At 72.7% G+C, this 115,343-nt stretch carries 94 protein-coding genes, 1 tRNA gene and 2 pseudogenes (2 of these 97 cut by a window edge); 38 read left to right on the plus strand and 59 right to left on the minus strand.

The window, feature by feature from the left end; genetic code table 11:
- The 6 genes and pseudogenes from ACF07N_RS21590 to ACF07N_RS21615 all read left to right on the plus strand — a co-directional run.
- Positions 1-979: the 3' portion of an ABC transporter substrate-binding protein gene (locus ACF07N_RS21590; RefSeq protein WP_392115271.1), read on the plus strand. 308 nt of this gene lie to the left of the window's left edge; 979 of the gene's 1,287 nt are visible here — the last part of the coding sequence; its start codon lies beyond the left edge, outside the window; its stop codon occupies positions 977-979.
- The gene (locus ACF07N_RS21595) at positions 979-1,935 is read left to right on the plus strand and encodes a carbohydrate ABC transporter permease (protein ID WP_392115274.1); all 957 of its coding nucleotides are present in this window, start codon (positions 979-981) and stop codon (positions 1,933-1,935) included. The genes ACF07N_RS21590 and ACF07N_RS21595 overlap by 1 nt, the downstream gene beginning before the upstream one ends.
- 15 nt (positions 1,936-1,950) lie before the next feature.
- On the plus strand, positions 1,951-2,790 hold the full coding sequence (locus tag ACF07N_RS21600; RefSeq protein WP_392115277.1) for a carbohydrate ABC transporter permease: 840 nt from the start codon (positions 1,951-1,953) through the stop codon (positions 2,788-2,790).
- Positions 2,787-5,711 carry a glycoside hydrolase family 2 TIM barrel-domain containing protein gene (locus ACF07N_RS21605; protein ID WP_392115280.1) on the plus strand — a complete coding sequence of 975 codons (2,925 nt, stop codon included), beginning with the start codon at positions 2,787-2,789 and terminating at the stop codon, positions 5,709-5,711. Before ACF07N_RS21600 ends, ACF07N_RS21605 begins: the two co-directional genes overlap by 4 nt.
- A 32-nt stretch (positions 5,712-5,743) precedes the next feature.
- A pseudogene (locus tag ACF07N_RS21610) lies at positions 5,744-6,236 on the plus strand (hypothetical protein); the annotation flags it as partial.
- Positions 6,237-6,261: 25 nt separating this feature from the next.
- Complete coding sequence (locus ACF07N_RS21615) at positions 6,262-7,089, plus strand: PaaX family transcriptional regulator C-terminal domain-containing protein (RefSeq protein WP_392115283.1); 828 nt, start codon at positions 6,262-6,264, stop codon at positions 7,087-7,089.
- On the opposite strand, the gene ACF07N_RS21620 is transcribed toward ACF07N_RS21615, so the two are convergent.
- From ACF07N_RS21620 to ACF07N_RS21635, 4 genes are read right to left on the minus strand one after another with little or no spacing between them, the layout of a single operon-like run.
- Positions 7,080-7,535, minus strand: a complete 456-nt coding sequence (locus tag ACF07N_RS21620; RefSeq protein ID WP_392115287.1) for a MaoC family dehydratase — start codon at positions 7,533-7,535, stop codon at positions 7,080-7,082. The genes ACF07N_RS21615 and ACF07N_RS21620 overlap by 10 nt on opposite strands.
- 8 nt (positions 7,536-7,543) lie before the next feature.
- Positions 7,544-9,046 (minus strand): o-succinylbenzoate--CoA ligase, encoded by a 1,503-nt coding sequence (menE, locus tag ACF07N_RS21625; RefSeq protein WP_392115290.1) that lies wholly within the window; start codon positions 9,044-9,046, stop codon positions 7,544-7,546.
- Positions 9,047-9,056: 10 nt separating this feature from the next.
- Positions 9,057-9,932, minus strand: a complete 876-nt coding sequence (locus ACF07N_RS21630; RefSeq protein WP_392115852.1) for an amidohydrolase family protein — start codon at positions 9,930-9,932, stop codon at positions 9,057-9,059.
- A gap of 11 nt (positions 9,933-9,943) precedes the next feature.
- Positions 9,944-10,861, minus strand: a complete 918-nt coding sequence (locus ACF07N_RS21635; protein WP_392115293.1) for an SDR family NAD(P)-dependent oxidoreductase — start codon at positions 10,859-10,861, stop codon at positions 9,944-9,946.
- A gap of 112 nt (positions 10,862-10,973) precedes the next feature.
- On the opposite strand from ACF07N_RS21635, the gene ACF07N_RS21640 reads away from it, so the two are divergent.
- The 4 genes from ACF07N_RS21640 (at position 10,974) to ACF07N_RS21655 (ending at position 15,051) form a co-directional block, all read left to right on the plus strand.
- On the plus strand, positions 10,974-11,492 hold the full coding sequence (locus ACF07N_RS21640) for a MarR family winged helix-turn-helix transcriptional regulator (RefSeq protein WP_392115296.1): 519 nt from the start codon (positions 10,974-10,976) through the stop codon (positions 11,490-11,492).
- A 93-nt stretch (positions 11,493-11,585) separates the two neighbouring features.
- Positions 11,586-12,941 carry an MFS transporter gene (locus tag ACF07N_RS21645; RefSeq protein ID WP_392115299.1) on the plus strand — a complete coding sequence of 452 codons (1,356 nt, stop codon included), beginning with the start codon at positions 11,586-11,588 and terminating at the stop codon, positions 12,939-12,941.
- A complete protein-coding gene (locus ACF07N_RS21650) occupies positions 12,938-14,311 on the plus strand; it encodes an alpha/beta hydrolase family protein (protein WP_392115302.1) in 1,374 nt (457 codons plus the stop codon). Before ACF07N_RS21645 ends, ACF07N_RS21650 begins: the two co-directional genes overlap by 4 nt.
- Complete coding sequence (locus ACF07N_RS21655; RefSeq protein ID WP_383580494.1) at positions 14,308-15,051, plus strand: IclR family transcriptional regulator; 744 nt, start codon at positions 14,308-14,310, stop codon at positions 15,049-15,051. The genes ACF07N_RS21650 and ACF07N_RS21655 overlap by 4 nt, the downstream gene beginning before the upstream one ends.
- Here the strand turns inward: ACF07N_RS21655 and ACF07N_RS21660 are convergent.
- The 4 genes from ACF07N_RS21660 to ACF07N_RS21675 all read right to left on the minus strand — a co-directional run bounded on the left by ACF07N_RS21660 (position 15,025) and on the right by ACF07N_RS21675 (position 19,195).
- Positions 15,025-15,900 (minus strand): oxygenase MpaB family protein, encoded by an 876-nt coding sequence (locus ACF07N_RS21660; protein WP_392115306.1) that lies wholly within the window; start codon positions 15,898-15,900, stop codon positions 15,025-15,027. The genes ACF07N_RS21655 and ACF07N_RS21660 overlap by 27 nt on opposite strands.
- A 253-nt stretch (positions 15,901-16,153) precedes the next feature.
- A complete protein-coding gene (locus ACF07N_RS21665) occupies positions 16,154-17,035 on the minus strand; it encodes an SDR family oxidoreductase (RefSeq protein ID WP_392115309.1) in 882 nt (293 codons plus the stop codon).
- A gap of 35 nt (positions 17,036-17,070) precedes the next feature.
- A complete protein-coding gene (locus tag ACF07N_RS21670; RefSeq protein ID WP_392115312.1) occupies positions 17,071-18,690 on the minus strand; it encodes a phytoene desaturase family protein in 1,620 nt (539 codons plus the stop codon).
- On the minus strand, positions 18,683-19,195 hold the full coding sequence (locus ACF07N_RS21675) for an SRPBCC family protein (protein ID WP_383321447.1): 513 nt from the start codon (positions 19,193-19,195) through the stop codon (positions 18,683-18,685). The genes ACF07N_RS21670 and ACF07N_RS21675 overlap by 8 nt, the downstream gene beginning before the upstream one ends.
- A gap of 220 nt (positions 19,196-19,415) precedes the next feature.
- Here ACF07N_RS21675 and ACF07N_RS21680 point away from each other — a divergent pair, with 220 nt between their 5' ends.
- Positions 19,416-20,642: a cytochrome P450 gene (locus ACF07N_RS21680; RefSeq protein ID WP_383321450.1), complete on the plus strand. Its 1,227-nt coding sequence runs from the start codon at positions 19,416-19,418 to the stop codon at positions 20,640-20,642.
- Positions 20,643-20,694: 52 nt separating this feature from the next.
- On the opposite strand, the gene ACF07N_RS21685 is transcribed toward ACF07N_RS21680, so the two are convergent.
- The 5 genes from ACF07N_RS21685 to ACF07N_RS21705 all read right to left on the minus strand — a co-directional run bounded on the left by ACF07N_RS21685 (position 20,695) and on the right by ACF07N_RS21705 (position 25,302).
- Positions 20,695-21,957 carry a cytochrome P450 gene (locus ACF07N_RS21685; protein ID WP_383321453.1) on the minus strand — a complete coding sequence of 421 codons (1,263 nt, stop codon included), beginning with the start codon at positions 21,955-21,957 and terminating at the stop codon, positions 20,695-20,697.
- The gene (locus tag ACF07N_RS21690; protein ID WP_392115316.1) at positions 21,954-22,571 is read right to left on the minus strand and encodes an ATP/GTP-binding protein; all 618 of its coding nucleotides are present in this window, start codon (positions 22,569-22,571) and stop codon (positions 21,954-21,956) included. Before ACF07N_RS21690 ends, ACF07N_RS21685 begins: the two co-directional genes overlap by 4 nt.
- Positions 22,552-22,908 (minus strand): DUF742 domain-containing protein, encoded by a 357-nt coding sequence (locus tag ACF07N_RS21695; protein ID WP_383321459.1) that lies wholly within the window; start codon positions 22,906-22,908, stop codon positions 22,552-22,554. Before ACF07N_RS21695 ends, ACF07N_RS21690 begins: the two co-directional genes overlap by 20 nt.
- On the minus strand, positions 22,905-23,324 hold the full coding sequence (locus ACF07N_RS21700; RefSeq protein ID WP_362287250.1) for a roadblock/LC7 domain-containing protein: 420 nt from the start codon (positions 23,322-23,324) through the stop codon (positions 22,905-22,907). The genes ACF07N_RS21695 and ACF07N_RS21700 overlap by 4 nt, the downstream gene beginning before the upstream one ends.
- Positions 23,325-23,442: 118 nt before the next feature.
- Entirely contained in the window at positions 23,443-25,302 is a 1,860-nt protein-coding gene (locus ACF07N_RS21705; RefSeq protein ID WP_392115320.1) for an ATP-binding protein, read from the minus strand.
- Positions 25,303-25,963: 661 nt separating this feature from the next.
- On the opposite strand from ACF07N_RS21705, the gene ACF07N_RS21710 reads away from it, so the two are divergent.
- Positions 25,964-27,361, plus strand: a complete 1,398-nt coding sequence (locus tag ACF07N_RS21710; protein ID WP_392115324.1) for a glycoside hydrolase family 16 protein — start codon at positions 25,964-25,966, stop codon at positions 27,359-27,361.
- 52 nt (positions 27,362-27,413) lie between these two features.
- On the opposite strand, the gene ACF07N_RS21715 is transcribed toward ACF07N_RS21710, so the two are convergent.
- The gene (locus tag ACF07N_RS21715; RefSeq protein WP_383321468.1) at positions 27,414-28,301 is read right to left on the minus strand and encodes a helix-turn-helix domain-containing protein; all 888 of its coding nucleotides are present in this window, start codon (positions 28,299-28,301) and stop codon (positions 27,414-27,416) included.
- Between the two features lie 136 nt (positions 28,302-28,437).
- On the opposite strand from ACF07N_RS21715, the gene tkt reads away from it, so the two are divergent.
- The 8 genes from tkt to ACF07N_RS21755 are packed head-to-tail and all read left to right on the plus strand — an operon-like array spanning position 28,438 to position 38,974.
- Positions 28,438-30,513, plus strand: a complete 2,076-nt coding sequence (gene tkt, locus ACF07N_RS21720; protein WP_392115327.1) for a transketolase — start codon at positions 28,438-28,440, stop codon at positions 30,511-30,513.
- Positions 30,514-30,532: 19 nt separating this feature from the next.
- On the plus strand, positions 30,533-31,678 hold the full coding sequence (gene tal, locus ACF07N_RS21725; RefSeq protein WP_392115330.1) for a transaldolase: 1,146 nt from the start codon (positions 30,533-30,535) through the stop codon (positions 31,676-31,678).
- Positions 31,675-33,387, plus strand: a complete 1,713-nt coding sequence (gene zwf / locus ACF07N_RS21730; protein WP_392115333.1) for a glucose-6-phosphate dehydrogenase — start codon at positions 31,675-31,677, stop codon at positions 33,385-33,387. The genes tal and zwf overlap by 4 nt, the downstream gene beginning before the upstream one ends.
- Positions 33,384-34,319, plus strand: a complete 936-nt coding sequence (gene opcA / locus ACF07N_RS21735) for a glucose-6-phosphate dehydrogenase assembly protein OpcA (RefSeq protein ID WP_392115336.1) — start codon at positions 33,384-33,386, stop codon at positions 34,317-34,319. Before zwf ends, opcA begins: the two co-directional genes overlap by 4 nt.
- Complete coding sequence (gene pgi, locus ACF07N_RS21740) at positions 34,312-35,976, plus strand: glucose-6-phosphate isomerase (protein ID WP_392115339.1); 1,665 nt, start codon at positions 34,312-34,314, stop codon at positions 35,974-35,976. The genes opcA and pgi overlap by 8 nt, the downstream gene beginning before the upstream one ends.
- A gap of 1 nt (position 35,977) precedes the next feature.
- Positions 35,978-36,862: a phosphogluconate dehydrogenase (NAD(+)-dependent, decarboxylating) gene (gene gnd, locus ACF07N_RS21745; RefSeq protein WP_392115342.1), complete on the plus strand. Its 885-nt coding sequence runs from the start codon at positions 35,978-35,980 to the stop codon at positions 36,860-36,862.
- Positions 36,863-36,866: 4 nt separating this feature from the next.
- The gene (locus ACF07N_RS21750) at positions 36,867-37,451 is read left to right on the plus strand and encodes a histidine phosphatase family protein (protein ID WP_392115345.1); all 585 of its coding nucleotides are present in this window, start codon (positions 36,867-36,869) and stop codon (positions 37,449-37,451) included.
- 59 nt (positions 37,452-37,510) lie between these two features.
- Positions 37,511-38,974: a membrane-associated oxidoreductase gene (locus ACF07N_RS21755; RefSeq protein ID WP_392115348.1), complete on the plus strand. Its 1,464-nt coding sequence runs from the start codon at positions 37,511-37,513 to the stop codon at positions 38,972-38,974.
- Here the strand turns inward: ACF07N_RS21755 and ACF07N_RS21760 are convergent.
- Positions 38,961-40,757 carry a bifunctional sugar phosphate isomerase/epimerase/4-hydroxyphenylpyruvate dioxygenase family protein gene (locus ACF07N_RS21760; protein ID WP_392115351.1) on the minus strand — a complete coding sequence of 599 codons (1,797 nt, stop codon included), beginning with the start codon at positions 40,755-40,757 and terminating at the stop codon, positions 38,961-38,963. The two genes, ACF07N_RS21755 and ACF07N_RS21760, sit on opposite strands and share 14 nt — an antisense overlap.
- Positions 40,758-40,776: 19 nt before the next feature.
- Positions 40,777-41,652: a shikimate dehydrogenase gene (locus tag ACF07N_RS21765; protein ID WP_383338882.1), complete on the minus strand. Its 876-nt coding sequence runs from the start codon at positions 41,650-41,652 to the stop codon at positions 40,777-40,779.
- Positions 41,653-41,792: 140 nt separating this feature from the next.
- Here ACF07N_RS21765 and ACF07N_RS21770 point away from each other — a divergent pair, with 140 nt between their 5' ends.
- From ACF07N_RS21770 to ACF07N_RS21780, 3 genes are all read left to right on the plus strand, one after another.
- Positions 41,793-42,458: a TetR family transcriptional regulator gene (locus tag ACF07N_RS21770; protein ID WP_383338880.1), complete on the plus strand. Its 666-nt coding sequence runs from the start codon at positions 41,793-41,795 to the stop codon at positions 42,456-42,458.
- Between the two features lie 163 nt (positions 42,459-42,621).
- Positions 42,622-43,980: an MFS transporter gene (locus ACF07N_RS21775; protein ID WP_383321506.1), complete on the plus strand. Its 1,359-nt coding sequence runs from the start codon at positions 42,622-42,624 to the stop codon at positions 43,978-43,980.
- A gap of 222 nt (positions 43,981-44,202) precedes the next feature.
- Entirely contained in the window at positions 44,203-45,444 is a 1,242-nt protein-coding gene (locus ACF07N_RS21780) for a serine hydrolase domain-containing protein (protein ID WP_392115355.1), read from the plus strand.
- Positions 45,445-45,459: 15 nt separating this feature from the next.
- On the opposite strand, the gene ACF07N_RS21785 is transcribed toward ACF07N_RS21780, so the two are convergent.
- Both ACF07N_RS21785 and ribA read right to left on the minus strand, forming a co-directional pair.
- On the minus strand, positions 45,460-46,506 hold the full coding sequence (locus ACF07N_RS21785) for a saccharopine dehydrogenase (RefSeq protein ID WP_392115358.1): 1,047 nt from the start codon (positions 46,504-46,506) through the stop codon (positions 45,460-45,462).
- Positions 46,507-46,656: 150 nt separating this feature from the next.
- A complete protein-coding gene (gene ribA / locus ACF07N_RS21790; protein WP_392115361.1) occupies positions 46,657-47,316 on the minus strand; it encodes a GTP cyclohydrolase II in 660 nt (219 codons plus the stop codon).
- Between the two features lie 41 nt (positions 47,317-47,357).
- Between ribA and ACF07N_RS21795 the strand changes: the two are divergent.
- Positions 47,358-47,990, plus strand: a pseudogene (locus ACF07N_RS21795) (creatininase family protein); the annotation flags it as partial.
- On the opposite strand, the gene ACF07N_RS21800 reads toward ACF07N_RS21795, so the two are convergent.
- From ACF07N_RS21800 to ACF07N_RS21820, 5 genes are all read right to left on the minus strand, one after another.
- The gene (locus tag ACF07N_RS21800; RefSeq protein WP_392115855.1) at positions 47,963-49,213 is read right to left on the minus strand and encodes a lysylphosphatidylglycerol synthase transmembrane domain-containing protein; all 1,251 of its coding nucleotides are present in this window, start codon (positions 49,211-49,213) and stop codon (positions 47,963-47,965) included. The pseudogene ACF07N_RS21795 and the gene ACF07N_RS21800 overlap by 28 nt on opposite strands.
- Before the next feature lie 245 nt (positions 49,214-49,458).
- Positions 49,459-50,364, minus strand: a complete 906-nt coding sequence (locus ACF07N_RS21805; protein WP_392115858.1) for a class I SAM-dependent methyltransferase — start codon at positions 50,362-50,364, stop codon at positions 49,459-49,461.
- A 332-nt stretch (positions 50,365-50,696) separates the two neighbouring features.
- Complete coding sequence (locus tag ACF07N_RS21810; protein WP_392115364.1) at positions 50,697-51,902, minus strand: glycosyltransferase family 4 protein; 1,206 nt, start codon at positions 51,900-51,902, stop codon at positions 50,697-50,699.
- Positions 51,899-52,297 (minus strand): 6-carboxytetrahydropterin synthase, encoded by a 399-nt coding sequence (locus ACF07N_RS21815; RefSeq protein WP_010043117.1) that lies wholly within the window; start codon positions 52,295-52,297, stop codon positions 51,899-51,901. Before ACF07N_RS21815 ends, ACF07N_RS21810 begins: the two co-directional genes overlap by 4 nt.
- Positions 52,298-52,457: 160 nt before the next feature.
- Positions 52,458-53,450 (minus strand): zinc-binding alcohol dehydrogenase, encoded by a 993-nt coding sequence (locus ACF07N_RS21820; RefSeq protein WP_392115367.1) that lies wholly within the window; start codon positions 53,448-53,450, stop codon positions 52,458-52,460.
- A gap of 108 nt (positions 53,451-53,558) precedes the next feature.
- Here ACF07N_RS21820 and ACF07N_RS21825 point away from each other — a divergent pair, with 108 nt between their 5' ends.
- Positions 53,559-54,320: a CDP-alcohol phosphatidyltransferase family protein gene (locus ACF07N_RS21825; RefSeq protein ID WP_392115370.1), complete on the plus strand. Its 762-nt coding sequence runs from the start codon at positions 53,559-53,561 to the stop codon at positions 54,318-54,320.
- A gap of 15 nt (positions 54,321-54,335) precedes the next feature.
- Here ACF07N_RS21825 and ACF07N_RS21830 read toward each other — a convergent pair whose 3' ends face one another.
- A complete protein-coding gene (locus tag ACF07N_RS21830) occupies positions 54,336-54,716 on the minus strand; it encodes a winged helix-turn-helix transcriptional regulator (RefSeq protein WP_392115373.1) in 381 nt (126 codons plus the stop codon).
- A gap of 117 nt (positions 54,717-54,833) precedes the next feature.
- On the opposite strand from ACF07N_RS21830, the gene ACF07N_RS21835 reads away from it, so the two are divergent.
- A complete protein-coding gene (locus tag ACF07N_RS21835) occupies positions 54,834-55,235 on the plus strand; it encodes a RidA family protein (protein ID WP_392115376.1) in 402 nt (133 codons plus the stop codon).
- A gap of 14 nt (positions 55,236-55,249) precedes the next feature.
- Here ACF07N_RS21835 and ACF07N_RS21840 read toward each other — a convergent pair whose 3' ends face one another.
- Positions 55,250-56,764, minus strand: a complete 1,515-nt coding sequence (locus tag ACF07N_RS21840) for an ABC transporter substrate-binding protein (RefSeq protein ID WP_392115378.1) — start codon at positions 56,762-56,764, stop codon at positions 55,250-55,252.
- 128 nt (positions 56,765-56,892) lie between these two features.
- Here ACF07N_RS21840 and ACF07N_RS21845 point away from each other — a divergent pair, with 128 nt between their 5' ends.
- Positions 56,893-57,834: an ATP-binding protein gene (locus ACF07N_RS21845; RefSeq protein ID WP_392115381.1), complete on the plus strand. Its 942-nt coding sequence runs from the start codon at positions 56,893-56,895 to the stop codon at positions 57,832-57,834.
- A 36-nt stretch (positions 57,835-57,870) separates the two neighbouring features.
- On the opposite strand, the gene ACF07N_RS21850 is transcribed toward ACF07N_RS21845, so the two are convergent.
- From ACF07N_RS21850 to ACF07N_RS21870, 5 genes are all read right to left on the minus strand, one after another.
- Positions 57,871-59,748 carry a discoidin domain-containing protein gene (locus tag ACF07N_RS21850; RefSeq protein ID WP_392115384.1) on the minus strand — a complete coding sequence of 626 codons (1,878 nt, stop codon included), beginning with the start codon at positions 59,746-59,748 and terminating at the stop codon, positions 57,871-57,873.
- Positions 59,749-59,875: 127 nt separating this feature from the next.
- A complete protein-coding gene (locus tag ACF07N_RS21855; RefSeq protein ID WP_392115387.1) occupies positions 59,876-61,234 on the minus strand; it encodes a GH1 family beta-glucosidase in 1,359 nt (452 codons plus the stop codon).
- Between the two features lie 29 nt (positions 61,235-61,263).
- Positions 61,264-62,103, minus strand: coding sequence for a carbohydrate ABC transporter permease (locus ACF07N_RS21860; protein WP_392115861.1), 840 nt, complete (start codon positions 62,101-62,103; stop codon positions 61,264-61,266).
- 8 nt (positions 62,104-62,111) lie between these two features.
- A complete protein-coding gene (locus tag ACF07N_RS21865; protein ID WP_392115391.1) occupies positions 62,112-63,101 on the minus strand; it encodes a carbohydrate ABC transporter permease in 990 nt (329 codons plus the stop codon).
- 4 nt (positions 63,102-63,105) lie between these two features.
- Positions 63,106-64,422, minus strand: a complete 1,317-nt coding sequence (locus tag ACF07N_RS21870; RefSeq protein WP_392115394.1) for an ABC transporter substrate-binding protein — start codon at positions 64,420-64,422, stop codon at positions 63,106-63,108.
- A 254-nt stretch (positions 64,423-64,676) separates the two neighbouring features.
- Here ACF07N_RS21870 and ACF07N_RS21875 point away from each other — a divergent pair, with 254 nt between their 5' ends.
- A complete protein-coding gene (locus ACF07N_RS21875) occupies positions 64,677-66,479 on the plus strand; it encodes a coagulation factor 5/8 type domain-containing protein (RefSeq protein WP_392115396.1) in 1,803 nt (600 codons plus the stop codon).
- Positions 66,480-66,539: 60 nt separating this feature from the next.
- On the opposite strand, the gene fusA is transcribed toward ACF07N_RS21875, so the two are convergent.
- Positions 66,540-68,582, minus strand: coding sequence for an elongation factor G (fusA, locus tag ACF07N_RS21880; RefSeq protein ID WP_392115399.1), 2,043 nt, complete (start codon positions 68,580-68,582; stop codon positions 66,540-66,542).
- A 660-nt stretch (positions 68,583-69,242) separates the two neighbouring features.
- On the opposite strand from fusA, the gene ACF07N_RS21885 reads away from it, so the two are divergent.
- Positions 69,243-69,890 (plus strand): MmpS family transport accessory protein, encoded by a 648-nt coding sequence (locus ACF07N_RS21885; protein ID WP_392115402.1) that lies wholly within the window; start codon positions 69,243-69,245, stop codon positions 69,888-69,890.
- A 137-nt stretch (positions 69,891-70,027) separates the two neighbouring features.
- On the opposite strand, the gene ACF07N_RS21890 is transcribed toward ACF07N_RS21885, so the two are convergent.
- From ACF07N_RS21890 to ACF07N_RS21910, 5 genes are all read right to left on the minus strand, one after another.
- Entirely contained in the window at positions 70,028-70,942 is a 915-nt protein-coding gene (locus ACF07N_RS21890) for a YceI family protein (protein WP_362279209.1), read from the minus strand.
- Positions 70,943-71,088: 146 nt separating this feature from the next.
- Positions 71,089-71,922, minus strand: a complete 834-nt coding sequence (locus ACF07N_RS21895) for an NAD(P)H-binding protein (protein WP_392115407.1) — start codon at positions 71,920-71,922, stop codon at positions 71,089-71,091.
- Positions 71,923-72,025: 103 nt separating this feature from the next.
- Positions 72,026-73,120, minus strand: coding sequence for a maleylacetate reductase (locus ACF07N_RS21900; protein WP_392115410.1), 1,095 nt, complete (start codon positions 73,118-73,120; stop codon positions 72,026-72,028).
- Positions 73,117-73,986 (minus strand): intradiol ring-cleavage dioxygenase, encoded by an 870-nt coding sequence (locus ACF07N_RS21905; protein ID WP_392115413.1) that lies wholly within the window; start codon positions 73,984-73,986, stop codon positions 73,117-73,119. The genes ACF07N_RS21900 and ACF07N_RS21905 overlap by 4 nt, the downstream gene beginning before the upstream one ends.
- A 47-nt stretch (positions 73,987-74,033) precedes the next feature.
- Positions 74,034-75,806, minus strand: coding sequence for an FAD-dependent oxidoreductase (locus tag ACF07N_RS21910; RefSeq protein ID WP_392115416.1), 1,773 nt, complete (start codon positions 75,804-75,806; stop codon positions 74,034-74,036).
- A 134-nt stretch (positions 75,807-75,940) separates the two neighbouring features.
- Between ACF07N_RS21910 and ACF07N_RS21915 the strand changes: the two genes are divergently transcribed.
- Positions 75,941-77,821: a helix-turn-helix domain-containing protein gene (locus tag ACF07N_RS21915; RefSeq protein ID WP_392115418.1), complete on the plus strand. Its 1,881-nt coding sequence runs from the start codon at positions 75,941-75,943 to the stop codon at positions 77,819-77,821.
- A gap of 101 nt (positions 77,822-77,922) precedes the next feature.
- Here the strand turns inward: ACF07N_RS21915 and ACF07N_RS21920 are convergent.
- A tRNA-Leu gene (locus ACF07N_RS21920) sits at positions 77,923-78,007 on the minus strand.
- Positions 78,008-78,149: 142 nt separating this feature from the next.
- Here ACF07N_RS21920 and ACF07N_RS21925 point away from each other — a divergent pair.
- The 3 genes from ACF07N_RS21925 to ACF07N_RS21935 all read left to right on the plus strand — a co-directional run bounded on the left by ACF07N_RS21925 (position 78,150) and on the right by ACF07N_RS21935 (position 80,680).
- A complete protein-coding gene (locus ACF07N_RS21925; protein ID WP_392115421.1) occupies positions 78,150-79,484 on the plus strand; it encodes a DUF2254 domain-containing protein in 1,335 nt (444 codons plus the stop codon).
- A gap of 181 nt (positions 79,485-79,665) precedes the next feature.
- Entirely contained in the window at positions 79,666-80,262 is a 597-nt protein-coding gene (locus tag ACF07N_RS21930; protein ID WP_392115424.1) for a hypothetical protein, read from the plus strand.
- Positions 80,263-80,428: 166 nt separating this feature from the next.
- Positions 80,429-80,680 carry a hypothetical protein gene (locus ACF07N_RS21935; protein WP_383338838.1) on the plus strand — a complete coding sequence of 84 codons (252 nt, stop codon included), beginning with the start codon at positions 80,429-80,431 and terminating at the stop codon, positions 80,678-80,680.
- 102 nt (positions 80,681-80,782) lie between these two features.
- Here ACF07N_RS21935 and ACF07N_RS21940 read toward each other — a convergent pair whose 3' ends face one another.
- The 3 genes from ACF07N_RS21940 to sucC all read right to left on the minus strand — a co-directional run bounded on the left by ACF07N_RS21940 (position 80,783) and on the right by sucC (position 84,477).
- Positions 80,783-82,336, minus strand: a complete 1,554-nt coding sequence (locus ACF07N_RS21940; protein WP_392115427.1) for an aldehyde dehydrogenase family protein — start codon at positions 82,334-82,336, stop codon at positions 80,783-80,785.
- 102 nt (positions 82,337-82,438) lie between these two features.
- A complete protein-coding gene (sucD, locus tag ACF07N_RS21945; RefSeq protein WP_392115430.1) occupies positions 82,439-83,332 on the minus strand; it encodes a succinate--CoA ligase subunit alpha in 894 nt (297 codons plus the stop codon).
- Between the two features lie 14 nt (positions 83,333-83,346).
- Positions 83,347-84,477, minus strand: coding sequence for an ADP-forming succinate--CoA ligase subunit beta (gene sucC / locus ACF07N_RS21950; protein ID WP_392115433.1), 1,131 nt, complete (start codon positions 84,475-84,477; stop codon positions 83,347-83,349).
- Positions 84,478-84,619: 142 nt separating this feature from the next.
- Between sucC and ACF07N_RS21955 the strand changes: the two genes are divergently transcribed.
- The 4 genes from ACF07N_RS21955 (at position 84,620) to ACF07N_RS21970 (ending at position 91,216) form a co-directional block, all read left to right on the plus strand.
- Positions 84,620-86,302: a thiamine pyrophosphate-binding protein gene (locus ACF07N_RS21955; protein WP_392115436.1), complete on the plus strand. Its 1,683-nt coding sequence runs from the start codon at positions 84,620-84,622 to the stop codon at positions 86,300-86,302.
- A gap of 12 nt (positions 86,303-86,314) precedes the next feature.
- Positions 86,315-87,556, plus strand: coding sequence for a formyl-CoA transferase (gene frc, locus ACF07N_RS21960; protein ID WP_383321608.1), 1,242 nt, complete (start codon positions 86,315-86,317; stop codon positions 87,554-87,556).
- Positions 87,557-87,560: 4 nt separating this feature from the next.
- Positions 87,561-89,705, plus strand: a complete 2,145-nt coding sequence (locus ACF07N_RS21965; RefSeq protein WP_392115439.1) for an acetate--CoA ligase family protein — start codon at positions 87,561-87,563, stop codon at positions 89,703-89,705.
- A 122-nt stretch (positions 89,706-89,827) separates the two neighbouring features.
- Entirely contained in the window at positions 89,828-91,216 is a 1,389-nt protein-coding gene (locus ACF07N_RS21970; protein ID WP_392115442.1) for an OFA family MFS transporter, read from the plus strand.
- A 173-nt stretch (positions 91,217-91,389) separates the two neighbouring features.
- Here the strand turns inward: ACF07N_RS21970 and ACF07N_RS21975 are convergent, their stop codons facing one another.
- From ACF07N_RS21975 to ACF07N_RS22065, 19 genes are all read right to left on the minus strand, one after another.
- On the minus strand, positions 91,390-92,442 hold the full coding sequence (locus ACF07N_RS21975) for a sugar phosphate isomerase/epimerase family protein (protein ID WP_392115445.1): 1,053 nt from the start codon (positions 92,440-92,442) through the stop codon (positions 91,390-91,392).
- Positions 92,443-92,547: 105 nt separating this feature from the next.
- Entirely contained in the window at positions 92,548-93,960 is a 1,413-nt protein-coding gene (locus ACF07N_RS21980) for an alkaline phosphatase family protein (protein WP_392115448.1), read from the minus strand.
- Positions 93,957-95,126, minus strand: coding sequence for a metabolite traffic protein EboE (gene eboE / locus ACF07N_RS21985; RefSeq protein ID WP_392115451.1), 1,170 nt, complete (start codon positions 95,124-95,126; stop codon positions 93,957-93,959). Before eboE ends, ACF07N_RS21980 begins: the two co-directional genes overlap by 4 nt.
- 3 nt (positions 95,127-95,129) lie before the next feature.
- Complete coding sequence (locus ACF07N_RS21990) at positions 95,130-96,041, minus strand: TatD family hydrolase (RefSeq protein ID WP_392115454.1); 912 nt, start codon at positions 96,039-96,041, stop codon at positions 95,130-95,132.
- Complete coding sequence (locus tag ACF07N_RS21995; protein WP_392115457.1) at positions 96,041-96,793, minus strand: EboA domain-containing protein; 753 nt, start codon at positions 96,791-96,793, stop codon at positions 96,041-96,043. The genes ACF07N_RS21990 and ACF07N_RS21995 overlap by 1 nt, the downstream gene beginning before the upstream one ends.
- Positions 96,790-97,761, minus strand: coding sequence for a sugar phosphate isomerase/epimerase family protein (locus tag ACF07N_RS22000; protein WP_392115460.1), 972 nt, complete (start codon positions 97,759-97,761; stop codon positions 96,790-96,792). The genes ACF07N_RS21995 and ACF07N_RS22000 overlap by 4 nt, the downstream gene beginning before the upstream one ends.
- Positions 97,758-98,885, minus strand: coding sequence for an SCO3242 family prenyltransferase (locus tag ACF07N_RS22005; protein ID WP_392115462.1), 1,128 nt, complete (start codon positions 98,883-98,885; stop codon positions 97,758-97,760). The genes ACF07N_RS22000 and ACF07N_RS22005 overlap by 4 nt, the downstream gene beginning before the upstream one ends.
- Positions 98,882-100,069: an inositol-3-phosphate synthase gene (locus tag ACF07N_RS22010; protein ID WP_392115465.1), complete on the minus strand. Its 1,188-nt coding sequence runs from the start codon at positions 100,067-100,069 to the stop codon at positions 98,882-98,884. The genes ACF07N_RS22005 and ACF07N_RS22010 overlap by 4 nt, the downstream gene beginning before the upstream one ends.
- An 82-nt stretch (positions 100,070-100,151) precedes the next feature.
- Complete coding sequence (locus ACF07N_RS22015) at positions 100,152-103,868, minus strand: ThuA domain-containing protein (protein ID WP_392115468.1); 3,717 nt, start codon at positions 103,866-103,868, stop codon at positions 100,152-100,154.
- A 261-nt stretch (positions 103,869-104,129) separates the two neighbouring features.
- A complete protein-coding gene (locus ACF07N_RS22020; RefSeq protein WP_392115471.1) occupies positions 104,130-105,128 on the minus strand; it encodes a sugar phosphate isomerase/epimerase family protein in 999 nt (332 codons plus the stop codon).
- A 14-nt stretch (positions 105,129-105,142) separates the two neighbouring features.
- Positions 105,143-106,354: a Gfo/Idh/MocA family protein gene (locus ACF07N_RS22025; protein WP_383321645.1), complete on the minus strand. Its 1,212-nt coding sequence runs from the start codon at positions 106,352-106,354 to the stop codon at positions 105,143-105,145.
- Between the two features lie 55 nt (positions 106,355-106,409).
- Complete coding sequence (locus ACF07N_RS22030) at positions 106,410-107,456, minus strand: substrate-binding domain-containing protein (protein WP_383321648.1); 1,047 nt, start codon at positions 107,454-107,456, stop codon at positions 106,410-106,412.
- Between the two features lie 17 nt (positions 107,457-107,473).
- Positions 107,474-108,493: an ABC transporter permease gene (locus ACF07N_RS22035; protein WP_383584944.1), complete on the minus strand. Its 1,020-nt coding sequence runs from the start codon at positions 108,491-108,493 to the stop codon at positions 107,474-107,476.
- Complete coding sequence (locus ACF07N_RS22040; protein WP_392115476.1) at positions 108,490-110,007, minus strand: sugar ABC transporter ATP-binding protein; 1,518 nt, start codon at positions 110,005-110,007, stop codon at positions 108,490-108,492. Before ACF07N_RS22040 ends, ACF07N_RS22035 begins: the two co-directional genes overlap by 4 nt.
- A 137-nt stretch (positions 110,008-110,144) precedes the next feature.
- The gene (locus ACF07N_RS22045) at positions 110,145-111,326 is read right to left on the minus strand and encodes an ROK family protein (RefSeq protein ID WP_392115479.1); all 1,182 of its coding nucleotides are present in this window, start codon (positions 111,324-111,326) and stop codon (positions 110,145-110,147) included.
- 287 nt (positions 111,327-111,613) lie between these two features.
- Entirely contained in the window at positions 111,614-112,291 is a 678-nt protein-coding gene (locus ACF07N_RS22050; RefSeq protein ID WP_392115482.1) for a GntR family transcriptional regulator, read from the minus strand.
- A 156-nt stretch (positions 112,292-112,447) separates the two neighbouring features.
- Positions 112,448-113,386, minus strand: a complete 939-nt coding sequence (locus ACF07N_RS22055) for a beta-ketoacyl-ACP synthase III (protein ID WP_392115485.1) — start codon at positions 113,384-113,386, stop codon at positions 112,448-112,450.
- Positions 113,387-113,535: 149 nt separating this feature from the next.
- On the minus strand, positions 113,536-113,676 hold the full coding sequence (locus ACF07N_RS22060; RefSeq protein WP_392115487.1) for a hypothetical protein: 141 nt from the start codon (positions 113,674-113,676) through the stop codon (positions 113,536-113,538).
- Entirely contained in the window at positions 113,645-114,976 is a 1,332-nt protein-coding gene (locus ACF07N_RS22065; RefSeq protein ID WP_392115489.1) for an OFA family MFS transporter, read from the minus strand. Before ACF07N_RS22065 ends, ACF07N_RS22060 begins: the two co-directional genes overlap by 32 nt.
- A 196-nt stretch (positions 114,977-115,172) precedes the next feature.
- Between ACF07N_RS22065 and ACF07N_RS22070 the strand changes: the two genes are divergently transcribed.
- Positions 115,173-115,343, plus strand: partial view of a 2-dehydropantoate 2-reductase gene (locus ACF07N_RS22070; protein ID WP_383321672.1) — the 5' portion only. Its footprint extends 801 nt past the window's final position; 171 of the gene's 972 nt are visible here — the first part of the coding sequence; it begins with the start codon at positions 115,173-115,175; its stop codon lies off the right edge, out of view.

Genomic DNA, 115,343 nt, shown 5'->3' on the forward strand with positions numbered 1-115,343 from the left:
CCTGCCGAACGCCGACCAGTTCGTGGACCTGAGGACCCTGGGTGCCGGGAAGCTCAAGAGCCGGTACCTGGACTGGAAATGGCAGCAGGGCGTCGCCGACGACGGCAGCCTGGTCGGTTTCCCCATCGACGTGGGCCCGGTCGTGCACTACTACCAGCCGGCCGTCTTCGAGAGGGCCGGACTGCCGTACGCGCCGGCCGACGTCTCCCGGGAGCTGGGCACGTGGGAGAGGTTCTTCGCCGCGGGCGAGCGGCTGAGGAAGCGGGTGCCCGGGTCGTTCCTGCTCACCGACGTGGGCAGCGTCTTCGAGATGTCGCTCGGGCAGGGCACCACCCGGTTCGTCGACAGGGAGCGGAACTTCATCGGGGACGGCGCGCACGTCCGTGCCTGCTGGGACCGGGCCGTCGAGGCCAAGCGGCGCGGACTCGTGTCGGACATCGTCAGCGGCACCCCGGACTGGAACTCGGCCGCCGAGCGGGGACTGCTGCCCAGCCAGCTCAACGCCTCCTGGGCCGCCGGCGACCTCAAGCTCGGCCTGCCGAGGACGAAGGGCCGGTGGCGGGTGGCCGACTGCCCGGGCGGCCCGTCCAACGTCGGCGGCTCGTTCCTGGCGATCACGAAGGCGTGCCGGGAGCCCGAGCGTGCCTTCGAGATCATCACCTGGATGCTCGACGCGGACAACCAGGCCCAGGGCTTCGTCGACGCGGGCCTCTTCCCGTCGACCCCGGCCTCGTACGCGATGAGCAAGCTGCGCGAGCCGGACCCGTTCTTCGGCGGCCAGATCACCATGGACGTCTACGGCCCGGCGGCCGAGAGGATCCCGGTGGCCTACAACAGCCCGTACGACATCGCGCTCGGGCAGCCCGTCCGCGACGAGATCAAGAACGTCGGCGTCCTCGGCAAGGACCCGGCGAAGGCCTGGAGGGACGCCATGGGCAAGTGCCGGCGCATCGCGGACCACCTGGGGGTGACGTACTGATGGCCACCGTTCCCGCGCTCGACGAGCCCCCGGCGGCCACGGCCCCGGCCGTCCACCGGAGGAAGGGCGTCCTGAGCCACTGGCGGCTGTACGCCGCGATCTCCCCGTTCTACCTCCTCTTCCTCTGCTTCGGTCTGGTCCCCGTCGGCTTCTCGCTCTACCTGTCCTTCCACCGCTGGGACGGGCTGGGCGCGATGGAGTGGGCGGGCCTGGCGCAGTTCCGCTACCTGATCGGCGACACCGACTTCTGGAGCTCCATCGGCAACACGCTGGTCATCTGGGCGCTGGCCACCTTCCCCATGATCTTCCTGGCGATGGTGACGGCCGTGATGCTCAACTCCGCGGTGCGCTTCAAGAACGTCTACCGGTTCGCGTACTTCCTGCCCAACGTCACCTCGATCGTCGCCGTCGCGATCGTCTTCGGCTCGGTGTTCTCTACGAACTTCGGCCTGATGAACGCCCTGTTGCAGGCGGTCGGACTGGACCAGGTGGCCTGGCTGAACACGCCGTGGGGCATCAAGGTCGCCATCGCGACGCTGATGACCTGGCAGTGGACCGGCTACAACGCGATCATCTTCCTGGCGGGCCTGCAGACGATCCCGGGCGAGATGTACGAGGCGGCGCGGATCGACGGCGCCGGGCCGGCGCAGACCTTCTTCCGGGTCACGCTGCCGCTGCTGCGGCCGACCCTGCTGTTCGTGCTCGTCGTCTCGACGGTCACCGGGCTGCAGAGCTTCGCCGAGCCGCAGGTGCTGCTGCAGACCACGGCGAACGAGTCCACGTTCTCGGGCGGCCCCGACCACGCCGGCCGGACGATGGTCCTCTACTTCTTCCAGCAGACGTTCGACAACAACGACTTCGGCTACGGCGCCGCCGTGGCCTGGGGCATCTTCCTCGTCGTCGTCCTCTTCTCGATCATCAACTGGCGCCTGGTGCGGCGCCGGGGCGAAGACTAGGAAGGCAGGGTCACCATGGCATCCCTCAAGGGTCAGCGCGGCCGGGGCTTCGCGCTGCACGCGGTCCTCGTGTGCGGCCTGCTGCTGTCGGCCTTCCCGTTCTACTGGGCGGTCGTGATGTCGACGCACACGTCGACCGAGATCTTCTCCTACCCGCCGAAGCTGCTGCCGGGCTCGCACTTCACGGAGAACGTCCGCAACCTCTTCGGCACCGTCGACTTCTTCGGCTCGATGCTCAACTCGCTGCTCGTCGCCGTGTCCGTCACGGCGCTGGTGCTCTTCTTCGACTCGCTCGCGGCGTTCGTCTTCGCCAAGTTCGCCTTCCCCGGCAAGCGGGTGCTGTTCGCGCTGCTGATGCTCATCTTCATGGTGCCGATGCAGCTGCAGGCCATCCCGCAGTTCGTGATCATGGCGAAGCTGGGCTGGATCGGGTCGATGACCTCGCTGATCGTGCCGGCGGCGGCCAACGCGTTCGGCATCTTCTGGATGCGCCAGTACATGAAGAGCGCCATCCACGACGAACTCATCGACGCCTCCAGGCTCGACGGGGCCGGGTTCCTGCGCCAGTACTGGCACGTGGCGCTGCCGGTGGTCCGCCCGGGCCTGGCGTTCCTCGGCATCTTCACCTTCATGGGCCAGTGGAACGACTACGCCTGGCCGCTGATCGCGCTCACCGATCCGGACAACGTGACCTTGCAGGTCGCGCTGTCCCAGCTCAACGGCACCCACGGCACGACCGACTACGGCATGGTGATGACCGGCGCGCTGCTCGCGCTCGTCCCCCTGCTGATCGTCTTCGCCATCGGCGCCCGGCAGATCATCGGCGACCTCGCGAAGGGAGCCGTGCGCGGATGACGAGCGACCCGCTGCTGGCGCTGCGCCCCTGGCACGCGCCCGAGGTGACCTCCTGGCGGCGGCTGCCGATGCACGCCGTGGACCGGCGCCCCGGGGCCGTCCGCCTCGACGGCGACTGGCGCTTCCAGTTGCTGCCCGCGCCCGGCGCGCCGCCCGGGGAGGTCTGGTCCTCGTCGTACGTCCCGGGTGTCTGGACGCTGCAGGACACGGACGACCTCCCGCGGTACCTCAACGTCCGCATGCCCTTCGACGAGTTCCCGCCGGACGTGCCGGCCGGCAACCCGACCGGGGTGTACGAGCGTGACGTCGAGGTGCCGGCCGCGTGGGCGGGCCGGCGGATCGTGCTCCAGGTCGGGGCCGCCGAGAGCGTGCTGCTGGTGCACGTGGACGGGCACCCGGCCGGGATCTCCAAGGACTCCCACCTGGCCGCCGAGTTCGACCTGACGGACCTGGTCCGCCCCGGCGAGCGGGCCGTGCTGCGCCTGACCGTCGTCAAGTGGTCCGACGCCTCGCACATCGAGGACCAGGACCAGTGGTGGCACGGCGGGATCACCCGCTCGGTGCTGCTGTACGCGACCGGCCCGCTGCACCTGGCGGACGTGACCGTGCGGGCCCGGCGGGACGGGGACCTGCGGGTGGACTGCCGGGTGCGGGACGCGGCCGGGGCGCTGCCCGGGGGCTGGTACGTCAGCGGGGAGCTGGACGGGCACCCGCTCACGCGGGACGCGGAGTTCGACCGGGCCAACGCCGAGGACGAGCGGGTCTCCGCCTTCCTCGGCGAGGCACGGCTGCGTGCCACCGTGCCGGACGTGCGCACCTGGAACGCCGAGACGCCCGAGCTGTACGGGCTGACCGTCCGCCTGCACCGCGCCGACGGCTCCGTCGCCGACACCTCCCGGCACCGGGTCGGTTTCCGGGACGTCGAGATCAGCGGCCGTGACCTGCTGGTCAACGGCGAGCGGGTGTTCATCCGGGGCGTCAACCGGCACGACTTCCATCCGCTGACCGGCCGGACGGTGTCGTACGACGACATGCGCGCGGACCTCGTCCTGCTGAAGCGGTTCGGCTTCAACGCGATCCGCACCGCGCACTACCCGAACGACCCGGCCCTGTACGACCTGGCCGACGAGCTCGGCTTCTACGTGGTCGACGAGGCGGACATCGAGTCGCACGACCACGCGCACGAGATCGCCGACGACCCGCGCTACCTGGGCGCGTTCGTCGACCGGGTCGCGCGGATGGTGCTGCGCGACAAGAACCACCCCTGCGTCGTCGTCTGGTCGCTGGGCAACGAGTCCGACTACGGCGCCCACCACGACGCCGCCGCCGGCTGGGTGCGCCGGCACGACCCGACCCGGCCGGTGCAGTACGAGGGCGCGGCCAGGCTCGGCTGGGCCGACCCGGACGTGGCCTCCGACATCGCCTGCCCGATGTACGCGCCGCTGGAGGAGTGCGTCGCGCACGCCCTGTCGGGGAAGCAGACCAAGCCGCTGATCCAGTGCGAGTACTCGCACGCCATGGGCAACAGCAACGGCACACTGGCGGACCATTGGGCGGCCATCGAGGCCACCCCGGGTCTTCAGGGCGGGTTCATCTGGGAGTTCTGGGACCACGGCATCCTGCAGCGTGTGAACGACGGCAGACCGGCCGGGCGTGCGGGCGCCGGGCTGTACGACAGCGGTGTCGCCGCGCCCGGGTACCGCTGGGCGTACGGCGGCGACTTCGGCGAGACGGACCACGACGGCGCCTTCATCGCCGACGGGGTCGTCTTCCCCGACCGCACCCCCAAGCCCGTGCTGTACGAGCACCGGGAGATCGCCGCTCCGGTGCGCATCGCCTGCTTCCGGCACGAGGGCGTCGTGCTGAGCAACCACCAGCACTTCCGGGGCCTGGACTGGCTGGCCGGCGAGTGGGAGCTGTCCCTCGCCGACGGCCCCACCCTGACGGCCCCCGCCGGGCTGCCGGATCTGCGGCCGGGTGAGACGGCGGTGGTGCCGCTGCCGTTCGCGCTGCCGCAGGACGGCGGGGAGGCGTGGCTGACCCTGCGGGTGACGACGGCGGGCGACGAGCCGTGGGCGCCGCGCGGCACCGTGGTGTGCCTGCCCCAGGTGCGGCTGCGGGCGGCGTCGCCCGTGACGCGCGCACCGGTCGCGGGCCGCGCGGTCGACGTCGACGAGGACGGGCTGCTGGTCCATCCGCTGCTGACGGCCGCTCCGGCCCTGTCCCTGTGGCGGGCGCCCACCGACAACGACGAACTGGGCGGCACGGCGGACCGCTGGCGGGACTGGGGCCTGGACCGGCCCACCCGAGAGGTCGTGGCCGTACGGCGTGAGTCCGGCCGGGTGGCGGTGGTCGCCGACCACCTCTTCCCGGGCGGGACCGTCCGGCACGAGCAGGTGTTCACGGCGGTCGGGGACGGGTTGCTCGTGGAGGAGTGCGCCGAGCTGCCCGAGACCCTGTACGACGTGGCCCGGGTCGGGTCGGTGTTCGAGACGGTCCCGGGGCTGACCCTGTGGGAGTGGTTCGGGCAGGGCCCCTGGGAGTCGTATCCGGACCGGGCCGCGGGCGCGCCCGTCGGTCACCACGCGCTGCCGGTGGACGAGTTGTTCACGCCGTATCTGCGGCCGCAGGAGAGCGGCGGGCGGCACGGTGTGCGGCGGTTCACGCTCTCCGCGCCGGACGCCACCGGCCTCGCGGTGCGGCTGGACCGGCCCCGGCAGGTCTCGGTGACACGGCACCGCGCGGCCGATCTCGCCGCCGCGGCGCACCACGACGAACTGGTGCCGCGGGCGGGGTGCGTGGTGCACATCGACGCGGCGCACCGCGGCCTGGGCACGGCCTCGTGCGGGCCCGACACCTTCGCCTCCTACCTGGTGCCCACCGGTGTCCACCGCTGGAGCTGGACCCTGCGCGCCCTCTGAGTTGCTCCCCCTTTCCCATCGTCGTCCCAGTCGTCCTCACTGGAGCACCCGTGTGCACGTCGCACGACGACGACCCGGGCGCGGCGCCCCCGGCCGGCGCCGGCAGACGCGGCGTCCTGCGGGCGACCGCGCTGCTCGGGCGCTTACGGGCGGGCGAGCGGCTGACCCTGCACATCACCGTGACGAGCGCCTCGCGGCGCGGTGCGCGGACCGGCCGCCGACCGCGACGGCTGGCAGGCCCCCGGCACCCGGGTCGTCCGGACGGCCGACGTCTCCGGCCGCACCGGCACCTGCACGCTGCGCGCCCCGCTGACCTCGGGCGCCGAGTCGTTCTACGTCCGGCTGCGCGGCAGCGACGGCAACCGGCACGGCACCGGGTACCTGGGCGCCGCCGTCGACCCGCACGGGCCGGTGCCGCACGCGCCCGGGGACGGCGGCCCGTGGACGGACACGTGGTTCTACTCGAACCCCGTCTTCGTCGACGTGGCGGGTTCCTCCCCGGCGTACGGGCAGGTCACGGACTGATCGGGGCGGAGGTACGGTGGGCCGCGTGACCGGTGAAGAGGCGCTGCGGCCCCAGTCCCTCATGCTGACGTTCCTGGGCGACCAGGTGCTCGGCCGAGACGTGTGCGTGTACTCGGGCAGCGTCATCGACGTGTTCGCCCGGGCCGGCATCGGCGAGCAGGCCACGCGTTCCACGCTGACCCGCATGGCCGGCCGGGACCTGCTGCGCCGGCAGCGCGAGGGCCGCCGGATGTACTTCGGGCTGACCGGGCGCGCGGAGGCGGTGCTGCGCGACGGCGAGCGGCGCATCTGGCAGACCGGCGCGGTCAACCGGCACTGGGACGGCACCTGGACGCTGCTCGGCTTCTCGCTGCCCGAGTCCTGGCAGCGCCAGCGTCACGACCTGCGCTCGCGGCTGACCTGGAGCGGCTTCGGCCCGCTGTTCAACGGCCTGTGGATCGCGCCGGGCGAGATCGACGTGTCGGCCCTGGTGGCCGAACTCGGCCTGTCCGCCCACGTGAAGATCTTCCGGGCGCACGCGGACGCCGGGATGGACATCGGCCGGATGATCGAGGAGACCTGGGAGCTGTCCGACCTGGCCGCGGGCTACGAGGGGTTCGTGCGGCGCTGGAAGCCCTGGGAGGACGACCTGCCGGACGCCGACGACGCGCTGGTGCTGCGCCTGCGCCTGCAGACGGAGTGGCTGCGGATCGTCCGGCGGGATCCGCGGCTGCCCGTGAAGCACCTGCCGGACGACTGGCCGGCGGAGCAGGCCGAGAAGACGTTCCGGACCGTGCACGAACGGCTCTCGCCCCTCGCCCGCGCGGCCGCCGAGCGCCTTCTCGACCTGGTGCCGGTGCGGCCTCAGGCGTAGAACCGGGACAGGCTCTGCAGCACCGCCGCCGGCTTGCCGCCGCCCTCGATCTCGACGGTCCCCTCGACCGTGATCTGCACACCGCCCGGCACGTCCTCGACCTCGGTGAGCCGCGCCGTCAGGCGGATGCGGGAGCCCACCGTCACGGGGGACGGGAAACGCACCTTGTTCAGACCGTAGTTGACCTTCGTCGTCACGCCGCGGACGTCCAGCAGCTCGGTGAAGAGCGGGATGAACAGGGAGAGCGTGAGGTAGCCGTGCGCGATGGGGGCGCCGAAGGGGCCCTCCTTGGCACGCTCGGGGTCGACGTGGATCCACTGGTGGTCGCCCGTGGCGTCGGCGAAGGTGTCGATGCGCTCCTGCGTGACCTCGATCCACTCGCTGGTGCCGAGGTCGCCGCCGGCGAGCTTCTTCAGTTCGCCGAGGCCGTTGACGGTGATGCTCATGCGGTTCCTCACGGGTTGCCGTAGCGGGTACGGACGCGGGACTTGAGGAGCTTTCCGGAGGCGGTGCGCGGGAGGGCGTCCGCGACGACCACCGACTTCGGGATCTTGTACTTGGCGAGGCGCCCGGCGAGCGAGGCGAGCACCTCGTCGGGGTCCAGCTCGGCGCCCTCGCGGGGGACGACGACCGCGCGCGGCACCTCGCCCCACGTGTCGTCGGGCACGCCGATCACCGCGCACTCGGCGATGCCGGGGTGGGCGAGGAGCCGGTCCTCGATCTCGGCCGGGTAGACGTTCTCGCCACCGGAGATGATCATGTCCTTGAGGCGGTCGACGATGTGGACGTAGCCGTCCTGGTCGACCTGGGCGGCGTCGCCGCTGCGGAACCAGCCGTCGGCGAAGGACGCGGCCGTCTCCTCGGGCAGTCCCCAGTAGCCGGGCATCACGTGCGGTCCGCGCACCACGACCTCGCCGACCTCCCCGACGCCGACCGGGGTCAGGTCCGGCCGGACGACGCGGACGTCGCTGAAGAAGTGCGGCACGCCCGCCGAACCCGCCTTGCCGACGGCGTGCTCGGCGTCCAGGAACAGTGTGCCGGGGGCGGCCTCGGTCATGCCGTAGCCCTGGAGGAAGGTCAGGCCGCGCTCCTGGTACGTCGCGATCAGCGGGGTCGGGACCGGGGAGCCGCCGCAGGTGAGGATGCGCAGCGAGGACAGGTCGGCGTCCGGCCAGCGGGGGTGCCTGGCCATCTGGTCGAACATGGTCGGCACGCCGAACATGAAGGTGATCCGGTGCCGTTCGATCATCTCGAGGGTGGCCTCCGGGTCGAACGCCTCGACCAGGACGCAGGTGCCGCCCTTGAGCAGCACCGGCAGGGTCAGCATGTTCAGGCCGGCGGTGTGGAACAGCGGGGCGGAGACCAGGGCGCGTTCGTCGGCGATCAGGTCGGTGTCGACGAGGACGTTGACCGCGTTCCAGGTGAGGTTGCCGTGGGTGAGCATGGCGCCCTTGGGCCGGCCGGTCGTGCCCGAGGTGTACATGATGATGCAGGTGTCATCGGGTCCGACGGGTTCGTCGACCGGCTCGGCGGACGCCCCGGCGAGGGCCGCCTCGTACTCCGCGCCGGTTTCCAGGTGGAGCCGGACGTCCGTGCCGCCGGGCAGGCCCGCGACGAGGCCGGTGTGGGAGGGGCCGTGGACCAGCGCCTTCGCTCCGGAGTCGGCGAGCTGGTAGGCGATCTCCGGTCCGGCGAGGCGGGTGTTGAGCGGGACGAACACCGCGCCGAGGGTGCCGGCCGCGAACAGGGTCTCCAGGTAGGAGGGGTGGTTCGGGCCGAGGTACGCGACGCGGTCGCCGCGGCGCACGCCCCGGGCGCGCAGGGCGTGGGCCAGGCGCGTGGTGCGGGCGTGCAGCGTGCCGTAGTCGACGGTGTGCTCGCCGTGGATCAGGGCGGTGCGGTGCGGGGTCTTGCGGGCCCGGCGGGCGGGCCACGACCCGATTCCCTCGTTGCGCATGTCACGCCCCTTATGGTGTGGCCAGCCCGAGCAGGCGGGCGGCGTTCTCCTTGAGGATCTTCGGCCGGACCTCCTCCTTGATCGTCAGCTTGCCGAAGTCGGCGAGCCAGCGGTCGGGGGTGAGGACGGGGAAGTCGGAGCCGAAGAGGACCTTGTCCCTCAGCAGGGTGTTGGCGTACTGCACGAGCTGCGGCGGGAAGTACTTCGGGGACCAGCCGGACAGGTCGATGTGCACGCCCGGCTTGTGCGTGGCGACGGCCAGCGCCTCGTCCTGCCAGGGGAAGGACGGGTGCGCCAGGATGATCTTCAGGTGCGGGAAGTCGGCCGCCACGTCGTCGACGTGGAGCGGGTTGGAGTACTTCAGCCGGATGCCGCCCCCGCCGGGGAGGCCGGCGCCGATGCCGGTCTGCCCGGTGTGGAAGAGGGCGATCGCGCCCGTCTCCTCGATCACCTCGTACAGGCCGTAGGCGACGGCGCGGTCGTTGGGGAAGAACCCCTGGATGCTGGGGTGGAACTTGAAGCCCTTCACCCCGTACTCCTCGACCAGCCGCCGGGCCTGCTTCACGCCCGCCCTGCCCCGGAAGGGGTCGACGGAGGCGAAGGGGATGAGGACGTCGGCGTTGGCGGCGGCCGCCTCGGCGACCTCCTCGTTCGGCACGGGCGGGGTGCCGGTGGCGGACTCGGCGTCGACCGTGAAGATCACGGCGGCCATGTTCCGCTCGCGGTAGTAGGCGGCCGTCTCCTGAAGGGTCGGCTTCCGCTCGCCCTCGACCTTGAAGTAGGCGGAGGAGGCGTCGTGCAGGTCGTCGTCCAGGGAGGAGTGCCCCTTCGACGACACCTCCGCGTGGGTGTGGACGTCGATCGCGACCAGGTCCTCGACCTTCATGGAGCGGGACATCACGCCTCCGGGAGCCGGGGCGCCGGGATGCCGACCGACTGGAGTTCGGCCCCGACCGAGGTGGACCAGGCGTCCGCGAGGGCGCCGGGGGTCCAGCCGCCGTCGGCGTAGGCCGCCCTGATCTCCTGCGGATGCGACCAGAGTGCCACCTTGTCGCCGCCGATGCCGATGCACTGGCCGGTCACGCCGCGCGCGGCCTCGGAGGCGAGGAAGGGCACCAGGGCCGCGCAGTCCTCGGGGGTGCCGAAGCCCTCGCCCTTGCGCAGGAAGCCGGGCAGCGGCTCGCCGTTCCGCATCGCGTCGACGTACGGGGCGAAGGCGGGGATGGTCTCGGTCATCGCGGTCGCGGCGACCGGCACGACCGCGTTGACGGTGATGCCCGCCCGGCCCAGCTCCATCGACCAGGTGCGGGCCATGGCGGCGATGCCGGCCTTGGCGGCGGCGTAGTTCGTCTGGCCGAAGTTGCCGCGCTGGCCGGCCGGGGAGCCGACCAGGATCAGCGTGCCGCCCTCGCCCTGCTCGCGCATCCGCACGGCGGCGGCACGGGCACAGGTGAAGGTGCCCCTGAGGTGGGTCGTGATCACCGCGTCGAAGTCCTCGTCGGACATCTTCCACAGCACCTTGTCGCGCAGGATGCCCGCGTTGGTGACCAGGACGTCCAGTCGCCCGAACTCCTCGACGGCCCGGTTCACCAGCCGCTCGGCGGCCTCCGAGGTGCCGACCGGGACGACCTCGGCGACGGCCCTGCCGCCCGCCTCCTCGATGGACTTCACGGCCGCCGCGGCCACCGCCTCGTCGATGTCGTTGACGACGACGGACGCGCCGTGGGCGGCCAGGGCGTGGGCGTAGGCGAGGCCGAGGCCCCGGCCGCCGCCGGTGACGACGGCGGCCTTGCCGGAGAGATCGATGCTGGGCACGGGGGATCCCTTCACACGGGGGTTCGGTGCGGGCGCACGGGTCGGCGTGCGAGATCGAAGCTAAGAGCAATAATTGTTGTTGTCAATAGTTGTTGTGATCCATGGGTGCGGGATGCTGGAATCTCCAGGACGCACCGAGCACAGGGAGCCCGCCATCACACGCCAGAACGCCACCCCGAAGCCCATCGACGCGGACGAGCCCTGGATGCGGGGACTGCACGCCGACACGGGCTACCTGCTGTACCGCCTGGGCCTGCGCTCGGGGCAGCTCTTCAACGCCTGCCTGCAGGAGTCGGGCCTGCGCCTGCGCCATTACGCGGTGCTGCGCTTCCTCGCGACCACCGAGGGCGCGTTGCAGAGGGAGTTGAGCACCCGGCTCGGCTACGACCCGAGCGCGATCGTCGGCCTGGTCGACGACCTGGAGAAGCTGGGCTTCGCCGAGCGCCGCCCCTCCCCCGACGACCGCCGCAGCCGGATCGTCGTCCTGACCGGGGCCGGGCGCGCGTTCCTGCGCGACACCGACGAGGCCGGCCTGCGCGTGACCGGCGAACTGCTGGGCCCGCTGGACCCTGCCGAACGCGCGACGCTGCACGCGCTGCTGCTGCGGATCGCGGAGGACGGCCTGACCTGACCGGCCCCCACTGATGTTGTGCAAATGATTGACGGCTGCATGATGGATGCATAACTTCACGGCCAACCGCGCCCCGTCCCCAGGGAGCCCACCGTGCAGTCATCCCCGTCAGCCACCCAGCCCGGCCGACCCGCCCCCGATCCACGGCAGTTGCGCCGCGTGGCCGCGTCCGGCCTGCTGGGCACGACCGTCGAGTTCTACGACTTCCTCGTCTACGGCACGGTCGCCGCGCTCGTCTTCGGCGACCTGTTCTTCCCCCGCGCCGATCCGGCCGTCGGCACCGTCGCGGCCTTCGGCACGTTCGCCGCGGGCTACCTCGCCCGCCCCCTCGGCGGCATCGTCTTCGGCCACTTCGGCGACCGGCTCGGCCGCAAGTCGATGATGCTGCTGACCATGGTGCTCATGGGGGCGGGCAGCTTCCTCATCGGCCTGCTGCCGACCTACGACGCGATCGGCGTCTGGGCTCCGGTGCTGCTGGTCGCCCTGCGCGTGGTGCAGGGCCTGGCGATCGGCGGCGAGTGGGGCGGCGCCATGCTCATGGTCGTGGAGCACGCCGAGCACGCCCAGGGCTCCCGGCGCGGCCTGTGGTCGAGCTTCACCCAGCTCGGCGCCCCGCTCGGGTCCGTGCTGTCGGCCGGTGTCGTCACCCTCGTCGCCGCCCTGCCGGACGAGCAGTTCCGCTCCTGGGGCTGGCGCGTGCCGTTCCTGCTGAGCATCGTGCTGCTGGCCGTCGGGCTGTTCGTGCGGCTGCGGGTCGCCGAGAGCCCGCTGTTCGCGCAGGTGCGCAGGGAGCCGGCGGACCGGCCGCCGATCCTGGAGGTTCTGCGCCGCCCGAAGCCCGTGCTGCTCGCCGCCTGTGTGGGCATCGGCGCCTTCACCGCCCAGTCGCTGCTGACCAGCTTCATGATCTCCTACGCCGTCGACCAGGGGTACACCCGCCCGCAGGTGCTGACCGCGGTGACCGTCGCCTCCTGCGTGGCCCTCGCCGTGCTGCCCGCCGCGTCCGCGCTGTCGGACCGGGTCGGGCGCAGGCCCGTGGTCCTCGCCGGTGCCGTCGCCTCGGCCGCGCTCGCCTTCCCCGTGCTGGCGCTGGTCGACTCCGGCTCCCCGGGACTGCTGATCCTCGCGCTCGCCCTCGGCCACGGCGTCGCCCAGTCGACGATGTACGGGCCGCTGGGCGCCCTGCTCACCGAGATGTTCGGCACCCGGGTCCGCTACACCGGCGCCTCCCTCGGCTACCAGGGCGCGACCCTGATCGGCGCCGGGTTCTCCCCGCTGATCGCCGGCAGTCTCGTCGCCTCGGCCGGCGGCGGCAGCACCCCGGTGTCCCTGCTGCTGTGCGCGGGCGCCGCGATCACCGCCCTCACCGTGTGGCGGCTGCGCGAGACCCACACGGACGCCCTGGACTCCCCCGCCACCGCCCCCGCCCTGGAAGGGACCCCCCGTTGAGGATCCGCCTCGCCCTGCTGACCGCCTGCCTCTGCCTCGCGGCGACCGCCCTGCCCGCGCGGGCCGCTGCCCTGGACGACACCCGCCTGGAGGGCAGGCTCCCCTCGGGAGCCGCGTACGTGATGGACGTCCCGGCGTCCTGGAACGGCACGGTGCTGCTCTACAGCCACGGCTACACCCCGGCCGGCGCCCCCAACCCGGCCCGGAACACGCCCGGTCCGGCCGTGCGCGACACCCTGCTCGCCGAGGGGTACGCGCTGATCGGCTCCTCCTACGCGACGACCGGCTGGGCCGTCACCGAGGCCGTGCCCGACCAGCTCGCCACGCTGGAGCTGTTCACCGAGAGGTTCGGGGCGGCCCGGCGCACCCTCGCCTGGGGCACGTCGTACGGCGGCTTCGTCACCACCGTGCTCGCCGAGCGGCACGCCGCCCGGTTCGACGGTTCGGTGTCGATGTGCGGGCTGGTGCAGGGCGGTGTGGCCAACTGGAACAGCACCCTGGACCCGGTGTTCGCGCTGCGCACCCTGCTCGCGCCCGGCTCCGGCATCCGGCTCGCGGGCTTCGCCGACCAGGCGGAGGCGGTCGCCGCGGCCACCTCCCTCACCTCGAAGGTGGAGGCCGCCCAGCGCACTCCGGAAGGCCGGGCCCGCATCGCCCTCGCCGCCGCCCTGCACGGCATCCCGGGCCACAACGACCCGTCCCAGCCCGAACCAGGCCCCACCGACTGGCAGGCGCGCCAGGCCAACCAGTACACCGCCGTGCGGGGGTTGCTGCAGATGCCCGCGTTCAGCTGGCGGCAGGAGGCCGAGGCCCGGGCGGGCGGGAACCCGTCCTGGAACACCGGCGTCGACTACACCGCCCTGCTGGCCCGGTCGCCGCTGTACAAAGAGGTGACCGAGCTCTACAAGGAGGCGGGACTGTCCTTGCGTACCGACCTGTCGGCCCTGGACCGGGCGCCCCGGGTCCCCGCCGACCCGCCTGCCGTGCGGTGGATGCGGAACACCAGCGTGCTCTCGGGCCGGCTCACCGACCCGCAGCTGAACATCCACACGACCGGAGACGCACTGATCCCGGTGGAGGCCGAGAGCGCCCACCGGCGGGCGGCGGGTGCGGCGGGCTCCGCGCACCTGCTGCGGCAGGCGTACGTCGACGGCCCCGGCCACTGCACGTTCACCACGGGCGAGACGCTGGCCGCCCTGCGCACCCTGGAACACCGCCTGGACACCGGCCGCTGGGACGCCTCGTCCGGTGCGCTCAACTCCCGCGCCCGGCAGGCGGATCCGGCGGCCGCGCCCCGCTTCGTCCCCTACCGTCCGGCCGCCTACCCCCGTCCCCACGACCTCGCCCACCCCTCAGACGCCCGGCCATGACCGCCCGGACCGCGTCCGGCCGGCTGCTGTCCGTGCTCGCGGCCTTCGACCACGAGCATCCGGCCCTGAGCCTGACGGACATCAGCCGGCGGGCCGGGCTGAGCCTGACCACCACGCACCGGCTGGTCGGGGCGCTCACCGAGTGGGGCGCCCTGGAACGGGACGACTCCGGCGCCTACCACGTGGGGCTGCGGCTGTGGGAGCTCGCCGCGCTGGCCCCGCGCGGGCTCGCCCTGCGGCAGATCGCCCTGCCGTATCTGGAGGACCTGTACGAGGCGACGCACGAGAACGTGCAGCTGGCCGTACGGGACGGCCGGGACGTCGTCTACACCGAGTGGCTGTCGGGGCGTTCCGCGGTCGGGGTGCACATCCGCGTCGGCGCCCGCTGGCCCCTGCACGCCACGGGGGTCGGGCTCGTCCTGCTGGCGCACGGCGGCCCGGAACTCCAGGACGAGTACTGCGCGGGCGAACTCGTCTCCTTCACGCCGTACACCATCACGGCCCCGGCCCGGCTGCGGCGCGTTCTGGCCGAGGTGCGGCGGTCGGGGGTCGCCGTGAGCGACCGCCAGGTGACGGAGGACGCCCTGTCGGTGGCCGCCCCCGTCCGCGGGCCGGACGGTGCCGTCACCGCCGCCGTGTCCGTCGTGGTCCCCCACGCGGACGCGCGGGTCCCGGTGCTGGTCCCGGCGGTGCGGCTGGCGGCCCGGGGGATCTCACGTGCGCTGGGGTGGCGGCCCTGACGTCTCCCGGCCGGGGGCCATCGCCCAGCGGATGGTCCGGGTCAGCGCCTGCCCGGTGGGGCGGACGGCGAGGGACTCGACGAGCGGCACCCGCGGCAGCCACAGCATGGCGCGCGCCCAGGGCGGGAGCAGCGTGACGGCGTTGGCGACCAGGCCCCCGTAGAAGGGCCGCACGGCCAGGGGCAGGGGCGGCTGGAAGAGGAGGAAGCGGGCGGCGGCACGGGCCTCGGGCGTGGCCCGCAGTTCGGGCCGGTAGGCGGTCAGCCGCCCGGCCAGCTCGCGGCGGTCGCGCGGCGGGTCCTCGGCGCCCAGGGCCTCGGCGACGCGGGCGGTGTCGGCGACGTAGGCGTCGTAGCCGGCGGCGTCCAGGGGCCGGGCCCCGTAGCGTTCGTGGGCGCGCAGGAAGCTGTCCGTCTCGGCGGCGTGCACCCAGGCGAGCAGGTGCGGGTCGGCCGCGTGGTACGGCTCGCCCTCGGCGGTGGTGCCGCGGATCCGTTCGTGGATGCCGCGTACGTGCTCGACGGCCCGCCGCGCGTCCTCGGCGGTGCCGTAGGTGGTCACGGCCAGGAAGGTGCTGGTGCGCTGCAGGCGGCCCCACGGGTCACCGCGGTAGCCGGAGTGCCCGGCGACCGCCGCCATCGCGAGGGGGTGCAGGGACTGCAGCAGCAGCGCCGTCAGCCCGCCGATGAACATGGAGGCGTCGCCGTGGACCGTCCGGATCGGCCGGTCGGGCCCGAACCAGCGCGGCCCGGGGGTGTGGTGGATGCGGGCGCGCGTCTGCGGCCCGCCGGGGCCCGCGACCCGGCGGAACAGGGCCTGGCCCAGTTGCTCTCGGACTCCGGTCAGCACGGTCGGCCTCCCTTCCCTGCTGACCAGTGTCCGCCATGCGCCCGGGCTTCAACCGGGACGGCCCGTCGGTGCCACCGGCCCGTGCCCGCCATGCCCACAGGCCCGGCCGGGGCGCCGGCCCCTGCCCGTCATACGCACCAGCCCCGGCCAGGCGGCCCTCCCCGCGCCGCCGGCCGGCAGCCATACGCACCGGCCAGGGCCCGTGGACCGCCCCCCCGGCCCGCCGACCAGCACCCGCCCCGCGCACGCGTCCTCACCGCCGGGGCTTCGCCGCCGTGCTGTCGGCGCGGCCGCCCGCGCCGAGCAGGCCGGTGCGGCGGACCAGGTCGGTGGCCTCCAGGCGGGGCAGTTCGCGCCGGGCCACGCGCAGCACCACCGGCGGCAGGGCCGCGCGCACCGGCTGCGTCAGCCGCAGCCAGCCGGGCACGTACACCGCCGTGCGGCGGCGCTCCAGGCACCGGGCCATGCGGGCGGCCACCACGTCCACGGGGTACACGCGGCGGGCCGGCGGGGGCATGTGGGCGCGCAGCTCCCGCAGGACGTCGTAGCGGTCCGCGTCGCGGATCATGTCGGTGTCCGTCCAGGTGAGGTACGCGATGCCGACGCCCACGCCCCGGTGCGCCACCTCCGCGCGCAGGGCGTGCGTGAACGCCTCGACGCCCGCCTTGGAGGCGCAGTAGGCGCTCATCAGCGGGGCCGCCCCGATGGACGCCAGGGAGGCGACCTGGAGGAAGTAGCCCGCGGTGCCGAGGAGGTCCGGCAGGAACGCCCGGGCCGTGTGGGCGCTGCCGGTGAGGTTGACGTCGATCACCCGCCGCCACAGGTCGGGGTCGGTGTCCAGAAAGGCGCCGCCCTCGGCGACCCCGGCGTTCGCCACCACCGCCGAGGGGCGGCCGAGACCGTCGCGCACGGTACGGGCCGCCGCCCGGAGGGCGGGCAGGTCGGTGACGTCGGCCCGCACGGCCAGCGCCGGACCCGGCAGGGACGCGGCCACCTCCTCCAGGGCGGCCTGCTCGTGCCCGAGCAGCGCCACGCGGGCGCCGCGCCGGGACACCTCACGGGCCAGCGCGGCACCCACCCCACGGGCGGCCCCGGTGACGACGACCGTGCGGCCGGCGAGCGGACTGCTGTGCACGGGCCGCCCTCCTTCCGACTCGCTGGGTTACGGCTTCAGCGCCTGGTTCCGGTGCGGTCGCGGCGGGCCAGGAGCCGTTGCGCCCGGGCCAGGCCGGGCGGCACGTTGCGGCGCAGGGCGGCCCGGGCGGCGTTGGCCCCGGGCGCGCCGTGCACCCCGCCGCCCGGATGGGCGCCCGAGGAGGCGAGGTACAGGCCGCGCACCGGGGTCTCCGGGCGGCCGGTGCCGGGCAGGGGGCGGAAGACGAGCTGCTGGTGCATGGCGGTCGTCCCGCCGTTGATGGCGCCGCCCACCAGATTGCCGTCCATGGCCTCCAGCGTCGGGGGCGCCAGGACGCGGCGGGCCCGGATCAGGTCACGGAAGCCGGGCGCGAACCGCTCCACCTGGCGTTCGACGCGGTCGGCCATCAGCTCCCGGTCCTTGGCGGTCCAGTCGCCGGTGATGCCCTCGTCGCCCGCGTCGGCCCGGATCTCGTGCGGGATGTGGGTGTAGGCCCAGGCCGACTCGGTCCCCCGCGGGGAGCGGCCGGCGTCGGAGGTGGTCATCTGGCCGAAGATCACGAAGGGGCGGTCCGGGACCTGCCGCATGGCGATCTGGGCGGCGAAACGGGTGAGCTCGTCCATGCCGTCGGCCAGGTGCACGGTCCCGGCCCCGGCCGCCTGCCCGGCCCGCCAGGGCACCGGGCCGTCCAGCGCCCAGTCGACCTTGAAGGTGGCGAAGTCCCACTGGAAGCGCCGCAGGTCCTCCAGGACCTGGGCGGGCAGGTGCTCGGGCTCGACCAGCTCGCCGTACAGGGCGGGCACCGAGACGTCCGCGAGCACCGCCCGGCGTGCGGGTACCGCGTCACCGGCCGCCGTGCGCACCCCCACGGCCCGCCCGCCGCGGACCACGACCCGCTCGACGCGCTGCCCGCAGCGCACCCGCCCGCCCAGGCTCTCCAGGCGGCGCACCAGGGCCGAGGTCAGCGCCCCGGAGCCGCCCGCCGGGACCGGGAAGCCGTACGTCTGCCCCAGCATGGCCATCAGCCAGCCGAAGCCGCCGCTGCCCGACGACTCGGGGGCGAGGTCGGCGTGCAGGGCGTTGCCGGCCAGCAGCAGCCGGCCGCCCTCGCCGCGGAACTCCTCCTCCCCCAGGCGGCGCACCGGCAGCACCAGGGAGCGGGCCATGCGCAGGCCGCCCGCCGCGCGCAGCCGCCGGGCCAGCCGGGCCGTCGCGCGGACCGGCGGGAACGGCGTGAACAGGGCGTCCAGCAGGTCGGGGCGCAGTCCTTCCCACACGTCGTGCAGCCGCCGCCAGGCGTCGCCGTCGGCCGGGTCGAAGGCGTCCAGGGACGCGGCGGTGGCGTCGACGTTCCGGTCCAGGACGGCGCAGCTGCCGTCGGTGAGGGGGTGGGCCAGCACGCTGGGCGCGTGGCTCCAGGCCAGCCCGTGGTCCTGCAGGCGCAGGGAGGCCAGGACGGGCGAGGCGGCGGCGAGGGGGTAGAAGGAGCTGAACAGGTCGTTGACGAAGGCGGGGTCCACGCCCCGGTCGTGGCGCACGGCGCCGCCCGGCTCGGGCTGCTCCTCCACCACCTCGACACTCCACCCGGCGTCCGCCAGGAGGTTCGCGGCCACCAGGCCGTTGGGTCCCGCGCCGATCACCACGGCGTCAGGCATGGCGGCCCCCGTCCGCGTCGGACACGGTGACCTGGCCCAGGGCGCGGCGCCCGCCCGCGGCGTTCCCGACGCCGGCCTCTTCCTCGCACAGGCGGGCGAGCCGGGCCAGCATGGCGCGGTGGCGCAGCTGGATCAGCGCCTCGAAGCCGACGTTGTGCAGCCGGCCGCCCGCGCCGCGCAGGGGGTGCTCGTCCACGATGACCAGGCAGTGCTCGCCCCAGGGCCGCAGCTCGATGGCGATGCGCGCGGTGCCGAGCGCGCCGGCGTGGGCCTCCAGCTCCAGCCGGGTGCCCTCCTCGCACAGGCGGACGGTCGTCTCGTTGTCCAGGTGCACCGGACCGAGCCGGACGCGGTAGCGGATCGCGGCGTTCTTGTGCGGCCAGTTCCCGCGGACCGGGTGGGACTCGGAGGTCCCCACCACCCACTCCCCGTAGCGGTTGCCGTCGGCGAGGACGTCCCACACGGCGCTCGGGGGAACGCGGATCAGGTGATGGCGTACGGCCACGGATACCTCCTGCTGCCTCGAGCGGGTCGTGGGTCCCGAGTGCCCCCACATGCCCCCGTTCAACAGCGCGGCGCGAACCGGACCGGACCGACGGGACCGGGCGGGGCGCGCACCGGCCGGGCCCGGTGCGTCCGGCGGCGGACCGGGCGGCCCCCTGTCGCGTATGACGAATGATCAATAACCTTGTGCGGTACACCCGTTACCGACTTCTGGGAGCCCCGTGTCCACCGCGCAGCAGGTCCCCGACATCCTCTCGCCCGAGTTCGCCGCCGACCCCTACCCCGCCTATCGCGTGATGCGTGAGAGCGCTCCCCTCATCTGGCACGAGGCGACGCAGAGCTACATCATCTCGCGCTACGAGGACGTCGAGCGGGTCTTCAAGGACAAGGAAGGCCAGTTCACCACCGACAACTACGACTGGCAGATCGAGCCGGTGCACGGCAGGACGATCCTGCAGCTCAGCGGCCGGGAGCACGCCGTGCGGCGGGCCCTGGTCGCCCCGGCCTTCCGGGGCAGCGACCTGGAGCGGAAGTTCCTGCCGGTGATCGAGCGCAACTCCCGCGAGCTGATCGACGCCTTCCGCCACCAGGGCTCCGCGGACCTGGTCACCGACTACGCGACGCGCTTCCCGGTCAACGTGATCGCGGACATGCTGGGCCTGGACAAGGCCGACCACGCCCGCTTCCACCGCTGGTACACCTCGGTCATCGCCTTCCTCGGCAACCTCTCGGGCGACCCGGAGGTGACGGCGGCGGGGGAACGGACCCGGGTGGAGTTCGCCGAGTACATGCTGCCGATCATCCGCCGGCGCAGGGAGCACCTCGGTGACGACCTGCTCTCCACGCTGTGCGCGGCCGAGGTGGACGGCGTGCGGATGAGCGACGAGGACATCAAGGCGTTCTGCAGTCTGCTGCTCGCCGCGGGCGGGGAGACCACCGACAAGGCGATCGCCGGGATCTTCGCGAATCTGCTGCTCCACCCCGACCAGCTCGCCGCCGTGCAGCGGGACCGCTCGCTGATCCCGCGGGCGTTCGCGGAGACGCTGCGCTACACCCCGCCGGTGCACATGATCATGCGCCAGTCGGCGACGGAGGTGGAGCTGAGCGGCGGCACCATACCCGCCGGGGTCACCGTGACGTGCCTGATCGGGGCCGCCAACCGGGACGCGAGCCGCTTCGCGGAGCCGGACCGGTTCGACATCTTCCGCGAGGACCTCACCACGAAGAACGCCTTCTCGGCCGCCGCCGACCACCTCGCCTTCGCCCTGGGCCGGCACTTCTGCGTGGGCGCCCTGCTGGCCAAGGCGGAGGTGGAGATCGGCATGAACCAGCTGCTGGACGCCATGCCCGACATCCGGCTCGCCGACGGCTTCGACCCGGTCGAGCAGGGCGTCTTCACCCGTGGCCCGCAGAGCCTGCCCGTCCGGTTCACACCGGTCGCCTCCTGACGGCCCCCGGTGACGCCCGGGGTCCCGGCACCGGGGCCCCGGGCGCGCCGCCCTACTGCACGACGGGGGTGAACTCCACGGGCAGCGCCGTCAGGCCCCGCATCCAGATCGACGGACGCCAGGTCAGTTCTTCCGGCTCCACCGCCAGCACCAGGTCCGGCAGCCGCTCCAGCAGGGTCTCGACGGCCGTGCGCGCCATGACGTCCGCCAGCAGGGGTGCCGGGTAGGGGCAGCGGTGCTCGCCGTTGCTGAAGGACAGGTGCGCGGCGTTCTCCGCGCCGACGTGTGACTCCGGCCAGATCTGCGGGTCGGTGTTGGCCGCGGCCAGGCCCAGCACCAGGCAGTCGCCGGCCTCGATCCGCCGGCCGCCGAGCTGGGTGTCCCGCACGGCCCAGCGGCCGATGAAGTTCTGTGTGGGCGTGTCCAGCCACAGCACCTCGTTGAGCGCCTCGCCCACGCTGAGCCGCCCGCCCGAGACGTTCAGCGCGAAGCGCTCGTCGGTGAGCAGCAGCCGCAGCGTGTTGCAGATCCAGTTGGCCGTGGGCTGCTGGGCCGCCGCGATCACGGAGATGAGGTCCTGGACGATCTCCTCGTCCGTCAGTCCCGCCGGGTGCTGCAGCATCCGGGTGGTCACGTCCGGGCCCGGGCGTTCCCGCTTCTCCTTCACCAGCTGGGTCAGCCGGGCGCCCACCCGGCCGTAGGCGGCGATCGGGTCCTCGCCCTCGGCCGCGTCCAGGGAGATCCGCAGGTCGTCCACGAGCCGGTGGGTGTCCTCGCCGCCCAGCGGCATGCCGCACATCTGCACCACGGCCCGGGCCGGCAGCGTGTGCGCGTAGGCGCTCATCAGCTCCGCCCGGCCGCTGCCCGCGAAGGAGGAGATGAGCTCGTCGGCGATGGTCTGGCAGTCCCGGGCCAGCTCGAACTGGTCCACGCCCTCCAGGGCCTCGGTGATCACCCCGGCGCGCCGCTGGTGTTCCTCGCCCTCGGTGAACAGCACGGAGGGCTGGTAGCCGACGAACGGCAGCAGCGGCCAGTCCTCGGGGATGTTCGGCCACTGGTTCCAGCGCCGGGAGTCCCGCGCGAACAGCTCGTCGTGGCTGGTGACGTAGCTGACCTCGGCGTAGCCGAGCACCAGCCAGGCGGGGATGTCCCCGTCGAGCAGGACGGGCGCGATGGGTCCGTGCTCCCGGCGCAGGGTGCGGTAGAGCTGGGACGGCGTCTGCTGGTACTCCAGTCCGCCCAGGCGCACCGCGCCCGGATGGGCGGGGCAGCCGGGGGGCGGGGTGTCGGCGGAAGAGGGTCCGGTGCCGGTCACAGTGTCGCCTCCTGGGCCGTGGCCAGTGCGTAGAGGTGGTCCACGAGGGTGATCAGGACGTCCTTGCCGGACTGCCGCACCCGGGCGTCGCAGTCGATCATCGGCACGTGGCCGGGCAGGGCGAGGGCCTGCCGGATCTCCTCCAGGGAGTGGCGCGCGGAGTCGCCGTCGAACCGGTTCACGGCCACCACGAACGGTGTCCCGTGGTGTTCCAGCCGGTCGATGGCGTACCAGGAGTCGTCCATGCGGCGGGTGTCGACCAGGACGACCGCGCCGAGGGTGCCGGAGAACAGGCGGTCCCACAGGAACCAGAAGCGTTCCTGCCCGGGCGCGCCGAACAGGTAGAGCACCATGGTCTCGCTGAGGCTGATGCGACCGAAGTCGAACGCCACCGTGGTGGTCGTCTTCCCGGCGATCTGCCGGGTGTCGTCGACGCCCATGCCGGCCTGGGTCATCACCTCTTCGGTGTTGAGGGGCCGGATCTCGCTGACCGAGCGGACCAGGGTGGTCTTGCCGACCCCGAACCCGCCCACGATGACGATCTTCAGGCCGGTCTCGGCGGCGTCGGCCAGGGGTGTGCGTCGGGAGGGCAGCTCAGAGGTTGCGGAGCCCATGGAGCACCTCCTTGAGAAGGGCGGAGTCGGGGAGCGAGGTGGCGGACCGGGCCGCGCGGGGGTGGCGGGCGGTGATGCGGCCCGTGGCGAGCAGGTCGCCGAGCAGGATCCGGACCACCGTGATCGGCAGCTTGAGTTCCGCCGCGATCTCCACGAGGGCCGTGGGGTGCCGGCACAGTTCGAGGATCCGGGCGTGTTCGGACTGCATGCCGGTCGTCGGCTCGGATTCGCTGACGATCAGGGTGACCAGGTCGAACTCGTCGTCCGCGCGGCTGCGTCCGCCGGTGACCGTGTAGAGCCGGTCGGGGTCACCGGTGTCCACGGGCCTGCGGATCACGAGCCGGCGCTCCCCGCGGCGCTCTGGCGTGGCTCGGCACGCAGATGGTCGCCGATCTGCTCGACGAGCTCGGTCATCTGATGGCCGACCACACCGGGGTCGGCGTTCTGTTCGGCGACGACCGCGAGATGGGCTCCCTCGCCGGCCTCCACGATGAACAGCAGGCCGCCGTGGAACTCGGTCATCGAGTGGCGGACGCCGCCGGTGCCGTCACCGAACTCGACAGAGGCGCCCTGGGCGAGGGCCTGCATGCCGGAGCAGATCGCCGCCAGCTGGTCGGCCTGGTCCTGTGTCAGGTGCTCGGTCCAGCACAGCTTCAGGCCGTCCCGGGACAGCACCAGGGCGTGCCGGGTCCCCGGTGTGCGCTCCAGCAGGGACTGCAGTAGCCAGGTGAGGCTGTTGTCGGTGGTCTGCATGGTGGGTAGTGGGACGGTGGTGTCCGGGTGACCGGTCACCGGCCCGTTCCTCCAATCTCACGAACTCAGGCGAGGGAAGGGGCGCCGTGTGCACGGCGCCGGAAGACGAGGCGGGGGATCACGGGGCGGTCGGCGCTTCCGGCTCCCCTTCGGGCCGGGCGTCCGTCCGGCCGGTGTCCCGTCCGCTCAGGCGCCCGCGGTGGAAGGCGCCGAAGCTGGAGCCCGCGTCGCGCGCGGGGGCACGGCCTTCCCCGGCCGGGGCGGGCCGCGCGGGGCCGCGGCGCTGCTCGCGCTCGCGTTCCGCCTGGGCCATGGCGCGTCCGGGGGTGCGGACGGGCAGACCGTTGGGCGTGGGCCCGTCCGGCGCGGGTCCGTCCGCGGCGGGTTCGTGCGGGCGTGCGCGGGTCGGCTCGGGCGTCTCGGCGCGGGCCGCGTGCCGTTCCGGGGCGGCGGGCCGCGCGTGCGGTTCCGGCTCGGGTGCCCGTACGGCGGCGTCGGACCCGGGCGCCGGGAGGGCCGGGCCGGGCGCGGGCTCCGCGGCGGCGGGGGCGGGCCTGGGCTCCGCGGCGGCGGGGCCGGGCGTCGGTACCGCGGCGGCGGTTCCCCGCAGGGTCTGCGCGGGCGCCGGTTCGCGCCGCTGCGCGAGCAGCTGCGGCGGGATCAGGACGACGACGCCGGTGCCGCCCCGCGACGACGGGCGGTAGTTGACGCTGATGCCGTACTTGACGGCGAGCCGTCCGACGACCGCGAGGCCCAGCCGCGTGCCCTGCAGTGAGGCGAGGTCGGTCACGCGCCCGGACACCGCCTCCTCGGCCCGCCGCATCGCGGCGGCGGCCATCTTCAGGCCGCTGTCCTCGATGGTGACGACGATCCCGGCGCTGCGCTCCTCGACGTAGACGTGGACCTCGTCGATCGGCGGGGAGAAGTTGGCGGCGTTGTCGGTGAGTTCGGCGAGCAGGTGCATCACGCCCTCTGCGGCGAACCCGGAGATCGCCGCCGTGGTCGAGCAGTGCAGCCGCACGCGCTGGTAGGCGGCGATCCGGCCGACCGCGCCGCGCAGGATGCTCTCCATCACGATCGGCTTGTTCCACGCGCGGCTGGAACGGCCTCCCATGAGCAGGGCGAGCCGGTCGGTCATCAGACCGAGCTGCGAGGTGGCGTGGTCGAGCCTGAGCAGGTCGCCGAAGACCTCCTCGCCGTACCGCTCCTGCATGTCCCGCAGGTCGGCCAGCATGCTGACGGCCTTGGCCTGCACCCGGCTGAGGGCCTTCGCCGAGGCGGCCTGCGCGGCGGCGGCCCGGCGTTCACTCAGGGCGAGCTCCCGCACGAAGGACTCCACGGGCGCGCGCAGCAGCGGGGACCGCGGCCAGTCGAGCGCGGTGAGGACCGTGTCGGCCGGCTGGCCCTCGCGCAGCCGGGCGACGGCGGTGGGCAGGGTGTCCGCGGTGAGCCGTTCCGCCTCCGCGGCGGCCTCTTCGAGTTCCCGCCGGTGGTTCTCGCACTTGGTGTCCAGGGCGGCCGCGTACTGCGTGGTCTCGTCCATGGCGGAGGCGAAGGTGTGCAGGAGACGGCGCAGCTGCGGGTCCGACGGGGGCGTCGCCGTGGCCAGGACGTCGTTCGCGCGCACGCCGTCCCGCAACCGGCTCGCGATCGCGGGCAGCGTGACGTTCACCAGGTGGCCGGTCTCGGCGGAGACCTGCGCCCACTGGGCCATGTGCCGGTCGGCCTCGGCGAGGCTCTGTGCCGCCGAGCGGCGGGCCCTGCGGATCAGCAGGGTGCTGACGAGGACGGTGACGGCCAGGCACAGCCAGCCGCCGGCGATAGCGCCGAGCGTCCATGCCCGCGCCCGGTCCGGAGCCGCCGCCGCCACACCGGCCGCCGCCGCGGCACTCACCGTCAGCACGGCCAGGGGCGCGGTCGGCGAGGTCCTCGGTGACGTCGCCGGCCGGTGCTGACTGGGCGGTGCAGGCACTGACATGTTCGCGGTCCCCCGGTCGTGGAGAGAAGGAGGCATGGTTCGACCGACATGGGACGGCCGCAGGTCACGCACTGGAGCGCCGACTGGACAGCGCCCTCCGACCTAGGAGCGCCATGCTAGTCACCCGGTGGGCCGAACCGATCGCTCGAGCTGGTTTCCGGGGCGAAGGCGCGATGTCGTCGCGAAGTAGGCGCCGCTGCCCGAAGGAGTGATAGGGAAATCCGGCCATGCCGGGCCTGCATATGCCGGGTGCAGGAGCACTCCGGGGCTCCTCGCGGCGTGAATGTCCGCTTTTCGGTGGGCACTTGAGGGCGCGGACCGTGCCCCACGGGAGCGTATTCCGGCCAACTCCCCGCCCTGGCGGGCGTGCTGCGGCATCCGCAATGGGCGCTTCGCCCGCTCTCGGCACCCCGGCACCGCCGGGACCCACACAGATTCTCCACACCTGCGACCGCCGTACCGGACCGGATCACTCACCTGCCTGCCGCCCCACCCGGCCACGGACCTCAACTCCCCCTGCGCCGAGCCCGGTTCAGGACGCGCACCCGTCAGCACCTTTTACCCCACCTGGCTTCACCTCTTGACGGCCCGGGGCCGGTGCAGCACATTGGCGGCACCTTGAGAGCGCTCTCACCCCTCCCCTTCCCCCGAGAGGCCCCACATGAGCGGAACCTCGAGCACCTCCCGCAGACCCCGCCCCTGGAGGCGGGCGTTCGTCGCCGTCGTCAGCACGCTCGGCCTCGCGGCGGCCGCCGCCGCGGTCGCCACCCCGGCGGCCAACGCCTCGGCCCCGCCGCCCCCGTCCGGCTGGACACAGGTCTTCCTGGACGACTTCACCGGCCCCGCGGGCAGCGGCGTCAACACCTCGAACTGGCAGTACGCCACCGGCAAGGGCTACCCCGGCGGCCCCGCCAACTGGGGCACCGGCGAGATCGAGACGATGACGAGCAGCACCGACAACGTCTCCCTCGACGGCAACGGCAACCTGCGCATCACGCCCCGCCGGGACGCCGCCGGCAACTGGACCTCGGGCCGCATCGAGACCAACCGCACCGACTTCCAGCCCCCGGCCGGCGGCAAGCTCCGCGTCGAGTCGCGCATCCAGGTGCCGAACGTCACCGGAGCCGCCGCCAAGGGCTACTGGCCGGCGTTCTGGATGCTGGGCGCCCCCTACCGCGGCAACTACTGGAACTGGCCGGCGGTCGGCGAGCTGGACATCATGGAGAACACCCAGGGCATGAACACGGTGTTCGCGACGATGCACTGCGGCACCTCGCCGGGCGGACCCTGCAACGAGACCAGCGGCATCGGCGGTTCGACCACCTGCCAGGGCACCTCCTGCCAGGCCGGCTTCCACACCTACCGCATGGAGTGGGACCGCTCCACGAGCGTCGAGGAGATCCGCTTCTACCTCGACGGCGTCAACTTCCACACCGTGCGGGCGAGTCAGGTCGACGCGACGACCTGGCGCAACGCCACCGACCACGGCTTCTTCATCATCCTCAACGTGGCGATGGGCGGCGGCTTCCCCGACGCGTTCGGCGGCGGCCCGGACGCGGGCACCCAGCCCGGGCACGCGATGGTCGTCGACTACGTGCAGGTGCTGTCCTCGGGCGGCGGTGGCACCACGCCGCCGCCCACCGGCAACCGTGACGCCTACGGCACCATCCAGGCCGAGTCCTTCGACGCCCAGTCAGGCGCCATGACCGAGACGACCACCGACTCCGGCGGCGGCCAGAACGTCGGCGCGCTGGCCAACGGCGACTGGCTGCAGTTCAAGGGCGTGAACTTCGGCTCCACGGCGGCCCGGCAGTTCAGCGCCCGGGTCGCGAGCGGCGCCGCGAACGGCGTCAGCGGGCTGGTCGAGGTGCGGCTGGACAGCCGCGGCAACGCGCCGATCGGCAGCTTCGCGGTGGGCAGCACCGGCGGCTGGCAGTCCTGGCGGACGGTCCCCGCCAACATCAGTTCCGTGACGGGCACGCACGACGTCTATCTGACCTTCACCAGCGGTCAGCCGGCGGACTTCGTGAACGTGAACTGGTTCACGTTCGGGCGCTGATCCGGCCCGGCGAAGGGGCTCCACGCGTGCGTGGGGCCCCTTCGCGCTGCCCTCAGCGCAGCTCCGCGCGGAACGCCGCCGGCGTCTGGTCCGTGTGCTGGTGGAAGAACTTGGAGAAGTTCGCGGCGTCCGGGAAGCCGACCGCCGCGCCCACCCGGCCGATGGGCAGGTCGGTGTGGGCGAGGAGACGTTTGGCCTCCAGGACGACGCGCTTGTCGATGAAGGCCTTGGGCGTCTCGCCGGTGGCGGCGCGGACCGCGCGGACCAGGGTGCGGCGGGAGTAGCCGAGCGCGTCGGCGTAGGCGCTGACGCTGTGGTTGCGGGCGAAGTCCCGCTCCACGGCGTCCCGGAAGAGGGTGAACGTCGAGTCGGTCTGCTGCCGCCGCGCCTCGGCCGAGCTGGTAGCGAGGTGCGCGAGGCGCAGCAGGAACGCGGTCAGGGTGTGGCGCAGGACGGCGGTGTGCAGGCCGGGCGGCAGCGTGGCGGTGTCCTCGTACTCGCGCCGCAACTGGGCGAGCCCGGCGCGCAGTCCGGCGAGCCGGGCGGCGTCGGGGTGCAGCAGCGGCGGCAGGTCGTAGCGGTACAGGCCGGTGGCCTCCACGGTCGAGCGGGGCAGGAAGCCCGGTTGCATGGTGAGCACGGTTCCGCGGTACTCGCTCGTCCGCGAGAAGCGGTGGACCTGCCCGGGGCGGATCCACAGCAGGTCCCCGGCGCCGGCCTCGTACTCGGTGAAGTCGACCATGTGCCGGACCGGGCCCTCGCCGAACAGCATCACGACGTGGAAGTCGATGCGGTGCACGCGCTCCAGCGGCGCCTCGGCGTGCCAGGTGCGTCCGGTGCCCATCGGGCCCACCTGCATGCCGACACCGCCGACACTCAGCTCGACCGGGAAGGGGAACGTTCTGATCCCGTCGCCGCCTTGGATGCTTCTGTCCGCCATGTCCGCCTCGTACCGCCCGCCGGTGTCCCACTTTCACCACAGGCTGGCACACGGGGACCTTCCGGCGAAAAAGTCAGACTTTTAGTTTTGAACGCGTCAGTCAGCCCCTTCGCTCCTACTCGAGGACTTCTTGAAGATGAGCACGCAGACAGCGGACAGCTTCGCATGGACCGATCTCGACCGGCGTGCCGTCGACACCGCCCGTCTCCTGGCGGCCGATGCCGTCCAGCGGGTCGGCAACGGGCACCCCGGCACCGCCATGAGCCTGGCGCCGGCCGCCTACACGCTCTTCCAGAAGGTGATGCGGCACAACCCCGCCGACCCGGAGTGGACGGGCCGTGACCGCTTCGTCCTCTCCCCCGGCCACACCTCGCTGACCCTCTACACGCAGCTGTACCTCGCGGGCTACGAGCTGGAGCTGGACGACCTGAAGGCGTTCCGCACGCACGGCTCGAAGACGCCCGGACACCCCGAGTACGGCCACACCGCCGGGGTGGAGACCACCACCGGGCCACTGGGCCAGGGTGTCGCCAACGCGGTCGGCATGGCGATGGCCGCCCGCTACGAGCGCGGCCTGTTCGACCCGGAGGCCCCGCGGGGCGAGTCGCCCTTCGACCACACCGTCTGGGCGATCGTCTCCGACGGCGACCTCCAGGAGGGCGTCTCCGCCGAGGCCTCCTCCCTCGCCGGCCACCAGAAGCTCGGCAACCTGGTCTTCCTCTACGACGACAACCACATCTCCATCGAGGGCGACACCGCGACCGCGTTCTCCGAGGACGTGCTGAAGCGGTACGAGGCCTACGGCTGGCACGTGCAGCGGATCGAGCCGCAGGAGGACGGCGACATCGACGTGCGCGCGCTGTACGCGGCGCTGCGGGCGGCGCAGGCCGAGATCGAGCGGCCCTCCATCATCGCCATGCGCACGATCATCGCCTGGCCCGCGCCGAACGCGCGGAACACCGAGGCCTCCCACGGCTCGGCGCTCGGCGAGGAGGAGGTCGCCGCCACCAAGCGCGTCCTCGGCTTCGACCCGGAGCGAAGCTTCGAGGTCGCCGACGAGGTGCTGGCCCACACCCGCCAGGCCCTGGACCGGGGTGCCGAGGCGCACGCCGCCTGGGACAAGCGGATCGCCGCGTGGCGCGCCGGGAACCCCGAGCGGGCCGCGACCTTCGACCGCGTCAGCAAGGGCGAACTGCCCGACGGCTGGGAGGACGCCCTCCCGGTGTTCGAGCCGGGCAAGGCGGTCGCCACGCGCGCCGCGTCCGGCAAGGTCCTCCAGGCGCTCGGCGCGGTCGTGCCCGAGCTGTGGGGCGGCTCGGCCGACCTGGCCGGTTCGAACAACACCACCATCGACACGTCGTCGTCCTTCCTGCCGGAGGGCAACCCGCTGCCGGAGGCCGACCCGTACGGCCGCACGATCCACTTCGGCATCCGCGAGTTCTCCATGGCGGCGGAGATGAACGGCATCGCGCTGCACGGCAACACGCGCGTCTACGGCGGCACCTTCCTGGTCTTCTCCGACTACATGCGCAACGCCGTGCGCATGTCGGCCCTGATGCAGCTGCCGGTGACGTACGTGTGGACGCACGACTCCGTCGGCCTCGGCGAGGACGGCCCGACGCACCAGCCGGTGGAGCACCTGGCCAGCCTCCGGGCGATCCCCGGCCTGAACGTCGTACGGCCCGCCGACGCCAACGAGACCGCGGTCGTCTGGGCCGAGATCCTGCGCCGGCACACCAGCGACCCGGCCCCGCACGGCCTCGCCCTCTCCCGCCAGGGCGTGCCCACCTACGAGCCGAACCCCGACGCGGCGCGCGGCGGCTACGTCCTCGCCGACTCCTCCACCGAGGTGCCGGACGTGGTCATCGTCGCCACCGGCTCCGAGGTGCAGCTCGCCGTCGCCGCGCGCGAGGCGCTGGAGGCCGACGGGATCGGCACACGCGTGGTGTCGATGCCGTCCGTGGAGTGGTTCGAGCAGCAGCCGCGCGCCTACCGCGACAGTGTGCTCCCGCCGGCCGTGAAGGCCCGGGTCGCGGTCGAGGCCGGGATCGGCCTGACCTGGCACCGCTTCGTGGGGGACGCGGGACGCATCGTCTCCCTGGAGCACTTCGGGGCCTCCGCCGACGCGAAGACCCTGTTCGCCGAGTACGGCTTCACGCCCGGGAACGTCGTCGCGGCCGCCCGGGAATCCCTCACCGCCGCACGCGGTTGATCCGACCGCACGAAGGAAGATGATCACTGTGACCGAAGCAACCGCGAGCGCGGGAGCCCTCAAGCGCCTGTCCGACGAGGGCGTGTCCATCTGGCTCGACGACCTGTCCCGCCGGCGGATCGACTCCGGTGACCTGGCGGAACTCGTCCGGACCAAGGGCGTCGTCGGCGTCACCACCAATCCCTCGATCTTCCAGGCCGCCATCGGCTCCGGCGAGGGCTACGAGGAGCAGCTCGCCGACCTGGCCGTGCGGGGCGTGACCGTGGACGAGGCCGTGCGGATGATGACGACCGCCGACGTGCGGGCCGCCGCCGACGTGCTGCGGCCGGTGTACGAGGCGACGGGCGGCCGGGACGGCCGGGTCTCCATCGAGGTCGACCCCCGGCTGGCCCACGACACGGCGGCGACCGTCGCCGAGGCCCGGCAGCTGGCCTGGCTGGTGGACCGCCCCAACGTGATGATCAAGATCCCGGCGACGAAGGCGGGCCTGCCCGCGATCACCGAGGTGATCGGCGCGGGTATCAGTGTCAACGTGACCCTGATCTTCTCCCTGGAGCGCTACCGCGAGGTGATGGACGCCTACCTCGCCGGCCTGGAGCGGGCGCGGGCGGCGGGTCTGGACCTGTCGGCCGTCCACTCGGTCGCGTCCTTCTTCGTCTCCCGCGTGGACGCCGAGATCGACAAGCGGCTGACGCTGCTGGGCACGGACGAGGCCCTCGCCCTGAAGGGCCGGGCGGCCCTGGCCAACGCGCGGCTCGCCTACGAGGCGTACGAGCAGGTCTTCGCCGGGCCGCGCTGGCAGGCCCTGGCGGAGGCCGGGGCGAACCCCCAGCGCCCCCTTTGGGCCTCCACCGGTGTGAAGGACCCCGCCTACAAGGACACCCTGTACGTGGACGGACTGGTCGCCCCCGGCACGGTCAACACCATGCCGGAGGCCACGCTGAACGCCGTCGCCGACCACGGCGACGTCCGGGGCGACACGGTCACCGGCGGTTACGACCGGGCCCGGGCGGACCTGGCAGCCGTCGGGCGGCTCGGCATCGCATACGACGAGGTGGTGCGGCAACTGGAGGACGAGGGAGTGGCCAAGTTCGAGGTGGCCTGGCAGGACCTGCTGGACGCGGTCACCAAGTCCTTGAACAGCGAGGGAGTTGACGCGGAATGAGCGAGGGCATCGACCGGACGGCCGAGCAGGAGACGAAGGGGACCAAGGAGGACAAGGAGGCCCGGGCGGCCCAGGAGGCGGCCGGGGTCGAGCAGACGGGGGTGAGCGGCACCGAACCGTCCGGGGACGGGCGGACCGGCGACGGCGGCACGGCGGAGGCCGCACCGGGCACCGACCCCGCCGACACCGACTTCATCAACCCCCTGCGCGACGCGCAGGACCGCCGGCTGCCCAGGATCGCGGGCCCCTCCGGGCTCGTCATCTTCGGCGTGACCGGCGACCTGTCCCGCAAGAAGCTGATGCCGGCCGTGTACGACCTGGCCAACCGGGGTCTGCTGCCCCCCGGCTTCTCCCTGGTGGGCTTCGCCCGCCGGGACTGGGAGGACCAGGACTTCGCGCAGGTCGTGCACGACGCGGTGCGCGAGCACGCCCGGACCCCGTTCCGCGAGGAGGTCTGGCAGCAGCTCGCCGAGGGCATGCGGTTCATCCCGGGCGACTTCGACGACGACGACGCGTTCGAGCAGCTGCGCTCCGCCGTGGAGGAGCTGGACGCCTCCCGGGGCACCAGCGGCAACTACGCGTTCTACCTCTCGGTGCCGCCGAAGTTCTTCCCGAAGGTCGTCCAGCAGCTGAAGAAGCACAAGCTGGCCGACGCCCCGGAGGGATCCTGGCGCCGCGCGGTCATCGAGAAGCCGTTCGGGCACGATCTGCGGTCGGCCGAGGAGCTCAACCGGATCGTGCACGAGGTGTTCGACCCGGAGCAGGTCTTCCGCATCGACCACTACCTGGGCAAGGAGACGGTCCAGAACCTCCTGGCGCTGCGCTTCGCCAACCAGATGTTCGAGCCGATCTGGAACCGGTCGTTCGTCGACCATGTGCAGATCACCATGGCCGAGGACATCGGCATCGGCGGCCGGGCCGGCTACTACGACGGCATCGGCGCCGCCCGTGACGTCATCCAGAACCACCTGCTGCAGCTGATGGCGCTCACCGCGATGGAGGAGCCGGCCGCCTTCGACGCCCCGTCGCTGCTCACCGAGAAGCTGAAGGTCCTCAAGGCCGTGCGGCTGCCGCAGGACCTCGGGCAGGGCACCGTGCGCGGGCAGTACGCGGCGGCCTGGCAGGGCGGCGCGAAGGTGTGCGGCTACCTGGAGGAGGAGGGCATCGACCCGTCCTCCACCACCGACACCTACGCCGCGATCCGCCTCCAGGTGGACAACCGCCGCTGGGCGGGCGTGCCGTTCTACCTGCGCACCGGCAAGCGGCTGGGCCGCCGGGTGACGGAGATCGCGGTCGTCTTCCAGCGGGCCCCGCACTCCCCCTTCGACTCCACGGCGACCGAGGAGCTCGGTGCCAACGCGATCGTCATCCGCGTCCAGCCGGACGAGGGCATGACGGTCCGCTTCGGTTCCAAGGTGCCGGGCACGTCGATGGAGATCCGGGACGTGACGATGGACTTCGCCTACGGCGAGTCGTTCACCGAATCGAGCCCCGAGGCGTACGAACGGCTGATCCTGGACGTCCTCCTGGGCGACGCCAACCTGTTCCCGCGTCACCAGGAAGTGGAAGAGTCCTGGAAGATCCTCGACCCGATCGAGCAGTACTGGGCCACGCACGGCCGGCCCGCGCAGTACGCCGCGGGCAGCTGGGGACCCGCGGAAGCCGACGAGATGCTCGCACGAGACGGACGGAGCTGGCGCAGGCCATGAAGATCGACCTGACCGACACCACGGCAAGCAAGATCAACAAGGCGCTGGTGCAGGGCCGCCGCGCCATCGGCACCCCCGCCGTGGGCATGGTCCTGACGATGGTGATCGTCACGGACGAGGAGAACGCCTACGACGCGATCAAGGCCGCCGAGGAGGCCTCGCACGAGCACCCCTCGCGCACCCTGGTCGTCATCAAGCGGCACGCCCGCACCCCCCGCGACCGCCAGTCCTCCCGGCTGGACGCCGAGGTCCGGGTGGGCGCCGACGCGGGTACCGGCGAGACGGTGATCCTGCGGACCTACGGCGAGGTGTCCGACCACGCCGACTCGGTCGTCCTGCCGCTGCTGCTGCCGGACGCGCCGGTGGTGGTGTGGTGGCCGGTGGACGCCCCGGACGTGCCCTCCAAGGACCCGCTCGGCGCCCTGGCCCAGCGGCGGATCACCGACCTGTACGCGGTCGAGGACCCGCTGGGCACCCTGGAGAGGCGGGTGCGCGCCTACGCGCCCGGTGACACCGACCTGGCCTGGACCCGGCTGACGCCCTGGCGCTCGATGCTGGCCGCCGCGCTGGACCAGGCCCGCGCGAAGGTGACCTCGGCGGCCGTCGAGGCCGAGGCCGAGAACCCGGCCGCCGAACTGCTGGCCCGCTGGCTGGAGGCCCGGCTGCACGTCCGGGTCGACCGCGTGGTCACCGCCGGACCGGTCGTGACGGCCGTCCGCCTGGGCACCCGGCAGGGCGAGATCGTCATCGACCGCCCCGAGGGGCCGCTGGCCACGCTGAGCTTGCCGGGCCAGCCGTCCCGCACGCTCGCGCTGAAGGTCCGTGCCACCTCCGAACTCATCGCCGAGGAGCTGCGGCGCCTCGACGCGGACGAGATGTACGCCATCGCCCTGAACGGCGAGGCAACCGAGGAGACCCCCGCTCATGTCTGACACTTCCGCCGGCTCGCCCCGGCTCACCCGGCGGCCCGAGTGGGCCGCCCTGGAGGACCACCGCTCGGACGCGCTGCCGCAGCCCGATCTGCGCCGGCTCTTCGAGGCGGACCCGGGCCGCGCCGAGCGCTACGTGGTGCACGTCGGTGACCTGCGCATCGACTACTCCAAGCACCTCGTCACCGACGAGACGCTGGCCCTGCTCCAGGAACTGGCCGCCGCGACCGACGTGTTCGGGCTGCGGGACGCCATGTTCCGCGGCGAGCGCATCAACACCACCGAGAACCGGGCCGTGCTGCACACCGCGCTGCGGGCCCCGCGGGACGCGGTGATCGAGGTCGACGGCGAGAACGTGGTGCCCGGTGTGCACGCGGTGCTCGACAAGATGGCCGCGTTCGCGGACCGGGTGCGCTCCGGCGAGTGGACCGGCCACACCGGCAAGCGGATCCGCAACGTCGTCAACATCGGCATCGGCGGCTCCGACCTGGGCCCCGCCATGGCCTACGAGGCGCTGCGGCCGTTCACCGACCGCTCGCTGACGTTCCGCTTCGTGTCGAACGTGGACGGCTCGGACCTGCACGAGGCGATCCGGGACCTGGACCCGGCCGAGACGCTGTTCATCGTCGCGTCGAAGACCTTCACCACGATCGAGACCATCACCAACGCCACCTCGGCGCGCTCCTGGCTGCTGGAGGGGCTCGGGGGCGACGAGAAGGCGGTCGCCAGGCACTTCGTGGCGCTGTCGACCAACGCCGAGAAGGTCACCGCCTTCGGCATCGACGTCGACAACATGTTCGAGTTCTGGGACTGGGTCGGCGGCCGCTACTCCTACGACTCCGCGATCGGCCTGTCCCTGATGATCGCCATCGGCCCGGACCGCTTCCGGGAGATGCTCGACGGCTTCCGCATCGTCGACGAGCACTTCCGCAACGCTCCCGCCGAGGCCAACGCCCCGCTGATCATGGGCCTGCTGGGCATCTGGTACGGCAACTTCCACGACGCCCAGTCGCACGCGGTGCTCCCCTACAGCCACTACCTGTCCAAGTTCACCGCCTACCTCCAGCAGCTCGACATGGAGTCCAACGGCAAGTCGGTCGACCGCGACGGCCGCGCCGTCGAATGGGAGACCGGCCCGGTCGTCTGGGGCACGCCCGGCACCAACGGGCAGCACGCCTACTACCAGTTGATCCACCAGGGCACCAAGCTCATCCCGGCCGACCTCATCGGCTTCGCCCGGCCGGTCGCCGAACTGAGCGACGAACTGAAGGCCCAGCACGACCTGCTGATGGCGAACCTGTTCGCGCAGGGGCAGGCGCTCGCCTTCGGCAAGACCGCCGACGAGGTGCGCGCGGAGGGCGTGCCCGAGGAGCAGGTGCCGCACCGCACGTTCCGGGGCAACCACCCGACCACCACGATCCTGGCCACCGAGCTGACCCCGTCGGTCCTCGGCCAGCTGGTCGCCCTCTACGAGCACAAGGTGTTCGTGCAGGGCGCGGTGTGGAACATCGACTCCTTCGACCAGTGGGGCGTCGAGCTCGGCAAGGTCCTCGCCAAGCGCGTCGAACCCGCCCTGACCGAGGGCGCGGACGTCCCCGGTCTCGACCCGTCCACGGCCGCGCTGGTGGCCGCCTACCGCAATCTCCGGGAAGTGAACTGACATGCAGATCGGTCTTGTGGGTCTCGGCAAGATGGGCGGCAACATGCGCGAGCGCCTGCGCAACGCCGGCCACACCGTCATCGGCTACGACACCGACCCCGAGAAGTCGGACGTCTCCAGCCTCGCCGACCTCGTCAACCAGCTGGAGGCGCCCCGCACGGTCTGGGTCATGGTGCCCGCCGGCGGCCCCACCCAGCACGTCATCGACCAGCTCGCCGGTCTGCTCAAGCCGTACGACACGGTCGTCGACGGCGGCAACTCCCGCTGGACGGACGACGAGAAGCACGCCGAGGAGCTGAGCAAGCGCGGCATCGGCTTCGTCGACGCCGGCGTCTCGGGCGGCGTGTGGGGCCTGAAGAACGGCTACGCCCTGATGGTCGGCGGCGAGAAGGAGACCGTCGACCGGCTGCGGCCGATCTTCGACGCGCTCAAGCCGGAGGGCCCCTACGGCTACGTCCACGCGGGCAGGGTGGGTGCCGGGCACTTCGCCAAGATGGTCCACAACGGCATCGAGTACGCCATGATGCAGGCCTACGCCGAGGGCTGGGAGCTGCTGGAGGCCGTCGACTCCGTGGACAACGTCCGCGAGGTGTTCCGCTCCTGGCAGGAGGGCACCGTCATCCGGTCCTGGCTGCTCGACCTCGCGGTCAACGCGCTCGACGAGGACGAGCACCTGGAGAACCTGCGCGGCTACGCCCAGGACTCCGGCGAGGGCCGCTGGACCGTGGAGGCGGCGATCGACAACTCCGTTCCGCTGCCCGCCATCACGGCCTCGCTGTTCTCCCGGTTCGCCTCGCGGCAGGACGACTCGCCGCAGATGAAGATGATCGCGGCGCTGCGCAACCAGTTCGGCGGCCACGCCGTCGAGTCCGCGAAGAAGGCGTGACACCGTGGGCGATCTGCTGCTGGTCCGCCACGGCGAGACGGAGTGGAGCCGGAGCGGACAGCACACCAGCTTCACCGACCTGCCCCTCACCCCCCGCGGTGAGGAGCAGGCCGGGTCGCTGGCCCCGCTCCTGGCGGACCGGCCCTTCGCCCTGGTCCTCACCAGCCCCCTCGCCCGCGCGGTGCGCACCGCCGCCCTCGCGGGCCTGACGGGCACCGAGCAGGACCCGGACCTGCACGAGTGGCACTACGGCGCCTACGAGGGCGTCACCACCGACGAGATACACCGCGCCCGCCCCGGCTGGGACCTGTGGACCGACGGTGCCCCGCCCGGGCCCGACGGGCCCGGGGAGTCCCCCGAGGAGGTCGGCAAGCGCGCCGACCGGGTGCTGGCCCGGGCGGCCGGGGCGCTGGCCGCGGGTGACGTGCTGCTGGTGGCCCACGGCCACTTCCTGCGCGTCCTGACGGCCCGCCGGCTGGGCCTGCCGCCGTCGGAGGGGCGGTTGTTCCGGCTGGAGACGGGCACCGTCTGCCGGCTGTCCACCGAGCACGGCCGGCCCGTGATCGCGGAGTGGAACACCAGGGCGTGACCGGCCCCGGCCGGAGGCGGGTTGACAGCCTCCGGCCGGTCCCGCCAGAGTCCCCGCTGATGCGGATCGACAGCATGACACCGGCCGAGGAACGGGTCTGGCGCGCCTTCCCGCGCGGGGAGGACGTGGACTTCCGCGACCCCGCCGACGATCCGGCGCGCGGTGCCGGCCCGGGACCCGAACGGACCGTCCGCGCGGCCGTGCTGCGGGCGCTGCTGCTGAGCGCCCCGCAGGAGGACGGGGAGACGGCCGCCCTGCGGCTGGCGGGGGCGCGGATCACCGGCGAGCTGCGCCTCCAGTACGCCGACATCGACCACGCGGTGCGCCTGAGCGACTGCTTCTTCGAGGACCCGCCCGTGCTGTACGCGGCGCGGCTGCGGCAGCTCAACCTGCGCGGCTCGGTCCTGCCCGCCCTGCACGCCGAGAACCTGCGCGTGGACGGCGTGCTGCGCCTGTCGGGCTGCCGGTTCGGCGGACCCGTACGGCTCGCCGGGGCGCAGATCACCGGGGCGCTGTTCCTGGACGGTGCCGACGTCGGCGCACCGCCCGCCGGGCAGCCCGCGCTCCAGCTCAACCACGTCACCGTCGGCGACGGCCTGTCGGCGCCCGGCCTGCGCACACGCGGCGAGATCCGGCTGACGGGCGCGTCGACCACCGGCACCATCGACCTGGCCGGGGCCCGCCTGGACGCCGGACCCGGCGCCGCCGCCCTCGACGCGGTCACCCTCACGGTGGAGGGCGACGTCCTGCTGCGCGAGGCGGAGGTATGCGGCTGGATCGGACTGCGCGGCGCCCGCGTCGCCGGGCGCCTGGACTTCTCCCGCGCCCGCCTGGCGAACCCCGGCGGGACGGCGCTGCGCGCCAGCAGCTGCACACTCGGGGAGCTCTGGCTGCGCGAGGGCCCGCCCGTCTCGGGCGCGCTGAACCTGCGCCGCGCCCAGGTGGACGTCCTCTTCCTGGCACCGGAGTCGGTGCCGGGGGAGGTCCTGCTCGACAGCCTCGTCTACACCTCCCTCACCCCGCACGAACCCGCCGAGCGGCGCCTGGCCATGCTGGAACGGGACCGCGAGGGCTATGTCCCGCACGCCTACGAGCAGTTGACCGCGGCCTACCGCCGGATCGGCGACGACGACGCCGCCCGTGTCGTCCAGCTCGCCAAGCAGCGCCGCCGGCGCGCCACCCTGCCGTGGCCCGGCCGCTGGTGGGGCCACGTCCAGGACGCGGCCGTCGGCTACGGCTTCCGTCCCCTGCGCGCCGCGGGCTGGCTGGTGTCGCTGCTGGTGCTCGGTTCCCTCGCCTACGCACTGCACCGTCCCCGGGCCCTGAAGCCGGACGAGGCCCCGGAGTTCAACCCGGTCTTCTACACCCTCGACCTGCTCCTGCCGGTGATCTCCTTCGGGCAGGAGGGGGCGTTCGCACCCACCGGCTGGCACCAGTGGCTCTCCTACGCGCTGGTGCTCACCGGCTGGATCCTCGCCACCGCGGTCGTCACCGGCGTCACCCGGACCGTCAGCCGCCCGTGAGCGCCCGCACCGCGTGCTGCGCGGCCAGCCGCACCGGCGCGTTGGCGGCGCCGTAGCCGCGGTAGCCGCCGTCGCGCTGGACCAGTTCGAAGAAGACCCGGCCCACCGTGCGGGTGTAGCAGTGGCGGAAGACGCCGTGGGCGTCCCGGTCGTAGAGGATGCCGAGCTCGCGGTAGGTCTCCAGCTCTCCGTCGGCGAACGTGAAGCGGGCGGCGAGGTCGTCGTAGTAGTTCGCCGGGACCGGCAGCGGGCTGCCGCCGGCCTCGCGGAAGCGGCGGGCCGCGGACACCACGTCGTCGGCGGCGAGGGCGATGTGCTGGGCGTGGACCGTGTCGTCCGTGGGGGCGGCGCCGACGGTGAGGACGATCCGCACACCGCCGTCGGCGCTCGCGACGGCCCGGCTGCGCAGCAGCCCGTAGGGGTCGGCGACGTCCACGCTCTCGCGGGCGTCCAGGCCGAGCACGCCCCGGTGGAACAGAACCGCCTCGTCGAAGTGGTGCCAGGGCTGGGTGAGGGCGACGTGGTCGATGCCCCGGACGCCCGCACCGGCCGCGGGCCGGCCCGTGTCCTCGAAGTCGCCCCGCCAGTCGGGCACTCCGGGCCGGCCGGTGGCGCAGAAGAACAGCTCCGTCCCGTCCGGGGCGGCGACCGCCTCCAGCGCGGCGTCCTCGGACGCCCGGCGGCGGGGCAGCACGGGCGCGAGCAGGGCCTCGGCGCGCCGGGCCGCTCCGGCCGGGTCCGGTGACTCCAGCCCGACGGCGGCGAGCTGGGCCCCGTCGCGGCGCACGGCCGGCCCGGTGTTGACGAGGATCCGGGCCTGCCCCTGCTCCCACAGGGCGACGGGCTTGCCGCGGTGGCGTGCGGTGCGGGTGAAGCCCAGGGCACCGAGCAGCGCGGTGAGCGGCTCGGCGTCGGGTGTGACCAGCTCGGCGAAGGCGACCCCGGTGGGGACGACGGGCCGCGGCAGCGGCGCCCGGCCCACGGCCTCTTCCAGGAGCAGCAGGGAGCGCCGGGCGTCCACGGCGGTCGGGCCGGCCTCGGCCTGCCGGAAGACGTCGTTGAAGACCTCGAGGGAGAGTGGTCCGGTGTAGCCGGCGCGCAGCGCGTGCCGCACCAGGCCGGCGACGTCGAAGCCGCCCTGGCCGGGGAAGCAGCGGTAGTGGCGGCTCCACTGCAGGACGTCCATGGCGAGCAGCGGGGCGTCGGCGAGCTGCAGGAAGAAGATCTTCTCGCCGGGGATGTCCTCGATGCCCCTGGGGTCCGAGCCGCGCGAGAGGATGTGGAAGCTGTCCAGGCAGGTGCCGAGCGCCGGGTGCCCGGCCGTCTCGACGACGCGCCAGGCGTGCTCGTAGGTGCTGACGTGCCGGCCCCAGGCCAGGGCCTCGTAGGCCACCCGGACGCCGGAGTCACGGGCGGCGTCGGCGAGCCGGCTGAGCTGCTCGGCGGCGAGGGCGTCGTCGTCCACCGCCTGCGGGGAGACGCTGGAGCAGACGAGGACCGTGTCCGCGCCGAGCCTGCGCATCAGCTCGAACTTGTGCCGGGCGCGCCGCAGGTTCCGCGCGAACTCCTCCTCGGGGACGGCCTCGATGTCCCGCATCGGCTGGTAGAGGTCGATGCCGAGGCCCAGGTCGGCGCAGCGGGCCCGGATCTCCTCGGGGGTGAGGGGGCTGGCCAGCAGGTCGTTCTCGAAGATCTCCACCCCGTCGAAGCCGGCCCGGGCGGCGGCGTCGAGCTTCTCGGTGAGGGAACCGCTGAGGGAGACGGTGGCGATGGACGTACGCAACGTCGGTGTCCCTTCCTTGTCAGTGAGGCGCGCCGACGGCCCCGGCCAGTTCGGTCAGGTCGGCCAGCATCCGCGGGGCGTCGGGTTCCCGGCCGGTGAACAGGCGGAACGCGTCGGCGGCCTGGAAGGCGGCCATGCCGCCGCCGTCGAGGGTGGCGCAGCCCAGCGCCCGGGCGGTGCGCAGCAGCTCGGTCTCCAGCGGCCGGTAGACCACCTCGGCGACCCACAGGCCGGGGTGGAGCAGTCCGGCGGGCAGCGGCAGCCCGGGGTGGGCGGCCATGCCGGTGGGGGTGGCGTGGACGAGGCCGTCGGCGTGCGCGAGCAACCGCGCCTGCCGGTCCGCGGGCGCGGCGGCCGCCCGGCCCTCGCCGAAGGCGCGGTTGAGGGCGGCGGCGAGCGCCGCGGCCCGGTCGGGCAGGGCGTCGACGACGGTGATGTGCCCGGCGCCGAGGGTGAGCAGGGCGTGCGCGACGGCCGCGCCCGCGCCGCCGGCCCCGAGCTGCACGACCCGGTCCAGGGGCGCGTCGGGCAGGCCGCGGGCGAAGGAGGCGGCGAAGCCGGTGACGTCCGTGTTGTGGCCGACGGCCCGGCCGTGCTCGAAGACGACGGTGTTGACCGCGCCCAGCGCCTCGGCCTGGGGGGCGAGCGCGTCCAGGTGCGCCAGGACCAGCTGCTTGCACGGGTGGGTGATGTTGAGCCCGTCGAAACCCAGGTCACGGGCGGCCCGCACCAGGTCGCCCACCGCTTCGGGCGGCACCCCGAGGGGGTCGATGTCGATGAGCCGGTACAGCAGACGCAGACCCTGGCGGTCGGCTTCCCGCTCGTGCAGCGCCGGACTGAGCGACGGTCCGATGCCGGAACCGATCAGTCCGGTCAGATACGAGTCCTTGGCCACGCGCGCCTCCCGAGCGGCTCACTAATGTACGAACTAGTACGTTAGCTATATCAGCCGCGTTCCGACTCGGGAAGACCCCGGGCGGCCGGGCCCCTGCTTCTACAATCACCGGCACCGGCCCCTCCGCCCGAAGGAACCTGATGACCAGCGTCGAAGAACCGGCACGCCCCGGCGAGCGCATCCGTGACGCCGCCCGCACCCGGGCCGAGATCCTCGACGTCGCCACCCAGGAGTTCGCCCGGGCCGGGTACGACGGGGCCCGCGTCGACGAGATCGCCGCCCGCACCCGCACCACGAAGCGGATGATCTACTACTACTTCGGCGGCAAGGAACAGCTGTTCACGGCCGTGCTGGAGCGGGCCTACGGCGTGATCCGGGAGGCCGAGCAGCAGCTCGACGTCGACCACCTCGACCCCGTCGCGGCGATCCGGCGCCTGGCCGAGCTGACCTTCGACCACCATGAGCAGCACCCCGACTTCATCCGCCTGGTCAGCATCGAGAACATCCACGAGGCGCACCACATCGCCGGCTCCGAGCGGCTCGGCACGATCGGCTCCCCCGCCCTGGACGTGATCCGCCGCATCCTGGCCTCCGGACGCGAGTCGGGCCTGTTCACGGCCGACGTGGACGCCGTCGACCTGCACGCGATGATCTCCTCGTTCTGCTTCTTCCGGGTCTCCAACCGGCACACCTTCGGCGCCCTGTTCGGCCGCGACCTGCTCGACCCCGAGCAGCGCGCGCATTACCGGGCCATGCTCGGCGACATGGTGATCGCCTACCTGACCGCGGAGCGCGCGGCGGACTGAACGCCCGGCGCGCGACCCCTTGACACCGGTGACACGCGAGCGCAGCATCACTGGCCATCCCCCTACTAACTACCCAGTGGGTTAATTAGCCGCGATCCGGCCCGTCCCCCTCTGTTCGTCCGTGTCCCGCTCCGCCCAGGGTGGAGCCGTCGAAGGAGCCGCCGTGTCCGTCCCCGCCACGCCCGCAGGGGCCGCCGCCCCGCCCGGCCAGCCCAGGAAAGCCGCCACCGCCGCCTGGATCGGCAGTGCCCTGGAGTACTACGACTTCTTCATCTACGGCAGCGCCGCCGCGCTGATCTTCCCGGAGGTGTTCTTCGACGAGTCCGACCCGGCCACGGCGACGCTGCTGTCGCTGGCCACGTTCGGCGTCGCGTACGCCGCCCGCCCGGTCGGCGCGCTGGTCCTCGGCCACTTCGGCGACCGGCTCGGCCGCAAGAAGATCATGGTCTTCACGCTGATGCTGATGGGTCTGTCGACCTTCCTGATCGGCTGTCTGCCGACCCGGGAGCAGGTCGGCACCCTGGCCCCGGTGCTGCTGGTGCTGTGCCGGGTCCTGCAGGGCATCTCGGCCGCGGGTGAGCAGGCCAGCGCCAACTCCATGACGCTGGAGCACGCGCCGCCGGACCGGCGCGGCTTCTTCACCAGCTTCACCCTCAGCGGCACGCAGGGCGGCCAGTTGCTGGCCACCCTGGTCTTCATCCCGGTCGCCGCGCTGCCCGAGGAGCAGTTGCTGTCGTGGGGCTGGCGGGTGCCGTTCTGGCTGAGTGTCGCGGTCGCCGTCGCGGGCTGGGTCATCCGGCGCAAGCTGGACGAGACGCCGGCGTTCGCCCAGCAGGCGGCCGAGGAGGGTGTCGTGAAGATGCCGCTGCTGGTGCTGGTGCGCGAGCACTGGGCGGACGTGCTGCGGGTGATCGCGGGGGCCCTGATCGCCTCCGTCAGCACGATCTTCACGGTGTGGGCGCTGGCGTACGCCACGAGCGACGCGGTCGGCATGTCCCGCACGTCCATGCTGTGGGTGGGCGCCCTGGCCAACGTGGTCGCGCTGGCCGCGATCCCGCTGTGGGCCACGCTCTCCGACCGGATCGGGCGCCGGCCGGTGTTCCTGGTCGGCGCGGCCGGCAGCGCGGTGACGATGGTCCTCTACCTGTGGGCGATCTCCACGGGCTCCTACCCGCTGACCTTCCTCACGGGCGTGCTGTGCTTCGGTGTCGTCTACAGCGCGGCGAACGGGGTGTGGCCCGCCTTCTACGGCGAGATGTTCGCGACCCGGGTGCGGTTGTCCGGCGTGGCCATCGGCACGCAGATCGGGTTCGCGGCGGCCGGGTTCGCCGTCACGTTCGCGGCGCGGATCGCCGGTCCCGGCGGGGACGACTGGTCGGCGGTGGCGCTGTTCACGGCGGCCCTGTGCGTGCCGCCGGTGATCGCGGCGGTGACGGCGCGGGAGACCCACCGGGTGCCCACCGAGGCGCTGGGCGAGCGCGCCGTGCGTCCGGCGGCCCGGGCCGACAAGGTGACCGCCTGACGGACCGGCGGCCGTCCGGCGACCGGGGTGGTCGTCCGGCGGCCGCAGCCGCCGGGCAGCGGGCGTGGGGCCGGCCGCGGGCCCCACGCCCCCTGTGACGCCGTCGCGTTCGCCACCCGTTCCTGCGCGATCATGAAGGGTTCCTGCAGCAGGATGGGATCGGAGGCGGTCCGTGCGGGGTATGCCGGATCTCACCTCGAAGAGCGCGACGGAGGAAGAGCCATGGCACAGCTGCGAGAAGAGGTCGAACCGGTCGAGGCGGGGCTCGACCCGAAGGCGCTGGAGCGCCTGGACCGGCACTTCGCCCGGTTCGTCGACGAGGGCCGGCTGCCCGGCTTCCTCGTCTCGATCGCCCGCGGCGGACGCGTCGCCCACCTCGCCACGCACGGCGCGCGCGACCTCGCGGCCGGTCTCCCCGTCGAACCCGACACCCTGTGGCGGGTCTACTCCATGACGAAACCGGTCACCGCGGTCGCCGCGCTGCTGCTCGTGGAGGAGGGCCTGCTGTCCCTGGACGACCCGGTCGCCGACCACCTGCCCGCCTTCGCCGAACCGCGGGTCTACACCGGCGGCTCGGCGGACGACGTGAGAACCCGCCCGGCCTCCGGGCCCATACTCGTCCGGCACCTGCTGACCCACACCGCGGGCCTCACCTTCGGCTTCTACCACTCCCACCCGGTCGACGCCCTGTACCGCAGGGCCGGTCTGGAGTCCTCCGTGCCGCCGGGCGCCGACCTCGCCGAGACCGTCGAGGTGTACGCGAGCCTGCCCTTGCAGTTCGAGCCGGGCACCGAGTGGAACTACTCGGTGGCCAGCAACGTGCTGGGCCGAGTCATCGAGGTCGTCTCCGGCCGGCCGCTCGACGCATTCTGCGCGGAGCGGATCTTCCGCCCCCTGGGCATGACCGACGCGGGCTTCCACGTCACGGACGAACAGGCGCCGCGGCTCTCCGAGATGTACGGCGAGAAGGAGGGCGGCGGCATCGAGCCGATCCCCGGGTTGCCGCTGCGGGGCCGGCCGCGGTTCCTGTCGGGCAGCGGCGGCATGGTGTGCTCGGCCCACGACTACCAACGCTTCATGGAGTTGCTGCGGCGCCGCGGCGAACTGGACGGCGTCCGGCTCCTCACCCCGGACAGCGTGGGGCTGATGAGCCGCAACCACCTGCCGGGCGGCGCCGACCTGCGGGCCTTCGGCAGCCGCCCCGCCCACGACGAGCCCGGCAACGAGGGCATGGGCTTCGGCTTCAACTGCTCGGTGGTGATCGATCCGGACCGTACGCAGGTGCCCTCCGGGCTCGGTGCCTTCGGCTGGAGCGGGGTCGCCACGACGACGTTCTGGGTGGACCCGGGCCGCGACCTGACGGTGCAGTTCATGACGCAGGTACGGCCCCGGACCCCGCACACGGTCTTCAAGGACCTCAAGCGGCTGGTCCACGAGGCCCTCACCGACGAGGCCGCAGGCTAGGGCCTGTCGTCCGGGTCAGGCGTCCCGCCCGCCGTGCTCCCGGGCGGCCTCACGGAACCGGTCGAGGCAGCGCCCCCAGGGCCCGCTCACACCGAAGTCGAGCAGGTGGGGCAGCAGGGCGGCCGAGAAGTCGGCGCTGGACTCCAGCGGCAGCAGGGAGGGCAGGTTGTCGATGGCGATCAGGTCGAGCGGCGGCTGTGCGCGCAGGGGCCGTACCGGCTCGTCCCAGCTGGTGGTCTCGTCGTACACCGGCAGGACGTTGAGCGGCGAGCCCACGTCGCACGTCACGTCGCACAGGGTGCGCAGGCGGCGGTCCGGGCTGTCGAGGTCCTGCTCGCGCAGGAAGGGCGGCACGGGGCTGGTGGCGAGCACCGCGTTCACCATCACGTCGTGGCGCAGCAGGGCGGCGCGGTCCAGGTCGCGGGTCTCCGCGAGGTCCCAGCAGGTCGGGTCCACACCGGCGGTGGCGAAGGCCACGCGGGCGCCGCGGCCGCTGCGCCCCAGGGCGCCGACGACGAGGCCCGTGAAGTCGGCGCCGGAGCCGGCGGGCTTGAGGGTCTCGTCCAGCTCGTCCTTGGTCGTGGGCACCAGCGGTGTGCGCAGCCGGCCCCGGTGCCGCAGCACCGCCAGGGCGGCGCCCAGGTAGCCGGCCCAGAAGCCGAAGGCGGCGAGGCGCCGCCCGGAGTCGTCCACCAGGTACTCCAGGTCGTACAGCGTCCCGCCGCCCGCGGAGAAGCGGCGCAGCAGGTCCGCCGCGCCCGGCTGGCCCTTGTAGGCGTGCCCGAAGAAGATGTGCCGGTGCGTCAGCTCGGGCGGTGCGTCGGGCAGTTCCTTCAGCCCCAGCACGACGGCGTCCCGCGGGGCCGACACCCAGGAGCCCGCCGGGGCGACGCGGCAGCCGGCCGCCTCGTACTGCTCGACGGGGAAGACCCGTTGCGGGGACTCCTCGACGGTCAGTGCGACTCCGTGCTCGACGAGCCGCCTGGCGTCGTCGGGCACGACGGGCGTGCGGCGCTCGGTCGTTCGGGCCTCGTGGCGCAGCCACAGGTGGAGCTCGGTCATACCGGGTGGGCCTCCGGACGTGAGGCGCCGGCCTCGGGCGGGCCGGCGCTCAAGGGGCGGATGTGCACGAAGCGTACGCGGCCCGGCCACGGGTCGCGTACGGATTCGCCCAGGTCACGTCGCGCGGGGCCGGATCCGGCCCGGGCGCCCTCAGGAGGAGCTGACCACCGCGTCCAGATGCGGCAGGTGGTGGTCGAGACGCTCCCGCTTGGTGCGCAGGTAGGTGATGTTGCTCTCGCACGGCGGGATCAGCAGCGGCACCTGTTCGGCGACACGGATGCCGTGGTCCACCAGCGCCTCGCGCTTGCGCGGGTTGTTGGACATCAGGCGCACGGAGCGCACGCCGAGGTCGTCCAGGATGCGGGCGGCCACGCCGTAGTCCCGGGCGTCGACCGGCAGGCCGAGGGCGAGGTTGGCCTCGACGGTGTCCAGGCCTTCCGCCTGCAGGGCCATCGCGCGCAGCTTGGCGAGCAGGCCGATGCCGCGGCCCTCGTGCCCTCTGAGGTAGACGACGACACCGGCACCCTCGGCGACCACCGCGCGCAGGGCGGCGTCCAGCTGGTCACCGCATTCGCAGTGCTGGGAGCCGAAGGAGTCACCGGTGAGGCACTCCGAGTGCAGCCGGACGAGAACGTCGTCGGTGCCGAGTTCACCATGGACGAGCGCGACCTGTTCGTCACCGCGGTCGTGATCCATGTAGCCGATCGCCTGGAATTCCCCGTACACGGTGGGCAGGGGTGCATTCACGACGCGTTCCACGCCGGTCCGCTGCGGTGCCTTCTTGCCGAGTACGCCTATTTTTTCTGTCATGATTCTCGAGTTCCTAAGCAGAGACGAAAGGCCGTGACGTGATGAGTGATCTGGTGCCGGCGGACACCACGGAAGACGTACGGACGCGGGGCGCCGATGTCTCACGGCAGGTCGCGGTGCTTCCCGTGGGGAGTTTCGAGCAGCACGGTCCGTATCTCCCCCTGGCGACCGACACGCTCGTCGCCTGTGCCGTCGCGCGGGAGATAGCCGGCGCGTACCCGGTGCACCTCCTTCCTCCGGTGACGATCTCGTGCTCGCACGAGCACGCGGCCTGGCCGGGGACCGTCAGCATCTCCTCGGTGACCCTTCATGCGGTGGTACGGGACATAGCGGATTCGCTCCGCCGGTCCGGGGTCGACGCCCTGGTGGTGGTCAACGGGCACGGCGGCAACTACGTGCTGGGCAACGTCGTCCAGGAGTCCTCCGCCCGCGGCGAGCGGATGGCGCTCTTCCCGGCCGCCGAGGACTGGGAGGCGGCGCGCGAGCGGGCGGGTGTGGTCACCTCGCTGCTCACCGACATGCACGCGGGGGAAATAGAGACCTCCATCCTTCTGCACGCTCATCCCGAAATGCTCCGACCCGGTTACGAGTCCTCCGATTTCGTCGCTGACGACCGTCGTCATCTGCTCACCCTCGGCATGTCCGGCTATACCGATTCCGGTGTCATCGGCCGTCCTTCACTGGGTTCGGCGGAAAAGGGGAAGGAACTCCTGGCGAGCCTCACGGATTCCTTCGGGGCGTATTTCTCGTTGCTGACCTCCGAGACGTAGGAGCTCCGGGGCGCGGGCCCGGCGTCCGGATCCGCCGCGGCGGCGGCCCGGGACCGCTCGCCGGCCCGCGTCCCCGCGTACCAGCGGGCGACGAGCACGACCAGGCCGGGCAGGCTCGCCACCAGGCTGAGCACCCCGTAGACGACCGCGACGGCCAGTCCCCGCCCGGCACCCAGCCCGGCGGCACCGAACGCCCAGGCGGTGACGCCCTCCCGCGGGCCCCAGCCGCCGACGTTCAGCGGCAGTCCCATCGCCAGCAGGGCCAGCACCGCGAGCGGCACCAGCACGGCCACGGAGGCGGTGGTCCCGGCGACGCGGGCGGCGAGGACGAACATGGCGACGTAACCTGCCAGGACGACCACGGAGGAGGCAAGCACTCCGGGTCCGTTGCGGCGGGACAGCAGCCCTTCCCGCGCCTCGGCGAGCACCGCGCGCACCTTGCCGCCCCGGCGGGAGGGCGTGGCCCGGTTCATGCGCAGGGCGAGGAGCACGGCGAGGGCGCCCAGTCCGGCCAGGGCCGCGAGCGGGGCGATGTGCCGGGCCCGGTCGAGCACCGGGGACGGCATGGTCAGCAGGACCACGGCACCGGCGGCGAACAACGCGAGCTGTCCGGCGGCCCGTTCGAGGACCACGGCCTTCACACCGCGCCGCAGGTCCCCCTCGCTCTGTCCGTGCCGCACCGCCCGGTGGACGTCGCCGAGGACGCCGCCGGGCAGGGCCGCGTTGAGGAACAGCGCGCGGTAGTAGTCGGCGACGGCGGGCCCGAACGGCAGCCGGATGCGCAGGCCCCGGGCGACGAGGGCCCACCGCCACGCGCTGAACACGGTGGTGACGGCGCCGATCCCGAGCGCGAGCAGCAGCGTCACGGCGTCGATCCGGCGCAGTCCGTCCAGGAAGGCCCCGGTGCCGAGCCGCCAGAACAGCAGGCCGACGATGAGGATCCCGGCGAGGGTGCCGAGCCGCGTGCGGGCCTTGCGGGAGCCGAGCCGGGCGAGGAGGCCGCGCAGGGGGCCCTGCGCGGCGGGGCGGGCACCCGGCCCTCCGGCGGAGTGCGCCGCCTTCGCGCCCTCGGCACGGCGCGGGACGCGCCCGCGCGCCGCGCCCTGAGCGGGGACAGCGGGGACCACGGAGACGATGCCTGGCGCCGCCGCGGGGCCGGACCCGGCCGGGGTCACGACCACCGCCACCCCGGTGCGGTCCCCGTGACGGCGCGTCGGCTCGGAGGACGACGGGGCCGCCCCGGCCGTCTGGGCCGCCTGGGCCTGAGCCCCCGGCACCGTCGGACCAGGACCGGCCGCGGTGCCGTCGGCCACCGTCGATCGGGGGCCGGCCGGGGTGGACGGCCGGAGGCGCGTGCCCGTCGCCCGGGGGCTCATGACGCTCCGCCCGCCGGGCGGCACAGAGCCAGCAGGTCGGTGTGGTGGACGGTGACGCGCAACTCGCCCGCGGCGCACTGGCGCAGGCGGTTGTTCAGGTAGACCTCCGCCTCGGCCCGCAGTTCGGGACGCTGCTCGACCGCGGCGCCGACCCAGCCGCGCAGCCACTGCTCCGTGAGGGCGGCCTGCTCGGGCCCGAGCCGCCAGGGGCTCGGGTGCAGGCGTACGGTCGCGCCGTGCGCGGAGAACGCCTCCGCCGCCGCCGTGACCGCGTCCGGACCGAGCAGGCCGTCGCGGCGCTGGTGGTCGTTGAACGCCTGGGTGATCTCCGCGTCGAGCGGGTGGGACGGGGTGAGGTCGACGCGCCCGGCGACGGACAGCGTCAGCAGGGCGGGGGCGCCGGCTCCCGCGCAGGCGGCGGCGAGCGTGTCGATCTCCTCGCGGGTGAGGACGTCCAGCAGGGCGGACGCCGTCACCAGCGAGGCGCCGTGCAGGGCGTCGGCGGTGAGGCGGGCGACGTCCCCGCGCCGGGTCTCCACGCTGATCCGGCTGCCGTCGGCGGCCGACCGCGGGGAGGCGACGGCGGCGAAGTGCAGCAGGTAGGGGTCGCGGTCGTGCAGGATCCAGTGCTGCGCGCCGTCCAGGCAGGGGGCGAGCCAGCGGCCCATCGAGCCGGTGCCGCAGCCCAGGTCGTGGATGACGACGCCGCCCGGCCTGCCCGGCAGGTTGGCGAGCCGGATCCGCAGCGGATCGAGCAGGTCGTGCGCCCGGGCGGCGGCATCGGCCGGCTCCCGCAACTCCAGCCACTCCGGCGCGTAACGGGGCGGGTCGTCGGGCGAGGCCTCCCGCAGTTTCACGGTCGGCCGCGCGCCGGGTGCGGCGGTGGGGCCGGCGCCGGGGATGACCGCGCCGGGGGCGTGGACGGGTCCGGGCGGGCCGCCGGGACCGGTCCGCGCGGGGACCGGGCCGGCCGGGCTGCCCGGTCCGTTCGCGCCACGGGGGTCGGCACCCGCGTCCGTCTCGCCGACGTGCCGCCCGGTCGCGGAGCCGGCACCCGTGGCCGTGGCCGGGCCCGCTCCGGCGCTGCCGTCGGCCCTCACGCCCGAGGGGTCCGTGGGGCCGGCGGCGGCGCCGGGCACCGGCCCGGGAAGCACGCCGCCCGTGGACTCCACGGCCCGGGCGGGTCCGGGCCGGGCCGGGATCGGCCCGCCCCGCTTCGTCGTCGCCGGGTTCGTCATGCGGCCCTCCGGGGTTCGGTCGGGAGCCGGCGCAGGACCGCAGCCAGGCTCTGTGCGGTCGTCGCCCAGCCGTCGAGGGCCGCGCGGCGGCCGCGGGCGGCGGCCTTCAGGCGGCGCCGTACGTCCGCCTCGCCGAACCAGCCGCGCAGTTCGGCGGCGATGGCGGCGGGGTTCTCCGGCGGCACGAGGATGCCGGGCACCCCGCCGTCGGGGGCACGGCCGACCGCCTCGGGAAGGCCGCCGACGTCGGTCGCCAGCACCGGGATGCCCCGGGCCAGCGCCTCGGTCACGGCCATGCCGTACGTCTCGGCGTAGGAGGTCAGGACCATCAGGTCGGCGGTGGCGTAACTGGCGTCCAGGGCCGCGCCGGACTGCGGCCCGGCCAGCTCGAGCCGGTCCTGGAGGCCGTGCCGCGCGATGAGGGACCGCAGATGGGCGACGTACTCGGGGTCCTGGGTGAGGGCCCCGACGCAGACGCAGCTCCACGGCAGGTCGGTGATCGCGGCCAGTGCCTCCACCAGCCGGTGCTGTCCCTTGCGCGGGGTCACGGCGGCCACGCACAGCAGCCGTGACACACCGTCGGTGCCGGGCGCGAGGGGCGCGATGTCGGCGCCGGGGGCGGCGACGTGCACCCGCTCCGGAGGCAGGCCGTGGTGGGCGACGAGACGGCGGACCGCCCAGTCGCTGGTGGCGATCACCGCGGGCACCGCCCGCAGTACCGCCCGTTCCCTGGCGTCGAGTTCGGCGGCGACCGCCGGGTCGAGCCCGGTCTCGTCGCCGAGCGGGAGGTGCACGAGGACGGCCATGCGCAGCCGTTCCGTCTCCGGCACCACGATCTCCGGGACGCCGCAGGCGACCAGCCCGTCGAGCAGGACGACGGCGCCGTCGGGCAACGCGGCCAGCGCACGGGCCAGTTCCGTCCGGGCGGCGGCCCCGGGCCGGGGCCACTCACCGGCCACGGCGTGCTTGCTCACCTGCCAGCCGAAGCCGGGCAGGTCCAGGCACACCCGCCGGTCGTAGGCGTTGCCGCCGCTCGGGGCCGCCGGGTCGTCGACGCCGCCCGGCAGCACGAAGTGCACGGTGCGCAGGGACATAGGGATGATCTCGGCGTTCTTCAGGGCGGCGTGCTGCACGGGCACGTAGTCGAGGCGCGCCGGTGCCGGTCCGGCCGGCCCGGGCCGCTCGATGGTCGTGTCGGTCACAGCGCACGCTCGTAACTCGCCCAGGCGATGTGCGACTCGTGCAGCGTGACGGTGAGGCCGGCGATGCCCTTGGCGCCCTCGCCCAGCGCGCCCTTGTGGATGCGCTCGGCGAGCCGGTCGGCGATGACCTTGGCGAGGAACTCCGTGGAGGTGTTGACCCCGGCGAAGTCGGGCTCGTTGTCGAGGTTGCGGTAGTTCAGCTCGCTGACGACGGCCCCGAGTTCCTGCGTGGCCAGCCCGATGTCGACGACGATGTTGTCCTCGTCCAGCTGTTCGCGCCGGAACGTGGCGTCCACCAGGAACGTGGCGCCGTGCAGGCGCTGCGCCGGTCCGAAGACCTCGCCGCGGAAGCTGTGGGCGATCATGATGTGATCGCGGACGGTGATGCTGAACAACGGACGACCCTCCAGGTGCGGCGCGTCTGCTCCCCCGCTGATGGCTGCCGGGGATGCCGAGTAGTACGGCTGCTTCCCTTCCCCCGTTCAGCGTCGGCTACGTCTTTTCTCAGGTCAGGCGCTCTTGCCCCGCCGATGCCGTACCGGATGGAACGAATCGTCAGCCGATGCGTCGATCGCTCTCGTCGTAACGGACGCGGTGGCACAGGGCGGGGATCTCCCCCGAGGCGAGGCGCGGCAGCACGTCGGGCAGGTCCTCGAAGGCGGATTCACCGGTGACGAGGGCGTCGAGCGCCGGGTCGGCGAGCAGGTCGAGGGCGAGGGCGAGCCGGTCGGCGTAGGTCCGGCCCGGGCGGGCCGGGGAGACGGTGCCGACCTGGCTGGAGCGGATGGTCAGGCGCCGGGAGTGGAAGGCCTCGCCGAGCGGCAGGCTCACCTTGCGGTCGCCGTACCAGCTCAGTTCGACGACGGTGCCCCCGGCGGCGAGGAGTTCCAGGGAGCGGGCGAGGCCCTGCTCGGTGGCGCTGGCGTGGACGACCAGGTCGCGGTCGCCGTCGGCGTCCTGCGGGGTGGCGAAGGAGACGCCGAGCGCCTCGGCGGTCTTCGCGCGGGACGGGTCGGCGTCGACCAGCTGGACGCGGACGCCGGGGAAGCGGGCGAGCAGGGCGGCGACCGAGCAGCCGACCATGCCGCCGCCGACCACGGCGATCCGGTCGCCGATCAGGGGCGCGGCGTCCCACAGGGCGTTCACGGCGGTCTCCACGGTCCCGGCGAGCACGGCCCGTTCGGCGGGGACGCTGTCCGGAACGGGCGTCACGGCGCTCGCCGGCACGACGTACCGGGTCTGGTGCGGGTACAGGCAGAACACCGTACGGCCGGTGAGCGTCTCGGGCCCCTCCTCCACCACGCCGACGTTGAGGTAGCCGTACTTCACCGGGCCCGGGAAGTCGCCCTCCTGGAAGGGGGCCCGCATGGCCGTGTGCTGGCTCTCGGGCACGCCGCCGCGGAAGACGAGCGTCTCGGTGCCGCGGCTGACGCCGGAGAACAGCGTACGGACCAGCACCTCGTCCTCTGCGGGCGCACGCAGGGCGACGTCCCGGATCGCACCTCGGCCAGGCGAGTCGATCCAGAAAGCGCGTCCGGTGTGCTTCATCGAAGTCCTCCTGAACGATCGGGAAGCTGCTTGCGTACCGAGGGGTGCACAGGCCGCGCACAAGGTAGCGGCGTTGATCGACTCTGTCACACGGCCGGAGGGTGTTCGGTGGCCCTGAACAACACTTACGACGCGAGGCTCGTACAGCAGGAGACCGCCGTGGGGGCGGGGGCGCAGGTCCTGCTGCTGGCCCTGATCGGCACGGCGATCGGGATGGGGCCGGCGGGCTGGCTGAGCGGCCTCGCGTTCGCGATCGCCACCTGGGCGGTGCTCTCCCGGGCCCTGCACCGCTCCCGGCTGCGCTCCTTCGGCGCGGCGAACCGGGTCACCCTCGGCCGGGCCACGCTCGTCGGCGGCGTCACCGCGCTGGTCGCGGACTCGTTCCAGAGCTCGCCGCCGGTGTCGCTGTTCGTCGGCCTGACGGCGGTGGCACTGATCCTCGACGGCGTCGACGGCAAGGTCGCCCGCCGCACCGGCACTTCCACCCCGCTGGGCGCGCGCTTCGACATGGAGGTCGACGCGTTCCTGATCCTGGTGCTCAGCGTGTACGTCTCGATGGAGCTGGGCCCCTGGGTCCTGCTGATCGGCGGCATGCGGTACGTCTTCGTCGCCGCGGCCCGGGTGTGGCCCTGGCTGACCGCGGCGCTGCCGCCGAGCACGGCCCGCAAGACGGTCGCCGCGCTGCAGGGCGTGCTCCTGCTGCTCGCGGGCGCCGGTCTGCTGCCGTACGCGGTCAACTTCGGTGTCGCCGCCCTCGCCCTGGGGCTGCTGGTGTGGTCGTTCGGCCGGGACGTGCTGTGGCTGTACCGGACCTCTCGGGCCGAACAGCCCCCGGCGCCGCGTCCGGTCCGGGAACTGGTCGCGAGCTGACAGCCCCCGGCCCGGTCAGGTGCCGGACCGCCCCCGGGCCGCCTCGATGTGACCGAGGTACTGGTGGGTCCAGCCGCAGATCAGGTCGACCGTGGCGCGCAGCGCCCGGCCCGGTTCGGTGAGCGTGTACTCGACCTTGGGCGGCACGGTGGGGTGCACCTTGCGGTCGACCAGGCCGTTGCGCTCCAGCATCCGCAGGTTCTGGGTCAGCATCTTGTGACTGACGCCCTCGACCTCGTCGCGCAACTCGCTGAAGCGGAGGGTGCGTTCGCCGAGGGCCTCGATGATCAGCAGCGCCCACTTGTTGGCCACGTCGGAGAAGATCTCCCGCGCCAGGGAGTCCGCCCGCCTGAGGTCCGCGTTCTCCGGCATGTCCCTGAGCTGCTTGGTCACCATCTGGTTCCCCTGTCACCGAAAAGTGCGTTCTTCCAGGTCGAAGTCCACTCTCCTATGGTTCCCGAGTAACCACAAGAGAGCACGGATGGATCCGGGCTCGACGGAAGGACGCCGGCCATGAGCACCCTCGACCTCTTCGACCACGGCATCCCGGCCGAGAAGCACTTCGGCTACACGCAGGCGATCAGGTCCGGCGAGCTGATCCATGTCTCCGGACAGCTCGCCTTCGACGACGCGGGGGACTTCGGTCCCGAGGACGACATCGCCGCCCAGCTGGCGCGCACCTACGTCAACCTCGACAAGGTCCTGGCCCACTTCGGCGTCACCCGCAACCAGATCGTCTCCCAGACGCTGTACGTGGTGGATTTGGTGCGCAACGCGGAAGTGGTGGCGGAGGCCAACCGCGCCTGCTTCGGCTCGCACCGCCCGGTCAGCACGGTGGTGGGCGTCACCGAACTGACCTTCCCCGGGCAGGCGATCGAGATCAGCTGCGTGGTCGACACGCGTCTGCCGGCCTGACGCTGGAGGCCCGCTCAGCGACGCGTGCCGGGCCCCACCAGGGTCCGCTCGTACGGGTCGAGGAGCACGCCCCGGACCTTCGGGGAGACGCCGAGGACGATCCGCTGGTGGGCGAGCGGCACGACCGCGTCCGTGCCGAGGATCACTGCCTCGGCGGCCAGGGCGGCGTCCTGCCGCTCCCCGGTGCCGTCGGCCCGGCCCGCCTTCGCGACGGCCCGGTCCACCTTCGGATCGCACAGCAGGGCCAGGTTGTAGCCGCCGTCGCAGGTGTAGTCACCGGCCAGGATGCCGACGGGGTCGCCGGTGTCCAGGAGGCTGTTGCGGGCGCCGATGAAGGCGTCGAACCTCCCCGCCAGCGCGTCGCTCTCCAGCCGCGCGTACTCGCGCACCTGCAACCGGACCTCGAATCCGGCCTTCTCGAGCTGCTGCTGCACGACCTGGGCGACTTCGGGGAGTTCGGGCCGGTTGTCGTAGGTGGCGAGGGTGATCGGCGTCCCGTCGGGCCGGGCGGCCTTCGCACGCCCCGACGGCTCGGCCCTCTTCCCCTCGGCCCAGGTGACGGCGGGGCCGTAGATTCCGGCGCCCGGGTCGGCATGTCCCTCGAAGACGCCCTCGACGAGGACGGAGGGGTCGACGGCCGCGCGGGCAGCGGCGCGCAGCCGCGGGTCCTTGAAGGGTCCGGTCCTGGTGTTGAGGTGCAGGCTGGTGGTCCGGGTGGTGCCGGCCTCCCGGAGGCTGTCCGCGTCGAGCGTGGCGGCCTGGGCGGCGGGGAGGGCCTCGGCGATGTCGACGTCTCCGGTGCGTACGGCGTTGGCGCGCGCGGTGCCGTCCCTGACGAAGCGCGCGTCGATGCCGGCGGCCTGGGCGCGGCCGCCCCAGTGGTCGTCGAAACGGTCGAGGGTTGCGGAGGTGCCGCCGTCGACGCGGGTGAGCTCGAAGGGGCCGGTGGCGGTACCGACGGGGCTGGGGTTGCCCCGCCCCCGGTACGCCTTCGCGGAGAGGATCGCCAGACTCGGGCCGGCCAGGCGCATGGGCAGGACCGGGTCGGGGGCGGCGGTGGTGACGCGCACGCCGTCGTCGCCGTCGGGGCGCGCGCTGAGCGTGACTCCGGCGAGCGGGGCGGGCAGGGGCTTCGCCTTCGTGGCCCGGGTCAGCGCCCCGGCCACGGCCGACGGGGTGACCTCGGTGCCGTCGTGGAAGGTGGCCTCGCGCAGGGTGAAGCGCCAGGTGCGGTCGTCCTCGCGGCTCCAGGACCGGGCGAGTGCGGGGGTCGCGGCGCCGTTGGCGTCCAGGGCGGTCAGCCCTTCGGTGACACCCAGACGGGTGAGCAGCGTGGCGTCGGCTCCGTAGGGCGAGAAGTTCTCGGCGGGCGGGAAGGCGAGGGCGACGCGGAGCCGGGAGCCGGATCCCGCGCCGTCCGGCGACGACTGCCCGTCGGGGGAGACGAAACAGCCGGCCAGTCCCGGCACGAGGACGAGGGCGGCGAGGACCCGGAGGAGGCGCCCACGGCTCGGACTCTTCTTGCTCATTACACGCACTTGCACATCCTATGCATCGACGGCAGGCCCGATCGGCGCACCGGATTTGACAGTGGTGACGATCACTCCCTAAAACCTAGTCACATGACACTCATTTTCAACAAGTTGGGGCGGTCGTCGTGAGGGTCGCGTTCGTCGGCAAGGGCGGCAGCGGCAAGACCACACTGTCGGCGCTCTTCTCCCGCCACCTGGCACGTTCCGGCGCCCCGGTCCTCGCCGTGGACGGCGACATCAACCAGCACCTGGCCGAGGCACTCGGACCCGTCGAGCGGCCCGCCGTTCCCCTGGGCCCGCACCTGAGGGACGTCAAGGACTTCCTGCGCGGCGACAACCCGCGCATCACCTCCGCTGAGGCGATGCTCAAGACCACCCCGCCGGGCCGCGGCTCCCGCCTCCTGCGCCCCCTGGGCGACGACACGCTGCACGCCCGGCACGTGGGCCGGGCGGGCGGCGTGCCCCTGATGGTCACGGGCGAGTTCGACGAGTCCGACCTCGGGGTGGCCTGCTACCACTCCAAGCTCGGCGCGGTCGAGCTGTACCTGGGCCATCTGCTGGACGGCCCCGGCGAGTACGTCGTGGTCGACATGACGGCGGGCGCGGACGCCTTCGCGTCGGGCCTGTTCACCCGCTTCGACCTCACGTTCCTGGTGGCGGAGCCGACCCGCAAGGGCGTCTCGGTCTACCGCCAGTACCGCGACCACGCCGAGCAGTTCGGCATCCGTGTCGCGGTCGTCGGCAACAAGGTCACGTGCGAGGACGACGTGCTCTTCCTCAAGGAACAGGTGGGCGACGACCTGCTGACGCACCTGGTCCAGTCGCCCTGGGTCCGGGCGGCGGAACAGGGCCGGGCGGGCGGCGAGCTGGAGCCGCACAACCAGCACGCCCTGAACGTCCTGCGCGAGACGGTCGACGCCCACGTCCGGGACTGGGACCGGCTCCACCGCCACGCGGTGGAGTTCCACCTGCGCAACGCGCGGGCCTGGGCGAACGACCGGGCGGGCGAGGACCTCGCGGCGCAGGTGGACCCGGACTACGTACCGGGCGGGCCGGCGGGCGGCTGAGCGACGGATCCGCGAGGTCCGCCCACCGGAGGCTCGTCAGCCCTTCTGCTCCACCCGCACCCAGTCCACCTCCGCCCGTACTCCCCCGCCCGCGATCCGGTCCACGCTGGACTGCGGCAGGCCCCAGTACGGGGTCGTCACCTTGTTCCAGCCGGCGGGGTACGCGCCGCCGAGGGCCAGGTTCAGGATCACGTACTGGTTGTGGCCGAAGACCCACTGGCCGCGCGTGGATTCGAGCTTGTTGCGGGTCGTCTCCTGGACCAGGCGGTCGTCGACGAAGAAGCGCATCGTCGTGGGGGTCCATTCGACGGCGTACGTGTGCCACTCGTCCGCCCGGCCGCCCCCCGGGTAGGTCTGGCGGGCGCCGATGTTGCCGTCCGCCGAGTAGCCGGGGCCGTGCAGGGCGGTGCTGGTCCAGTCGGCGTAGCCGATGTTCTCCATGATGTCCGTCTCACCGGAGGAGGGCCAGCCGACCGACGGGTCGTCCACGTCGCTGCCCAGGAGCCAGAACGCCGGCCAGAAGCCGTCGCCGACCGGGAGCTTCATACGGGCGCTGACCTTGCCGTAGGTGAAGTCGAAGCGGGTGTGGGTGTCGACGCGGCCGGAGGTGAAGTCGTAGGTGCCGCCGCCCGCTTGCGTGCAGCCCTTGCAGTACTTCGCCGACAGCACCAGCGCACCGTTCTCCGTGCGGATGGTGTCCGGCGAGTCGACGTACGCCTGGGCCTCGCCGTTGACCGAGCCCATCTCCGTGCCGGTGCGCACCACCCGCCACTTGGAGCGGTCGAGCCCCGAGGTGGTGAAGTCGTCGAAGAACGTGGTGCGGTAGGTGCCGGGCTGTTCGGCGGGCAGCGCCGGGTACGCGGCCGCCGCGCTGCCGCCCGTGCCCCAGACCTCGAACTCGTAGAGGGAGTAGCCGAACTGGGCCGTGGCGGGGGCCGGATTGTGGAAGGAGCGGCGTTCCTTGCCGAGCATGCGGACGTAACGGCCCGTGACCGGCTGCGGGAGGCGGATCGCGTCGTGCAGGCCGGCCGCCTCCGCGGGGGACTTCACGTCGGCGCGGCGGGACGCGACCTCGGCTGCGGACGGGCGGTACACCGTGCGCCAGGTGCGGTTGTCGTCGGAGACCTGCAGTTCGTAGTCGACGGCGTAGGCCGCCTCCCAGTACAGGTCGACCGTGTCGATCGTGGCGGTCGCGCCGAGGTCGACGGAGACCCAGCGGTTCGCGTTCCAGTCGCTGGACCAGCGGCTGATGTCGGCCTTCAGGTCCGCCGGGCGGCCGCCGTCCGTCACGAACGCCGGGGAGTTGCCCGCGTGCTGGTAGTAGTTCGCGTAGGCCGGGTGGTTCAGGGCGAGGTTGGTGCGGGTCGTGGACGCGGGGGCCGGTTCGCCGCCGTAGACCCTCATCGACCAGAGCGAGTAGCCCCAGGGGGTGGCCCGTTCCACGCCACGCAGGCGGACGTAGCGGGCCGTGACCTCCTGCGGGTAGGTGTGGGCGGTGACCGAGCCGCCCGTTCCAGCCGTCTCCGTGAAGAACGGCGTCCAGTCGGTGCCGTTCTTCGAGGCCTCCAGGACGTAGCGCTTGCCGTAGGCCGCCTCCCAGTCGAGGACCACCCGGTCGACGCGGATCGTCGAGCCGAGGTCGACGCGGATCCAGGCGGTGTCGGAGAAGTCGCTGGACCAGCGGGTGGAGCCGTTGCCGTCGAAGGCGCGGCCGGCGGACGTGTCGGCGTTCTCGCTCCCGGACGCCGTGACGGCGGCCGGGTTCACGGCGTGGGCGGCCGCCGCGCGGTCGGTGTCCCAGGCGGCGGCCGCGGCCCGCGTGTCGGGCGCCGGGGCCGCGAAGGCCGGGCCGGCGGTCAGCAGCGCGAGCGCCGCGAGTGCGGTCAGGAGGGTGCGGGGCGTACGGGACGGCATGGCTCTCCTCCGGTTCGGTGTACCTCAGGGCAGTGAATGGCGTGTACCTGACATGTCGGTGGTTCGCTGGGGAGCGGCCCCGGGGTGGGCGTGGACTCCCGCGCCCCGCCCACCCCGGCGTCCGGGTTCAGGCGGCCTTGCGGGCCCGGCCCCGGTGGGTGCGGACCACCTCGGCGTACCGGTGCCCCGTCCCCTTGATCGTCCGCTTCTGCGTCGCGTAGTCCACGTGGACCAGACCGAACCGCTTCTCGTAGCCGTACGCCCACTCGAAGTTGTCCAGCAGGGACCAGGCGAAGTAGCCGGCCAGCGGGGCGCCCTGGCGGGCGGCCGACGCGCAGGCCGCCAGGTGCCCGAGGAGGTAGTCCTGCCGCTCCGGGTCGTCGACCGTGCCGTCGGGGCGGACGACATCGGGGAAGGCCGAGCCGTTCTCCGTGACGTACAGCCGGCGGGCGCCGTACTCCCGCGTCAGGCGCAGCAGCAGCGTCTCGATGCCGCTCGCGTCGATCTCCCAGTCCATGCCGGTGCGCGGGACGCCCTCGCGGCGGACGGCACGGGCGTAGGGGGCCGGGCCGTCCGGGTCGTCGGCCACCGTCTGCGGGAAGTAGTAGTTCAGGCCGAGCCAGTCGAGCGGGGCCGCGATGGCCGCCGAGTCGCCGGACTGCTCGGGCAGTTCCACCCCGTAGACCTCGCGCATGTCCTCCGGGAAGCCCCGGCCGTGCACGGGGTCGAGCCACCAGCGGTTGGTGTGGCCGTCCATGCGGCGGGCCGCCGCGATGTCCTCGGGGCGGCCGGAGGCCGCGTGGATCGTGGAGAGGTTGTTGACGATGCCCACCTGGGCGTCCGGAACCGCGGCCCGGATGGCCCGGGCCGCCAGGCCGTGCCCGAGCAGCAGATGGTAGGAGGCGCGGACGGCGGCGGTCAGGTCCGTCCAGCCGGGGGCCATCTTTCCTTCGAGGTGGCCGATCCACGCCGAGCACAGGGGCTCGTTGAGGGTGGCCCAGTGGCTGACGCGGTCGCCCAGCCGCCCGGCCACGACCGAGGCGTACTCGGCGAAGGCGAGGGCGGTGTCACGCTCCGGCCAGCCGCCGCGGTCCTGCAGCGCCTGCGGCAGGTCCCAGTGGTAGAGGGTGACGGACGGGGTGATGCCGGCCTCCAGCAGGCCGTCGATGAGCTCGTCGTAGAAGGCCAGGCCCTTGGGGTTCACGAGGCCTTCGCCGTCCGGGACGACACGCGGCCAGGCGACCGACAGGCGGTAGGCGTTCACGCCGAGCCGCCGCATCAGGGCGATGTCCTCGCGCCAGCGGTGGTAGTGGTCGCAGGCGACGTCGCCGTGGTCGCCGCCTGCGGTCTTGCCGGGGGTGTGCGAGAAGGTGTCCCAGATCGACGGCGCGCGGCCGTCCTCCGCCACGGCGCCCTCGATCTGGTACGCCGAAGTGGCCGTGCCCCACAGGAAGTCGTCGGGGAGGGCGGCATAGTCGATGGTCACGGAAGTCCTCTCGGGAACGTACGGGTGGGTCACTTGACGGCTCCCGCCGTCAGGCCGGCGACGAGGTAGCGCTGGAGCAGCAGGAAGCCCGCGACCACGGGGACGCTGACGACCAGCGAGGCGGCCATGATCTGGTTCCAGTACACGTCGTTGAGGGTCGAGTAGCCCTGCAGGCCGACGGCGAGGGTGCGGGTGGTGTCGTTGGTCATCACCGAGGCGAAGAGGACTTCGCCCCAGGCGGTCATGAAGGCGTAGACGGCGACCGCGACGATGCCGGGGACGGCCGCCGGGACCACCACCCGGAACAGCGCGCCCAGCGGGCCGCAGCCGTCGACCAGCGCCGCCTCGTCCAGGTCCCGTGGCACCGAGTCGAAGTAGCCGATCAGCATCCAGATGGAGAACGGCAGCGAGAAGGTGAGATAGGTGAGGATCAGACCGCCGCGCGAGCCGAACAGGGCGATGCCGGTGGCGTTGCCGATGTTGACGTAGATGAGGAACAGCGGCAGGAGGAAGAGGATGCCGGGGAACATCTGCGTCGACAGGACGGTGACCGTGAAGACGCGCTTGCCGCGGAAGTCGTAGCGGCTCACCGCGTACGCCGCGAAGACCGCGATCACCACCGAGCAGACCGTCGCCGCGCCCGCCACGATCAGGGAGTTGACGAAGTAGCGCGCGAGCGGGACGGTCGACCAGATGTCGACGTACGGGCGGAGCGTCAGCTCGGTGGGCAGCCAGCGGAACTTGCCCGTGACGTCCGCGAGCGGCTTCAGCGAGCTGGAGACCATGACGTAGACCGGTAGCAGCACGAAGCCGGTCAGCAGCGTCAGGAAGATCCGCCGGGACCACAGGAAGGACCGGGGCGGGGCCAGGGGGGAGCTCATGAGGCGGCCCTCCGTCCGCGCGAGGTCAGCGCCAGGTACACGCCGGTCACCAGCAGCAGGAACAGCAGCAGGAGCACCGACATCGCCGAGCCCGTGCCGAAGTTCCAGGTGACGAACGAGGCCTGGTAGATGTGCACCGAGATGAGGTCGGCCGCCGCCGGCGCGGTCCTGCCGAACAGGACGTACGGCGTGTTGAAGTCGTTGAACGTCCACAGGAACAGCACGAGGACCAGCACCTGGTTGACCGGGCGCAGCGACGGCAGGGTGATGCGGCGGATCTGCTGCCACACCCCGGCGCCGTCCAGGGCGGCCGCCTCGTACAGCTCGCGCGGGATGTTCTGCAGTCCGGCCATGACGATGAGGAAGGCGAACGGCCAGCCCTTCCACACCGACACCGTCAGCAGCGCGATGAAGCTGTTGTCGCCGATGAGCCAGAAGGACGGCTTGTCGGTGAGGCCGAGCTGGTCGTGCAGGACGTGGTTCACCAGGCCGTTGTCGTGCTGGAACATGAACACCCAGGTGATGACGGCCGCGTAGACCGGCAGGGCGTACGGCACGAGGAACAGCGCCCGCAGCAGGCCGCGGCCCCGGAAGGTGTCCTGCATGAAGACCGCCGCGGCCGTGCCGATCAGCCAGCACAGGCCCACCGACAGCAGGGTGAAGGCGACGGTGACGAGGAAGGAGTGCAGCAGCGCCTCGCCGACGGGGGCGTCGAAGTCCACCGACACCTTGTAGTTGTCCAGGGCGGACCAGGGGGCGGCGCCCCAGTCCCGGATGTAGAACTGCGTGAGCTCCTTGAAGCTCATCACGACGCCGATCACCATCGGCACCAGGTGGACGAGGAGTTCGAGCAGCAGGGCGGGCAGGAGCAGCAGGTAGGGCAGGCCGACGCGGCGGATCCGTCCGGTACGGCGGCGGGGGCCGCGCGCCGCGCCGGACGGGTTCGTGCGGACCGGCGGCGTGCCGGCTTCAACCGTGGTGGTCATGTGTTCAGGCCGCCGGCATCTGCTGCTGGGCCTTCTCCAGGGCCGCCTTCACCGACGCGGTGGTGACCGCGCGTCCGGCGGCGGCGTCCGCGAGCAGGTCCTTGATGGCCGTGCCGACGGCCGTCTCGAACTGCGACTCGTCGGCGACCTGCGGCAGCGCGACGGCGCTCTTGGCGAGGGTGTCCTTCAGGACGGCGTTGGCCGGGGTGGCGAACGCGGCGTCCGACTGCGCGGTCTTCACCGGCGGGATCGAGCTGTAGGCCTTGTTGAGGATCTTCTGCTCGTCGTCGCTGGTCATGAACTTCACGAACGTGGTGGCGCCGTCGAGGTTGTCGGTGTTCTTGAAGACGGCGAGGTTGATGCCCGCGACCATCGAGTTGACCTGCTTGCCGGTGCCGGGGGTGCCGGACTGGACGGGCACGGGCGCGATTCCGTAGTCGTCCTCGCTCATGCCCTGGGACTTGAGGTTGGCGGAGGCGGACTGCCACAGCAGCATCGCCGTCTTGCCCTTGGCGAAGTCGCTGACCGACTGGTTTTGCGCGTACTCGGCGTTGCCGGGGGCGATGACCTTGTCCTTGGCCATCAGGTCGACGTACTGCTTGACCGCGGCGACCGTCGCGTCACCCGTGAAGTCCGGCTTGCCGTCGGCGGTGAAGAAGTCGGCGCCGTGCTGCTTGGCGAAGACGTAGGCGTGGTGGATGTTCTCGGACGGGTTCGAACCCTCCGCGCCCAGGCCCCACTTGCCGTCCTTGGAGAGCTTCTTCCCGGCGGCGACCAGCTCGTCCCAGGTGGCCGGCGGCTCGGAGACGCCCGCCTCGGCGAGCATCTTCTTGTTGTAGTAGAGCGCGTACGCCATCGAGTACAGGGGCACCGCGGCCGGGGCCTCGCCCTGGGCGCCGGTGGAGCCGAGCGCCGAGTCGACGAAGCGGTCCCTGCCGCCGATCTTGTCGAAGTTCTTCGCGTCCCAGGGCAGCAGGGCGCCGGTGGCCTGGAGCGAGGCGCTCCAGGTGTTGCCGATGTTCAGCACGTCCGGGCCCTGGCCGGAGGTGGTGGCGGTGAGGATCCGGTTGAGCAGGTCCGACCAGGGGACGACCTCCAGCTTCACCTTGATCCCGGTCTGCTTCTCGAACTTGTCGAGTTCGGGCTGGAGGACCTTCTTGTCGATCTCGATGCTGGCGCCCTGATTGGACGCCCAGTAGGTCAGGGTCTTGGGCGAGTCGTTCGACCCGCCGCCGGTGGCGGAGCCACCTCCGCAGGCCGAGGCCGCGAGGACGAGTGACAGGGTGACGGCGCCGGCTGCCGCGGCTCGGGTACTGCGCATGCTGCTCGTGTCCCTTCCGGGAGGACGGGAGTTCGCCTCCCAGACCGTGCTCCCCCGCCGGGAGGGAGCCGTCATGGCTTAATTTAGGACGTGAGTTAATCCGTGGAAGGCAGAGACGTCAAGGGTTTGGACGTACTCACCGAAGTCTCGCCGCACCCTCTTGACGCATCTGTTCCACGGATGAACCATTCAGCGGCGAGAGAGCGCTCCCCGCACCCCACGCCGTTCACTTCCTGAACCAGGAGAGCCGCCCCATGCCTACTGACTCCCCGTCGTCCGGCCTGCCCTCCCCCGGCCGCCGAGCCGTCCTCGGCGCCTCAGCGGCGGCCGCCGTCCTCGCCGGCCTGCCCGGCACGGCCGCGGCCGCCCCGGCCGGCCGGAAGAAGCCCGGGCGCGGCAAGCCGCGCGCCCTGCCCGGTGGCGGCGACCTCGGCCCCAAAGTGGTCGTCTTCGACCCCTCCACACCGAACATCCAGGGCAGACTGGACGAGATCTTCCGGCAGCAGGAGTCGGCCCAGTTCGGCACCGGCCGCTACCAGCTGCTGTTCAAGCCCGGCACCTACCACGGCCTCAACGCGCAGATCGGCTTCTACACCTCGATCTCCGGCCTCGGCCTCTCCCCCGACGACACCACCATCAACGGCGACATCACGGTCGACGCGGGCTGGTTCAACGGCAACGCCACCCAGAACTTCTGGCGTTCGGCGGAGAACCTGGCCGTGGTCCCCGTCAACGGCACCAACCGCTGGGCGGTCTCCCAGGCAGCCCCCTTCCGCCGCATGCACGTGCGCGGCAACCTCAACCTCGCCCCGACCGGTTACGGCTGGTCCAGCGGCGGCTACATCGCCGACAGCCGGATCGACGGCCAGGTGCAGCCCTACTCGCAGCAGCAGTGGTACACCCGGGACAGCGCGATCGGCGGCTGGCTCAACGGCGTGTGGAACATGGTGTTCTCCGGCGTCGAGGGCGCTCCCGCACAGGGCTTCCCGAACCCGCCGTACACCACGCTCAACACCACGCCCGTCTCCCGCGAGAAGCCGTTCCTGTACCTCAGCGGCACCGAGTACCGGGTCTTCCTGCCGGAGAAGCGGACCGACGCCCGGGGCGTCACCTGGGGCAACGGCACCCCGCGCGGCACCTCCCTGCCGCTGACCCGCTTCTACGTCGCCAAGCCGGGCGTCTCGGCGGCCACGCTCAACCAGGCCCTGGCCGAGGGCCTGCACCTGCTGCTGACGCCGGGCATCTACCACCTGGACCGGCCCATCCGGGTCGACCGCGCGGGCACGGTGGTGCTCGGCCTCGGCTACGCGACCCTCATCCCCGACAACGGCGTCACCGCGCTGAAGGTCGCCGACGTCGACGGCGTACGGCTGGCCGGGTTCCTCGTCGACGCCGGGCCGGTCAACTCCCCGACGCTGCTGGAGATCGGCCCGCCCGGCGCCTCCCGGGACCACTCCGCCAACCCGACCACCGTCCAGGACGTGTTCGTCCGCATCGGCGGTGCCGGCGCCGGCAAGGCCACCACCAGCATGGTCGTCAACAGCCGCCACACCATCGTCGACCACACCTGGGTCTGGCGCGCCGACCACGGCGACGGCGTCGGCTGGGAGACCAACCGGGCCGACTACGGCGTCGTCGTCAACGGCCACGACGTCCTGGCGACCGGCCTGTTCGTGGAGCACTTCAACAAGTACGACGTGCAGTGGTTCGGCGAGCGCGGCCGCACGATCTTCTTCCAGAACGAGAAGGCGTACGACGCGCCGAACCAGGCCGCGATCCAGAACGGTTCGGTCAAGGGCTACGCGGCCTACCGGGTCGGGGACAACGTGACCAGCCACGAGGGCTGGGGCCTGGGCAGCTACTGCTACTACAACGTCGACCCGACCATCGTGCAGCACCACGGCTTCGCCGCGCCGAACCGGCCCGGGGTGCGCTTCCGCGACCTGCTCGTGGTCTCGCTCGGCGGCAACGGGCAGTACGAGTGCGTCATCAACGACACGGGGGCGCCCACGTCTGGGACGTCCACCGTGCCGTCGACGGTCGTGTCGTACCCGTAGGAGCACCGGCCGGCCCCCTCCCCTCGCGTCACGCAGGGGAAGGGGCCGGCCGGCCGCGGCCTACCGTGCCGGGGTGGTCGCGGGCGCCGGCGCGTAGCCCGTGGGCCGGGTGGTGAACGTGCCGCGGCCCTGGGTGCGGCTGCGCAACCGGGTGGCGTAGCCGAACAGTTCCGCCAGCGGCACGGTCGCGGTGACGACCGTGGCGCCCGCCCGGGTGACCGAGCCGGTCACCCGGCCGCGCCGGGCGGCGAGGTCGCCGAGCACGCCGCCCACGGCGTCCCCGGGCACGGTGACGGTCACCTCGGCGACCGGCTCCAGCAGGACCATGGCGCAGGCCCGCAGGGCCTGGCGCAGTCCGAGCCGCCCGGCCGTGCGGAACGCCGTGTCCGAGGAGTCCTTCACATGGGTCGCCCCGTCGGTCAGCGTGACGCGCAGGCCGGTCACCGGGTGCCCGCCGAGCGGCCCCTCGGCGAGGGCGTCCCGGCAGCCGGCCTCGACCGCCCGGACGTACTCCTGCGGTACGCGCCCGCCGACGACGGTGGAACGGAACACGAAGGCACCCTCCTCGTACGGCTCCACGTCGAGCACGACATGGGCGAACTGGCCCGCGCCGCCGTCCTGTTTGACGTGCCGGTACACCAGCCCCGACACCCCGCGCGCGACGGTCTCGCGGTGACTGACCCGGGGGCGGCCGACGGTGACCTCCAGGCCGAGGTCACGGCGGAGCTTCTCCACCGCCACCTCCAGGTGGAGCTCCCCCATGCCGGACAGCACGGTCTGCCCGGTCTCCGGGTCGGTGCGCGCGACCAGCGAGGGGTCCTCCTCGGTCAGCCGGGCCAGGCCCGACGCCAGCCGGTCGATGTCACCGGCCCGGCGGGCCTCGACGGCGACCGACACCACCGGCTCGGGCGCACCGGGCGGCTCCAGCAGGAGCGGGGCGTCCGGCGCGCAGAGGGTCGAACCGGCGCGGGCCGACTTCAGGCCGACCACGGCGACGATGTCCCCGGCGACGGCGTGTTCCAGCGGGGCGTGCCGGTCGGCCCGCACGCGCAGGATCCGGCCGATCCGCTCAGTGCGGCCCGCGGTCGCGTCCCACAGCGTGTCCCCCTTCCGGATCGTCCCCGCGTAGACGCGCAGATAGGTCAGCCGTCCGGTCGCCGTGGCCTGCACCTTGAACGCCAGGGCCACCGGCGGTGCCGCCGGGTCGGCGGGCCGCCGCTGCTCCGCCCCGGCGTGGGTGCCGCGCACCGGCCCCACGTCCAGCGGCGACGGCAGCCACGCGACGACGGCGTCGAGCAGCGGCTCGATGCCGCGGTTGCGGTACGCGGAGCCGCACAGCACGACCACGCCGTCACCGTCCCGGGTCAGGTCCCCGAGGGCCGCCACCAGCGTCCGCTCCGTGAGCGCCCCGGTGGAGCAGAACTCCTCCAGGGCGCCCGGATGCAGCTCCGCCACGGCCTCCTCCAGGGCCCGGCGGCGCGCGCGGGCCTCGTCGAGCAGGCCGTCCGGCACGGGCAGAACCTCCGGGGTGTCGCCGTCGCTCCACACCAGCGCGCGCATGCGGACCAGGTCGACGACCCCGGTGAAGGCGTCCTCCGCGCCGATCGGCAGCTGGACGGGCAGCGGCGCCGCGTGCAGCCGGTCCCGGATCGACGCGACGGCCGCGTCGAGGTCGGCGCCGGCCCGGTCCATCTTGTTGACGAACGCGATCCGGGGCACGCCGTGCCGGTCGGCCTGCCGCCACACCGACTCGCTCTGCGGCTCCACCCCGGCCACCGCGTCGAACACGGCGACGGCACCGTCGAGGACGCGCAGCGCGCGCTCCACCTCGTCGGCGAAGTCGACGTGCCCGGGGGTGTCGATGAGGTTGATCCGGTGACCGTCCCAGGCGCAGCTCACCGCCGCGGCGAAGATGGTGATCCCCCGGTCGCGCTCCTGCGGGTCGAAGTCCGTGACGGTGGTGCCGTCGTGGACCTCGCCGCGCTTGTGCGTGGTTCCGGTGGCGAACAGGATCCGTTCGGTGACGGTGGTCTTGCCGGCGTCGACGTGGGCGAGGATGCCGAGGTTGCGGACGGCGGCGAGCGGGTTCTGGGTGGTGCGCACGGCCCGGGGCCTTTCGATGCGGTCGGGAAAGGGGCAGCGCGATGTCCGGGCATCGAGAAGGGCACACGTCGGACAACACATGACGGAGCGTCAATTGCGGTTCGGGTGCCCGGTGTTCGTCGTCCCGGTCAGCCGGTGCCGCCGCGCAGCGGGCACCGGGGGGACGAGGACACGAGGATCACCTCGTAGCGCGGCAGGGAGACGGCGGCAGCGGTACGAACACGCACGGCCGTCTCCTTTCACTCGTCACGCCGGCGCACCGCCTAGGTCGTGGGCGGTGCGGGTACGTGCGTGAGTGTAGGGAGGCCCGGGGGGACCGGGCCAGGGATTATTCCGGCGGGGTACGACCACCCTGCGCGAATGGCTTCGTGATCGAGGCATTCCCCAACGCATTGCGCGCACATGCTGACCGTCTTGGTCAGACGGCGGTATCCGATCAGCGGTGTCAGGCGCGCACCTCGTGCCGGCTTGCACCGTGCGGGCGGAGTTCCTCGACGAGGGTGGCGGGACCCGCGCTCTTCGGTGACGCCTGACGCGGGACGGCGCCTCCCCTCCCCTGACCCGAGTGCGGGGCCTCTTCTGTCACAGATTGACTACCGCCCCTCACAAATCCCTCACAACTGCTCTACGTTGTTCCAACGTTCAACCTTGGGGGGTTCCATGTCGTTCCATCAGCCGCCGGTCCAGCCGCCGTTCCCGGGTCAGCCGCCGATGCCGCCCGGCCCGCAGCAGCCGGGGCCCAAGTGGGCGCGGAAGCGGATCCTCGTCCCGGCCGCCGTGCTCACCCTGTTCGTCGGTATCGGGATGGGTGCGGCCGGGAGCGACGGCACCGAAACGGCGAGTGCCGACGCGAAGCCGGGCCCGACGGTCACGGTCACGGAGACCGCTGCCGCGGCGGAACCGGCGAAGGGCGAGTCGAAGCCGGCGCCGACGGTGACCGTGACGAAGACGGTGAAGCCGAAGGCGGAGAAGCCGAAGGCCGAGAAGCCGAAGCAGGACGCCGAGCCGGCCGAGGAAGCGCCCGCGGGCCAGGTCGTGTTCAAGGTGTGGGGGTCCGCACCGGCCGGCGTCGACATCAACTACGGCTCCGACAATGACAGCCGCTCCGGCAAGGGGCTGCCGTTCGAGAAGACACTGCAACTCAGCGACGACGCCCTGTACTACAACGTGTACGCGCAGCTCATGGGCGGTGGCGACATCAACTGCTCCGTGACCGTCAACGGGGAGACGAAGAAGGCGCACGCATCCGGGGACTACAACATCTGCACGGCCCAGATGAACGGCGGGCTCCTCGGCGGATGGGACTGACCATCTCCCTCGCAGAGGCTCCCATGATTGAGCCCTCTCCCCTGCTCGGACTGCCGGTGGTCCGTCAGTGCCGCGCGAGGCCGCGACCGGCGCGCACGCCGAGCAGGGAAGGTCGGAGAAGGCTCCAGGTCAGACGCCTACTCCGGCGGTGTCGGGGTGTCGTGGGTGCGGTACATCGCCTGGACGTCCAGTTCCAGTTGTACGGTCGGGCCGACCACGGCGATGCCGCGGGCCAGCATGGAGCGCCAGTTCAGGGTGTAGTCCTCGCGGTGGAGTTCCGCGGTGGCGAGGGCCGCGCAGCGCAGTTCCTGGCCGTAGCCGCCGTTCACCGTGCCCAGGTAGGTCGTGTCCAGCGACACCGAGCGGCTGACGCCGTGCATCGTGAGGGTGCCCAGCAGCGACCACTTGCTGCCGCCCCGGTAGGCGAAGCGCGTGCTGGTGAAGTCGATGTACGGGAAGCGTTCGACGTCCAGGAAGTCGGCGGAGCGCAGGTGGTTGTCGCGGGTGGTGTTGCCCGTGGTGATGCTGGCGGCGTCGATGCGGACCCGTACCCGCGAGTCGGCCATGTCCTGGGAGACCTGGATCCCGCCGTCGAAGCGCTCGAACCGGCCGTGCACATGGGCCATTCCGACGTGCTTGGCGATGAAGCGGATCGCGGTGTGCGGCGGGTCGAAGAGCCACGTGCCGGGCGTCGGCAACTGGAGTGCCTCGGCCGGCTGCAGCCAGACGCGCTCGGCGGGCGTCGAGGCATCGGGGGCGATCTCGATCGTCTCGCGGTGCGGCCGCAGGCCTTCCGCGGAGATCAGCAGGCTGTACCGGGCGGGCGGCAGGGCCGCGAGGAAGTAGCCGTACGGGTCGGTCGTGCCCCGGGCGGCCACGCGGTGGGTGTCCAGGGCGGTGACGGTGACGTCCGCGCCCGCCAGGGGCGCGCCCATCGGGTCGACGACCTCGCGGGCGACGGCACCGGCACCGGTCGGGAGGGGGACGGCGAGGCCCGCCGCTGCGGCGGAGGTGCCTTTCAGCCACCGGCGCCGGAGCAGTGCGAGGGCCATGTGGTTCACCTTTCTTCGGGTGTGCGGCCGCCCGGCGGCGAGCAGCGCACGCCGACGGCCGCACCTTGCTGCGGTCACACCCCCCCCTGTCGATCTTGATGTGCCGGGCGGCCCGCGGGTGTCTCAATACGAGACACTCACGGCCGTCACCGGAAGACGCCGGCGTGCCCGGCGGCCCACTGCGCGAAGGTGCGCGCCGGGCGGCCGGTGACCTTCTCGACCGTGCCGGAGACGGTGCGGCCCACCTCGGGCGTGTTGCCGTACGCCTCCAGCAGGAAGCCGATCACGTCCTCCGGCAGGTGCGCGGCCCGCCACTGCGCCACGGCCTCCTCCTCGGTCAGCTCGACCAGGGTGATCTCCCGGCCGACGGCGGCGGCCAGGGTGCGCACCTTGTCGTCGACGGTGAGCACCTCGGGGCCGGTGATCACGTACTCCTGGCCGGCGTGGCCCTCCTCGGTCAGCGCGACCGCGGCGACGGCACCGATGTCGCCCTCGTGGACCATGGCGCTGAGCCGGGAGACGAACGGCTCGCGCACCTCGCCCGATGCCGTGATCCCGGCCGCCCACTCCAGGGCGTTCGCCATGAACTCGACCGGCATGAGCACCGTCCAGTCCAGGGCGTGGTCGGCGCGCACCGCGTCCTCCAGCGGGGTGGGCCCGCCGCCGTGCAGCACGGTGACGCGGCGGACACCGGCCGCGCGGGCGAGCTCCAGGATCCGCGGGCCGGTCCGCAGCGGGGTGAACGCGGCCCCGCCGAACGTGATCAGGTGCAGCCCGGTCACGCCCTCCAGCGCCGGGGCGAGGCCGTCCGGCTCGGTCAGGTCGCCCTCGACGACCTCCACGCCGTCCGGGAAGGCGGCCTTCGCGGCGTCACGGGTGAGGGCACGTACGCGGTGGCCCCGCGCGAGCAGTTCGGTGACGACCTGGCGGCCGACGGTTCCGGTGGCGCCGGTGACGAGGATCCTCTGCGTCTGGGTCATGCCCCGACCCTAGGAAGACTTGCGGTCACCTTCTGTCCGCGACTTCGGTCCGCGCCCGCAAACGCGAGGGCGAAGGCGAGGGCGAAGGCGAAGGCGAAGGCGACTATGGCGGCGACAGCGCCGGGCCGGGGCCGGGCGGGTCTCCCTCGTAGGCCGCGAGCAGCACACCGCGGACCCCCGCCGCCGTCACCTCCCGCGGGTTGGCGTACGGCTCGCCCGCCACCCGCTGTGCCGCCGGGGCGAGATCGCCCTCACCGAGGCCGAGTTCGGCCAGGGAGCGAGGCGCGCCGAGGCGTCCGGCCAGCTCCCACAGGGCGCGTGGCACGTCCTCGGCGCCCAGGGCCCGGCGCAGGACGGTCAACGCCCGTGGGGCCGCCGGGGCGTTGTGGGCGAGGGCGTACGGGAGGACCACGGTGTGCGTCTCGGCGTGCGGGAGGCCGTAGCTGCCGCCGAGGACGTGGCAGAGCTTGTGGTGCAGCCCCATGGTGGTCGCGCCGAGGCAGGCGCCGCAGAGCCAGGCGGCGTACAGGGCCCGGCTGCGGGCGTCCAGGTCCTGCGGATCGGCGGCCAGCCGGGGCAGGGCGCCGGCCATCTCCCGCACGCCCTCCTCGGCCATGGCGGAGACGAGCGGCGAGGCGTCCGGTGCGTACAGCGCCTCGACCGCGTGGGCGAGCGCGTTGACGCCGCTGGTCACCGTCAGCGGCACGGGCAGGGAGAGGGTGAGCCGCGGGTCGTAGACGACGCTGCGGGGCTGGACGGCCGGGTCGCGCCCGGTGCGCTTGGCGCCGTGCTCGGTCAGGCCCCAGACCGGGGTCATCTCCGAGCCGGAATAGGTCGACGGGACGGCGATCAACGGCAGTCGGGTGCGCAGGGCGACCGCCTTGCCGAGGCCGATCACGGAGCCGCCGCCGACCGCGACGCAGCCGTCGGCCCCGGCCGCCCGCGCGGCCGCGACGGCCCGGTCGGCGTCCTCCACGGGCACGTGCATCCGCGCCTCGGCGTGCACCCCGGCACACCGGTCGCCGAGCGCGTCGGCGACCTCACGGGCGACCGCCTCGCCCCGGCGCCCGCACACCACGAGCAGCCGCCGGAGACCGAGACGGGCGGCCTCCTCGGGGGTGGCGGTGACGGCCGCGCCGGGCCGGAACACCACCCGCACGGGCCGGGTCTCGTACGTGAACACGTCCTGGAACGTCATGCGGCGGGCTCCAGGACCAGGTCGAAGCGCGCGTGCCGGAAGGGGTTCGGCACGCCGAACTCCCGTGCCAGCGAAGGGTCGTCCGTCTCGGCGAAGTCCCGGACGAGGCTCTCCTTGACGGCGAACACCGCGTCGGAGTCCAGGTAGTCGCCGCCGCCCACGAAGAGGTGCGTGGTGACGGGCGTGTGGCCTGCGGCGGAGGCGATGAAGTGGATGTGCGCGGGGCGGTAGGGGTGCCGCCCGGTCGCGCGCAGCAGTGCTCCGACCGGCCCGTCGGTGGGGATCGGGTACGGCGCCGGCACGCAGGTGCGGAACCAGAAGCGGCCCTCGGCGTCGGCGGTGAACAGCCCGCGTCCGTTGCCCGCGGGCTGCACGCCCGGCTGCTGGACGTCGTAGTGGCCCTGGTCGTCGGCCTGCCAGACGTCGACGACGGCACCGGACAGCGGGGTGCCGTCGGCGGAGCGCACCCGGCCGCTGACCACGCACGGCTCGCCGCCGCCCACGAGGTCGACGTCGTCGCCGAGTTGACGGACGGGCGACTCGGTCAGGTGGAACGGGCCGAGCACGGTCGACTCGGTGGTCCCGGGCGCGCGGTCGCCGTGCAGGGTCTCCACCAGCATGGACAGGCCCAGCACGTCCGACAGCAGAATGAACTCCTGCCGCGTGCCGGTGCAGGCCTGCCCGGTCGCCGTCAGGAAGGCGATCGCCCGCTCCCATTCCTCCCGGGTGAGCCGGGTCTCGCGGGCGAAGTCGTGCAGGTGCCGCACGAGCGCGGTGAGCAGCTCCCGCAGCCGCGGGTCGGCGGTGGCCCGGAGGCCGGTCACGACCTGCTCCGTGAGGCCGGTCCCGGTCGCGTCGGTGGTCATGCCGGCTCCTCGTCGTCGACGTCGGCTTCTTCCATCATGGCGTGCGTTCAGGCGTGTCCGAGGATGCGCCGCAGCGCGTCCGCGAGCAGGTCCCCGGCGGTCGTGGGGGCACCGTCCGGGTGCCGGAAGGCGACGTAGCCGTCCGGGCGGACGAGGAGGGCGCCCGCGTCGGGGATCTCCCGCAGCCTCGCCCAGTCGCCGTACGGGTCCTCGTACGGCTGCCCCGGGCCGATCACGACGGTGGCGATCTCGACGTCCTGCTTCCCGGCCGCCCGCACCCACGCATCTCCTCCGATGCCGGTCAGCAGGGTGAAGCGGCCCCGGCCGACCGTGTCGAGGGTGGACAGGGTGCGGGAGCCGGAGGTGATCCAGGCGTGCGGGAGCCGGGCGCCGGGGCGGGAGGAGGGCTGGTGGTACAGCTCGGGATCGCGGGCGAAGCCGGGGTCGGGGGTGCCGTCCGGGACGATCGCGGCGGAGGTGTAGCGCTGGTTGAGGTCCACGCCGTGCGCGTCGAACTCGTACACCTTGGCGGCGATCGCCTCCCGGAGTGCGGCCCGCTGCCGCTCGGCGGCGTCGGTGGCGTCCTTGCGGGCGTCGATGTCGGCCCGCAGCTGTGCGGGGGTCTGCGGGGCGAGTCCGCCCAGTGCCTCGAAGACGGGGGCGGTCTCGCGGATGGACCGGTTGGCGCGGGTGACGACCTGCCGTCCGACCGGGGCGCGTTCGGCGGTGTAGGTGTCCAGCAGCCTCGGGTGGGCGGTGCCGTCCAGGACGAGCTTGAGCTTCCAGGCGAGGTTGTAGGCGTCCTGGATCGAGGTGTTGGAGCCGAGGCCGTTGGACGGCGGGTGGCGGTGCACGGCGTCGCCGGCGCAGAAGACCCGGCCGTCGGCGTACGTCTCCGCGTACATCTCGTTGACGGTCCACGCCGACGACGAGGTGATCGTCACGGCCAGGTCGTCGTCCCCGACGAGCTTGCGGACGACCGACTCGGCGTACTCGGTGGTCAGGTCCGGGGCGCCCGCGGTGACGTCGTAGCCCCAGACGATCAGCCACTCGTTCCAGGGCCGTACGCAGCGCACCAGGCCCGCGCCGATGCCGCCGACCGTGGCGCCCGGGGTGAGCACCCAGTAGAGGGTGGAGGGCCGGTGGGCGGTGTACCGGGACAGGTCCGCCTCGAAGACGATGTTGATGCTGCCGGCCACGCCCGTCCGGCCGCGCATCGGCAGCCCGGCGACCTCGGCGACCTTCGACCGTCCCCCGTCGGCGCCGATCAGGTACCGGGCGCGGATCTCGTAGGTGTCGCCGCGCAGCCGGTCGTGGACGGTCGCCGTGACGCCGTCGGCGTCCTGGGTGTGGGAGAGGTACTCGGTCTCGTACCGCAGCCGGGTGCCGCGTGCGACAGCGGCGTTCACCAGGATCGGTTCCATGAGGTGCTGCGGCAGGTCGCACATGCGGGTGGGGCCGGCGAGCTCGTGCCCGGCGCGTGCGAGCGGGTCGGTGCCCCAGGAGCGCACCCGGCCCAGTTCCTCGCCGGCCAGGCTGGTGCAGAAGGTGGTGTTGCCCATCAGGTGCTGCGGGGTCGCCCGCGCGACGACCTCCTGTTCCACCCCGAGGTCGCGCAGCACCTCCATGGTGCGCTGGTTGGTGATGTGCGCGCGGGGGGTGTCGGCGAGGTGCGCGTACCGGGTGACGACGATGTGGGGCACGCCGTAGGTGCTCAGGGCGAGCGCGGCCGCGGCACCGGCCGGGCCGCTGCCCACGATGAGGACGTCGGTCTCGACGGCGGTGGACACGGGGTGCTCCTGCGGGGGGAGTCGGGACATCGGGGACATCGAGCGGTCACGATCCTGGTGGGGGCCGAGGCCCCTCGGGTGTCTCATTACGAGACACCCGAGGGGCGCGGACCGCACCCGCGGTTGTTGCCCGTTCAACCGAACCCGCTACGGTGGGTCGTGCCGTGACGACCACAGAACCTTCCCCCGCCGCCACCGCCCGTCCCTCGCTTCGGCTGGCCCGCGAGCGCTTCCTGTCGGGCCGGCCGCTGCCCGGGGACGTGCCGGAGGAGGTCGTGGCGGCGTGGCGGCGGGCCCGGTTCCACGGGGTGCCGCACGACTTGCGGGGACCGGCGGCAGGTGCGGCCCGTCCTGCGGAGTCGCCGCTGCTCGCCGCGGCACGGCCGGTGCTCGACCGGATCGTCCCCGCCCTGGACGCCGACCGGTCGCTGCTCGTGCTGACCGACGAGCGGCTGCGGGTGCTGTGGACGGCGGGACGCGTACCCGGGGTCGATCCGTGCGCCGTGCTGTCGGAGCAGGAGGTCGGCCACAACAGCGCGGCCCTCGCGCTGCGTACCCGGCGACGGGCCGAGGTGCACGGACCCGAGCACTTCCTGGACCGCTGGCAGGACGTGTCCGCGGTCAGCGTGCCGCTGTTCGCCCCTGACCACGGCCAGGTCCTCGGCACACTGACCGTCGCGTCACCCCTGTGCGCCACGCGTGCGCCGCATCCCCAGGCGGCCCTCACGGAGGCCGCAGCCGCGGCGGTCGAGACGGAACTGCGGGCGCGGGCGGGGCAGGACGAGCGGGTGCTGCTGGACGCGTATCTGAGGGCGTCGCGGGGCCGGGACCGGGCGGTGGCCGCCTTCGACGGCCGCAGCCGGCTGATCAACGGGGCGGCGCAGGGGTTACTGACCCCCGAGGTGCTCGACGCGCTGGAGCGCACGGCGGCGGACGCACGGCGCACCGAGGCGGGGGGCTGCACCGAGTGGCCCGGGGAGCCGCTGGGGAGGGACGCGGCGCCGGGCTCGGCAGAGGCCGAGGTCGAACGGTCCGGGGAACCGCTGGCGACCGATGCGGCGCCGGGCTCGGCGGAGGCCCGGCAGGGCGGGGAGCCGCTGGAGAGAGATGCGGTGGTGGGCTCGGTGGTTCTGCCGGAAGGAGCCGGGTGCACCGCTCACCTCACGCCGGTGCGCTCGGACGGTGCCGTCGTGGGGATCGTGGCCGTTCTGGAACGGCTCGGCGAACCGGCGGCCCCGGTGCCCGACCCGCCCCCGCCGACGGTCACGCTGACCGGCTCCTCGCTCCCCTGGCGGCACGCCGTGGCGCGGGCGGCCGAGCTGGCGCGTTCCCCCGAGCCGTTGCTCCTGGCCGGCGAGCGCGGCACGGGCAAGTCCGCGCTGGCCCGCGAGCTGCTCGGACCGGGCCCGGTCCGGGAGACCGACGCAGCGCGGGACGCCGGGCTCGACCGCGCCCTGACCGCCCGGGACGACGATCGCCCGCTGCTGCTCCGGCACGCCGAGCGGCTCGCGCAGCCCGGCGTGGCCGCGCTGAACTCCCTGCTCGACACGCGTCCGGACGTCCCACTGCTGGTCACCTACACACCCGGCGCACCGGCCGGGCCCTGCCTGCAGCGCCTGCTGGACAAGCTGTCGGCCCGGACGGTGACCCTGCCACCGCTGCGGGAACGCGCCGAGGACATCAAGGAGTTGCTGCCTGCTCTCGCCCCGCGGCCGGTGCCCGGACAGCCGCCGCTGACCTGGACGCTGGACGCGCTGCGCGCGCTGGAGCAGTACCCGTGGCCCGGCAACGTCACGGAGCTCGCCCATGTCGTACGGGCCCTCGCGGAGCAGCGGCGGATGTCCGGCCCGGTCCGCCGGTCGGAGCTGCCGGACGCCGTCCGGGAAGGCCCGGCCGCACGCCCGCTCAGCCCGATGGAACACGCCGAGCGCTCCGCGATCCTGGAGGCGTTGCGCCGCCACGGCGGCAACAAGGCGCGCGCGGCGGCGGCACTGGGGATAGGGCGGGCGACGCTGTACCGCAAGCTGCGGGGGTACCGGGGGTGAGGGGGCCGAGGCCCGGGGCGCCGGGCAGCGCGCATCCGCGGCAGCTCCCGCGCACGAGAAAGGGTGCCGACCACGATGTGGCCGGCACCCTTGGTGTTCCGTGTCCGAGGGGGGACTTGAACCCCCACGCCCGATAAAGGGCACTAGCACCTCAAGCTAGCGCGTCTGCCATTCCGCCACCCGGACCAGGTGTCCGCCGCCTTGCCAGGGGTGTTCCCCGCGGCGACAGGCACAACAATACCAAGCTTTCGGAGTGCCCTTCACCTGCGTTTCCGTCCCCCGGGCGGGCTTGCGGGACCTCGCGGGCCGTTGCCCCTAGGGTCGCACCATGAGTGACTGGATGGTGACGCAGAGCCCTGCCGCCCGGCGCCGCCCGCGCGCCCTGTCACCGCTCAGGGAGCATCTGCGGGACACGTTCTGGTTCGCGCCCACCGCGGCGATGGTCGCCGTCTTCGTGGTGTGGCTGGGGGCCCAGGCGCTCGACACGGCCATCGTGGAGGCGCTCCGGGAGGAGGGCGACCACGACACCCTCGACGAGCTCATGCGGTTCGCGGACGACGCGAAGGCCGTGGTCAGCGCGGTCGGCTCGGCGATGATGACCTTCATCGGCGTGGTCTTCAGCATTTCGCTGGTGGCCGTGCAGATGGCGAGCGGCCAGTTCACCCCGCGTGTGGTGCGGCTCTTCGTCCGCAGCCGGATCACCAAGGCGACTTTCGCGGTGTTCCTGGCCACGTTCGTGCTGACGCTGCTGGTGCTGACCGCGTTCGACAGCGCCGACGACCCTCGTGCCGTGACGTCGCTGCCGCTGGTGCAGTCCGTCCTCACGCTCTGCATGGTCGCGCTGAGCCTGCTGCTGTTCGTGCTGTACGTGAACACCACCCTGCGGCTGATGCGGATCAGCCAGGTGATCGCGCGGATCGCCGCCGAGTCGTTCCGGGTGGCCGCCTCCATGCCCGCGCCGTCGGCCGGCCGGGAGACGGCCGGCCTGGGTGCCGCGACCGCGTGGGTGCCGCACGAGGGCCGGGCGGGGGTGCTGCGGGACGTGCACATCGCGCGGCTGGTGCGGGTCGCGCGCAAGCACGGAGTGGTGCTGCGGCTGCTGCCGCGCATCGGCGACTTCGTGGTGCCGGGCACGCCGGTGCTGGCCGTCCACGGCGGGGCCGCCCCGCCGCGCGGGGCGCTGCGCGGCACCATGTCGGTGGGCGTGGAGCGGACCTACCACCAGGATCTCGGCTTCGGACTGCGGCAGTTGGCCGACATCGCGTTGCGTGCCCTGTCGTCGGCGATCAACGACCCGACGACCGCCGTCCAGGCACTCGACCGCATCGTGCAGTTCCTGGCCGCGATGAGCCGGCACCCACTGGACTCCGCCCTGCACCGCGACCGGGGAGGGGCGGTGCGGCTGGTGCAGCCCGTGCCGGGGTGGACCGAACTCGTGGATCTCGGGTTCACGGAGGTGCGGGGCTGCGCGGCGGGGAGTCCGCAGGTGTGCCGGCGCCTGCTGGCCGGGCTGGACGACCTGCTCCTGCTCGCGCCGCCGGAACGGCGCGAGCCCCTGCTGCGCCACCGCGAGCTGCTCCGGCAGGAGATCGCCCTCACGGCCCCCAACCCGGCCGACCGCGCCTTCGCCCTGCACCCGGACCGGCAGGGCATCGGCGGCTGAGCGACGCCCCTTCGCGGGGCCGCGCCCGTGAACGCGCCCCACGCACTGCGCCCGTTCGAGAGGATCGACCGTGGCCGCCCGGAGCGGCGCTGAACGACCGCGCCCGCCTTCACCCGCCCTCACCCGCCTTCACCCGCCTTCACCCGCCTGAGCGGACCCGTGGTGGCCACCGTCGGGTCAGATGACCGGGGAAACACGGGGTATCCGGGAGACGACGACGCTGTCCCGACTCCCCTTCGAGGAGGTCTGCGCTGTGCTCTCGCTCAAGCGCTTACTCGATCGCAGTCTGACCGCCCAGGCGACTCTGGCCTTTCTGCTGGGACTGGGCATTTCGGCCCTGAGCCGCCGGGACGAGCACCCTGCCGTCTGGGTGTTCCACAGCGCCCTTTACACCGGGGTCGCCATCGCGGTCCTGGCCTTCCAGCGCCGCCGGGCCGCCCGCGCCGTGGGCACCGACGCGGCCGGACTCGCCGATCTGAACCGCAGGATCCGCCACCAGGAGGTGCCGCGGGAGCCCGAGGAGCAGGCGGCCATGCGCCGGCTGGTCGGCGAACAGCTCGGCCAGATGGAGCGGGCGGGCAAGTGGGTACCGTACTGGCTCGGTGCCATGGGTCTCGTCGCGGTCGGCATGTTCGTGCTGGGGGCGGTGAGCGGCTCCCTCCTCTTGCCTCTCGTCTTCGCGGTCGCCATGGTCGCGCTGTGCGTCTGGGTCCTGTGGATGCGGCGCCGCTCCCTGGACCGCCTCCACTCGATGCGCCAGGCTCTGCGCCAGCCGTGAGGGGCGGGGACACGGCCGGACAGCAGCCGGGCGACGGCCGGACAGCGGCCGGACCGACTGGGGACGGTGAGCGAGCCCGGCGAAATCGTCGGCCCGCGAAGCGGTGAATCGGCGTGACGGGGGTATCGGCTGGGCAACGCGTGAAAACACGGCCCGAAGGGTGACGATGGGTTCGATCAGTCAGTTGCGACAGCTCAGGGCCCTGTATGCGGGCGGTGTGGTGGCGTGGACCTTCTGTCTGCTGCTTCAGCTCATCCAGGGCGAGGGATCGGCCCGGCAGACGGTGCTGCTGCTGGCACTGCTCGCCGTCTTCCTCATCCTGCTGCTGTGGTCGGCCTGGCGCCTGTGGGAAGCGGGCGCGCGCCGCGGGGCGGACCCGACCGGGCGCGCGACGAAGGCGCACGCCGGGTCGTCCTGACGCGAGCGAGACTCCCGGACAGTCCCGGTGTCCAGGCGGCCAGGCGGCCGGCGGGACGCCGGGACGGCGAGGGCCTTCGCGGGCGTACGCCGTCCTCCCTTCTCACGGCACCAGCTGATACTCCGGGAAGTTCCCCGGCAGCCGCTCCCCCGCCGGCCCCCGCGTCACCGCGCGCACCAGCAGCTCGCCGCCCACGAACGCCCCGCGCCAGGACGCCCCGAGCCCGCCGAACAGCTCGTCGCGGTCACCGCGGGAGCGGGGCCGGCCGTGGCCGACCTTGAACGCCCGGATCTGCGGGGCGAGTCGCTCGTAGGTGGCGCGGTCGTCCGTGGACAGCGTCGCCACCAGCGCCCCGTTGGAGGCGTTCATCGCGGCCAGCAACTCCGCCTCCGTGTCCACCAGGACGATCGTGTCGACCGGACCGAACGGCTCCGCGTGATGCAGCGGGGAGGAGCGCGGCGGGTTGAGGAGCGTCACGGGCTGGACGTAGGCGGAGGTGTCCTGTCCGGGCAGGAAGCGTGTGTCGTCCGGGCTGCCGCGGTGCAGCGGTACCGCTCCGCGCTCGATCGCCTCGGCCACCTGGTCCCGCAGTTCCTTGGCCTTGGCCGCGTTGATCACCGGCCCGAAGTCCAGGTCGGGGAAGGGACCGGCGGGGTCCCGCACGGCGAGCGGATGCCCGACCTCGAGCGCGCGCACCGCCGGGAGGTACGCCGCCAGGAACCGGTCGAACAGCCGCCGCTGGACGACGAAGCGCGGGTATGCCGTGCAGCGCTGCTTGCCGTAGTCGAAGAGCTTGGGGATCACCGCGGTGAGCGCGTCCCAGTCCGAGTGGTTCCAGATCCCCCAGGTGTTGAGTCCCTCCTGTTCGAGTACATGCCGTTTGCCGAGGTCGGCCACGGCCGTGGCCACCGCGGCGCCGGTGTCGCGGCCGCCGACGAAGGAGACGCAGCCGATCTCGGGGGCCCGCACGAGCGCCTCGGACAGCTCGCCTCCGCTGCCGCTGACGAGGGTCACGGGTATCCCCTCGCGGGCGGCGAGCGCGCAGGCCAGGGTGAGACAGGCGACGCCGCCGTCGGTCGGGGTCTTGGCGATGACCGCGTTGCCCGCCAGTGCCTGCACCAGCATGGCGTGAACGAGCACGCTCATCGGGTAGTTCCAGCTCGCGATGTTGGACACCGGTCCGTCCAGTGGAGCCCGGCCGTCGAGCATCGGCTCGATGCCGTCGACGTACCAGCGGACCCCGTCGATCGCCCGGTCGACGTCCGCCCGGGCGAGCCGCCAGGGCTTGCCGATCTCCCAGACGAGCAGGAGCGCGAGCAGGTCCCGGTGTTCGGTGAGGGCGTCGAGGGTGGCCGCGACACGGCCCCGGCGTTCCTCCAGCGGGACGTGCCGCCAGGCCCGGTGCTGGTCGAGGGCGGCGCGCACGGCCCGCTGGGCGGTGGCACCGTCCAGTCGCGGCGGGCCGGCGATCGGGCTGCCGTCGACCGGGCTGACGGCGGGCAGGACCCGGCCGTCGGCCTGCCAGGTGGCGTTCCAGAGGTTGAGGACCCGGTCGTCCCGGAAGGCCTCGGGGGCGGCGGCGAGGCAGCGCTGCCACGCGTCGTCCCAGGACGTGCCGGACTTGAGGGTGAGGGTCGGGGTGGGAGTGGGTGTCATGCGTTCGCTCCGCTCTCGGTGCACGGTCGGGGGCGGAAGGGCTGACTCGGACGGCCCGCCGTCGAGCGGCCGTCTCACACGGTCCGCTGCCGGTCTGCCGGCTCACCCGGTCCGCTGCCGGTCGTCCAGCGACTCGAGCACGAGCTTCGCGGTCTCGGTCGGGGTGCTGCCCACCCGCACACCGGCCGCTTCCAGAGCCTTCTTCTTCGCCCGCGCCGTGCCCGAGGAACCGGACACGATCGCACCCGCGTGCCCCATGGTCCGGCCCTCGGGGGCCGTGAACCCGGCGATGTAGCCGACGACGGGCTTGGTGACGTGCTCGCGGACGTAGGCCGCCGCACGTTCCTCGGCGTCGCCGCCGATCTCACCGATGAGGACGATCAGTTCGGTGTCGGGGTCGTCCTGGAAGGCGGCGAGGCAGTCGATGTGCGTCGTCCCCACGACGGGGTCGCCACCGATGCCGACGCACGTCGAGAAGCCGATGTCGCGCAGCTCGTACATGAGCTGGTAGGTGAGCGTGCCCGACTTGGAGACCAGTCCGATACGGCCCGGCTTGGTGATGTCGGCCGGGATGATGCCGGCGTTGGACTGGCCCGGCGTGATCAGACCCGGGCAGTTGGGGCCGATGACGCGCGTGCCCCGCTGCCGGGCGTGCGCGGTGAAGGCGACCGAGTCGTGCACGGGGATGCCCTCGGTGATGACGACCGCGAGCCCGACGCCGGCGTCCGCGGCCTCGGTCACGGCCGCCTTGGCGAAGGCGGGCGGTACGAAGACGACGGTGACGTCCGCGCCGGTCGCGCGCATGCCGTCGGCGACCGAGCCGAAGACGGGCACGGCGCGGTCGTCGAAGTCGACGGTGCGGCCGGCCTTGCGCGGGTTGACGCCGCCGACGACGTTCGTGCCGGCCGCGAGCATCCGCCGCGTGTGCTTCATGCCCTCGCCGCCCGTCATGCCCTGGACGAGAACCTTGCTCTCCTTGGTGAGGTAGATGGCCATGGTGTTCCCTCTCCTCAGGCCGTGGTGGCGAGTTCGGCGGCACGGGCGGCGGCGCCGTCCATGGTGGTGACCTGCTCGACCAGCGGGTGCGCGTGCTCGTCGAGGACGGCCCGGCCCCGGGCCGCGTTGTTGCCGTCGAGGCGCACGACGAGCGGCTTGGTCAGCCGGACGGTGTCCAGCGCCCGGACGATGCCGTCGGCGACCGCGTCGCAGGCGGTGATGCCGCCGAAGACGTTGACGAAGACGGATTTCACGGCCGGGTCGGAGAGGACGACCGACAGTCCGTCCGCCATGATCCGGGCGCTCGCGCCGCCGCCGATGTCGAGGAAGTTGGCGGGTCGCGCGCCGCAGCCTGCGACCACGTCGAGGGTGGACATGACAAGACCGGCGCCGTTGCCGATGACGCCGACCTCGCCGTCGAGCTTGACGTAGTTGAGGCCCTTGGCGGCGGCCGTGGCCTCCAGCGAGTCGTCGTGCTCCCCGTCATCGGTGCCCCACCGGGCCTGCCGGAAGCGGGCGTTGTCGTCGAGGGTGACCTTGCCGTCCAGGGCGAGGATCTGCCCCTGACGGGTGCGCACGAGCGGGTTCACCTCGACCAGGAGGGCGTCCTCGCGGACCAGGACCTCCCAGAGCCGCACGAGGACGTCGACGGTCTGCGGCGGCAGTCCGGCGGCCCCGGCGATCTCCGCCGCTCTGGCCGAGGTGACGCCCTGGTCCGGGTCGACGGGCACGCGGGCCACGGCCTCGGGCCGGGTCTCCGCGACCTCCTCGATGTCCATGCCGCCCTCGGCCGAGGCGATCGCGAGGAACCGGCCCGCCGCGCGGTCGAGTACGTAGGACACGTAGAACTCGGTCTCGATGTCCACGGGCTGGGCCAGCATCACCGTGCCGACCGTGTGGCCCTTGATGTCCATGCCGAGGATCTGACGGGCGGTGAGCTCGGCGGCTGCCGGGTCGGCGGCGAGTTTCACGCCGCCCGCCTTGCCCCGCCCGCCGGTCTTCACCTGGGCCTTGACCACCACGCGCCCGCCGAGCCGGCGCGCGATGTCCCGTGCCTCCTTGGGCGAGTCGGTGATCTCGGCCCTCGGCACCAAGATGCCGTGTTCTGCGAAGAGTTCCCTTGCCTGGTGTTCGTACAGGTCCATTCCGGCTCCTGACTGAAAGTGCCGCACGCCCCCTGGACACCACCCACCGGATGCGGGATAACAAGCTTCATACAGTATTCGTCGACTGTATGCAATGTACCGCGAGCCGCTCCACCCTCCTACGAAGGGACAGGACTTCGCCATGCCCGACGACACCCAGGACGTGATCTCCGGTGGTCATCTCGTAGCCAAGGCGCTGAAGGCCGAGGGGGTCGACCGCATCTACACGCTGTGCGGCGGCCACATCATCGACATCTACGACGGCTGCGTCGACGAGGGCATCGAGGTCGTCGACGTCCGCCACGAGCAGGTCGCCGCCCACGCCGCCGACGGCTATGCGCGCATCACCGGCAAGCCGGGCTGTGCGGTGGTCACCGCGGGACCGGGGACCACCGACGCCGTCACCGGTGTCGCCAACGCCTTCCGCGCGGAGTCCCCCATGCTGCTGATCGGCGGTCAGGGAGCGCTGACGCAGCACAAGATGGGGTCCCTGCAGGACCTGCCGCACGTCGACATGATGAACCCCGTCACCAAGTTCGCGGCGACCGTGCCGGACACGGCGCGCGCGGCGGACATGGTGTCCATGGCGTTCCGCGAGTGCTTCCACGGCGCACCGGGCCCCTCCTTCCTGGAGATCCCGCGTGACGTGCTCGACGCCAAGGTGCCCGTGGCCAAGGCGCGCGTGCCCCAGGCCGGTGCCTACCGCGCCTCGACCCGCTCGGCCGGCGACCCGGAGGCCATCGAGAGGCTCGCCGACCTGCTGGTGCACGCCGAGAAACCGGCCATCCTGCTCGGCAGCCAGGTCTGGACGACCCGCGGCACCGAGTCGGCCATCGAGCTGGTGCGCACGCTGAACATCCCGGCCTACATGAACGGCGCGGGCCGCGGCACCCTCCCTCCCGGCGACCCGCACCACTTCCAGCTCTCACGCCGGTACGCCTTCTCCCACGCCGACGTCATCGTCATCGTCGGCACGCCCTTCGACTTCCGCATGGGCTACGGCAAGCGGCTGTCGGCGGACGCGACCGTCGTGCAGATCGACCTCGACTACCGCACGGTGGGCAAGAACCGCGACATCGACCTCGGCATCGTCGGCGACGCCGGACTCGTGCTGAAGTCGGTGACCGAGGCCGCCTCCGGGCGCGTCAACGGCGGGGCGTCCAAGCGCAAGGAGTGGCTGGACGAGCTGCGGGCCGCCGAGCAGACCGCCCTGGAGAAGCGGCTGCCCAGCCTGAGGTCGGACGCCTCACCCATCCATCCCTACCGCCTGGTCAGCGAGATCAACGACTTCCTCACCGAGGACTCGATCTACATCGGCGACGGCGGCGACATCGTCACCTTCTCCGGGCAGGTCGTGCAGCCCAAGTCGCCCGGGCACTGGATGGACCCGGGCCCCCTGGGCACGCTCGGCGTCGGCGTCCCCTTCGTGCTCGCGGCCAAGCAGGCCCGGCCCGACAAGGAGGTCGTCGCGCTCTTCGGTGACGGCGCGTTCTCCCTGACCGGCTGGGACTTCGAGACCCTCGTCCGCTACGACCTCCCCTTCGTCGGCATCGTCGGCAACAACTCCTCCATGAACCAGATCCGCTACGGCCAGGCCGCCAAGTACGGCAAGGACCGCGAGCGGGTCGGCAACACCCTCGGCGACGTCCACTACGACAAGTTCGCCCAGATGCTGGGCGGTCACGGCGAGGAGGTCCGCGACCCCGCCGAGATCGGCCCGGCCCTGCGGCGCGCCCGCGAGTCCGGCAAGCCGTCGCTGATCAACGTCTGGGTCGACCCCGACGCGTACGCCCCCGGAACCATGAACCAGACCATGTACAAGTGAGGAGCGCTTGGCATGACCCAGACCTCGACCAGGGCTCTCGACGGCATCCGCGTCCTGGACATGACCCACGTCCAGTCCGGGCCCTCGGCGACCCAGCTGCTCGCCTGGCTCGGCGCGGACGTCGTCAAACTGGAGGCGCCGACCGGTGACATCACGCGCAAGCAGCTGCGTGACCTGCCGGACGTCGACTCCCTCTACTTCACGATGCTCAACTGCAACAAGCGGAGCATCACCCTCAACACCAAGACCGAGCGCGGCAAGGAGATCCTGACCGAACTGATCCGGCGCTCCGACGTGATGGTCGAGAACTTCGGGCCGGGCGCGGTCGACCGCATGGGCTTCACCTGGGACCGCATCCAGGAGATCAATCCGCGTATCGTCTATGCCTCCATCAAGGGGTTCGGCGACGGCCCGTACACCAACTTCAAGGCGTACGAGGTCGTCGCACAGGCCATGGGCGGGTCGATGGCGACCACCGGTTTCGAGGACGGGCCGCCGCTGGCGACGGGGGCCCAGATCGGGGACTCGGGGACGGGGGTGCACGCCGTCGCGGGCATCCTCGCCGCGCTCTACCAACGGGAGCGCACCGGTCGCGGGCAGCGGGTCAACGTGGCCATGCAGCACGCCGTACTGAACCTGTGCCGGGTGAAGCTGCGGGACCAGCAGCGTCTGGCACACGGGCCGCTCGCTGAATATCCCAACGAGGACTTCGGCGACGAGGTTCCCAGGTCCGGGAACGCGTCCGGCGGCGGCCAGCCCGGCTGGGCCGTCAAGTGCGCGCCCGGCGGCCCGAACGACTACGTGTACGTCATCGTGCAGCCCGTCGGCTGGCGGCCGATCAGCGAGCTCATCGGCCGGCCCGAGCTGGCCGACGACCCCGAGTGGGCGACGCCCGAGGCGCGGCTGCCCAAGCTGAACAAGATGTTCCAGCTGATCGAGGAGTGGTCCTCGACGCTGCCCAAGTGGGAGGTGCTGGAGCGGCTCAACGCGCACAACATCCCGTGCGGGCCGATCCTGTCCACGCGGGAGATCATCGAGGACCGGTCGCTGGCCGCCAACGAGATGGTCGTCACCGTGCCCCACCCCGAGCGGGGCGAGTTCGTGACGGTCGGCAGCCCGCTCAAACTGTCCGACTCCCCCGTCGAGGTGACCAGTTCCCCGCTGCTCGGCGAGCACAACGAAGAGGTCTACGTCGGCGAACTCGGCCTCGGCGACGAGGAAGTGCGCCTGCTCAAGTCGAACGGGGTGATCTGACGTGATGGCCGAGGACCGCCAGGCGCGGGTGCGCTCCCTGCTCGACTCCGTACGCGCCGAGGGCAGGACCGCGCTGACCGCGCCCGAGGGCAAGGTGCTCGCCGACGCGTACGGCATCGCCGTACCGGGCGAGGAGCTGGCGACCGACGTCGACGAGGCCGTGGCGTTCGCGGCGCGCTTCGGCGGGCCCGTCGTGATGAAGATCGTCTCGCCGGACATCCTGCACAAGACCGACGCGGGCGGGGTGATCGTCGGGGTGGAGGGCGCCGCCGACGTCCGGGCCGCGTTCCACTCCGTCGTCGACAACGCCCGGGCCTACGACCCGAAGGCCCGTATCTCGGGTGTGCAGGTGCAGGAGCTGCTGCCCCGGGGGCAGGAGGTCATGGTCGGGGCGGTCACGGACCCGACGTTCGGGAAGGTGGTCGCGTTCGGGCTCGGCGGGGTGCTCGTCGAGGTCCTGAAGGACGTCACGTTCCGGCTCGCGCCGGTGGACGCCGACGAGGCGCTGTCCATGCTGGACTCGATCCGCTCCGCGGAGATCCTGCGCGGGGTGCGGGGACAGGCCGGTGTGGACCGGTGGGCCGTGGCGGAGCAGATCCGCCGGGTCTCCGAACTCGTCGCCGACTTCCCGGAGATCGCCGAGGTCGACCTCAACCCGGTGATCGCCACCGCGGAGGGGGCGGTGGCGGCCGACATCCGGGTGATCCTCGCCGAGTCGCAGCCCCCGCCGCGCCGGAAGTACTCCAGGGACGAGATCCTCACCTCGATGCGCCGGCTGATGCAGCCCGCATCGGTCGCCGTCATCGGCGCCTCCAACGAGCAGGGCAAGATCGGCAACTCCGTGATGCGCAACCTCCTCGACGGGGGCTTCGCGGGCGACATCCACCCGGTGAACCCCAAGGCCGATGACATTCTGGGCCGCAAGGCGTACAAGAGTGTCACCGACGTTCCCGGTGAGGTGGATGTGGCGGTCTTCGCGATCCCCGCCAGGTTCGTTGCCTCGGCGCTCGAAGAGGTGGGACGCAAGAAGATCCCGAACGCCGTGCTGATCCCGTCCGGATTCGCGGAGACCGGCGAACACGAGCTCCAGGCGGAGATCGTCGCCATCGCCGAGCGGTACGGCGTACGGCTGCTGGGGCCGAACATCTACGGCTACTACTCGACCTGGCAGGACCTGTGCGCCACGTTCTGCACGCCGTACGACGTCAAGGGCGGGGTGGCGCTGACCTCGCAGTCGGGCGGCATCGGCATGGCCATCCTGGGCTTCGCCCGCACCACCAGGACGGGCGTGTCGGCGATCGTCGGGCTGGGCAACAAGTCGGACCTGGACGAGGACGACCTGCTGACCTGGTTCGGCGAGGACCCGCACACCGAGTGCATCGCCATGCACCTGGAGGACCTCAAGGACGGCCGCGCCTTCGTGGAGGCCGCGCGGGCGACCGTGCCGAAGAAACCGGTGGTGGTGCTCAAGGCGGGCCGTACGGCGGCGGGTGCGAAGGCGGCTGGCTCGCACACCGGCGCCCTCGCCGGTGACGACGCGGTCTACGACGACATCCTCCGCCAGGCCGGTGTCATCCGGGCGCCCGGGCTGAACGACATGCTGGAGTACGCGCGCGCGTTGCCCGTACTGCCCGCTCCCCGGGGCGGCAACGTCGTGATCATCACGGGCGCCGGCGGCAGCGGTGTGCTGCTCTCGGACGCGGTGACGGACAACGGCCTGTCCCTGATGGAGATACCGCCCGACCTCGACGAGGCGTTCCGCAGGTTCATCCCGCCCTTCGGGGCGGCCGGCAACCCGGTGGACATCACCGGGGGCGAGCCGCCGTCGACGTACGAGGCGACGATCCGGCTGGGGCTGGAGGACCCGCGCATCCACGCGCTGGTCCTGGGCTACTGGCACACGATCGTCACTCCCCCGATGGTCTTCGCGGAGCTCACCGCGCGCGTGGTGGCCGAGTTCCGCGAGCGCGGGATCGAGAAGCCCGTGGTGGCGTCGCTCGCGGGGGACGTGGAGGTGGAGGAGGCCTGCCAGTACCTCTTCGAGCGCGGGGTCGTGGCGTACCCGTACACGACGGAGAAGCCGGTGGCCGTGCTCGGCGCGAAGTACCGCTGGGCGCGGGAGGCGGGGCTGCTGGGGGGCGGTACATGAGGTGAGGCAGCGGGGGGCCGGCCGACGGTGCGCGTCGGCCGGGCCCGGGACCCGCACGCGCACGAAAGGCATGGGACAGGGGGCGCTGGCCAGATCTTTCGACGCAAGGGGTGCGACACGACATGACAACGACCGATCTGCCCACCACGGTTCCCTACCGGGAGGTCACCGACGCGAATGGCCGCGTCTACCGCCTCGGTGAGACCGACATCGACATCATGGGGCGCAAACGCAAGTGGATGGTGATCCTGCCCTGGATCGGCATGATGGGCATCTCCTCCGCCGAGTACGCGTTCGCGTCCGCCGAGGAGACCCTGCACACGGCGCACAGCTGGAACAGCATGCACATCTTCTGGATGATGACCGTCTGGGTCTTCTTCCAGGCCGCGGTGGCCTTCCCCGCGGGCAAGCTGCGAGAGAGCGGAAAACTCCCGGCCCGCTGGGCCATGATGTGCGGCGCGGTGGGCACCCTCCTGGGCTACCTGTCACTGGCGTTCGCCCCGCATGTCGTCTTCGCCTACATCGGCTTCAGCATGTTCAGCGGCATGGGCGCCGGCATGGTGTACGCCACCTGCGTCAACATGGTCGGCAAGTGGTATCCGGAGCGCAAGGGCGGCAAGACCGGCTTCGTCAACGGCGGTTTCGCCTACGGCTCGGTTCCCTTCGTCTTCCTCTTCAACGGCTACATGGACCTCACCAACTTCCGCTGGGTGCTGGTCTCGGTCGGTGCGTTCCTGGCCGGGATCGTGGCCTGCTCCGGCTACTTCTTCAAGGACCCGCCCAAGAACTGGTGGCCGGCCGACATCGACCCGCTCAACCCGCCGGCCGACCCGCGCGCGGCCCGCTCGCTGCGCATGAACCCGCCGGCGGTGCGCCAGTACTCCCCCAAGGAGGCGTGGAAGACCGGCCGGGTGGCCCTGATGTGGTTCTGCCTGGCGTGCACGTCCGGCGTGAACATCTTCGGCATCGCCTTCCAGGTGGAGATCGGCGAGGAGGCCGGGTTCGCCGGCGGCATCGTCGCCACGGCCATGTCGCTGAAGGCCATCGTCAACGGCACCGGCCGCGGGGTCATCGGCTGGCTCTCCGACCTGTACGGCCGCAAGCGGTGCCTGCTGGTGGTGTGCGTGATCCTGGGGCTGTCCCAGTACGGCATCCTGTGGTCGGCGAACGCCGAGAACCTGCCGCTGTTCCTGGTCTTCTCGTCCATCTCCGGCTTCGGCGGCGGTGCGATCTTCCCGATGTTCGCCGCGCTCACCGCCGACTACTTCGGTGAGAACAACAACGCGTCGAACTACGGCATGGTCTACAGCGCCAAGCTGGTCTCCGGTCTGGGAGCGGGCATGGGTGCCGTGGTCGTCGGCGCCTGGGGACACTCCGGTGCCTTCATCCTGGCCGGTTCGATCTCCCTCTTCGCCGGCTGCATGGCCCTGTTCCTCAGTCCGCCGGGACGCGACAAGCAGCCCCGCCGCATCGCGCCGAACCCGCAGCCGCTGGGTGAGGACACGACCTGACACGACGCCGGATCCGCGGGCCCGTCACCGGCCGACGCCGCGCGTACCGTCCCCGCCGTCAATCGAGCGACACTCCGCCTCACGACCGACGCCCGCCTCACGACCGACGCTCCGCCGCACATGAGGAGGCCCCTCCCCGGACGGGGAGGGGCCTCCTCATGCCGTTCCGGCCGTCAGCACTTCTCCCGCAGCGAGTGCAGGTGCGCGCTGGTGCGGCGCGCGAAGGTGAAGGACTCGGCCGGGTTGTCGTGCTCGGCCTGCCAGTGGTGGGCCAGGCGGTGGCCGCGCAGCCGGGTCACGGCGGAGATGAACCGCTGGTAGTCGATGTCGCCGTCGCCGACGTCCGTCATGCGGTAGCCGTAGGGGTTCGACGGGTCGCTCTCGCCGTCCTTGACGTGGAAGAGCGGGTAACGGTCCGGCTGCCGCAGGACGTAGTCGAGCGGCTCGAACGGCGCGGGCGTGCCGTCGGGCCGCTTGGAGAAGCGGAACTGGCCGACGTACGCCCAGTAGATGTCCATCTCCAGGTAGACCAGGTCCGGGTCGGTCTCCTTGAGCAGGACGTCGTAGAGGCGGACCTTGGGGTTGTCGGTGGCGAAGGAGAACTCCTCGGAGTGGTTGTGCTGGTAGAACTTCATGCCCCGGGCCCTGGCCGCGGCCCCGTAGGTGTTGAAGTCCTCGGCGGCGCGCTTCCAGGCGTCGACGGTCGAGCCGTAGCGGAACGGCCCGGCGGCGGTGCCGATGTGCTTCAGGCCGAGGGCCTGGGCGTCGTCGAGGACCTTGGTGAGGTTCTGCGCGAAGGTGTAGGCGTTCGGGTCGTCGGAGTAGTAGCCGACGTGGCTGCCGATCGGGTTGAGACCGTGGCTGCGGGCCAGCCGCTTGAGCTGGGCGAGCGTGATGGGGCCCGCCGAGCCCTGGGTGTAGCCGGCGAACTCGACCTCGTCGTAGCCGTAGCGCTCCAGTTCGGCGAAGACGGGGCCGAAGCCGAGGGTGGAGACCTTGTCGCGCAGGCTGTAGAGCTGGATGCCGAGGCGGCCGGGCGGCAGGACGGGCCGGCCGCGGCCCTTGCCCGCGGCGACGGTGCCGGTGGTGGCGGTGGCCGGGGCAGCGGTGGCGGGGGCCGCCGCGCCCAGCAGGGCGGCGGCGGTGGCACCGGCGGCCACACCGAGCATGCCTCGTCTGCTGAGGCGGTGGCTCAGCTCCGGGTCGGGCTGGGAGAAGCGGCTCATGCGGGGAACTCCTCGTGATCGCGGGGCGTTGTCAGTGGTGAGTGCTTCACTTGTGACCAGTCGGGACCGAGGGCTTCGGCGGTAGTGGTGGCTACGGCTGTGGCCTCAGCCCAGACCGGCGAGTCGGAGCAGCAGTGACTTCACATCGGTGGCCGCGACGCGGTCGCCGACAGCGCGGGGGGTGGAGCAGATGAGGAGCGGACCGTCGTCGTCGCTCTGCGGAAGGCGGCCGTGGCTGCCGCGAATAGGTGAGGGGTCCAGGGGCACCACCGCCATGCGGTAGCGCATGCCGAGTTTCTTGCGGGCCAGCGCGGTGGCCGCCTTGACCTTGACGTAGGGGTCGAGGGGATCCATGAAGAGCTCGACGGGGTCGTAGCCGGGTTTGCGGTGGATCTCGACGAGCTGCGCGAAGTCGGGTGCGCGGGCGTCGTCGAGCCAGTAGTAGTACGTGAACCAGGCGTCCGGTTCCGCCACGGCGACCAGTTCACCCGCACGCGGATGGTCGAGATGGTCGGCCTTCTTGCCCTCGTCGTCGAGGAGTTGCTCGATGCCGGGCAGGCCGTCGAGGGCGGCGCGCGTGGCGTCGAGGTCCTCGGGGCGGCGCACATAGACGTGGGCGATCTGGTGGTCGGCGACCGCGAAGGCACGTGAGGCCATCGGGTCGAGGTACTCCATGCCGTCCTGTGTGTGCACCTCAAGCAGGCCGGCGCGGCGCAGTGCGCGGTTGATGTCGACGGGCCGGTTCACGCGGGTGATGCCGTACTCGGACAGCGCGACCACCGTGCGGCCCTCGGCGCGGGCCTCGTCCAGGAGCGGGACCAGGGCGGCGTCCAGGTCGGCGGCCGCCTTCAGGGAACGGGGGTCGTCGGGGCCGAAGCGCTGCAGGTCGTAGTCGAGGTGAGGGAGGTAGCAGAGCGCCAGGTCGGGACGGCGGGTGCTCAGGATGTGGCGGGTCGCGTCGATGATCCACCGGCTGGAGACGAGGTCCGCTCCCGGGCCCCAGAAGTGGAACAGGGGGAAGGTGCCGAGTTTCCCGGTGAGTTCGTCGTGCAGTGCGGGCGGCCGGGTGTAGCAGTCGGGTTCCTTGCGGCCGTCGGCGTAGTAGACCGGACGGGGGGTGACGGTGATGTCGGTGTCGGCGCCCATGGCGTACCACCAGCAGATGTTGGCGACGGTGTAGCCGGGGTGGGCGCGGCGGGCGGCGTCCCAGAGCTTGTCGCCGGCGACGAGCCCGTTGTGCTGGCGCCACAGCATGACGTCGCCGAGCTCGCGGAAGTACCAGCCGTTGCCGACGATGCCGTGCTCGGAGGGCATGGTGCCGGTGAGGAACGTGGACTGGGCGGCGCAGGTGACGGCGGGCAGGACGGTGCCCAGCGGGGCGACGGAGCCGGACCGGCCGAGCGCCTTGAGGTGGGGCATGTGGTCGAGGAGACGCGGGGTGAGGCCGACGACGTCCAGGACCAGGAGCGGGGTGGGGCGGTCCGCGCCGGCCGGGGCCGGCTGCTCGGGGGTGCTCATGGCAGCTCCTTCAGGCCGAGGTCGGTCAGCAGGTCGCGGGCGAGGGTGAGTTCGGCGGCGATGCCCTCGGCGAGCTGGGCGCGCCCCTTGGGGCGCAGCTCGGGCGGGAGCGCCTGCCAGGTGTAGGTCTCGACCTCCAGGTGGCGGGTGAGCGGGGCCGGGCCGCCGACGAGCCGGGTCAGTGATGTCTTCAGGACCGGGAGCGTGGAGGTGAGGGGCGCGGCGGGGGCCGCGTGCAGGGGGACGTGGAAGTGGGCGCGCCAGGGCGAGGCGTCCGGCAGGGCGTGACCGGCGAGGGCCTCGTCGAGGTCGTCGGTGGCGCGCAGCCCGGCGGCGGTGGCCGTGCGGGTCTGGTGCAGGAAGCGGGGTTCGGCGAAGGCGGCGAGGGCCTCGCGGACCTCCGGCAGATGGGGGTGCTCGGCGTGCAGGGCTGCGGAGAGCTGCGACTTGACGACGGGGACGCGAGCCTCGGCGAGGGCGTCGAGGGCCGTGTCCGGATCTTCGAAGGAGGTGGCGAGGTGGCAGGTGTCCACGCAGATGCCGATGCGGTCCCGGCCGATCGCGGTGAGCGGGCCGATCGCGTCGCGGGTGGTCTCGACGACGCAGCCGGGCTCCGGTTCCAGGCCGACACGGACGGAGCGGCCGGTCAGGTCCTCGATGGCGTCGAGGCGTTCGGCGAGGGTGCGCAGGGCGGCACGGGCGGTCTCGGCGCGCTCGTCGTCATAGGCCGTGCGCCAGGCCAGGGGCAGAGTGGAGATGGTGCCGTCGGTGACGTCGTCGGGGAGGAGCCCGGCGAGGACACGGGCCAGGGCGGTGGTGTGGTCGAGGCGTTCGGGGTCGGCCCAGTCGGGCTTGTAGACCCGGTACTTGACCTCTTCGGCGCCGAAGCCCTCATAGGGGAAACCGTTGAGGGTGACGACCTCCAGGCCGCGCCGCTCCAGCTCGCTGCGCAGGCGCCGCAGGGCGGACGGGTCGGTGACGAGGGCGTGGGCGGCGTCCCTGGCGAGCCACAGCCCGATGCCGAGCCGGTCGCGGCCGAGGCGGCGGCGGACGGGTTCGCAGTGGTCGCGCAGCTGGGCGAGGACGCCGTCGAGGGTCTCGGCGGGATGGACGTTGGTGCAGTAGGCGAGGTGGACGGTGCTGCCGTCGGGGTGGCGGAAACGCATGGCTCACGCCTCCGCTGCGGGGACGCGGGCCTGGTCCACGGGTCCGGGGTCCGGCTCGTGAGGGTCCTTGGGGGCGCCGCGGAGGATGGAGTTGCCCTCGTGGGTGGCCCCGGTTCCGGTCACGTCGAGGTTCAGGCGGCCGCTGAGTCCGTAGAAGGCGACGGGGTTGCGCCACAGCACCTGGTCGACGGTGTCCTCGTCGAAGCCCTCGGCGAGCATCAGGTCGGCGACCTTGCGGGTCTTGAGCGGGTCGCTCTTCCCCCAGTCGGCGGCGGAGTTGACCAGCACCTGCTCGGGGCCGTAGGCGCGCAGGATCGCGACCATGCGCTCCTCGTCCATCTTGGTGTCCGGATAGACGGAGAAGCCCAGCCAGCAGCCGCTGTCCTTGGCCTCCTTGACGGTGGTCTCGTTGAGATGGTCGACCAGCACCCGGTTGGCCGGCAGGGCGGACTCGCGGACGACGTCCAGGGTGCGGCGCAGGCCGGCGAGCTTGTCGCGGTGCGGGGTGTGCACGAGGGCGGGCAGACCGTGCTCGGCAGCGAGCTGCAGCTGCGCGGCGAGGGCGGTGTCCTCGGCGGGGGTCATCGAGTCGTAGCCGATCTCGCCGACGGCGACGACGTTGTCCTTGACGAGATACCGGGGCAGTTCGTCGAGGACCGGCACGCAGCGGGGGTCGTTCGCCTCCTTGGGGTTCAGGGCGATCGTGCAGTGGTGGGCGATGCCGTACTGGGCGGCGCGGAAGGGTTCCCAGCCGAGGAGGGCGTCGAAGTAGTCCCGGAAGGAGGCGGGCGAGGTCCGGGGCTGACCGAGCCAGAAGGCGGGTTCGACGACGGCGCGGACGCCGGCGGCGTACATGGCCTCGTAGTCGTCGGTGGTCCGGGAGGTCATGTGGATGTGGGGGTCGAAGATGCGCATCAGGACTCCTTGCCGTGGGGGTGGTCCGTGCCCGGGGCAGGGGTGGCGGACTCGGTCAGGTCCAGGACGCGGTACAGGTCCTCGGGAACGGGGCGGCCCGCGGCGGTGCGTTCGGCGGCGTAGTCGCCCAGCATGCGGGCCAGTTCGCCGTCGCCGCGGGCCCGCCGGGGCAGGTCCGCCACATGGTCGACGGGCACACCGGTGAACAGGCACTTCAGCACGGCGTGCCGCCAGGAGTGGGCGTCCAGGTGCCGGGCGGCGTACGGGCCGACGGCGGCGGCGAGGAGCCGGGTGTCGTTGGTGCGCAGTGCGTCCTCGACGAGCGCCAGGGCGGCCGGGCCGGACACGAGGTGGGGCAGGGCGTGCAGGACGGCGCGGCGCTCGTCGGCGGTGCCCTGGAAGTACACGCGCGTGAGGGCGTCGGTGCCGGCCCGGGCCGCGTGGAGGATGAGGACGCGTGCGGTGTCGGCGTGCGCGGCGCCGCAGCGGCGGCCGGCCTCGGCCAGGCGCAGCTCCCACGCGGAGATGGGGCCGTGCAGACCGGGGTGGGCGGCGGCCTCCTCCAGGGCGCGCTCCAGCCAGGTGCGGGCGGCCGGGTCGAGGTCCGCGGTCAAGCGGCGGTGCAGGTCCGCGGGCGCGGGCAGGGGGGTGGAGGACATGTCCGGTGCGGTGGGCCCGGCGTGGGTCGTGCTGTCAGGGGTGACCCGGGTGCTCTCGGTTCTCGCCGCCGGGGTGGCGCGGGGGTGGGTCATGGGGTGCTGCTCCCTTCAGGGGTGGCGGAGGGAGCGCCGTGGGGTGGCGCGGTCTGCTGGAGAGCCGGAGCGGGCGCCGGCGAGGCGGTGGCCGCGGCCCGCTCGGCGTGGCGGAGGAACGGCAGGGAGTGGGCGGCGAAGTGCGGGCCCGCGTGGGAGTGGCGGGGCAGTTCGACGACGGTCAGGCCCTGGTAGCCGGTGGCCGCGAGGGCCGCCAGGACCGGTGGGAAGTCGATCTCTCCGTCCCCGAAGGGGAGGTGCTCGTGGACGCCGCGCCGCATGTCCTCGATCTGGACGTGCCGCAGCCAGGGGGCGGCGTCGCGCACGCAGTCGGCGGGGGGCAGGGGTTCGAGGCACTGGCAGTGGCCGATGTCGAGGGTGAGGCCGAGCGGCTCGGGGTCGCCGAGGACGGTGCGGAGGTGGTGGAAGTCGGCGAGGGTGGCCAGGAGGTGGCCGGGTTCGGGTTCGACGGCGAGCGGGACGCCGGCGGAGGCGGCGGCGTCCAGCACGGGGGTGAGGGTCTCGGCGAGGCGTTTCCAGGCGGTGCCGGGGTCGGTGCCCTCCGGGAGGAGGCCGCTGAAGCAGTGCACCGCGTGGGCGCCGAGATCGGCGGCGACCCGGACGGCCCGGACGAGGAGGTCGACGCGGCGGGCCCGGTCGCCGGGATCCGGGTCGAGCAGGGACGGGCCGTGCTTGCGGCGCGGGTCGAGCACGTAGCGGGCGCCGGTCTCCACGGTGACGCCGAGGCCCAGCGCGTCCAGCCGGCGCGCCACGCGGCTGGTGCGGGCCGCGAGGTCCGGGGCGAGCGGGTCGAGGTGCATGTGGTCGAGGGTCAGTCCGACGCCGTCGTAGCCGAGGTCGGCGAGGAGGGAGAGGGCGTCGTCGAGACGGAGGTCGGCGAGACCGTTGGTGCCGTAGCCGAAGCGGAGGGCGGGGAGGGCGCCGGGGGCGCGGCTCTGTGCGCTCATGTGACGCTCACCTTCTTCGCGAACCTCGATCCCAGTGGCGCGAGGGCGGCGATGAGCAGTGCGCCGGCCGTGCCCCGGGAGCGGGCGGCGAGGGCGGCCTGGAGGGGGATCGTGGCGCGGATGCCGGCGCCGACGGCGCGCTGGGTGAGCGGGGGTGAGGGGTTCAGGGCCGCGTGGACGTACGGGCGGGCGGCGGTCGCGGCGTAGGCGGCCGCGGAGGCGGCGGTGAGCAGGGCCGACGCGGACGGCCGCCCGGCGTGTCCCCCTCCCTGGACGGGGCGGGGACCTGTCGGGGCGAGGGCGTCCGCCGGCGGGCGGCCGGTCGCCGGCCTCGCGGACCGCTGCGTCACCCGGCGGGTCAGCAGAGCCGTCGTCGCGAGGGCCGCCAGCGGCGCCAGGGGTGAGCCGCCCGTGGCCTCCTGGCGGGAGACCGTCGTCACGGCGACGGTGTGGGTGCCGAGGAGGGCGGCGGAGGGCAGGGCCGGTCGGGCGCGGCCGGTGCCGGCCGCGGCTCCCAGGAGCAGGTCCAGGCCCCGGGCGGCTCCCATGGCCACGGGTCCGGCCGGGGTGTGCTTCAGGCCGAGGTCGTACGCCCAGACGGTGGCGGCCAGGGGTGCGGCCACGGTCAGGGCCGGCCGTCCGGCGCGTGCGGCCAGGGCCAGTCCGGCCGCGGTGAACGCGCAGGCGGCCGTGAGTGCGGCGGACGGCCGGATGCGGCCGGAGGGCAGGGGGCGGTGCGGGCGTTCGACGGCGTCGACGTCGCGGTCCGCCCAGTCGTTGAGGGCCATGCCGGCCTCGTAGAGGCAGAGGGAGGAACCGATGGCGAGCAGGGTGCGGGCGCCGGGCCGCGCCCCCGCCGCGGCCGCGCCGGCCAGGGCGTCACCGGGGACGCTGAACAGGGCGGGCAGGCGCAGGAGTTCGGCCCAGGCGCGCCTGCCGCCCGAGCGGTCAGGCGAGGGGCGGCCGGTGGCTGTGCGCAGGGCAGGGCCGCGCTCGGTGCCGGACGAGCCGGCCAGGGACGTGCCGCCCGTGCACGCACAGGGCGCGATGTCACCCGCCTCGCCTCCGGCTCCGGCCGCGGGCGTGGCGTGTCGGCATCCGCAACGGCTTTCGCGCAGCGTCACCGTGCGTCTCCCGGCGTGCCGGCCCGCTCCTCAGGTGCCGCGTTCCCGCCGCCCCCTCCCCCGCTCGGGGCCAGCTCCCGCCCGAACCGGAGGAGTTCCTCGTACTGCTCGGTCAGGCCGGCCGGGCCCTGCCCCACCGGGTCCTTGAAATAGAAGCCGAGCGGGCCGAGCGGGCCGGACAGGCCCGTCTCGTGGGCGCGGGCGGTGAGGCGGGCGAGGTCGAGCACCAGGGGCGCGGCGAGTGCCGAGTCGCAGCCCTGCCAGATGGTCTGCAGGATCATGCGGGTGCCGAGGAAGCCCTCGAAGGCGATGTGGTCCCAGGCGGTCTTCCAGTCGCCGAGGGCGGGGACGTCGTCGATGTGGACCTCGCCCTCGGGGACATGGCCGAGGGTGTCGGCGAGGACGCGTTCCTTGCCGGCGTTCTTCGCCGCGGCGGCGGCCGGGTCGGCGAGGGCGGCGCCGTCTCCGCCGCCGAGCAGGTTCGTGCCGGACCAGGCCCGCACGTGCAGGGCCCGCTGGGCGAACATCGGGCCCAGCACGGCCCGCAGCAGGGTCTGGCCGGTCTTGCCGTCGCGGCCGGCGTGGGGCAGTCCGCTGTGCTCGGCCTCGCGGGCGGCGACGGGGTGGTGCAGGCCCTCGGAGGGGGTGAAGTTGACGTAGGGGCAGCCGGCGCGCAGGGCCGCCAGGGCGTACAGGGTGCTGGCGGGCAGGGGGGCGCCGGGGCCCTGGGAGGCGGGTTCGGTGGAGGCGACGTTGACCACCACGGTCCGCTCCAGGGCGTGGCGGTGCGTGAAGTCGCTGATGTCGGCGGCGAAGGCCGTGATCAGGTCGGCCTCGCTGCGGGTGTCGCCGGGCGTGGGGCCGCCGGGGCGGATCTCCCGGTCGGCGGCCGCGAGTTCCGCGGCGACGGCGGTGGCGATGCCCGGGGGCAGGACGCCGCCGGCGGTCAGGGTCTCGGCGCGTTTGGGCAGGGGGCAGTCGAGGGTGTCGTGGCCGCCGAAGACGAGGTCGGACAGGGCGGGCAGGCCGCTCTCTGTGAAGGCGGGGGTCTCGGTCACCATGCCGGTGGGCGGGTGCAGTCCCGCGGCGACGGCGGCACACCCCGTGACGACGGTGGTGGCGACGGAGCCTCGGGCTCCGATCAGCCACACGCCCACGCGGGGTCGGGGAAGGGACGCGGACATGGGCAGCCTCCTGGTCGTGCGCGAACCCGGGGGGAGGGGGGAGACGGCGGGCGGGGGTCCGGCGTCCCCCGCCCGCCGCCGTTCACTGGCCCTGGACGGGCAGTTCCTTGAGCTGGATGTTGCGGAAGGAGACCTGGTCGTCGGCGCCGTGGTTCTGCAGGCCGATGTAGCCGTCGGTCAGGCTCCGCTCGGGGTCCTTGTTGGTGAAGTCGTTGATCTTGACTCCGTTGAGGAACACCTGGAGGCGTTCGCCCTGGACCTTGATCTCGTAGGAGTTCCACTGGCCGGGCGGCCGCAGAACCTGGTCACGGGCCTTGATGTCGGCCGACTTGAAGGAGTAGACCGAACCCGTGGTGCGGTCGGGGGCGTCCGTGGCGTCGATCTGGATCTCGTAGCCCTTGTTCACCGCGGACCAGGGGTCGTCGGAGGCCGGGAAGCCCACGAAGATCCCGGAGTTGTCGTCGCCCTGCATCTTCCAGTCGAGCTTGAGGGAGTACGACTTCAGCTCCTTGGCCTGGTACCAGAGCAGACCCATGCCGCCCTCGGACTCCATCACGCCGTCCTTGACGACGAACGTGCCGGGGCCGGCCTGCTTCCAGCCGTCCAGGGTCTGGCCGTTGAAGATCTTCCGGTAGCCCTTGTTCGGCTTGCAGTCCGCCTTGACCTGGCCGGTGGCGTACTGCAGGCCGCCGAGCAGGTGGGCGCGGAAGGCCTCGTCGGTGTAGGACTCCTTGGTGTGGCCGCCGCCGGTGTAGAAAGAACGGCCGCCGCCGTAGCTCTGGCACCAGGCGATCGGGTGGTCGCCCTTCATGGTGCCGCCCTGGTAGGTGGTCTCGTCCAGGGTGGCGAGGACCTTGGCCTGCTCGCGCGGGTTGGTGCGGTAGTTGTACCACTCGTCGGTGCGCTCCCAGGCGTCGCCCAGGTGCGCGGTCGACGGGTGGTCGTGGTCCTCGACGCGGACGGTGGCCTTCTGGATGGCCGGGTGCGACTGGAAGTAGGCGCCGACGAGGCCGCCGTAGAACTCCCAGTCGTACTCGGTGTCGGCCGCCGCGTGGATGCCCATGTACCCGCCGCCGCCCGCCACGTACTCCTCGAACGCCTTCTGCTGCTCGGCGTTGAGCACGTCGCCGGTGGTGGACAGGAAGGCCACCGCGTCGTACTTGGCGAGGTTGGTGGTGGTGAACTGCCGGGCTTCCTCAGTGGCGTCGACCGTGATGCCGGCGGGGCCGCCGAGTTCCTTCAGCGCGGCGATGCCGGCCGGGATGGAGTCGTGGCGGAAGCCGGCGGTCTTGGAGAAGACCAGGACCTTCTTGCCGCCCTTGAACGGCTCCTTGGAGAACTCGAAGTCGTCCACGTCGAACAGCGCGCCCTCGCCGCCCTTGAAGACCAGGTAGATGTCGGTGGTCTTCTTCGGCAGCGACCGCAGCGGCACGTCGACGTTCTGGAACGTCTCCCAGCCGCCGGTCGGCGGGATGTAGGCCGAGCCGTGCAGCGGTCCCTCGGGGGAGCCGGTGCGCAGTTCGACGAAGCCGCCGGCGCCGCCGGAGGAGGCCCGCACGGTCACCTTCTTCTGGCCGTCGAACCGGTAGGGGGTGAAGGAGATCCAGTCGCCGTCGTTGATGTCGCCGACGGTCTTGCCGCCGTTGGCGCCGGTCTTGTCGATGACGGAGACGCCCGACTGGGTGGTGAAGTGCTCGCCCTGGCGGTGCAGCGGCTGCAGGACGGTACGGGCCGTACCGGTCAGCTCCTCCTGGCCGTTGGCGCCGCCGTCGGTGTAGCTGGCGCCGACGACGCCGTAGATGTTGGCGTTGGGGTCGTGGCCGCCGTCACCGGGCGGCGGCTTCAGGGTGCCCTCGCAACCCATCTCGCTGGTCAGCTCGTGGGCGTGGGAGTCGTGGCCGAGGCTGTAGGTGACCTTGACCTTGGAGCAGTCGACGGTCTCCTCGGGGTCGGTGACGGTCACCTTGAACGGGACGGGCTGGCCGAAGGCGGCCAGGGTGCCGTTGCCCGGGACGTCGATGCGCACCTTGGGCTCGGTGTTGCCGACCACGATGCGGATGCTGGCGTTGCCGGTGTTGCCCTCGGGGTCCTTGGCGGTGAAGGTGGCGCTGTAGGTGCCGGCCTTCCTGTACCGGTGGGTGGGGTTGAGGCCCTCGCCCTTGGTGCCGTCGCCGAAGTCCCAGCTGTAGGTGAGGCCGGTGGAGTCGGCGTCCTTGGCGGAGCCGGTGAAGGTGACCTTCAGGCCGGCCGCTCCGGACGTCTTGTCGGCGCTCACCTCGGCGATCGGGGAGAAGCCGTCCTCGGCGTTCTCGATCCGGTAGAGCGCGGAGTGCTCGTCGCCCTGGAACCAGGAGACGCCGTAGTCGAGGACGTAGAGGGCGCCGTCGGGGCCGAACTCCATGTCCATGATCTGGGTGCCGGTCCACGGGAAGTCGTTGATCTTCGCGACGGACCCGTCCTCGTTCTGCTCGATCCGCTTGATCCAGCGGCGGCCGAACTCACCGGCGAAGAAGTCGCCGTCGTAGGCCTCGGGGAACTTCACGCTGGAGTCGAGCTCGGGGTCGTACCGGTAGACCGGGCCGGCCATCGGGGACTCGGAGCCGGTGCCGAACTCCGGCAGCGAGCCGCCGTCGTAGGGGATCCAGGCGGCCTGCGCGGGCGGCAGGTCGGTCAGGCCCGTGTTGTGCGGTGAGGTGTTCTTCGGGGCGGCGCAGTCGAACTTCTCGCCGGACTCCTTGGTGGCGAAGTCGTAGTCGACGTAGGCGTCGTTGTTCCCGGTGCAGAACGGCCAGCCGAAGTTGGCCGCCTTGGTCACCTTGGCGAACTCGACCTGCCCGGCCGGGCCGCGCTCGGGGTCGGCGGCGCCCGCGTCCGGGCCGTAGTCACCGACGTAGACGATGCCCGTCTTGTCGTCGACGCTCATCCGGAACGGGTTGCGGAAGCCCATCGCGTAGATCTCGGGACGGGTCTTGTCGGTGCCCGGGGCGAAGAGGTTGCCCTCAGGGATCGTGTAGGAGCCGTCCTCGGCGACCTTGATGCGCAGGATCTTGCCGCGCAGGTCGTTGGTGTTGCCGGAGCTGCGGCGGGCGTCGAAGGCCGGGTTGCGGTTCGGCCGGTCGTCGATCGGCGTGTAGCCGTCGGAGGCGAAGGGATTGGTGTCGTCCCCGGTCGACAGGTAGAGGTTGCCGTCGGCGTCGAAGTCGATGTCGCCGCCGACGTGGCAGCACAGGCCGCGGGAGGCCGCGACGTCGATGACCTTCTTCTCGCTGGCCAGGTTGAGCGTGCCGTTGGTGTTCAGCGTGAAGCGGGAGAGGCGGTTGACGCCGTCGAACTTCCTGAAGTCCTCGGCGGTACCCGTCTCCGGTGCGTCGCCTGCGGGGGTGTCCAGCGGCGGGGCGTAGTAGAGGTAGATCGCCCGGTTGTTCTTGAAGTCCGGGTCGACGCCGACGCCCTGGAGGCCCTCCTCGTCGTGGGTGTAGACGGGGATCTTGCCGGCGACCTTGGTGACGCCGCCCTGGTCGGTCAGGCGCAGTGTGCCGTCGCGCGAGGTGTGCAGGACGCTGCGGTCGGGGAGCACGGCGAGCGACATCGGCTCGCCCATCTCGGGTTCGCCCTTGGCGAGCGGCACCTGCTGGAACTGGCCCTCGGCGGCTGCCGGTTCGTCGTGCTCGGGGTGGCCGGGGTGGGCGCCGGCGACGGTGGCCGGGGTGCCCACGGCCAGGAGCAGGCCGGTGAACAGGGCGATGGTGGTGCGCAGTCTGGGCCGTCTGGGGGTGCGGGTGGGGCTGCTTCTGTGCACGAAGTCCCTCCGGGAACGGGTGGGCCGTACGGGGTGGGTACGAAGACGTGCGGTGCGGGCGCCGGGGTGCGCCGTCACCCCGGAGGTGGGTGTGTCCTGAACACTTCAAGGACGGTAACCGCCTCCGTCCGGGGCGAACACCCCTTGTGCCAGGTTCGGTTCAGCTTTCTCCCAGCGCAGGACAAAGCGGTTTCCGGGCAGGTCGGAGGGGGGACCGGCACGGGCGCCGGTCCCCGCCCCGGACCTGGCCGGGTGGGCGGTTCAGCTGTTGAACGCGGCGTCGAACGACGCGCTGGGCGGCTCGAAGTCGAAGGCCTTGAGGCGGGTCAGCGCCTCGGGCGCCCCCTGGAGCCGGTCCATTCCGGCGTCCTCCCATTCGACGGAGACCGGGCCCTGGTAGTCGATGGAGCGCAGCATCCGGAAGACGTCCTCCCAGGGCACGTCGCCGTGCCCCGCGGAGACGAAGTCCCAGCCGCGCCGCGGGTCGCCCCAGGGCAGGTGGGAGCCGAGCCGGCCGTTGCGTCCGTCGAGGCGTTTGCGGGCCTCCTTGCAGTCGACGTGGTAGATGCGGTCGCGGAAGTCCCACAGGAACCCGACCGGGTCCAGGTCCTGCCACACGAAGTGCGAGGGGTCGAAGTTGAGCCCGAAGGCGGGGCGCCGGTCGACGGCTTCGAGGGCCTTCTGGGTGGTCCAGTAGTCGTAGGCGATCTCGCTGGGGTGGACCTCGTGCGCGAACCGCACGCCCTCGGCGTCGAAGACGTCCAGGATCGGGTTCCAGCGGTCGGCGAAGTCCTGGTAGCCGCGCTCGATCATGGCGTCGGGGGCGGGCGGGAACATGGCGACCAGATGCCAGATGGCGGAGCCGGTGAAGCCGATGACGGTGTCGACGCCGAAGGCGGCCGCGGCCCGCGCGGTGTCCTTCATGCGCGCGGCGGCCCGCTGCCGGACCCCCTCCGCGTCGCCGTCGCCCCAGATCGCGTCCGGCAGGATCGCCTGGTGGCGCTCGTCGATGATGGCGTCGCAGACGGCCTGGCCGACCAGGTGGTTGGAGATCGCCCAGCACTTCAGGCCGTACTTGTCGAGCAGCTGGTGCCTGGACTCCAGGTACGAGGGGTCGTTCAGCGCCTTGTCGACTTCGAAGTGGTCTCCCCAGCAGGCGAGTTCGAGACCGTCGTAGCCGAAGTCACGGGCCAGGCGGCAGACCTCCTCCAGGGGCAGGTCCGCCCACTGGCCGGTGAAGAGCGTGAAGGTGCGCGGCATGGAAAGGGGCCTCCTCAGACCGCGATCGGTGTGTAGACGGAGTTCTTCTCGGCGCTCTCCTCCACGGCGGCGAGCACCCGCTGCACCTGGAGCCCGTCCGTGAAGGACGGGTCGGGGCGGCGGCCCTCGGCGATGGCGTGGACGAGGTCGCGGGCCTGGTGGACGAAGGTGTGCTCGTAGCCGAGGCCGTGGCCCGGCGGCCACCAGGCCTCCAGGTAGGGGTGGTCGGGCTCGGTGACGAGGATGCGGCGGAAGCCCGCCTCGGCGCCCGGCTCGGTGGCGTCGTGGAAGGACAGCTCGTTGAGCCGCTCCAGGTCGAAGGCGAGCGCGCCGCGTTCGCCGTTGAGCTCGATGCGCAGGGCGTTCTTGCGGCCGGTGGCGTAGCGGGTGGCTTCGAAGGTGGCGATCGCGCCGGAGGGGAAGCGGGCCGTGAACAGGGCCGCGTCGTCCACGGTGACCTCGCCCTTCCCGGCGGCCGAGACGGAGGACAGCCCGCTGCTGGCGCCGGTGGGCAGCGGCCGCTCCCGCACGAAGGTCTCCGTCATGGCGGACACGCCGGCCAGCGGCTCCCCCACGAGGTACTGCGCGAGGTCGATGATGTGCGCGCCCAGGTCACCGAGCGAGCCCGAGCCGGCCTGCTCCTTGCGCAGCCGCCAGGTCAGCGGGAACTCGGGGTCGACCAGCCAGTCCTGGAGGTAGGTCACGCGCACGTGCCGCAGCCGGCCGAGCCGGCCCTCGGCGACCATCCGGCGGGCCTGGGCGGTGGCGGGCACCCGGCGGTAGTTGAAGCCGACCATTGCCACCTGCCCCCGCCGGTACGCCTCCTCGGCCGCCCGGGCCATCGAGGTGGCCTCCTCGACGGTGTTGGCGAGCGGCTTCTCGCACAGGACGTGCTTGCCGGCCGCGAGGGCCGCGAGGGCGATCTCGGCGTGGCTGTCGCCGGGGGTGCAGATGTCGACCAGGTCGACGTCGTCCCGGGCGACGAGGGCACGCCAGTCGGTCTCGACGGACGCCCAGCCGTGCCGGTCGGCCGCCGCCTGCGCGGCGGTACGGTCCCGGCCGCAGATCACGGCCTGCACGGGGTTCAGCGGCAGATCGAAGACGCGGCCCGCGGTGCGCCAGCCCTGGGAGTGGGCGGCGCCCATGAAGGCGTAGCCCACCATCCCCACGCGCAGGGGTGGCTTGCCTGCCTCGGTCCCATCTGACGGCGCTTGCGGCTGTCCCATACGGGTGTCCTCCTCGTCCTGGTCGGGGTGGCGCACGTGGGGGGTGCGGGCGGGATCACTGGAAGCCGGTCGGCATGTACTGGTCGACGTTGGTCTTGTCGACGACGGCCGAGTAGAGCGTGAGGGACGCCGGGATCTCGAACTCGGCCATGCCGCCGATGCCCTTGCCCTGGCCGAGGGCGCGGGCCAGGTCGATCGCGGAGGCGGCCATGGTCGGCGGGTACAGCACCGTCGCCTTGAGTACGCCGTCGTCCTTCTTGATGGCCTGGAAGGCGGACAGGGCGCCCGCGCCGCCGACCATCAGGAAGTCGTCGCGCCCGGCCTGCTCGATGGCGCGCAGCGCGCCGACGCCCTGGTCGTCGTCGTGGTTCCACAGCGCGTCGAACTTCGACTGCGCCTGGAGCAGCTGGGCCATCTTCGCCTGCCCGGACTCGACGGTGAACTCGGCGGCCTGGCGGGCGACCTTCTTGATGTTGGGGTAGTTCTTCAGCGCGTCGTCGAAGCCCTTGGTGCGCTGCTTGGTGAGCTCCAGGTTGTCCAGGCCGGCCAGCTCGATGACGCGGGCGTCGGGCTTGTCCTTGAGCTTCTCGCCGATGTAGTGCCCGGCGTTGAGGCCCATGCCGTAGTTGTCGCCGCCGATCCAGCAGCGGTAGGCCTGCGGGGTGTTGAAGATCCGGTCGAGGTTGACCACCGGGATGCCCGCGCGCATCGCCTTCAGGCCGACCTGGGTGAGGGCCTTGCCGTCGGCGGGGAGCACGACCAGGACGTCGACCTTCTTGTTGATGAGGGTCTCGATCTGGCCGATCTGCTGGGCGGTGTCGTTGGAGCCCTCGGTGATCTCCAGGGTGACGTCGGAGTACTTCTCGGCGCGGTTCTTGGCGTTGTCGTTGATGGCGTTGAGCCAGCCGTGGTCGGCCTGCGGTCCGGCGAAGCCGATGGTGACCTGCTTGCCGGGCTTGTCGTCGGCGGCCGGCTGGTTGTTGCCCGCCGGCTCGTCCTTGGACTCGGACGGCTCGTTGCTGGTGCAGCCCGTGATGAGGGCACCGGCGGAGACGGCGGCGGCTCCGAAGAGCAGTCCTCTGCGGCTCGTGATCTCTGGCATGGCGGTGAACCCTTTCCTCAGGTCGTGCTCGCGGTACGGCGCTGGACCAGCACGGCGGCGACGATGATCGCGCCCTTGGCGATCTGCTGGACGTCGCTCTGCAGGTTGTTCAGGGCGAAGATGTTGGTGATGGTGGTGAAGATCAGGACGCCGAGGACGGAGCCGGTGATGGTGCCCCGGCCGCCGGTGAGGAGGGTGCCGCCGATGATGGCGGCGGCGATGGCGTCGAGTTCGTAGAGGTTGCCGTTGGTGTTCTGGCCGGATCCGGACAGGACGATCAGCAGGAAGGCGGCGATGCCGCAGCACAGCCCGGACAGCAGGTAGAGGTAGAGCCGCTGGCGGCGGACGTCGATGCCGGCGAGCCGGGCGGCCTCCGGGTTGCCGCCGACGGCGACGGTGCGGCGCCCGAAGGTGGTGCGGTTGAGCACCAGCCAGCCGATGACCGTGACGACGGCGAACACCAGGACCAGCGGCGGGATGCCGAGGACGTAGGCGTCGCGCTCGCCGAGGTCGAGCACGGACGGCACGGTGACGATCTGCGTCTTGCCGTCGGTGATCTGCAGGGCGAGGCCCCGGGCGGAGGCCAGCATGGCGAGGGTGGCGATGAACGGCACCATCGCGCCGTAGGCGATGAGCACCCCGTTGACCAGGCCGCAGCCGACTCCCACGACGATCGCCGTGAAGAGGATGCCGGCGAAGCCGTACTCCTGGGTGGCGACGGTCGTGGCCCACACCGAGGCGAGGGCGACGATCGCGCCGACCGACAGGTCGATGCCGCCGGAGACGATGACGAAGGTCATGCCGACGGTGACGACGCCGATGACGGACGCCTGGGTGAGGACGAGTTGCAGGTTGCGGGTGTCGAGGAACTCGTCGGGCTTGGTGATGCCGCCGATGAGGACCAGCGCGGCGAGCACGCCGAGCAGGGACAGGGTGCGGACGTCGGCGCGGAACAGCAGGCCGCGCCAGGCCGGGGGCTGGGCCTGGGGCACCTTGTCGGTGCTGCTGTCCAGCGGCGGGGAGACGGGCTGCGTCATGACGCCGGGCTTCCTTCCATGACCAGGTCGAGTACGCGGTGTTCGTCGAGTTCGCGCGCGGGTGCCGTGTGGACGACCCGGCCCTCGCGCAGCACCAGGACGCGGTCGGCGAGGCCGAGCACCTCGGGCACCTCGCTGGAGACCAGCAGCACCGCGAGGCCCTCGTCGGCGAGGCGGCGGATGACCGCGTAGAGCTCGGCGCGGGCGCCGACGTCGACGCCGCGGGTGGGTTCGTCGAGCAGCAGCACCTTGCAGCCGCGCAGCAGCCAGCGGGCCAGGACGGCCTTCTGCTGGTTGCCGCCGGACAGGGTGCGCACGGGCACCGACGGGTTGTCGGGCCGGAGCGACAGTTCGCGGGTGGCGGCCCGGGCGGCGCCGAGTTCGGCGCCCCGGTCGATCCAGCCGCCGCGCGAGAAGCGGGACATGGAGGAGACCGACACGTTGCGGGTGACGGACTCCAGCATCAGCAGGGCCTGCGCCTTGCGTTCCTCGGGGGCGAGCCCGAGTCCGGCCCGGACGGCCGCCCGGACGCTGCCCGGCTTCAACGGCCGCCCGTCGACCAGCACCTGACCGGTCGTCGGTTTGCGGGCGCCGTAGACGGTCTCCAGGATCTCGGAGCGGCCCGAGCCGACGAGTCCGGCGAGGCCGACGATCTCACCCGGCCGCACGTCGAGGTCGAGCGTCTCGAACTCCCCCTCGCGCGAGAGCCCTCGGACCCGGAGCACGGGTTCCGCGGCCGGCGGGGAGGCGGGCCGGTCCGGGAAGACGTACTCGACGTTGCGGCCGGTCATCAGGGCGACGACGTCCCGGGTCGGGGTCGACTTCGCGGGCAGTCCGTTGGCCACGGCCCGGCCGTCCTTCAGCACGGTGACCCGGTCGCCGATGCGGCGGATCTCCTCCAGGCGGTGGGAGATGTAGACGACGGCGACGCCCGCGGCGGTCAGGTCGCCGACGATGCGGAAGAGGTTGTCGACCTCGTCCGGGTCGAGGGCGGCGGACGGCTCGTCCATCACGATGAGCCGCACGTCGTGGGAGAGCGCACGGGCCATCGACACGATCTGCTGCTGGGCGGCGGAGAGCTCCCCGACCAGACGGCCCGGGTCGATCTCGCCGTGGCCGAGCCGCTTGAGCAGCGCGGCCGTCGACGCCTTGGCCGCCTTGCCCCGGACGACGAACCCGGCGGCGGTCGGCTCGTGTCCGAGGTGGACGTTCTCGGCGACCGACAGGTGTTCCACCAGGTCGAGTTCCTGGTAGATGGTCGCGATGCCGAGACGCATGGCGGCGATCGGCGAGCGCAGGGTGACGTCCTCGCCGCGCCAGCGGATGGTTCCGGTGTCGGGCTGGTGGGCACCGGCCAGGACCTTGATGAGGGTGGACTTGCCGGCGCCGTTCTGGCCGAGGAGGCAGTGCACCTCGCCGGCGAGGACGTCGAGGTCGACGCCGTCGAGGGCCCGGACTCCGGGGAAGGACTTGGTGATGCCGGACATGCTGAGCAGCGGTGGTTCTGGTGCCATGCGGATTCCCCTTGGCGGGCGCGGGCCGGTGTCAGGGCAGGGCAGAGCAGGGAGCTGGGCTGGTGCGGCCGTGCTGAGGTGGGTACTCGGGTGCGTGGTGCCGAGGTGCGTGCTTCGGGACGTGCCGGGGTGCGTGCTTACGCGGGTGAGAACAGGTGGTCACTGATCAGCCGGGCCGCGCCGGTGACGCCGGCGGCGGGTCCGAGCTCGCCCAGGACGATGGGCAGGTTGCCGGTCGCGAGGGGCAGCGACTGGCGGTAGACCTGGGTGCGGATCGCGGCGAGCAGGGTGTGGCCGAGGCCGGTCACCCCGCCGCCGATCACCACGAGGCCCGGGTTGAAGAAGCTGACCAGGCCGGCGATGACCTGGCCGGTGCGGTTGCCGCCCTCGCGGATCAGTTCGAGGGCGGTGGCGTCACCGGCGGCGGCGGCCGCGGCGACGTCGACGGCGCTCAGGGCGCCGTTGGTGTCGAGACGTGACGCCAGTTCGGCCGAGAGCCCCTGCTGGGCGGCCTCCAGGGCGTCACGGGCGAGGGCGGCGCCGCTGAAGTGGGCCTCCAGGCAGCCCCGGTTGCCGCAGGCGCACGGGCGGCCGTCGGGAACGGCCTGGATGTGCCCGATGTCCCCGGCGCTGCCGGTCGTGCCGCGGTAGACCTCACCGCCGACGACGATGCCGCAGCCGATGCCGGTGCCGATCTTGACGCAGAGGAAGTCGGCGACGGTGCGGGCGACGCCCGCGTGCTGCTCCCCCATCGCCATCAGGTTCACGTCGTTGTCGACCATGACCGGGCAGCCGAGTTCCTGGCTGAGCGCCTCCCGCACGGGGAAGCCGTCCCAGCCGGGCATGATCGGCGGTGCCACCGGGATGCCCTCGGGGAAGCGGACCGGGCCCGGGACGCCGATGCCGGCGCCGTCGAACCCCTCCGCGAGCCCGGAGGCCCTCAGCTTCGCGGCCATGGCCAGGACCTGCTCGAAGATCGCGACCGGGCCTTCGCGCACGTCCATGGGGTGGTTGATGTGCCCGAGGGTCTCCAGCTCGGCGTTGGTGACGGCGACGTCGACCGAGGTCGCGCCGATGTCGACGCCGAGGAAGCGGAGTTCGGGGTTGAGCCGGATGTTGTGGGAGCGGCGGCCACCGCGCGAGGCGGCGAGTCCGTCGGCCACGACCAGCCCCGTCTCCAGCAGCCGGTCCACCTCCACGGCGAGCTTGGACCGCGAGAGGTCGACCTGGTCGCCCAGCTGGGCGCGGGAGTTGGGGCCACCGTCGCGCAACAGCTTGAGCAGTCGGGCCTGATGGGCGTTCCCGGGTCGTGCCGTCATGCGTCTCACGAGCCCCTCCCCGCCTGTATCGGCCTGTGCGCGCCGGTTTTCCGCCACCTCGGTGGCTTGCTTTCGGAGGGAACGTAGCAGTGGCTGCCGGGAGTGGGAAGAAGTCGCGCAGGAATTGGCCCCCACTTTTTCCACTCAGAGGACAAAGACGGGTTCGGGACCCTCCGCCGCGCGCGTGTCCCGGCAGGGCCGCGCACCGGAGAAGGGCACGCCGACGGCCCGGACCGCGCAGGCGTCCGGGCGTTGCGGATCAGGCGGTGCCGCCGGCCGGCCGTGCCCTACGAGCGTGCCCGTGCGTGGTACGACCGCCGCGTGTGCTCGGTGTGTTCCCGCATCAGCTGGGTGGCCCGCTGCTCGTCGCGGGCGGCGACGGCGGCGATGAGTTCGCGGTGCTCGATCCAGGACTGGTGGCCGCGCTGGCGGGCCACCGGCGTGTAGTACCAGCGCACGCGCCGGTCGACCTGGGCGGCGAGTTCGGCGAGTACCGTGTTGCCGGCCAGCTCCATGATCGTGGCGTGGAAGCGCGCGTTCATGGCGACGGCCCCGTCCACGTCGTCGGCCTCGACGGCCTTCTCGCCCTCCGCGCACAGCGCTTCGAGGGTGGCGATGCCGGCCTTGCCGGCGTTGGCGGCGGCGAGCCGGGCGGCCTCGGCCTCCAGGAGCGTACGGACGGTGAGGAGCTGGTCGGCCTCCTCCTCCGTCGGCTCGTGCACGAACGCGCCCTGGGCGGGCCGCAGATCGACCCACCCCTCGGTGTTGAGGCGCTGCAGCGCCTCGCGCACCGGCTGCCGGGAGACCCCCAGGTGCCCGGCGAGCTCACTCTCGACCAGGTGCTGGCCGGGCTGCAGGGCGCGGGTGGTGATGAGTTCGAGGAGGGCCTCGTAGACGCGGTCACGCAGCGGACCCGGGCGTTCCAGCTTGGGTACCGCCCCTTGGGGCAGGCCTGTCGACAGCATCGCGGTCCCCCTCCTCGGCAGGGCCGTGCACGGCGCGGCCGACGCCGGTGTCGCCGCAGAATCAGTATCGATTGTCTTTCGTCTACAGTCTACGGCGCACAGGGGCCAGGGTTTCGGGGAGTCGGCCGCGTCACACCCCCTGCGGCGGACGGCGGTTCAGGGGCAGCGCACGACCTGCCCGGCGTAGGAGAGGTTGCCGCCGAAGCCGAACAGCAGGACCGGGTCGCCCGTGGTGATCTCGCCCCGCTCGACCAGCTTGGAGAAGGCCAGCGGGATGCTCGCCGCCGAGGTGTTGCCGGACTCGGTGACGTCCCGGGCGACGACGGCGTTGACGGCGCCGATCTTCTCGGCGAGGGGCTCGATGATGCGCAGGTTGGCCTGGTGCAGCACGACAGCGGCGAGGTCCGCGGGCTCCAGCCCGGCCCGCTCGCACGCCCGGCGCGCGATGGGCGGCAGCTGGGTCGTCGCCCAGCGGTAGACGCTCTGCCCCTCCTGGGCGAAGCGCGGCGGGGTGCCCTCGATGCGTACGGCGTTGCCCATCTCGGGCACCGAGCCCCACAGCACGGGCCCGATGGCCGGCTCGTCCGCGGCCTCCACCACCGCGGCCCCGGCCCCGTCCCCGACGAGTACGCAGGTGGTGCGGTCGCTCCAGTCGGTCACCTCGGACATCTTGTCGGCGCCGATGACCAGGGCACGGGCCGCGCCTCCCGCGCGCACGGCGTGGTCGGCGGTGGCGAGGGCGTGGGTGAAGCCGGCGCACACCACGTTGAGGTCCATGGTGGCGGCCTGCGGGACGCCGATCCGGGCGGCGACCCGGGCGGCCATGTTGGGCGAGCGGTCGACGGCGGTGGAGGTGGCGACCAGCACCAGGTCGATGTCGGCCGGGGCCAGCCCGGCCGCCGCGAGGGCCTTGGCGGCGGCGTGCGCGCCCAGCTCGTCGACCGGCTCGTCGGGGCCGGCGATGTGGCGGGTGCGGATGCCCACCCGGCTCCTGATCCACTCGTCAGTGGTGTCCACCAGGCCCGCCAGGTCCTCGTTGGTGAGCACCTTGGCGGGCTGGTAGTGGCCGACGGCGGCGATGCGCGAGCCGTTCATTGGGTGGGTCCCCCTCGTTGCCTTGGGTAGCGGGTCCACCAGTCTGATCAGTGACTCGCGGGTACGACGGCAGCCGAGGCGACAGGAAACGGCCGCCCCGGTTGTCGGCTTCTGTCAGGAGCCCGGACGCCCGGACACCTGTCGAACGGCTACCCGGTGAACAGCTGCGTCGCCTTGCGGACCAGCTCGTACAGCCCGTACGTGAGCGGGACCCCGACCCACACCCAGGCCAGGGCGATCAGCCACCGCCGGTCGGGGCTAGGCGGGTTCTGACTGCTGTCGCTCGGCATGAGCGGCCTCCCTGGGGGCGGGGACGTGGTGACGCGGTGCGACGGGCCGGACGAGTTCGTTGGCGACGAAGCCGACGACGAGCAGGCCGATCATGATGACGAACGACAGGCCGTACAGGGACGCGCCGTGCCGGCCCGCCTCCTCCTGCCGGTCGGCGATCCAGTTCACGATGAGCGGCCCGAGCACCCCGGCCGTGGACCAGGCGGTGAGCAGCCGCCCGTGGATGGCCCCGACCTGGTAGGTGCCGAAGAGATCCTTCAGGTACGCCGGGATCGTGGCGAAGCCGCCTCCGTAGAAGGAGAGGATGACGAGCGCGCACAGGACGAACAACGGCTTGGAGGAGTCGCCGAACAGGGCGATCAGGGTGTACATGAGCGCGCCGGCGCCGAGGTAGACACGGTAGATGTTCTTGCGCCCGATGAGGTCGGAGGTCGACGACCAGCCGATGCGCCCGGCCATGTTCGCCGCCGACAGCAGCGCGACGAAGCCGGCGGCGGCGGTCACCGAGACCGGCGTGGAGGTGTCCGCGAAGAAGTCGGTGATCATCGGAGCGGCCTTCTCCAGGATGCCGATGCCGGCGGTGACGTTCATGCAGAGCACGATCCACAGGCACCAGAACTGGGGGGTGCGGACGGCCTGGTTCGCCGAGACCTGCGGGCCGGTGGTGAGCCCCGGCCCGCTCGCCGCCTGCTGCCGCTCGCGCGGCACCCGGACCAGCAGCACGCCCAGCAGCATGAAGACGGCGTACGACAGCCCGTGCACCAGGAAGGCCAGCGCGATGCCGGAGCTGCCGGACCCGAAGGACTCCAGCATCCGGGCGCTCCAGGGCGAGGCGATGAGCGCGCCGCCGCCGAAGCCCATGATGGCGATGCCGGTGGCCATGCCGGGCCGGTCCGGGAACCACTTGATGAGGGTGGAGACCGGGGAGATGTAGCCGATGCCGAGGCCGATGCCGCCGACGAAGCCGTAGCCGAGGACGATCAGCCAGTACTGCTCCAGGGACGCGCCCAGCGCGGAGAGCAGGAATCCGGAGGAGAAGCAGACCAGGGCGACGGTCATCGCCCAGCGCGGGCCCTTGCGCTCCACGAGGGTGCCGCCGAACGCGGCGGACAGGCCCAGCATGACGATGCCCAGCTGGAAGGGCAGCGCGCTCTGGGTGCCGCTGAGCCCGAGCGCGGACTCCAGGGGCGGCTTGAACACGCTCCAGGCGTAGGCCTGGCCGATGGAGAGGTGGACGGACAGAGCGGCGGGCGGGACGAGCCAGCGGCTCCAGCCCACGGGCGCGACGGGGGGACTCATGAACCCCGGACGGTAGGGATCCGCAGGGTGGTTGAGAAGGCGGCGCGTCGACCGTATGCGGTGAGCGGTACGCGAGCTGCGCCGAACGGTCACCGCACGGACTCTTGCCGCCCCAACTTCCATACTGTAGACAATATTTCGTCGACACAGTCTCGGCAGTTCCTCGGTACCCTCGACCGAACGGAGCTCCCTCCTTATGAAAGTCGCAGTTCTCGGCGCCGGTGCCATCGGCGCCTACGTCGGCGCCGCGCTCCACCGCGCGGGTGCCGAGGTGCATCTCATCGCCCGTGGACCGCACCTGGCGGCCATGAGGCGGCACGGAGTGCGGGTGCGCAGCCCGCGCGGCGACTTCACCGCGCACCCGCAC

The sequence above is a fragment of the Streptomyces sp. NPDC015242 genome, from assembly GCF_043079125.1.
Lineage (GTDB): Bacteria > Actinomycetota > Actinomycetes > Streptomycetales > Streptomycetaceae > Streptomyces.

Coding starts and splice junctions, on each gene's coding strand:
- ACF07N_RS21935 (WP_383338838.1), top strand. CDS start 80,429: ATGGGTTCGATCAGTCAGTTGCGACAGCTCAGGGCCCTGTATGCGGGC.
- ACF07N_RS21925 (WP_392115421.1), top strand. CDS start 78,150: ATGAGTGACTGGATGGTGACGCAGAGCCCTGCCGCCCGGCGCCGCCCG.
- ACF07N_RS22065 (WP_392115489.1), bottom strand. CDS start 114,976: ATGAGTCCCCCCGTCGCGCCCGTGGGCTGGAGCCGCTGGCTCGTCCCG.
- ACF07N_RS21905 (WP_392115413.1), bottom strand. CDS start 73,986: ATGACCACCGACGCGACCGGGACCGGCCTCACGGAGCAGGTCGTGACC.
- ACF07N_RS22030 (WP_383321648.1), bottom strand. CDS start 107,456: ATGCCAGAGATCACGAGCCGCAGAGGACTGCTCTTCGGAGCCGCCGCC.
- ACF07N_RS21700 (WP_362287250.1), bottom strand. CDS start 23,324: ATGCAGACCACCGACAACAGCCTCACCTGGCTACTGCAGTCCCTGCTG.
- ACF07N_RS21980 (WP_392115448.1), bottom strand. CDS start 93,960: ATGAGCACCCCCGAGCAGCCGGCCCCGGCCGGCGCGGACCGCCCCACC.
- ACF07N_RS21785 (WP_392115358.1), bottom strand. CDS start 46,506: ATGACCGAGCTCCACCTGTGGCTGCGCCACGAGGCCCGAACGACCGAG.
- ACF07N_RS21875 (WP_392115396.1), top strand. CDS start 64,677: ATGCCTACTGACTCCCCGTCGTCCGGCCTGCCCTCCCCCGGCCGCCGA.
- ACF07N_RS21605 (WP_392115280.1), top strand. CDS start 2,787: ATGACGAGCGACCCGCTGCTGGCGCTGCGCCCCTGGCACGCGCCCGAG.
- ACF07N_RS22045 (WP_392115479.1), bottom strand. CDS start 111,326: ATGACGGCACGACCCGGGAACGCCCATCAGGCCCGACTGCTCAAGCTG.
- ACF07N_RS21865 (WP_392115391.1), bottom strand. CDS start 63,101: ATGACCACCACGGTTGAAGCCGGCACGCCGCCGGTCCGCACGAACCCG.
- sucC (WP_392115433.1), bottom strand. CDS start 84,477: ATGGACCTGTACGAACACCAGGCAAGGGAACTCTTCGCAGAACACGGC.
- ACF07N_RS21705 (WP_392115320.1), bottom strand. CDS start 25,302: ATGTCAGTGCCTGCACCGCCCAGTCAGCACCGGCCGGCGACGTCACCG.
- ACF07N_RS21670 (WP_392115312.1), bottom strand. CDS start 18,690: ATGCCTGACGCCGTGGTGATCGGCGCGGGACCCAACGGCCTGGTGGCC.
- ACF07N_RS21600 (WP_392115277.1), top strand. CDS start 1,951: ATGGCATCCCTCAAGGGTCAGCGCGGCCGGGGCTTCGCGCTGCACGCG.
- ACF07N_RS21910 (WP_392115416.1), bottom strand. CDS start 75,806: ATGTCCCGACTCCCCCCGCAGGAGCACCCCGTGTCCACCGCCGTCGAG.
- ACF07N_RS21630 (WP_392115852.1), bottom strand. CDS start 9,932: ATGAAGGTCGAGGACCTGGTCGCGATCGACGTCCACACCCACGCGGAG.
- eboE (WP_392115451.1), bottom strand. CDS start 95,126: ATGCGTTTCCGCCACCCCGACGGCAGCACCGTCCACCTCGCCTACTGC.
- gnd (WP_392115342.1), top strand. CDS start 35,978: ATGCAGATCGGTCTTGTGGGTCTCGGCAAGATGGGCGGCAACATGCGC.
- zwf (WP_392115333.1), top strand. CDS start 31,675: ATGAGCGAGGGCATCGACCGGACGGCCGAGCAGGAGACGAAGGGGACC.
- ACF07N_RS21715 (WP_383321468.1), bottom strand. CDS start 28,301: ATGGCGGACAGAAGCATCCAAGGCGGCGACGGGATCAGAACGTTCCCC.
- ACF07N_RS21970 (WP_392115442.1), top strand. CDS start 89,828: ATGACAACGACCGATCTGCCCACCACGGTTCCCTACCGGGAGGTCACC.
- ACF07N_RS21780 (WP_392115355.1), top strand. CDS start 44,203: ATGGCACAGCTGCGAGAAGAGGTCGAACCGGTCGAGGCGGGGCTCGAC.
- ACF07N_RS22035 (WP_383584944.1), bottom strand. CDS start 108,493: ATGACGCAGCCCGTCTCCCCGCCGCTGGACAGCAGCACCGACAAGGTG.
- ACF07N_RS22025 (WP_383321645.1), bottom strand. CDS start 106,354: ATGGGACAGCCGCAAGCGCCGTCAGATGGGACCGAGGCAGGCAAGCCA.
- ACF07N_RS22050 (WP_392115482.1), bottom strand. CDS start 112,291: ATGCTGTCGACAGGCCTGCCCCAAGGGGCGGTACCCAAGCTGGAACGC.
- ACF07N_RS21870 (WP_392115394.1), bottom strand. CDS start 64,422: ATGCGCAGTACCCGAGCCGCGGCAGCCGGCGCCGTCACCCTGTCACTC.
- ACF07N_RS21640 (WP_392115296.1), top strand. CDS start 10,974: ATGCTGGAATCTCCAGGACGCACCGAGCACAGGGAGCCCGCCATCACA.
- pgi (WP_392115339.1), top strand. CDS start 34,312: ATGTCTGACACTTCCGCCGGCTCGCCCCGGCTCACCCGGCGGCCCGAG.
- ACF07N_RS21965 (WP_392115439.1), top strand. CDS start 87,561: ATGGCCGAGGACCGCCAGGCGCGGGTGCGCTCCCTGCTCGACTCCGTA.
- tkt (WP_392115327.1), top strand. CDS start 28,438: ATGAGCACGCAGACAGCGGACAGCTTCGCATGGACCGATCTCGACCGG.
- ribA (WP_392115361.1), bottom strand. CDS start 47,316: ATGACAGAAAAAATAGGCGTACTCGGCAAGAAGGCACCGCAGCGGACC.
- ACF07N_RS21930 (WP_392115424.1), top strand. CDS start 79,666: ATGACCGGGGAAACACGGGGTATCCGGGAGACGACGACGCTGTCCCGA.
- ACF07N_RS21595 (WP_392115274.1), top strand. CDS start 979: ATGGCCACCGTTCCCGCGCTCGACGAGCCCCCGGCGGCCACGGCCCCG.
- ACF07N_RS22060 (WP_392115487.1), bottom strand. CDS start 113,676: ATGCCGAGCGACAGCAGTCAGAACCCGCCTAGCCCCGACCGGCGGTGG.
- ACF07N_RS21990 (WP_392115454.1), bottom strand. CDS start 96,041: ATGCGCATCTTCGACCCCCACATCCACATGACCTCCCGGACCACCGAC.
- ACF07N_RS21890 (WP_362279209.1), bottom strand. CDS start 70,942: ATGGCCCTCGCACTGCTCCGGCGCCGGTGGCTGAAAGGCACCTCCGCC.
- ACF07N_RS21690 (WP_392115316.1), bottom strand. CDS start 22,571: ATGGGCTCCGCAACCTCTGAGCTGCCCTCCCGACGCACACCCCTGGCC.
- ACF07N_RS21710 (WP_392115324.1), top strand. CDS start 25,964: ATGAGCGGAACCTCGAGCACCTCCCGCAGACCCCGCCCCTGGAGGCGG.
- menE (WP_392115290.1), bottom strand. CDS start 9,046: ATGCGCAACGAGGGAATCGGGTCGTGGCCCGCCCGCCGGGCCCGCAAG.
- ACF07N_RS22000 (WP_392115460.1), bottom strand. CDS start 97,761: ATGAGCGCACAGAGCCGCGCCCCCGGCGCCCTCCCCGCCCTCCGCTTC.
- ACF07N_RS21770 (WP_383338880.1), top strand. CDS start 41,793: ATGACCAGCGTCGAAGAACCGGCACGCCCCGGCGAGCGCATCCGTGAC.
- sucD (WP_392115430.1), bottom strand. CDS start 83,332: ATGGCCATCTACCTCACCAAGGAGAGCAAGGTTCTCGTCCAGGGCATG.
- ACF07N_RS21995 (WP_392115457.1), bottom strand. CDS start 96,793: ATGACCCACCCCCGCGCCACCCCGGCGGCGAGAACCGAGAGCACCCGG.
- ACF07N_RS21620 (WP_392115287.1), bottom strand. CDS start 7,535: ATGAGCATCACCGTCAACGGCCTCGGCGAACTGAAGAAGCTCGCCGGC.
- ACF07N_RS21885 (WP_392115402.1), top strand. CDS start 69,243: ATGTCGTTCCATCAGCCGCCGGTCCAGCCGCCGTTCCCGGGTCAGCCG.
- ACF07N_RS21840 (WP_392115378.1), bottom strand. CDS start 56,764: ATGAGCAAGAAGAGTCCGAGCCGTGGGCGCCTCCTCCGGGTCCTCGCC.
- ACF07N_RS21820 (WP_392115367.1), bottom strand. CDS start 53,450: ATGAAGCACACCGGACGCGCTTTCTGGATCGACTCGCCTGGCCGAGGT.
- ACF07N_RS22010 (WP_392115465.1), bottom strand. CDS start 100,069: ATGTCCGCGTCCCTTCCCCGACCCCGCGTGGGCGTGTGGCTGATCGGA.
- opcA (WP_392115336.1), top strand. CDS start 33,384: ATGAAGATCGACCTGACCGACACCACGGCAAGCAAGATCAACAAGGCG.
- ACF07N_RS21900 (WP_392115410.1), bottom strand. CDS start 73,120: ATGACGTTCCAGGACGTGTTCACGTACGAGACCCGGCCCGTGCGGGTG.
- ACF07N_RS22020 (WP_392115471.1), bottom strand. CDS start 105,128: ATGCCGCGCACCTTCACGCTCTTCACCGGCCAGTGGGCGGACCTGCCC.
- tal (WP_392115330.1), top strand. CDS start 30,533: ATGATCACTGTGACCGAAGCAACCGCGAGCGCGGGAGCCCTCAAGCGC.
- ACF07N_RS21830 (WP_392115373.1), bottom strand. CDS start 54,716: ATGGTGACCAAGCAGCTCAGGGACATGCCGGAGAACGCGGACCTCAGG.
- ACF07N_RS21975 (WP_392115445.1), bottom strand. CDS start 92,442: ATGAGCCGCTTCTCCCAGCCCGACCCGGAGCTGAGCCACCGCCTCAGC.
- ACF07N_RS21955 (WP_392115436.1), top strand. CDS start 84,620: ATGCCCGACGACACCCAGGACGTGATCTCCGGTGGTCATCTCGTAGCC.
- ACF07N_RS22040 (WP_392115476.1), bottom strand. CDS start 110,007: ATGGCACCAGAACCACCGCTGCTCAGCATGTCCGGCATCACCAAGTCC.
- ACF07N_RS22055 (WP_392115485.1), bottom strand. CDS start 113,386: ATGAACGGCTCGCGCATCGCCGCCGTCGGCCACTACCAGCCCGCCAAG.
- ACF07N_RS21755 (WP_392115348.1), top strand. CDS start 37,511: ATGCGGATCGACAGCATGACACCGGCCGAGGAACGGGTCTGGCGCGCC.
- ACF07N_RS21835 (WP_392115376.1), top strand. CDS start 54,834: ATGAGCACCCTCGACCTCTTCGACCACGGCATCCCGGCCGAGAAGCAC.
- frc (WP_383321608.1), top strand. CDS start 86,315: ATGACCCAGACCTCGACCAGGGCTCTCGACGGCATCCGCGTCCTGGAC.
- ACF07N_RS21850 (WP_392115384.1), bottom strand. CDS start 59,748: ATGCCGTCCCGTACGCCCCGCACCCTCCTGACCGCACTCGCGGCGCTC.
- ACF07N_RS21655 (WP_383580494.1), top strand. CDS start 14,308: ATGACCGCCCGGACCGCGTCCGGCCGGCTGCTGTCCGTGCTCGCGGCC.
- ACF07N_RS21895 (WP_392115407.1), bottom strand. CDS start 71,922: ATGACCCAGACGCAGAGGATCCTCGTCACCGGCGCCACCGGAACCGTC.
- ACF07N_RS21940 (WP_392115427.1), bottom strand. CDS start 82,336: ATGACACCCACTCCCACCCCGACCCTCACCCTCAAGTCCGGCACGTCC.